The 113249-nt window shown below is 52.5% G+C and carries 121 protein-coding genes (1 of these 121 running past the window's edge); 63 read left to right on the top strand and 58 right to left on the bottom strand.

Features of this window, described 5'->3' with window-relative positions; genetic code table 11:
• The 3 genes from J9253_RS15370 to asd form a co-directional block, all read left to right on the top strand.
• Positions 1–593, top strand: partial view of a response regulator transcription factor gene (locus J9253_RS15370; RefSeq protein ID WP_210221786.1) — the 3' portion only. Its footprint begins 115 nt before the window's first position; the window shows 593 of its 708 coding nt (coding positions 116–708); its start codon lies off the left edge, out of view; it ends in the stop codon at positions 591–593.
• Positions 594–677: 84 nt separating this feature from the next.
• Positions 678–956 carry a hypothetical protein gene (locus tag J9253_RS15365; RefSeq protein ID WP_210221785.1) on the top strand — a complete coding sequence of 93 codons (279 nt, stop codon included), beginning with the start codon at positions 678–680 and terminating at the stop codon, positions 954–956.
• Positions 957–1084: 128 nt separating this feature from the next.
• Positions 1085–2203 (top strand): aspartate-semialdehyde dehydrogenase, encoded by a 1119-nt coding sequence (gene asd, locus J9253_RS15360; protein ID WP_210221784.1) that lies wholly within the window; start codon positions 1085–1087, stop codon positions 2201–2203.
• A 33-nt stretch (positions 2204–2236) separates the two neighbouring features.
• Here asd and J9253_RS15355 read toward each other — a convergent pair whose 3' ends face one another.
• Positions 2237–2602 carry a hypothetical protein gene (locus J9253_RS15355; protein WP_210221783.1) on the bottom strand — a complete coding sequence of 122 codons (366 nt, stop codon included), beginning with the start codon at positions 2600–2602 and terminating at the stop codon, positions 2237–2239.
• Between the two features lie 245 nt (positions 2603–2847).
• Here J9253_RS15355 and J9253_RS15350 point away from each other — a divergent pair, with 245 nt between their 5' ends.
• The gene (locus J9253_RS15350; RefSeq protein WP_210221782.1) at positions 2848–3294 is read left to right on the top strand and encodes a hypothetical protein; all 447 of its coding nucleotides are present in this window, start codon (positions 2848–2850) and stop codon (positions 3292–3294) included.
• 5 nt (positions 3295–3299) lie between these two features.
• Here J9253_RS15350 and J9253_RS15345 read toward each other — a convergent pair whose 3' ends face one another.
• Genes J9253_RS15345 through J9253_RS15330 form a run of 4 tightly spaced genes read right to left on the bottom strand, consistent with a single transcriptional unit; the run spans position 3300 to position 7733 of the window.
• Positions 3300–4316 carry an ABC transporter permease gene (locus J9253_RS15345; protein WP_210221781.1) on the bottom strand — a complete coding sequence of 339 codons (1017 nt, stop codon included), beginning with the start codon at positions 4314–4316 and terminating at the stop codon, positions 3300–3302.
• Positions 4313–5203: an ABC transporter ATP-binding protein gene (locus tag J9253_RS15340; RefSeq protein WP_038140863.1), complete on the bottom strand. Its 891-nt coding sequence runs from the start codon at positions 5201–5203 to the stop codon at positions 4313–4315. The genes J9253_RS15345 and J9253_RS15340 overlap by 4 nt, the downstream gene beginning before the upstream one ends.
• Before the next feature lie 42 nt (positions 5204–5245).
• Entirely contained in the window at positions 5246–6184 is a 939-nt protein-coding gene (locus J9253_RS15335; RefSeq protein ID WP_210221780.1) for a nucleoside recognition domain-containing protein, read from the bottom strand.
• A gap of 40 nt (positions 6185–6224) precedes the next feature.
• Positions 6225–7733: a YifB family Mg chelatase-like AAA ATPase gene (locus J9253_RS15330; protein WP_210221779.1), complete on the bottom strand. Its 1509-nt coding sequence runs from the start codon at positions 7731–7733 to the stop codon at positions 6225–6227.
• Between the two features lie 229 nt (positions 7734–7962).
• Here J9253_RS15330 and J9253_RS15325 point away from each other — a divergent pair, with 229 nt between their 5' ends.
• On the top strand, positions 7963–8589 hold the full coding sequence (locus J9253_RS15325) for a 2OG-Fe(II) oxygenase family protein (protein ID WP_210221778.1): 627 nt from the start codon (positions 7963–7965) through the stop codon (positions 8587–8589).
• 402 nt (positions 8590–8991) lie between these two features.
• On the top strand, positions 8992–9807 hold the full coding sequence (gene ppk2 / locus J9253_RS15320; RefSeq protein ID WP_228291589.1) for a polyphosphate kinase 2: 816 nt from the start codon (positions 8992–8994) through the stop codon (positions 9805–9807).
• A gap of 4 nt (positions 9808–9811) precedes the next feature.
• Here the strand turns inward: ppk2 and J9253_RS15315 are convergent, their stop codons facing one another.
• From J9253_RS15315 to J9253_RS15285, 7 genes are all read right to left on the bottom strand, one after another.
• Positions 9812–10600, bottom strand: coding sequence for a transglycosylase SLT domain-containing protein (locus J9253_RS15315; RefSeq protein ID WP_210221776.1), 789 nt, complete (start codon positions 10598–10600; stop codon positions 9812–9814).
• Positions 10601–10668: 68 nt separating this feature from the next.
• Entirely contained in the window at positions 10669–10902 is a 234-nt protein-coding gene (locus J9253_RS15310) for a hypothetical protein (protein ID WP_028488725.1), read from the bottom strand.
• Between the two features lie 22 nt (positions 10903–10924).
• Positions 10925–11998 carry a hypothetical protein gene (locus J9253_RS15305; protein WP_210221775.1) on the bottom strand — a complete coding sequence of 358 codons (1074 nt, stop codon included), beginning with the start codon at positions 11996–11998 and terminating at the stop codon, positions 10925–10927.
• A gap of 31 nt (positions 11999–12029) precedes the next feature.
• Entirely contained in the window at positions 12030–12386 is a 357-nt protein-coding gene (locus tag J9253_RS15300) for a response regulator (RefSeq protein ID WP_210221774.1), read from the bottom strand.
• 34 nt (positions 12387–12420) lie between these two features.
• Positions 12421–15039: an ATP-binding protein gene (locus J9253_RS15295; RefSeq protein WP_210221773.1), complete on the bottom strand. Its 2619-nt coding sequence runs from the start codon at positions 15037–15039 to the stop codon at positions 12421–12423.
• A 15-nt stretch (positions 15040–15054) separates the two neighbouring features.
• Positions 15055–16284, bottom strand: coding sequence for a 4-vinyl reductase (locus J9253_RS15290; protein WP_210221772.1), 1230 nt, complete (start codon positions 16282–16284; stop codon positions 15055–15057).
• Positions 16277–16519, bottom strand: a complete 243-nt coding sequence (locus J9253_RS15285; RefSeq protein ID WP_210221771.1) for a hypothetical protein — start codon at positions 16517–16519, stop codon at positions 16277–16279. The genes J9253_RS15290 and J9253_RS15285 overlap by 8 nt, the downstream gene beginning before the upstream one ends.
• A 251-nt stretch (positions 16520–16770) precedes the next feature.
• Between J9253_RS15285 and J9253_RS15280 the strand changes: the two genes are divergently transcribed.
• Together J9253_RS15280 and J9253_RS15275 are read left to right on the top strand one after the other, a co-directional pair.
• On the top strand, positions 16771–17646 hold the full coding sequence (locus J9253_RS15280; RefSeq protein ID WP_210221770.1) for an SPFH domain-containing protein: 876 nt from the start codon (positions 16771–16773) through the stop codon (positions 17644–17646).
• Entirely contained in the window at positions 17646–18101 is a 456-nt protein-coding gene (locus tag J9253_RS15275) for an NfeD family protein (RefSeq protein ID WP_228291398.1), read from the top strand. The genes J9253_RS15280 and J9253_RS15275 overlap by 1 nt, the downstream gene beginning before the upstream one ends.
• Before the next feature lie 5 nt (positions 18102–18106).
• Here J9253_RS15275 and J9253_RS15270 read toward each other — a convergent pair whose 3' ends face one another.
• Positions 18107–19309, bottom strand: coding sequence for a pyridoxal-phosphate-dependent aminotransferase family protein (locus tag J9253_RS15270; protein ID WP_210221769.1), 1203 nt, complete (start codon positions 19307–19309; stop codon positions 18107–18109).
• 91 nt (positions 19310–19400) lie between these two features.
• Complete coding sequence (locus J9253_RS15265; RefSeq protein ID WP_210221768.1) at positions 19401–19769, bottom strand: hypothetical protein; 369 nt, start codon at positions 19767–19769, stop codon at positions 19401–19403.
• 141 nt (positions 19770–19910) lie between these two features.
• Here J9253_RS15265 and J9253_RS15260 point away from each other — a divergent pair, with 141 nt between their 5' ends.
• The 3 genes from J9253_RS15260 to J9253_RS15250 all read left to right on the top strand — a co-directional run bounded on the left by J9253_RS15260 (position 19911) and on the right by J9253_RS15250 (position 22195).
• Positions 19911–21062, top strand: a complete 1152-nt coding sequence (locus tag J9253_RS15260) for an RNA-guided endonuclease InsQ/TnpB family protein (protein ID WP_210221767.1) — start codon at positions 19911–19913, stop codon at positions 21060–21062.
• A 121-nt stretch (positions 21063–21183) separates the two neighbouring features.
• Positions 21184–21786: a glutathione S-transferase family protein gene (locus J9253_RS15255; protein ID WP_210221766.1), complete on the top strand. Its 603-nt coding sequence runs from the start codon at positions 21184–21186 to the stop codon at positions 21784–21786.
• A gap of 67 nt (positions 21787–21853) precedes the next feature.
• Positions 21854–22195, top strand: a complete 342-nt coding sequence (locus tag J9253_RS15250) for a UPF0175 family protein (protein ID WP_028488715.1) — start codon at positions 21854–21856, stop codon at positions 22193–22195.
• Between the two features lie 105 nt (positions 22196–22300).
• On the opposite strand, the gene J9253_RS15245 is transcribed toward J9253_RS15250, so the two are convergent.
• Entirely contained in the window at positions 22301–22807 is a 507-nt protein-coding gene (locus J9253_RS15245; protein ID WP_210221765.1) for a hypothetical protein, read from the bottom strand.
• A gap of 14 nt (positions 22808–22821) precedes the next feature.
• A complete protein-coding gene (locus J9253_RS15240; RefSeq protein WP_210221764.1) occupies positions 22822–24021 on the bottom strand; it encodes a methionine gamma-lyase in 1200 nt (399 codons plus the stop codon).
• Between the two features lie 60 nt (positions 24022–24081).
• Between J9253_RS15240 and J9253_RS15235 the strand changes: the two genes are divergently transcribed.
• The 5 genes from J9253_RS15235 to J9253_RS15215 all read left to right on the top strand — a co-directional run bounded on the left by J9253_RS15235 (position 24082) and on the right by J9253_RS15215 (position 28402).
• The gene (locus J9253_RS15235; RefSeq protein ID WP_210221763.1) at positions 24082–24651 is read left to right on the top strand and encodes a cysteine dioxygenase family protein; all 570 of its coding nucleotides are present in this window, start codon (positions 24082–24084) and stop codon (positions 24649–24651) included.
• Positions 24641–25882: a rhodanese-like domain-containing protein gene (locus J9253_RS15230; RefSeq protein WP_210221762.1), complete on the top strand. Its 1242-nt coding sequence runs from the start codon at positions 24641–24643 to the stop codon at positions 25880–25882. Before J9253_RS15235 ends, J9253_RS15230 begins: the two co-directional genes overlap by 11 nt.
• Before the next feature lie 50 nt (positions 25883–25932).
• Complete coding sequence (locus J9253_RS15225; protein ID WP_210221761.1) at positions 25933–27156, top strand: ATP-binding protein; 1224 nt, start codon at positions 25933–25935, stop codon at positions 27154–27156.
• Between the two features lie 134 nt (positions 27157–27290).
• Entirely contained in the window at positions 27291–27689 is a 399-nt protein-coding gene (locus J9253_RS15220; protein WP_028489267.1) for a VOC family protein, read from the top strand.
• Positions 27690–27709: 20 nt separating this feature from the next.
• The gene (locus J9253_RS15215) at positions 27710–28402 is read left to right on the top strand and encodes a helix-turn-helix transcriptional regulator (protein ID WP_210221760.1); all 693 of its coding nucleotides are present in this window, start codon (positions 27710–27712) and stop codon (positions 28400–28402) included.
• Between the two features lie 10 nt (positions 28403–28412).
• Here the strand turns inward: J9253_RS15215 and J9253_RS15210 are convergent, their stop codons facing one another.
• Positions 28413–29108 (bottom strand): type 1 glutamine amidotransferase, encoded by a 696-nt coding sequence (locus J9253_RS15210; protein WP_210221759.1) that lies wholly within the window; start codon positions 29106–29108, stop codon positions 28413–28415.
• A 166-nt stretch (positions 29109–29274) separates the two neighbouring features.
• Between J9253_RS15210 and J9253_RS15205 the strand changes: the two genes are divergently transcribed.
• Genes J9253_RS15205 through J9253_RS15195 form a run of 3 tightly spaced genes read left to right on the top strand, consistent with a single transcriptional unit; the run spans position 29275 to position 33506 of the window.
• Positions 29275–31779, top strand: coding sequence for a DNA topoisomerase I (locus tag J9253_RS15205; protein WP_210221758.1), 2505 nt, complete (start codon positions 29275–29277; stop codon positions 31777–31779).
• A gap of 3 nt (positions 31780–31782) precedes the next feature.
• Positions 31783–32340: an L-threonylcarbamoyladenylate synthase gene (locus tag J9253_RS15200; RefSeq protein ID WP_210221757.1), complete on the top strand. Its 558-nt coding sequence runs from the start codon at positions 31783–31785 to the stop codon at positions 32338–32340.
• Between the two features lie 20 nt (positions 32341–32360).
• Positions 32361–33506 (top strand): GNAT family N-acetyltransferase, encoded by a 1146-nt coding sequence (locus J9253_RS15195; protein WP_210221756.1) that lies wholly within the window; start codon positions 32361–32363, stop codon positions 33504–33506.
• Here J9253_RS15195 and J9253_RS15190 read toward each other — a convergent pair.
• The 3 genes from J9253_RS15190 to J9253_RS15180 all read right to left on the bottom strand — a co-directional run bounded on the left by J9253_RS15190 (position 33496) and on the right by J9253_RS15180 (position 36792).
• Positions 33496–34743, bottom strand: coding sequence for an N-acetylmuramoyl-L-alanine amidase (locus tag J9253_RS15190; RefSeq protein ID WP_210221755.1), 1248 nt, complete (start codon positions 34741–34743; stop codon positions 33496–33498). The genes J9253_RS15195 and J9253_RS15190 overlap by 11 nt on opposite strands.
• 166 nt (positions 34744–34909) lie before the next feature.
• A complete protein-coding gene (gene tsaE, locus J9253_RS15185; RefSeq protein WP_210221754.1) occupies positions 34910–35323 on the bottom strand; it encodes a tRNA (adenosine(37)-N6)-threonylcarbamoyltransferase complex ATPase subunit type 1 TsaE in 414 nt (137 codons plus the stop codon).
• Positions 35320–36792 carry an NAD(P)H-hydrate dehydratase gene (locus tag J9253_RS15180; RefSeq protein WP_210221753.1) on the bottom strand — a complete coding sequence of 491 codons (1473 nt, stop codon included), beginning with the start codon at positions 36790–36792 and terminating at the stop codon, positions 35320–35322. Before J9253_RS15180 ends, tsaE begins: the two co-directional genes overlap by 4 nt.
• A 183-nt stretch (positions 36793–36975) precedes the next feature.
• Between J9253_RS15180 and lipA the strand changes: the two genes are divergently transcribed.
• The 6 genes from lipA to J9253_RS15150 all read left to right on the top strand — a co-directional run bounded on the left by lipA (position 36976) and on the right by J9253_RS15150 (position 41366).
• The gene (gene lipA / locus J9253_RS15175; protein WP_210221752.1) at positions 36976–37926 is read left to right on the top strand and encodes a lipoyl synthase; all 951 of its coding nucleotides are present in this window, start codon (positions 36976–36978) and stop codon (positions 37924–37926) included.
• Positions 37923–38666: a YdcF family protein gene (locus tag J9253_RS15170; protein WP_210221751.1), complete on the top strand. Its 744-nt coding sequence runs from the start codon at positions 37923–37925 to the stop codon at positions 38664–38666. Before lipA ends, J9253_RS15170 begins: the two co-directional genes overlap by 4 nt.
• Before the next feature lie 314 nt (positions 38667–38980).
• Complete coding sequence (locus J9253_RS15165; RefSeq protein ID WP_210221750.1) at positions 38981–39739, top strand: ATP-binding protein; 759 nt, start codon at positions 38981–38983, stop codon at positions 39737–39739.
• A complete protein-coding gene (locus J9253_RS15160) occupies positions 39740–40357 on the top strand; it encodes an ankyrin repeat domain-containing protein (protein WP_210221749.1) in 618 nt (205 codons plus the stop codon). It abuts the gene before it with no gap.
• A gap of 27 nt (positions 40358–40384) precedes the next feature.
• Positions 40385–40726, top strand: a complete 342-nt coding sequence (locus J9253_RS15155; protein ID WP_210221748.1) for a hypothetical protein — start codon at positions 40385–40387, stop codon at positions 40724–40726.
• Positions 40727–40760: 34 nt separating this feature from the next.
• The gene (locus J9253_RS15150) at positions 40761–41366 is read left to right on the top strand and encodes a hypothetical protein (RefSeq protein WP_210221747.1); all 606 of its coding nucleotides are present in this window, start codon (positions 40761–40763) and stop codon (positions 41364–41366) included.
• 6 nt (positions 41367–41372) lie between these two features.
• Here the strand turns inward: J9253_RS15150 and xerC are convergent, their stop codons facing one another.
• The 3 genes from xerC to dapF are packed head-to-tail and all read right to left on the bottom strand — an operon-like array spanning position 41373 to position 43856.
• The gene (xerC, locus tag J9253_RS15145) at positions 41373–42314 is read right to left on the bottom strand and encodes a tyrosine recombinase XerC (RefSeq protein ID WP_407701773.1); all 942 of its coding nucleotides are present in this window, start codon (positions 42312–42314) and stop codon (positions 41373–41375) included.
• Positions 42298–43020 (bottom strand): DUF484 family protein, encoded by a 723-nt coding sequence (locus J9253_RS15140; protein WP_210221746.1) that lies wholly within the window; start codon positions 43018–43020, stop codon positions 42298–42300. The genes xerC and J9253_RS15140 overlap by 17 nt, the downstream gene beginning before the upstream one ends.
• The gene (gene dapF / locus J9253_RS15135) at positions 43017–43856 is read right to left on the bottom strand and encodes a diaminopimelate epimerase (RefSeq protein ID WP_210224640.1); all 840 of its coding nucleotides are present in this window, start codon (positions 43854–43856) and stop codon (positions 43017–43019) included. The genes J9253_RS15140 and dapF overlap by 4 nt, the downstream gene beginning before the upstream one ends.
• A 128-nt stretch (positions 43857–43984) precedes the next feature.
• On the opposite strand from dapF, the gene J9253_RS15130 reads away from it, so the two are divergent.
• From J9253_RS15130 to J9253_RS21440, 5 genes are all read left to right on the top strand, one after another.
• Positions 43985–44215: a sulfurtransferase TusA family protein gene (locus J9253_RS15130; RefSeq protein ID WP_210221745.1), complete on the top strand. Its 231-nt coding sequence runs from the start codon at positions 43985–43987 to the stop codon at positions 44213–44215.
• A gap of 63 nt (positions 44216–44278) precedes the next feature.
• Positions 44279–45475, top strand: a complete 1197-nt coding sequence (gene bioF / locus J9253_RS15125; RefSeq protein WP_210221744.1) for an 8-amino-7-oxononanoate synthase — start codon at positions 44279–44281, stop codon at positions 45473–45475.
• Between the two features lie 46 nt (positions 45476–45521).
• Positions 45522–45731: a tetratricopeptide repeat protein gene (locus J9253_RS15120; RefSeq protein WP_323128878.1), complete on the top strand. Its 210-nt coding sequence runs from the start codon at positions 45522–45524 to the stop codon at positions 45729–45731.
• Between the two features lie 170 nt (positions 45732–45901).
• Positions 45902–46261, top strand: a complete 360-nt coding sequence (locus J9253_RS21445; protein WP_456121569.1) for a transposase — start codon at positions 45902–45904, stop codon at positions 46259–46261.
• Positions 46201–46374 carry a zinc ribbon domain-containing protein gene (locus J9253_RS21440; protein ID WP_456121897.1) on the top strand — a complete coding sequence of 58 codons (174 nt, stop codon included), beginning with the start codon at positions 46201–46203 and terminating at the stop codon, positions 46372–46374. The genes J9253_RS21445 and J9253_RS21440 overlap by 61 nt, the downstream gene beginning before the upstream one ends.
• Before the next feature lie 154 nt (positions 46375–46528).
• Here J9253_RS21440 and thiO read toward each other — a convergent pair whose 3' ends face one another.
• The 8 genes from thiO to ubiD form a co-directional block, all read right to left on the bottom strand.
• On the bottom strand, positions 46529–47641 hold the full coding sequence (thiO, locus tag J9253_RS15110; RefSeq protein WP_210221742.1) for a glycine oxidase ThiO: 1113 nt from the start codon (positions 47639–47641) through the stop codon (positions 46529–46531).
• Positions 47642–47840: 199 nt separating this feature from the next.
• Positions 47841–49691, bottom strand: a complete 1851-nt coding sequence (gene ilvD / locus J9253_RS15105) for a dihydroxy-acid dehydratase (RefSeq protein ID WP_210221741.1) — start codon at positions 49689–49691, stop codon at positions 47841–47843.
• Between the two features lie 76 nt (positions 49692–49767).
• Positions 49768–50310 (bottom strand): M23 family metallopeptidase, encoded by a 543-nt coding sequence (locus J9253_RS15100; RefSeq protein ID WP_210221740.1) that lies wholly within the window; start codon positions 50308–50310, stop codon positions 49768–49770.
• A gap of 135 nt (positions 50311–50445) precedes the next feature.
• Positions 50446–51270: a hypothetical protein gene (locus J9253_RS15095; RefSeq protein ID WP_210221739.1), complete on the bottom strand. Its 825-nt coding sequence runs from the start codon at positions 51268–51270 to the stop codon at positions 50446–50448.
• Positions 51271–51311: 41 nt separating this feature from the next.
• A complete protein-coding gene (locus tag J9253_RS15090) occupies positions 51312–52094 on the bottom strand; it encodes a slipin family protein (RefSeq protein ID WP_210221738.1) in 783 nt (260 codons plus the stop codon).
• On the bottom strand, positions 52094–53434 hold the full coding sequence (locus J9253_RS15085) for an NfeD family protein (protein WP_210221737.1): 1341 nt from the start codon (positions 53432–53434) through the stop codon (positions 52094–52096). Before J9253_RS15085 ends, J9253_RS15090 begins: the two co-directional genes overlap by 1 nt.
• 69 nt (positions 53435–53503) lie before the next feature.
• Positions 53504–55135, bottom strand: coding sequence for a sensor histidine kinase (locus tag J9253_RS15080; RefSeq protein WP_210221736.1), 1632 nt, complete (start codon positions 55133–55135; stop codon positions 53504–53506).
• 73 nt (positions 55136–55208) lie between these two features.
• Positions 55209–56672 carry a 4-hydroxy-3-polyprenylbenzoate decarboxylase gene (gene ubiD, locus J9253_RS15075; protein ID WP_210221735.1) on the bottom strand — a complete coding sequence of 488 codons (1464 nt, stop codon included), beginning with the start codon at positions 56670–56672 and terminating at the stop codon, positions 55209–55211.
• 215 nt (positions 56673–56887) lie between these two features.
• On the opposite strand from ubiD, the gene J9253_RS15070 reads away from it, so the two are divergent.
• From J9253_RS15070 to J9253_RS15045, 6 genes are all read left to right on the top strand, one after another.
• Positions 56888–57553 (top strand): response regulator, encoded by a 666-nt coding sequence (locus tag J9253_RS15070; RefSeq protein ID WP_210221734.1) that lies wholly within the window; start codon positions 56888–56890, stop codon positions 57551–57553.
• 52 nt (positions 57554–57605) lie between these two features.
• Positions 57606–58547: a sensor histidine kinase gene (locus J9253_RS15065; protein WP_210221733.1), complete on the top strand. Its 942-nt coding sequence runs from the start codon at positions 57606–57608 to the stop codon at positions 58545–58547.
• A gap of 114 nt (positions 58548–58661) precedes the next feature.
• Positions 58662–59381, top strand: coding sequence for a caspase family protein (locus tag J9253_RS15060; RefSeq protein ID WP_210221732.1), 720 nt, complete (start codon positions 58662–58664; stop codon positions 59379–59381).
• Between the two features lie 29 nt (positions 59382–59410).
• Positions 59411–60388 carry a hypothetical protein gene (locus J9253_RS15055; RefSeq protein WP_210221731.1) on the top strand — a complete coding sequence of 326 codons (978 nt, stop codon included), beginning with the start codon at positions 59411–59413 and terminating at the stop codon, positions 60386–60388.
• A 9-nt stretch (positions 60389–60397) separates the two neighbouring features.
• Complete coding sequence (locus J9253_RS15050; protein WP_210221730.1) at positions 60398–61270, top strand: caspase family protein; 873 nt, start codon at positions 60398–60400, stop codon at positions 61268–61270.
• 58 nt (positions 61271–61328) lie between these two features.
• Positions 61329–61817, top strand: a complete 489-nt coding sequence (locus tag J9253_RS15045) for a hypothetical protein (protein ID WP_210221729.1) — start codon at positions 61329–61331, stop codon at positions 61815–61817.
• 126 nt (positions 61818–61943) lie between these two features.
• On the opposite strand, the gene J9253_RS15040 is transcribed toward J9253_RS15045, so the two are convergent.
• A complete protein-coding gene (locus J9253_RS15040) occupies positions 61944–62456 on the bottom strand; it encodes a cache domain-containing protein (RefSeq protein WP_210221728.1) in 513 nt (170 codons plus the stop codon).
• A gap of 185 nt (positions 62457–62641) precedes the next feature.
• Between J9253_RS15040 and J9253_RS15035 the strand changes: the two genes are divergently transcribed.
• Both J9253_RS15035 and truD read left to right on the top strand, forming a co-directional pair.
• Complete coding sequence (locus tag J9253_RS15035) at positions 62642–63577, top strand: prenyltransferase (RefSeq protein ID WP_210221727.1); 936 nt, start codon at positions 62642–62644, stop codon at positions 63575–63577.
• A 7-nt stretch (positions 63578–63584) separates the two neighbouring features.
• A complete protein-coding gene (gene truD / locus J9253_RS15030) occupies positions 63585–64637 on the top strand; it encodes a tRNA pseudouridine(13) synthase TruD (RefSeq protein WP_210221726.1) in 1053 nt (350 codons plus the stop codon).
• 123 nt (positions 64638–64760) lie between these two features.
• Here truD and J9253_RS15025 read toward each other — a convergent pair whose 3' ends face one another.
• From J9253_RS15025 to J9253_RS14940, 18 genes are all read right to left on the bottom strand, one after another.
• Positions 64761–65000: a hypothetical protein gene (locus J9253_RS15025; RefSeq protein WP_210221725.1), complete on the bottom strand. Its 240-nt coding sequence runs from the start codon at positions 64998–65000 to the stop codon at positions 64761–64763.
• Positions 65001–65212: 212 nt separating this feature from the next.
• Entirely contained in the window at positions 65213–66424 is a 1212-nt protein-coding gene (locus tag J9253_RS15020) for an RNA-guided endonuclease InsQ/TnpB family protein (protein WP_210221724.1), read from the bottom strand.
• 260 nt (positions 66425–66684) lie between these two features.
• Entirely contained in the window at positions 66685–66891 is a 207-nt protein-coding gene (locus tag J9253_RS15015) for a hypothetical protein (protein ID WP_210221723.1), read from the bottom strand.
• 416 nt (positions 66892–67307) lie between these two features.
• On the bottom strand, positions 67308–67568 hold the full coding sequence (locus tag J9253_RS15010; RefSeq protein ID WP_210221722.1) for a hypothetical protein: 261 nt from the start codon (positions 67566–67568) through the stop codon (positions 67308–67310).
• Positions 67565–67723, bottom strand: a complete 159-nt coding sequence (locus J9253_RS15005; RefSeq protein ID WP_210221721.1) for a plasmid partition protein ParG — start codon at positions 67721–67723, stop codon at positions 67565–67567. The genes J9253_RS15010 and J9253_RS15005 overlap by 4 nt, the downstream gene beginning before the upstream one ends.
• Before the next feature lie 104 nt (positions 67724–67827).
• Positions 67828–69333 (bottom strand): exopolyphosphatase, encoded by a 1506-nt coding sequence (ppx, locus tag J9253_RS15000; protein WP_228291396.1) that lies wholly within the window; start codon positions 69331–69333, stop codon positions 67828–67830.
• Complete coding sequence (locus tag J9253_RS14995) at positions 69330–69713, bottom strand: RidA family protein (protein WP_210221720.1); 384 nt, start codon at positions 69711–69713, stop codon at positions 69330–69332. Before J9253_RS14995 ends, ppx begins: the two co-directional genes overlap by 4 nt.
• 9 nt (positions 69714–69722) lie before the next feature.
• Positions 69723–71612 (bottom strand): RelA/SpoT family protein, encoded by a 1890-nt coding sequence (locus J9253_RS14990; RefSeq protein ID WP_210221719.1) that lies wholly within the window; start codon positions 71610–71612, stop codon positions 69723–69725.
• 98 nt (positions 71613–71710) lie between these two features.
• A complete protein-coding gene (gene rpoZ / locus J9253_RS14985) occupies positions 71711–71929 on the bottom strand; it encodes a DNA-directed RNA polymerase subunit omega (RefSeq protein WP_210221718.1) in 219 nt (72 codons plus the stop codon).
• Positions 71930–71993: 64 nt separating this feature from the next.
• Positions 71994–74174, bottom strand: coding sequence for a 3'-5' exonuclease (locus tag J9253_RS14980; RefSeq protein ID WP_210221717.1), 2181 nt, complete (start codon positions 74172–74174; stop codon positions 71994–71996).
• Entirely contained in the window at positions 74171–74545 is a 375-nt protein-coding gene (locus tag J9253_RS14975) for a response regulator transcription factor (RefSeq protein WP_210221716.1), read from the bottom strand. Before J9253_RS14975 ends, J9253_RS14980 begins: the two co-directional genes overlap by 4 nt.
• A 24-nt stretch (positions 74546–74569) precedes the next feature.
• Positions 74570–77221, bottom strand: a complete 2652-nt coding sequence (locus tag J9253_RS14970; protein WP_210221715.1) for a sensor histidine kinase — start codon at positions 77219–77221, stop codon at positions 74570–74572.
• Between the two features lie 3 nt (positions 77222–77224).
• Positions 77225–77422, bottom strand: a complete 198-nt coding sequence (locus tag J9253_RS14965; RefSeq protein WP_028489332.1) for a hypothetical protein — start codon at positions 77420–77422, stop codon at positions 77225–77227.
• A gap of 131 nt (positions 77423–77553) precedes the next feature.
• Positions 77554–77760, bottom strand: coding sequence for a hypothetical protein (locus J9253_RS14960; RefSeq protein ID WP_210221714.1), 207 nt, complete (start codon positions 77758–77760; stop codon positions 77554–77556).
• Positions 77761–77951: 191 nt separating this feature from the next.
• Positions 77952–79022 (bottom strand): type I restriction endonuclease, encoded by a 1071-nt coding sequence (locus J9253_RS14955; protein ID WP_210221713.1) that lies wholly within the window; start codon positions 79020–79022, stop codon positions 77952–77954.
• Between the two features lie 125 nt (positions 79023–79147).
• Positions 79148–79918: an HvfC family RiPP maturation protein gene (locus tag J9253_RS14950; protein WP_210221712.1), complete on the bottom strand. Its 771-nt coding sequence runs from the start codon at positions 79916–79918 to the stop codon at positions 79148–79150.
• Positions 79915–80742 carry an HvfB family MNIO-type RiPP peptide maturase gene (locus tag J9253_RS14945; protein ID WP_210221711.1) on the bottom strand — a complete coding sequence of 276 codons (828 nt, stop codon included), beginning with the start codon at positions 80740–80742 and terminating at the stop codon, positions 79915–79917. The genes J9253_RS14950 and J9253_RS14945 overlap by 4 nt, the downstream gene beginning before the upstream one ends.
• A gap of 3 nt (positions 80743–80745) precedes the next feature.
• Positions 80746–81522: a hypothetical protein gene (locus tag J9253_RS14940; RefSeq protein ID WP_210221710.1), complete on the bottom strand. Its 777-nt coding sequence runs from the start codon at positions 81520–81522 to the stop codon at positions 80746–80748.
• A 232-nt stretch (positions 81523–81754) separates the two neighbouring features.
• Here J9253_RS14940 and J9253_RS14935 point away from each other — a divergent pair, with 232 nt between their 5' ends.
• The 5 genes from J9253_RS14935 (at position 81755) to J9253_RS14915 (ending at position 89786) form a co-directional block, all read left to right on the top strand.
• Positions 81755–85690, top strand: a complete 3936-nt coding sequence (locus tag J9253_RS14935; RefSeq protein WP_210221709.1) for a ribonucleoside-diphosphate reductase subunit alpha — start codon at positions 81755–81757, stop codon at positions 85688–85690.
• 85 nt (positions 85691–85775) lie between these two features.
• Positions 85776–86054 carry a hypothetical protein gene (locus tag J9253_RS14930; protein WP_210221708.1) on the top strand — a complete coding sequence of 93 codons (279 nt, stop codon included), beginning with the start codon at positions 85776–85778 and terminating at the stop codon, positions 86052–86054.
• 323 nt (positions 86055–86377) lie between these two features.
• A complete protein-coding gene (locus tag J9253_RS14925) occupies positions 86378–87529 on the top strand; it encodes a DNA-methyltransferase (RefSeq protein ID WP_210221707.1) in 1152 nt (383 codons plus the stop codon).
• Entirely contained in the window at positions 87526–88377 is an 852-nt protein-coding gene (locus J9253_RS14920; RefSeq protein ID WP_210221706.1) for a NotI family restriction endonuclease, read from the top strand. Before J9253_RS14925 ends, J9253_RS14920 begins: the two co-directional genes overlap by 4 nt.
• A 116-nt stretch (positions 88378–88493) precedes the next feature.
• On the top strand, positions 88494–89786 hold the full coding sequence (locus J9253_RS14915; RefSeq protein ID WP_210221705.1) for a ribonucleotide-diphosphate reductase subunit beta: 1293 nt from the start codon (positions 88494–88496) through the stop codon (positions 89784–89786).
• 52 nt (positions 89787–89838) lie between these two features.
• On the opposite strand, the gene J9253_RS14910 is transcribed toward J9253_RS14915, so the two are convergent.
• On the bottom strand, positions 89839–90264 hold the full coding sequence (locus tag J9253_RS14910) for a hypothetical protein (RefSeq protein WP_228291395.1): 426 nt from the start codon (positions 90262–90264) through the stop codon (positions 89839–89841).
• A 163-nt stretch (positions 90265–90427) separates the two neighbouring features.
• Here J9253_RS14910 and J9253_RS14905 point away from each other — a divergent pair, with 163 nt between their 5' ends.
• The 8 genes from J9253_RS14905 (at position 90428) to J9253_RS14870 (ending at position 98125) form a co-directional block, all read left to right on the top strand.
• Positions 90428–91039 carry a methylthioribulose 1-phosphate dehydratase gene (locus J9253_RS14905; RefSeq protein ID WP_210221704.1) on the top strand — a complete coding sequence of 204 codons (612 nt, stop codon included), beginning with the start codon at positions 90428–90430 and terminating at the stop codon, positions 91037–91039.
• A 6-nt stretch (positions 91040–91045) separates the two neighbouring features.
• Positions 91046–91588, top strand: a complete 543-nt coding sequence (locus J9253_RS14900) for a 1,2-dihydroxy-3-keto-5-methylthiopentene dioxygenase (protein WP_210221703.1) — start codon at positions 91046–91048, stop codon at positions 91586–91588.
• Positions 91588–92280 carry an acireductone synthase gene (mtnC, locus tag J9253_RS14895; RefSeq protein WP_210221702.1) on the top strand — a complete coding sequence of 231 codons (693 nt, stop codon included), beginning with the start codon at positions 91588–91590 and terminating at the stop codon, positions 92278–92280. Before J9253_RS14900 ends, mtnC begins: the two co-directional genes overlap by 1 nt.
• Before the next feature lie 58 nt (positions 92281–92338).
• Positions 92339–93718 (top strand): bifunctional UDP-N-acetylglucosamine diphosphorylase/glucosamine-1-phosphate N-acetyltransferase GlmU, encoded by a 1380-nt coding sequence (gene glmU / locus J9253_RS14890; protein ID WP_210221701.1) that lies wholly within the window; start codon positions 92339–92341, stop codon positions 93716–93718.
• Positions 93718–95556 (top strand): glutamine--fructose-6-phosphate transaminase (isomerizing), encoded by a 1839-nt coding sequence (gene glmS / locus J9253_RS14885; RefSeq protein ID WP_210221700.1) that lies wholly within the window; start codon positions 93718–93720, stop codon positions 95554–95556. The genes glmU and glmS overlap by 1 nt, the downstream gene beginning before the upstream one ends.
• A gap of 67 nt (positions 95557–95623) precedes the next feature.
• The gene (locus tag J9253_RS14880; protein ID WP_210221699.1) at positions 95624–97384 is read left to right on the top strand and encodes a SulP family inorganic anion transporter; all 1761 of its coding nucleotides are present in this window, start codon (positions 95624–95626) and stop codon (positions 97382–97384) included.
• A gap of 69 nt (positions 97385–97453) precedes the next feature.
• A complete protein-coding gene (gene moaD / locus J9253_RS14875) occupies positions 97454–97687 on the top strand; it encodes a molybdopterin converting factor subunit 1 (protein ID WP_210221698.1) in 234 nt (77 codons plus the stop codon).
• Positions 97688–97690: 3 nt separating this feature from the next.
• Positions 97691–98125, top strand: a complete 435-nt coding sequence (locus J9253_RS14870; protein ID WP_210221697.1) for a molybdenum cofactor biosynthesis protein MoaE — start codon at positions 97691–97693, stop codon at positions 98123–98125.
• Positions 98126–98136: 11 nt separating this feature from the next.
• Here the strand turns inward: J9253_RS14870 and J9253_RS14865 are convergent, their stop codons facing one another.
• The 4 genes from J9253_RS14865 to J9253_RS14850 form a co-directional block, all read right to left on the bottom strand.
• The gene (locus J9253_RS14865; protein WP_210221696.1) at positions 98137–98484 is read right to left on the bottom strand and encodes a hypothetical protein; all 348 of its coding nucleotides are present in this window, start codon (positions 98482–98484) and stop codon (positions 98137–98139) included.
• A gap of 151 nt (positions 98485–98635) precedes the next feature.
• Positions 98636–99118: a cyclic pyranopterin monophosphate synthase MoaC gene (moaC, locus tag J9253_RS14860; RefSeq protein WP_210221695.1), complete on the bottom strand. Its 483-nt coding sequence runs from the start codon at positions 99116–99118 to the stop codon at positions 98636–98638.
• On the bottom strand, positions 99119–100549 hold the full coding sequence (locus J9253_RS14855; RefSeq protein ID WP_210221694.1) for a S41 family peptidase: 1431 nt from the start codon (positions 100547–100549) through the stop codon (positions 99119–99121).
• Positions 100550–100700: 151 nt separating this feature from the next.
• A complete protein-coding gene (locus J9253_RS14850) occupies positions 100701–101924 on the bottom strand; it encodes a murein hydrolase activator EnvC family protein (RefSeq protein WP_210221693.1) in 1224 nt (407 codons plus the stop codon).
• Between the two features lie 175 nt (positions 101925–102099).
• Here J9253_RS14850 and J9253_RS14845 point away from each other — a divergent pair, with 175 nt between their 5' ends.
• The 6 genes from J9253_RS14845 to gshB all read left to right on the top strand — a co-directional run bounded on the left by J9253_RS14845 (position 102100) and on the right by gshB (position 105717).
• Positions 102100–102444, top strand: coding sequence for an ArsR/SmtB family transcription factor (locus tag J9253_RS14845; protein ID WP_210221692.1), 345 nt, complete (start codon positions 102100–102102; stop codon positions 102442–102444).
• Between the two features lie 100 nt (positions 102445–102544).
• Positions 102545–102970 (top strand): rhodanese-like domain-containing protein, encoded by a 426-nt coding sequence (locus J9253_RS14840; RefSeq protein ID WP_210221691.1) that lies wholly within the window; start codon positions 102545–102547, stop codon positions 102968–102970.
• On the top strand, positions 102967–103230 hold the full coding sequence (grxC, locus tag J9253_RS14835) for a glutaredoxin 3 (protein ID WP_210221690.1): 264 nt from the start codon (positions 102967–102969) through the stop codon (positions 103228–103230). The genes J9253_RS14840 and grxC overlap by 4 nt, the downstream gene beginning before the upstream one ends.
• Before the next feature lie 23 nt (positions 103231–103253).
• The gene (gene secB, locus J9253_RS14830) at positions 103254–103718 is read left to right on the top strand and encodes a protein-export chaperone SecB (protein ID WP_210221689.1); all 465 of its coding nucleotides are present in this window, start codon (positions 103254–103256) and stop codon (positions 103716–103718) included.
• Positions 103715–104725 (top strand): NAD(P)H-dependent glycerol-3-phosphate dehydrogenase, encoded by a 1011-nt coding sequence (locus tag J9253_RS14825; protein ID WP_210221688.1) that lies wholly within the window; start codon positions 103715–103717, stop codon positions 104723–104725. Before secB ends, J9253_RS14825 begins: the two co-directional genes overlap by 4 nt.
• A gap of 23 nt (positions 104726–104748) precedes the next feature.
• Positions 104749–105717, top strand: coding sequence for a glutathione synthase (gene gshB / locus J9253_RS14820; RefSeq protein WP_210221687.1), 969 nt, complete (start codon positions 104749–104751; stop codon positions 105715–105717).
• Between the two features lie 3 nt (positions 105718–105720).
• On the opposite strand, the gene J9253_RS14815 is transcribed toward gshB, so the two are convergent.
• Complete coding sequence (locus tag J9253_RS14815; RefSeq protein WP_210221686.1) at positions 105721–105963, bottom strand: YdcH family protein; 243 nt, start codon at positions 105961–105963, stop codon at positions 105721–105723.
• Between the two features lie 120 nt (positions 105964–106083).
• Here J9253_RS14815 and J9253_RS14810 point away from each other — a divergent pair, with 120 nt between their 5' ends.
• From J9253_RS14810 to J9253_RS14800, 3 genes are all read left to right on the top strand, one after another.
• Positions 106084–106503, top strand: coding sequence for an OsmC family protein (locus J9253_RS14810; protein WP_028489317.1), 420 nt, complete (start codon positions 106084–106086; stop codon positions 106501–106503).
• Between the two features lie 115 nt (positions 106504–106618).
• A complete protein-coding gene (speD, locus tag J9253_RS14805) occupies positions 106619–107437 on the top strand; it encodes an adenosylmethionine decarboxylase (protein ID WP_210221685.1) in 819 nt (272 codons plus the stop codon).
• 316 nt (positions 107438–107753) lie between these two features.
• Positions 107754–108326 carry a C40 family peptidase gene (locus J9253_RS14800; RefSeq protein ID WP_228291394.1) on the top strand — a complete coding sequence of 191 codons (573 nt, stop codon included), beginning with the start codon at positions 107754–107756 and terminating at the stop codon, positions 108324–108326.
• A 61-nt stretch (positions 108327–108387) separates the two neighbouring features.
• Here the strand turns inward: J9253_RS14800 and J9253_RS14795 are convergent, their stop codons facing one another.
• The gene (locus tag J9253_RS14795; RefSeq protein ID WP_210221683.1) at positions 108388–109614 is read right to left on the bottom strand and encodes a DUF3530 family protein; all 1227 of its coding nucleotides are present in this window, start codon (positions 109612–109614) and stop codon (positions 108388–108390) included.
• A 137-nt stretch (positions 109615–109751) separates the two neighbouring features.
• Between J9253_RS14795 and J9253_RS14790 the strand changes: the two genes are divergently transcribed.
• Genes J9253_RS14790 through J9253_RS14780 form a run of 3 tightly spaced genes read left to right on the top strand, consistent with a single transcriptional unit; the run spans position 109752 to position 112166 of the window.
• Positions 109752–110171: a rubrerythrin family protein gene (locus J9253_RS14790; protein WP_210221682.1), complete on the top strand. Its 420-nt coding sequence runs from the start codon at positions 109752–109754 to the stop codon at positions 110169–110171.
• 59 nt (positions 110172–110230) lie between these two features.
• Positions 110231–111574: a heterodisulfide reductase-related iron-sulfur binding cluster gene (locus J9253_RS14785; protein WP_210221681.1), complete on the top strand. Its 1344-nt coding sequence runs from the start codon at positions 110231–110233 to the stop codon at positions 111572–111574.
• 10 nt (positions 111575–111584) lie between these two features.
• On the top strand, positions 111585–112166 hold the full coding sequence (locus tag J9253_RS14780) for a DUF3501 family protein (RefSeq protein WP_210221680.1): 582 nt from the start codon (positions 111585–111587) through the stop codon (positions 112164–112166).
• On the opposite strand, the gene ispB is transcribed toward J9253_RS14780, so the two are convergent.
• Entirely contained in the window at positions 112163–113131 is a 969-nt protein-coding gene (gene ispB, locus J9253_RS14775) for an octaprenyl diphosphate synthase (RefSeq protein WP_210221679.1), read from the bottom strand. The genes J9253_RS14780 and ispB overlap by 4 nt on opposite strands.
• Positions 113132–113249: the final 118 nt, after the last annotated feature.

Below are 113249 nucleotides of genomic sequence, written 5' to 3'. Positions count from 1 at the left end.
TGTTAACTGGGGAGCTGATCCCCAAAGTCATGGAACGGAATTGCATTCATCTGGTCGTGCTGGATATTGTGCTACCTGGCAAGGATGGTATGTACTGGCTCAAGTGGATGAAGCAATATTATCCTATAATTCCCGTTGTCATCATGTCTGCGAAAGTACAGCCTGATGATCGTTTGCTGGGACTGGAAGCAGGTGCCAGTGACTACCTGACCAAACCTTTCCACGACAGGGAGTTGCTGATAAAGGTCAATCGTTTGCTAAAGCGGGCAAATGACGAACCCCATGAACATGTTTTGCACATGGGTGATATTACGGTGAATACGGTTGACAACTGTGTGCAGAAGGGGAACAAAGTTGTTACCCTTACCAAGCTGGAATGCAAGATTTTGCAACTGTTTTACATGAATGTTGGTATTCCGCTTAGCCGTGACGAGCTCATGCAGCAGACAATGGGTATCGTCTATTCACCTCCCAACCGCAGCATCGATACGCATATCAACCGGCTCAGGAATAAAATTGAGGATGCCCCCTCAAATCCGGTTCATATCCGTACTGTGCGGGGGAAAGGGTACTGTTTCTATATTAAACAATAACTTACCGAATGGATTGATATGTCCGAAACTGTTACTTCGCTAGATACTCTGATAACAAGGTTTGGTGTTGAGGAAACCATCCAGATGATTGAATTCTCCCAGCCTTTTGTTAGCCAGTGGGAGCAGCAATTGCATGAAGCCTTGCTGGTAGGCGACTGGGAGAGTGCGGCAAATTGTGCTCATAAAGCCATTAGTTCTGTACGTTTGTACGGTTCTCCCAAACTGGAAACCTTGTTGTGTCAAATCAGGGATGGCGGCAGCGGCATGAATTTCGTAGAAATCCAGCAGGCTCTATCCGCAGAATTTGCCTCAGTGACAGAGACTGTCAATGCATGGGTGGCGACACAGAAAAGCGCTACTTAACCTGAGTTCGGGATAAGCTCTCGGCTAAATCGAATCACCAGCCGTGCTGATGTTTTCAAAATATTTGTCTCCACCCACGAGAATGCTACAATCTCTGCCCTAATTAGCGGTTTTTGTCGGAGTTCGTGATGGTAAAGGTAGGTTTTGTCGGTTGGCGCGGCATGGTCGGTTCAGTACTGATGGAACGGATGCGTGCTGAAAACGATTTCCAGGGGTTTGAGCCAGTATTTTTCACGACCTCGCAGTCCGGCAAACCCGGCCCTGACGTAGGCATGGGCGCAAAGCCGCTCGAAGATGCCATGAATATCGACAAGCTGGCGGAAATGGACATTATCCTTTCCTGCCAAGGCGGCGATTACACCACGGCTGTGTACGAAAAACTGCGTGCCAACTGGAACGGCTACTGGATTGACGCGGCCTCCACCCTGCGGATGGCGGATGACGCGATCATTGTGCTCGACCCGGTAAACCGCAACGTCATCGACGCTGGCCTGAAAAGCGGCATCAAGAACTACATCGGCGGCAACTGCACCGTTTCCTTGATGCTAATGGCGTTGGGCGGTTTGTTTGAAAAAGGCTTGGTGGAATGGATCAGCTCCATGACCTACCAAGCAGCTTCCGGTGCGGGCGCAAAAAACATGCGCGAACTGCTGACACAAATGGGCGAACTCAACGGCGAAGTCGGCGACTTGCTGGCAGACCCCGCCTCCGCCATCCTCGACATTGACACCAAAGTCACCGCGAAACTCAACGACAGCTCGCTTTCCACCGCTAACTTCGGCGCCCCGCTGGCGGGCAGCCTGATCCCGTGGATCGACAAGTTGTGGGAAAACGGTCAGACCAAGGAAGAGTGGAAAGGCATTGCCGAAACCAACAAAATCCTCGGTAACAGCGATGCCAGCATTATCCCGGTTGACGGTCAGTGCGTGCGCATTGGTGCAATGCGTTGCCATTCGCAAGGTTTCACCATCAAGCTCAAGCAGGATTTACCGCTGGCAGACATCGAAAGCATCATCGCTAGCCACAACGAGTGGGTCAAAGTCATTCCGAATGACAAGGAATCCACCCTGCATGGCCTGACCCCGGTACAGGCTTCCGGCACGTTAAGCGTTCCGGTCGGGCGCATCCGCAAGATGAATCTGGGGCCGGAATACCTCACCGCGTTCACCGTCGGCGACCAATTGCTGTGGGGCGCGGCTGAACCCGTGCGCCGTATGCTGAAAATCACCTTGGCACATCTGGGTTGAACATTCAGGGGCGTGCGCCGTCACGCCCCTTGCTTACCAGTTGAACGGCATCATGCCGGATGGAGTGAATTTATTGTTCATCCGGTCTATTTGGTAATTCATCGCCCCCATCTGGTAACTCATAATGACCCGCATCTGATCAATATTTTGGTTCATCAATTGCATGTTCTGATTCATCAGCATCATTTGATCCAACATGCTGGGAACCATCTCAACGGCGGGCTTGGTGGTGGCATCCAGATGCCCGATAGCTTCGCTGATGTCACCAAAATCCTCGAACCCCCCTGCCCAGAGCGGTTGCCAGACAATCACCAGCAGGTACAGCAATATCCCCATCGTCACTGTTGAAATCAAATAGAACATCCCTCGCCAAAAATCGGCAAATTTTTTCATATCCACTTATTGTTCCCTCTCCTTCTGCTGAAACTGATATTGGTGTTATTGGCTTACTATCTTTTCAGTATATTTTGCTTGTCGCCTTTGGCGACATGACCGAAAACAATAAATAGTGCATCTGTTGCGTTACCTAGTACAAACCCTAAGCCCCTTTTATGCGGAATGTCATGTTTCTCTCCTCCATAATGCCTTATGATTTATAAGGATACGAACCGCTAGGAAGAATAAACTTACAGGAGAGAAAAACCATGATTTCATACATGGAGCTTCACGAGCAAAACCATAAAATTACCGAGCTTTCCAATGTGCTGAGCTACCTGATTAACGAACGTTCCATGTGCGACACCGAAGTATCGTGTGAACTGTTTTTCCGGTATGTCAGCATGGTGAAGGATCATCTGGAAACGGAAGAGCGCGAGCTGTACCAGTTATTGCTGATGGATAGCGATAACGACGTGCGCAATACCGGTCGGAAATTCCTGTCGGGTTCTGGTGAAATCAAGCGCGTGTTTGGGCAATACCTGAAACGCTGGTGCAAGGGCAAAGAACTCAGAATCCGCGATCACGACGCTTTTATTCATGATACCCGTGAAATTTTTGCGCTGGTGATCCGCCGGATTGATGATGAAATCGTCCATCTGTACCCGACCCTGCTGGAAAACGGGCACATTCCGGCGAATGCTCAGGCGGCTTAAGCAAATTATTCAGTGGTCCACTTAAAGGTTGCGGCACCGATCAGCAGGAAGACTACTGACATGCCCGCCAATACCAGCAAATGCCCGCTAATATCGGCCAGCCCCGCGCCATCCAACATAATGGCGCGGGCGGCGCTCAGCATGTGTGTCAGCGGTGATAACTGGCTCAGCCATTGCATGACCGGGTTAGTGCCTTCCATCGAAAACCACACGCCGGACAGCACCATCATCGGCCAAGTCAACAGGTTGAGCAGCCCGCCTGCCAACTCCTCGCTGCTGACCCGTGCCGCTACCACCAGACTCAGCGCAATCAGGGTGAAAGCGCCCAACACCAATACCAGCAATAGGTTCAGATAACTGCCTTCCACCGTGAAGTGCATGAACAGGTTCGTGCCAGTAAACACCAGCGAAGTCACCGCCACCACCAGTAACAGCCGCGAAAACACCTGCGCCAACAGGAATTCGGAGGCGCTCAACGGCGTCGCATTCAGGCGTTTCAAATAGCCGCTTTTGCGGTAACGCACGATCACGAATCCGACCCCGAACAAGCAACTGAACATCAAATTCATCCCCAGAATGCCGGGAACCACCCAGTCGACGTAGCGGATTTCTTCGCCTTTTACGCTCTGTTTGGTCAGTTGCGCCCCGTCAGGGCTGCCTTCCAGCAAGCGTTCCAGAAAGTAGCCTTTCTGCGAGTCGCTATTGACCCAGTAATGTTGCTGCCCGGCACGCAAATCCAGCAGCATGTCGACCTGATGCCGCCCGACCTTGCGCACGGTGGTGTCCACCTGTTGCGGGGTAATGTCGTAAAAATTGACGTGCTGGGTTTGCAGGAACGGGTGATTGGCTGGCTGTTCCGCCACCACCGCCACCTTGAACAACGGCTGGCCTGCGCCGGAAAACACGAAGGCCAGCCCGAAGACCAGCGCCACCGGTAAAATCAGATTCCAGCCCAATGAAGAGCGGTCGCGTAAAAATTCCAGGGTGCGGGCGTAAAAGGCCGCCCAGATGCGTTTCATCATGCGCGTAACTCCTTGCCAGTCAATTCGAGGAACAAGTCTTCGAGGGTGCGGGGGCGTACTTGTAAGCCCGCTAACGATGCGCCGTGCTGGATCAATTGTGCCAGCGTGCCGTTGACATCCGGGGTGATGATTTCCACCGTGCCGCGCACTTTGTCGAGGTAACGGTGTGGAATATCTTTGGCCGCTTCCGGGAAATCGCTTTGCGGCAATTCGATGATTACGTCCTGAAAGTGTTTCGCTAGCAGCGCGTCGGGTGAACCGTGGGCAATGATTTTGCCGTGATCCATGATGGCGATTTCGTCACACAGATTGTAAGCCTCTTCCATGTAATGCGTGGTCAGCAGCACGGTTTTGTTGCGTGCCTTGATGCTGTTGACCAGTTCCCAGAAATTCAGGCGGGCTTGCGGGTCGAGGCCGGTGGTGGGTTCGTCGAGGAAGACCACATCGGGGTCATTCACCAACGCGAGTGCCAGCAACATGCGTTGGCGTTGCCCGCCGGAAAGCTTGCTGGCGTCGCGGTCGAGGTAATCTTTCAGGCGGCAGATTTCCACCAGCTCTTCCAGCGGTAGGCCGTTGGGATACAAGCTGCCGAAGAACTTGAGGTTTTCGCGCACCGTGAGGAAATCCTGCAAGGCAGTCGACTGGAACTGGATACCCGCTTCCTGCCGGAAACGTGCACCCTGTGGCTCACCTTTGTAGAAGATTTCGCCGGAGGTGGGTTTGATAATGCCTTCCATCATTTCGATGGTGGTGGTTTTGCCCGCACCATTGGGACCGAGCAGCCCGAAACAGATGCCTTGGGGAACGGCGAAGTCGATACCGTTGACGGCATTCACGCCGGGGTATTGCTTGTGCAGGTTGCGGACTTCCAGAATCGCTTGGGTCATCGTGCCTTTTCCTGAGTTAGAGGCGGCTATGATGGCACAAAATCAGTAGAGTATCAGGTGAATTGTGCCCCGCACCAATAAGCCCACGCACGCCCCTAATAGGGCGGGGCGCATCACTGCTGCGACACGCGGATGCGCACTGGCAAACAAGGCAATTCCCACAATATCCAGCGGATTGGTGGCAAAACCGACCATGCGATTCAACTCCAACGCGGTCAGACTGCCTTGCTGGATCAAGTCGATGGTGACTGCCATGAACGCTGTGCCACCCGCAATAAACTTGGTAATTAAGGGCAAAACGGCGGCTTCCGGCAAACCGATCAAGGCCAGCACGGGCGCTAACAGTGTGGTTAAGCCCACGATAGCGCCGCTGGCTTTGAGCGCATTCACGAAACACAAGGCCAGCACTAACATGGGGATGGAATTCACCACGATTTTCATGCCCTCCAAGCCACCGTCGGATAAAATGCGTATGGCGTTTTTGCCCTTGTACGGGGAAACATCCGGTGCTTCAGCCGGAAAGGCTTCATCATCCCAGCCCGTTTTCGGGGTTAAGTAATGGTAGGTTACGCTAGCCGCCAACAGCCCGCCGAGCACGGAGGTGAACAATGACATCCCCACATCCAGCCCGAAGGCCGCCAGTGGAAACGACACATTGGCTTGTGTCATCACCATCATCATCGCCAAGGTAGCGGCAATATGCCGCCGCGAGGTTCCGCCTTGTCCCATGAGTGCAAAGGTGGGGATGGGAGCGGCAAAATTCACCAGCAGCATTTTCACCGCCGCAAAAATGCCCAAGCCGGGTATACCAAACGGTTTCAACACCGGGCTGAGTAAGCGTGCCACCCACGCCAACACGCCCCAAGCATCCAGCAACTTCATCAGTGCCAGCATGACTACCATAATGGGTAACAAGGTGTATAGCGCGAGGTCAACGCCGGTGCGCCCACCCGCCAGAATGACTTGAATAATGGTTTCCATACCGATTTACCCGCCCCTGCGTCTTAATTTGCCAGCGGGATTATAACGCGGCTAAACGATCCAATGCCCGATAACTCAAGGCTTCGGTTAAGTGTGGGGTGCGGATTTCGGTACTTTCTGCCAAATCGGCAATGGTGCGGGCGACTTTGAGGATACGGTGATACGCCCGTGCCGATAGTTTGAAACGTTCCATCGCCGCATTCAGCAGTTTCTGGTCTTTTTCTGCCAATAGGCAATACTGGTCGACATCGCGTCCGCTCAGGGCGTTATTGATCTTGCCTTGGCGGGTTTGCTGGCGGGTGCGGGCAGCTTCGACCCGTTGGCGCACGACTGCGCTGGTTTCGCCGTGTTTGAGCGATTGGAGATCTTCCTGCCTTACCCGTGGCACTTCGATTTGCAGGTCAATGCGGTCGAGAAAGGGGGCGGAAATGCGGCTGCGGTGTTTGCGTTGGCGTTCCGGGGTGCATTCGCAGTTGTCACGCAGGTCACAGGCGCGGCCTTGCGGGCAAGGGTTCATCGCTGCTACCAACTGGAATTTGGCGGGGTAAGTGGCTTGGCGGGCGGCGCGGGACAGGGTGATCTTGCCCGTTTCCAGCGGTTCGCGCAGCACGTCCAGCACATTGCGGTTGAATTCGGTGAGTTCGTCGAGGAACAAAATGCCGTGGTGAGCGAGGGAAATTTCCCCCGGTTTGACTTGCGAGCCGCCACCGACCAAGGCAACGCCGGACGAGGTGTGGTGCGGTTCACGTACCTGACGTTGCCCCCAGCGGCTGGCTTCAAAACCGTGGTGGCTGATCGAGGCGATGGCGGCAGATTCGAGCGCTTCCTCTTCGGACAGCGGCGGCAAAATGGTGGCGAGGCGGTTGGCCAGCATGGTTTTGCCCGTGCCGGGGGGGCCTACCATCAGCAGGTTGTGGCCTCCGGCAGCGGCAATTTCCAGCGCACGGCGTGCCATGAATTGGCCTTTCACGTCGCTCAAGTCAAACGGGTAGGTGGTTTCGGCGGTTTCAACGGCTTGTTCCCAACGCACCAGCGGTTCACTGCCGTGCAGGTGTTCGACCACTTCGCTGAGGGTGCTGGCGGCGTAAACTTTCAACCCTTGGATCAGGCTGGCTTCGGCGGCATTGTCTTGCGGCACGATCAGGGCGCGTCCCGCTTGCAGGGCGGCGAAAGCTGTTGGTAACACGCCGCGTACTGGGCGCAATTGCCCGCCCAAGGACAATTCGCCGATGAATTCGTAGCCTTGCAATACGTCGTGAGGTAACTGCTCACTGGCAGCTAACATGCCAATGGCAATCGGCAAATCGAAACGCCCACCATCTTTGGGGATGTCGGCAGGGGCGAGGTTGATAGTGACGCGCCGTAACGGAAAGTTGAAATTGGAATTGGTCATGGCAGCTTTGACACGATCGCGGCTTTCTTTCACCGCTGTTTCTGGCAGGCCGACGATGGAAACACCGGGCAGGCCATTCGCGAGATGCACTTCCACGCTAACCAGTGGCGCATCCAGCCCGTTATTGGTACGGCTATAAACGATTGCAAGGCTCATGGTAGGTCTGTTGTTATTATTGGAGTTTCAGGGGCTTTGATTCTGTGGTTTTCCAGCGGCCTTATCAAATCAGGGTGATGAATGGCGCGATGGGGAGTCTGGGTAAGGTGATGGGCAGTTGTCTGTCGAAATTGCCCGTTGGCGCGGCTGGGCATGTTGTCGCTGCTGACTTGCCGTTAAATTTCAGGGTTTGAATAAATTAAACCGCAATAACAGGATGGAGCTAATAATGGACGAGATCACACTGGCCTCATGGGAGGACAATTGGGATGCTTGGGTGCTGAAATACATCGCGCCGGGTACACGCAGCAAAGAAATTGATCTGGTAGTGGAGGCGTTAAGCCCTGATATTTACCACTTTCCGCTGTTCACCCATGCCTTCTGCGAAGAAATCATTGCCGAGGCCGACAAGCAAGGCAAATGGTCAACCGACCGCCATAATTTCTACCCAACCACCGATGTATTGCTGCGCGATTTGGGGCTGGATGCCATGTACCACAAGGTGCTGGAAGAATTTTGCCACCCGGTTGCCCGCCAACGCTGGCGTCTGGAAGGCCGCCGCTGGCTGGATACCATGGCGGAAGAGAGTTTCATGGCGCGTTACCGTGCCGAAGACCAGCAACTGCTCTCGATCCATCAGGATTTCGGCGATTACACCTTTACCGTTGGCTTGAATACCGCGTTTGAAGGCGGTGGCACGTGGTTCCCACGCCAGCAAGTATTGGGCAACCCGAAAAACGGCTATTGTACTTTGTTCCCTTGCATCACTCACCCGCACGGCGGACGCCCGACTACGCAAGGGACGCGCTACATCCTGGTGTCGTTCTGTCGGCGGCGGAATTTGTACGTGGATTGAAGATGGCAGTCTGTTTTTAAAGAGACAACTGTCTGTCATTCCCATGCCCTGACATTTGTCAGCAACTGCTTGCCGCATTTTTGCTAGCATGAGAAAGTTAAATTTTTGTGAAAAAATGCGGAGTGCATAATGGATAAAGAACAGGTAGAGCAAAAACAACCCGTCAGTATTGACCCCATTACCGATCAGGCCGTTGAGGAATTTGCGGTGACGCAGGCCAGTTCTGAAGCGCAAGATGCCAAAATCAGTGCGGCGGAGGATATTCTGGAACACACCACGCCGCCGCCGACGGATGGCGAAGCCGCGCTGAAAGCGCTGGAAGCGATTTTGGAGGGCGCATCGCCTGATGATGCCGCTGCTCTGAAAGCTTCGCTATTGCGCTGGAAAAAGTACGAAGCACGGATGCCGGTCAGCCCGGATGATGAACTGGTGGATGACTGGCGCAATGCGGTTTACCCTTACAAAAACCGTCTGTCGCGCAAGAGTTATGAAAAGCAGAAATACCACCTGCAAGTGGAACTGCTCAAGCTGCAAGCCTGGGTACGTGAAACGGGGCAACGTGTCGTGATCCTGTTTGAAGGCCGTGATGCGGCGGGCAAAGGCGGGGCGATCAAGCGTTTCATGGAACACCTTAACCCACGGGGTGCGCGAGTCGTGGCTTTGGAAAAACCCACGGATATGGAACGTGGGCAATGGTATTTCCAGCGTTATATCCAACATTTGCCTTCCGCTGGTGAAATTGTGCTGATGGACCGCTCTTGGTACAACCGTGCCGGTGTTGAGCGTGTCATGGGCTTTTGTGAGGAAGATGAATACCTCGCGTTCATGCGCCAAGCTCCTGAAATGGAACGTCATTTGGTGAATAGTGGTATCCACCTGATCAAGTTCTGGTTCTCCGTGAGCCGTAAAGAGCAGCGCCGCCGGTTCAAGGAGCGCGAAATTCACCCGCTTAAGCAGTGGAAGCTCAGCCCGATCGACTTGGCCTCCCTCGAAAAATGGGATGAATACGGCAAGGCGAAAGAAGCGATGTTCTTCCACACCGATACGTCCGAGTGCCCGTGGATCATCGTTAAATCAGACTGCAAGAAACGCGCTCGTCTCAACGCGATGCGTTACGTGCTCAACAAGATGGATTACAAGGGCAAAGACCTGCGTAACATCAACCAGGCTGACCCGCTGATCGTCGGGCGGGCCAGCTTCGGTGGCAACAACAGCTAAACGCCTAGTTTAGCCGCAATACCTGTCCCGCCTTGATGGTGTAAGGCGCGGACAGGTCATTGGCTCGAATAATCTGTTTGACGTGCACACCGGTGTTACGCATGGCGGCGTATACGGTGTCGCCTGCTTTCACGGTGTAAGTGCCTGATGCTTTTTTCGTGGGTAAATCTGCCCACGGCAGGCTGCTTGAGAGGGAGGCGCTGGCAAGTTTTGTTGCCGCTGGTGTCACTGCTTTTTTCCAAGACGCTTTTTGCATGACGGGCTGGTTGCTGGCAGTTGCTTCCCCTTTACCCGAAAATTTCCCATAAGCTTGTAATACTTTGCTGACATAGGTCTGGTTGGGAATGCGTCGGTTGAGTTTGATGCGGCCTTCACCTGCGTTATAAGCTGCGACAGTGTGCCGCACGCTGCCGTCATAGCGTTGCAGCAGGTAACTGAGGTAGCGTGCCCCGCCGTGGATATTTTGTTGGGCGCTGTAACCATTGCTGATATTGAAACGTCGCGCGGTGGCAGGCATCAGTTGCATCAAGCCTTTCTCACCCAGTGAGCCACGTGCCTTGCTGCGGAAACAACTTTCCACCGTAATCACCGCTTTGATCAGGCTGGGGCTGACCCCGTGCTGGCTGGCCGCAGTCTGGATAGTGGGCTGATAAGTGCTGGCTCTTTCTTGTAAGTTGCTGCTACTTAAGGTTTGGCAGCCCGCTGCGTGGGCGGTATTGGGGGTCAGGTTTACTGAAGTAATTAGCGCTGCCGTTAGCGTGATGCTAACAGCAGAAAAGACACTCTTGTTCATGTTAAGTTCACTTTGTTGTATACAAAGCACACCTTTTAAGCAAAAACGCTCGGATGGTCAATAGAAAATTAGGCTAATGCGCGGTAGCGCTCCATCAGGGCATTGGTTACTTGTGTCACCATTGGCTGGGCTTCTGGGTCAATTAATTCGTGGATAAAGTCCAGTTCGTCTAGCACCCGGTCAATTTTGTCGCGGGTGTCGTAGCTATCCAGCTCACTCGAAATTTTCTGCAAATGCTTGTAAGGGTTATCGGCAATGTTGGCAATGCCTTTCATGCTGTCTTGTATAATGCCATCTTGCATGGTGTTTGCTCCTTGGGTGAGGTCATTCGTTCATCCGTTCAAGTAAGGCTGCTGCTTCACTTGCGCCAGTGGGGAATACTAGCGGCTTTTCCCACGGCATTTCCAGTAATGCCAGTATCTGTTGGGCAAATGCGCCAGTTTGTATGGTGCGCCAGTCGCTGAAGAGAACTTCACCCTGCTGTTGATGCCAACGGGGTAAATTCGGTTCTTCTGGCCAGCCGGGGCGTGAAATGCATAGGGCTGGCACTTGATTCACCACGGCTTCGGTTTGTGTGCCATAGCCGGTTTTGGTGATGACGACATCGCAGGATGCCAGCAAGTCCACATAATCCAGCCCCAATACTGAGGTCGGGATGAAATCAGCGCGTTGCTGGGTCAGCGCGACATCCGGGAAAATCCAGACGACACCGGGCAGGTGCGGCCAGTTTGCTAATGGGTAATCCATGCCCAAACCACCCAAAGCGACCAGCACGAAGCGGGTGTGCTCGGGCAACGCCGTTTTTTCCCACAAGACAGCCTGCTGAGGTATGCCGAGCGCGGCAATCGGCGCAATGGGCTGGGTGTGCAAGGTAGGGTGCATCGGCATTGACGGGGTAGGTTGCAGAAAACAGGTTGCTTGCGCATAGGCGTAGAGGATTTCCTCACGAATCCTGCCTGCACCCGGCAAGTGACCGCAATAGGCGTGGAACACATCCCCCCAGTTCAGCGAACACAGCGCCACGGCGGGTATGCTCGCTTCCCCGGCAGCATCCAGACTCAGGTAGGGTACGTTAGCAAACAGCAAATCGGGCTGAAGCTGTTCTAGTTCCCGCGCCGCTTGTGCCTTGCGGGCAGCATAGGTGGCGTGGAAGTTTTCGTACCATTGCATACTGGCGGTAGCATCCACCCGCAGCGCGTCGTGCATCAACATGCCTGCATCTTGTTGGTGGTGGATCAGGGTAAACGGGTGGCGTATACGTTCGCGCAATACCTGTTCCGCCGCGCTGGAGCGGATGGTGAGGCGGGTAGCGGTGCAGTCCAACGCATTCAAGACGGCAGCCGTTTGCGCAATGTGCCCGAAGCCGTGAGCGGTAATGTCAATGACAAGGTGTTTCATCGTTAATGCTGATTGTTGACCGTCACTCAGGTTACAGCGATGCTAATAATTCATCAACTTTGTTCAGCAATTGTGCCTCATCTATCGGTTTTAACAGGATGGCATTGACACCAAACGCTTCTGCCATTTTCAGGTAGTTATAGTGTCCCGAGATGGCGATGATGGGCAAAGCAGGATGCTCCCGCTTCATTTGCAGAATAGTTTCAATCCCTTCCTGATCTGGCATGATGATGTCGGTAATCAGGATGTGCGGGAAATGCTGCTTAAGCAAGGCTGCAACCTTTTTACCATCATCCGCTTCGATAACCTGATGACCCGCTTCACTTAACGCATCATTCAGCATCATTCTCGTCAATTTATCGTCATCTACGACCAATATTTTTGCCATTAGGCTATCCCTATATTTTACTGTGTGATTATTGTTACGTATCTTGCTGCTCAAACAGGTTTCGCAGCCCCTGTAGAACGGTATGTAATTGAGAGATAAGAGCCTCTTTCAATTCGTCGCTGTTGTCCAGTGCTGTTTGGTAAACGCTTTCCAGATGTAATGCGGTTTGGTGCAGTTCGGTCATGCCCAAGCCTGCGGCATTGCTCTTAAGGGTATGAGTCAGGCGGTGAGCCAGCGCTAAGTCTTGCTGTTGCAGTGCATGACCCAGCTTTGATGCAAAGTCCTGATTATCTTCAAGGAAAACACCTAAATACTTGCGGTAACGATTTATTTTGCCACCGACTTGAGCGAGACCTTTTGCTGTATCGATACCGGGCAAATCCGGCAGGTCGATGGTGTTGGTCGACGGCAAGGCTTTATCGGGCTGGGATGCCCTGTTGGAATCGGGTTGTTGGACGTTCACCCATTTCACCAGCGTGTCGATCAGGTTAGTAATATCAATGGGTTTGGCAATGTAGTCATTGATGCCAACAGCGAGAATCTTGTCTTTATCACCGTTCATGGAGTTGGCGGTCATGGCAATGATCGGTAATGACTGGAATCTGGCTTGCTTGCGTATTTCACGGGTGGCGGTACATCCATCCATGACCGGCATTTGGCAGTCCATTAAAACACAGTCAAAGGTCTGATCTTTGAGGAGATCCAGCGCTTCTTGGCCGTGGTTGGCAATGTCCACTTGCATCCCGTAGTCGGTCAGTATGTCAGAAGCCACTTCCTGATTGAGGGCGTTATCTTCGACCAACAGGACTCTTTTGCCTGTTAAGCTAGCAAGGTTGATGGCTACCTGAGCACTGTCGGCGACTTGTTCGGATCGTCTGGGAGATGCTTGCCCTTGCTGTATCAGCATGGCTAAGGTGACATGGAAAATGCTGCCTGCACCGGGCTGGCTTTCTGTCCAAATATGACCACTCATCAGCTCGCTTAAACTCTTGCAGATGGCAAGCCCTAGCCCTGTGCCACCGAATTTGCGGGTGGTGGAATTATCCGCTTGGCTAAACGACTGGAACAGCCGGGCTTGCTGTTCCTCCGTCATGCCGATACCGGTGTCTTGTATCAGGAAATGTAACAGTGCCTGCGTGTTGCTTGTCTTTTCAAGTTGCACCCGGATGTCGACTTTGCCACCCATGTCGGTGAACTTGATGGCGTTGTTACCGAGGTTAATGAGAATTTGGCCAAGGCGCAGCGGATCGCCGATCAGTGCGGTAGGAACTGCCGCATCGGTATGGATGCTGAAGTGGATGCCTTTCTCTTCGGCTTTGAAGGACAATAAGTTTTCCAGATGTTCGAGAACGTCCTCAAGGCGAAAGTGGGTACACTCCAGCTCCATTTTGCCTGCCTCGATTTTGGAGAAATCCAGAATGTCGTTGAGAATGCCGAGCAAACTTGCCGCCGCGTGATTGGCTTTGTAGACATAGTTGCGTTGTTTGTTGTCGAGGTCGGTTTGCAACGCTAAGTGGGTCATGCCAATGATGGCATTCATGGGCGTGCGAATTTCATGGCTCATATTGGCCAGAAACATTGACTTGGCCTGTGCTGCACTTTCAGCCCGTTGCTTCTCGGCGGTGAGACTCCTCTCCAATTCCTTTTGCACCGTGATGTCTTTCACACTGGCTAGCATTTTGGAAGCGTCGCTCATGAGTGCAATAGACATCGTGGTGATGATGGGTGTGCCATCGCGGGTGAGGGAAGTCTGGATAAAATTCTTGATGTAGCCTTGCTCTATCACCTCTTGGATGGCCAACCGTGTTCTCGCCCGGTCTGCCTCGACGCAGAGCTTGATATTGCTGGTACGCCGTAATTCGTCGTAGCTGAAGCCCGTCATGTCCAGATAGGCTTGATTGGCATCCAGAAAGGCGCTGGTTTCGACATCGATGATGGCAATGCCATCCTTAGATGTTTTGTAGATCGCCTCAAACGTTTGTTTCTGTGCGGTGATTTCTTCGGTTCGCCGCAGAATGTTTTCTTCCAGATACTGCTTTTCTGCCCGCCAAGCTTTATAAAAGATAATATTGTTGGTGCTGTTGGACAGCTGGACGATGAAATTGCCCAGTGCCAACATGTGTATGGAATCGGTGCCGATGCGCGAAAAACGTTCCGGTTCATGAAAACCGTTGCCAGCGATGATCAGGCCGAAGGGCATTTCCACATCCCCACCGAACAATTCCAGCGTACATTCGCTCAGAAACAAGGAATTGGTCAGTTTCTCAACCATGTGGTTTGGCTCTGCCTGCGTGTGAATGATGGCCTTGCGACTCACCCGCAGATATTCCACTACCTCACCGGACAGCAACAGGTTGATGATTTTCAGAACCCGTTGGTGAATGGGGTTGTGATAACCGACCGCCTGTACGATTCTGAACCAGCCGTTGCTATCATCATGCTGAAAGATCAGGCACTTTTCAAAGCCTAGTTCCTCGGTCGCAAAGTGGGCAGCAATAGCGTGAACCTGCTCGACTTCTAAGGTTTCGTTCAGGCTCTTGCCCAATGCGTGCAAACGTCTATAGATATGCGCCTTAGCGCGTGCCGCGTCCTCCAATCTAGCTAGATCCTGTTTGAGCTTTGTGACTTCACACGGCGAGATAGGTTTAGACATCTGACCAGCTACCCGTTATTGGTTAATGACTACTTCGAGGTAGTCGTCTCCACAAGCGATGCTCCTACTCATGTGGGTCTTATAACCCAGCTTGGAGCGACGCATCTGACGGAAACCTTCCTCAGTTCCCAAGCTACCGTCGATGATCAGGTTTGTCTTGTAAATCAGTTGCATTAGACCGGTAAAGCCACCGCTGTTCGCCCAGTGAATGGGATAGTCGCTTTTGCCATACATGCGCAGGTAGCTGAGATCCTCGAAATCGTTGTAGTTGCGGAATACAGCCCGTTCTTCGCTTAATTCGGCAGCAGTATGATAGCCCCAGCCCATGGTGTTGATGATTGTGGCAAGCCCTTTGACCCAATCCTCACGGGTTTTGAGGTAGGGCTTAACATGGATATTCCATTCGTTGGACGTCATAATGCCACCATAGGTGAAGAAACCGCAGGCATGGCCTGCTTCCATCAACAGTTCACCCGCAAGGGTAATACCGTAATCACCCGCCACTTCGATCATGGCGCGCCCAAACTCGAACTGGAGGCGATTCACATAATCGCTTTGGTTACGCACCACATAAACACCAAAGGCCGGGATATAGCCTTCCTCATTACCGATTAAAGTGGCATGGGTTCCAAGGAAACTATTGGTCAGAGCCGCTTCGTGTTCCCAGTTCAACGGCAATTTGGGCACATGCTTGAATGCGACCGGTTGTTTTGGCGGATAAATGGCGAAGTTGCTCGCGCCCGGTTTCACGACGTGGATATTGGCTGGTGCACCACAGGCGATACATTCGGTTTGTTCCACCTGTACTTCAGCAAGCTCACGTCCGTAGATCACGGCATAGGCGGCTGCCAGAAAACCACTGGTGTAATAGTCGATCGGTTGATCTCTCAGTCCAAACTTCATTTTCCACGTTTTGGAGAAAAAAGATTTGGTGGTGGATAAGGTGATGCCGTTCTCGTCCATGCTGGAAAGATCGAGCAAACCATAGCCAAACGTTTTATAGACTGCTTGGGCAATCAGTTTGGCGTCAGCGATGCTGCGATCCGCACAGAGGCTTCTCAACTGGTTGTAGTTGGCGTCAGCGGAACTACCAATCATCATCGGGCGGCTGTCGATATAGTCTGCATCAAGGATGGTGCGAGTCAGGATAGTGAGATAGTGGTGACAATGGAAAATCATGGCTTCACCGCCTATTTCCATGTAATTGTGCTCTGTGTCGAAGGGGTAGGCGTTAATATCAAACATACTCAGCCTCCTGATGGGTATCGTAGGGCTTGCCTACCAAGCTGACCGCCATTTTCAGTACCTCGTCATAGAGGGTATCGGCAACGTCTATCGAGTCACAATTCTTGATTAAGGCTTCGGTCAACTGGATATTATTTTCGAGCATGACTGGTAATAACTTGATGCAGATGCGGTCTATCACCTTAACATCACCGTTTTGTAGGGCCCATTCAAAAATCGGTTGTATATCTTTCATGATTTTTTATTTATATAGATTCAACAAGGCTTATCGGAAAATCCCCACCGATTATACCTTTGGTTGCCAGAATTGAGCAAAGTCTAACCGATAAGCTGTAGGGTGATATTCGGATTTATCCTTCGCTGTTCAGTAACTTCCCCCTGAAGTAACTTCATCTTCATCTGGAAATAGTGTTGGTTTGCGTTTGAGAGGCATACACTGTAGATCAATAGAAACAATACCCTGGAGCCACCAGTAAGGAGTACTTCATGACCCCATTCGCCATCGCCGTTCTGGTCTTCATTGCTGCGCTCATTTTTATGGGCGTGAAAATGGTGCCACAAGGCTACAACTACACCGTCGAACGCTTCGGGCGTTACGTGACCACTCTGCAACCCGGTTTGGGCTTGATTATTCCGGTGATTTACCGCATCGGGCGCAAAGTGAATATGATGGAACAAGTACTCGACATCCTACCGCAGCAAGTCATTACCGCTGACAATGCCAACGTCAACATCGACGGCGTCGTGTTCTATCAAGTCTTCGACCCCGCCAAAGCCTCGTATGAAGTCGCCAAGCTGGAACACGCCATCCTCAATCTGACCATGACCAACCTGCGTTCGGTGTGTGGTGGGCTGGAACTCGACCACCTGCTAAGCAAACGTGATGAAATCGGCGCACGGGTACTCACCATTGTCGACGAAGCCACCAATGCGTGGGGCGTTAAAGTACTGCGGGTCGAAATCAAGGACATCGAACCGCCCGCCGACCTGATCCGCGCCATGAACCTGCAAATGACTGCCGAACGCCAGAAACGCGCCCAGATCACTGAAGCCGAAGGTAAAAAGCAGGCACAAATCCTCGAAGCCGAAGGCGCAAAATCTGCCGCATTCCTGCGTGCCGAAGCCCGTGAACGTGAAGCCCTCGCTGAAGCGAAAGCCACCCAGATGGTATCCAAAGCGGTCGCGGAAGGGGATGTGCAAGCCCTCAACTACTTTGTGGCACAAAAATACGTCGAAGCACTGGGCAAGTTTGCCGATTCCGACCAGCAAAAAACCATTTTCATGCCACTCGATACCAGCGGCCTGATGGGTTCCATCGGCAGCATCAACGAATTGTGGAAAGCGATGAAGGATAAAAGCTGATGGAACTGGAAACGTTACCAATTGAATTCTGGCACTGGCTGATTTTCGGTATGCTGTTGATGGCGCTGGAAGTGTTTGCGCCTGCGATGGTGCTGATGTGGTTCGGCTTTGGTGCTGTGGTCACGGGTATTGCCTTATGGCTGATACCGTCGTTGTCGCTGGGAATCCAGATTCTGATATTTGGGCTGGTGTCATTGATCAGTGTGCTCGGCTGGCGCAAATCGCGCTTCAGCGAAGCCAACATTACCTCGGATTCCCCTGACCTCAATAATCGCCTGCATAGCCATATCGGTAAGGCATACGTGCTAACCACCGCCATTATCGGCGGGCGCGGCACCATGCGGGTCGGTGACACCGCATGGCGAGTACAGGGCACGGACATGCCCGCCGGTACACGGGTGCGTGTGACCGGCGTGGATGGTGTGATGTTTATCGTCGAAAAGTCAGGCGGGTGAAGCGCTTAACCTTCGCCCGACAAGACCCGTTCCATCTCTGCCATACCGGCTGGTAAATCCAGCGATGCGCCTGCTGCACGCATACTCGAGCCGAGGGCGTGCAAGGTGCGGAACAGGTTGTAAGCGCGGCTTTGTTCGCCCATCTGCCCGATACGCAGGATATTCAACCCAAACGCGCCAGAAATTTCCACCTTGTGGACTTTCGACATGTGGGCGCGTACCACGTCTGCGGAAACGTGATCTGGCACGACAATCCCCACCACGGAATTCAGACGGTGCTGCTTTTCGACTAACAGCTTCAAGCCCATGGTTTCTACCCCGGCTTGCAGGGCTTCCGAGCAGCGTAAATGGCGCTCGAAACGTTGTGGCAAGGTTTCTTCACACACCAAACGCAAGGCTTCGTGCAGGGCGAGGATGCCGGAAACGGGCGCGGTGTAGTGATAGGATTTCTGGTTCCAGAACTTGTCGGCGAGTTGCGCATCCAGACACCAATGGAACGGCAGTTCTTCGCGGCGGGCAATTTTCTTCGCCCATGCCGATTCAGAAAACGCCAGCAGTGATACGCCGGGGATTGAGGACAAGCCTTTCTGCCCGCCGGTAATAATGGCGTCGACTTGCCAGTTATCCATCGCCAGTGGCATGGTGCTCAAGGTGCAAACCGCATCCACGATGACCAGACAGCCGTAGCGTTTGGCAAGTTTGGCGATCTGGTCGAGGTTTTTGTTGCAGACGGTGTTGGAGGTTTCACCCTGCACCAGCGTGACTGCGTGGAATTGGCCTTGTTGAAGGGCGCGTTCCACCAAGGCGAGATCGGCGCTTTCGTTGTGGGGCATTTCCAGAATCGTCGGTTCTGCCCGTACCCGTCGCACGATTTCGGCCATGCGCAGGCTGAAATAGCCGTTGGTAATGCACAGCACGCGCTCTCCCGGCAATACCAGATTGGCAACCGCCATTTCCATCGCGGCTGATCCTGGTCCACTGACCCCCATGACGTGGCTGGAATCGGTCTGGAACACGTAGCGCCCCATGTCTTTGACCTGTTCAATCACCCGGTTCATGGTTTCGCCGAGGTGATTGATGACGATCGAGTTCGCCGCTGCGACTTTTTGCGGGATTGGTACAGGCCCCGCGCCCATCATTAGGAGTGGTTCATCCGGTAAAATGTGCTCAAGTGGCACAATACTGGGCGGGGGGAGTAATTCATTCATGGCAATGCTGTCCTTCAAAATATGTGTTGTGATTTAACCCGCGCTAACATTAGCTGTAACCGTATTGTAATGGAAGCCCCGCCCGTGTTTCTTACAATTGTACGCCAATGCTCACGCCAGTACGCGGGAACCACGGGGAAGGGTGGCCACCAAAACCCTCGTAGCTGTTACGGTCATTATTGCGTTGTACCTGCCGTGACTGGCACACGCGGAAGCCGTCTTCCCAACCCAGTTTGTAGTCAGCGTTATTGACCTTGCTTAAGTCCTTGGCGTAAGCAAATGACTTGTTACCACCTGCGGATAAACCGCTTTGGCAGCCGTCGCGGTAGCCTGCGGTGAATAGTGCTGATTTGCCGCTGACACCGACCATTTCACGGTTCAGTTGTTCGGCGGGTGGAGTGCTGGCGCAGCCTGCCAGCAGGGCAGCCGCAACGCAGGCGATCAAGTAGGGGTGTTTCATCAGTCGTGCGCGAGATACCCCTGCCTTTAGGCATGGGGAGGGATAGCGCGTCGGCGACAGCCGACCCTCTTCTCGCTCCTCCGTTTGGTTTGCTATCTTCGGTTGTTGACTCTTCACGAAATATACGATATTTTGTGAATAATGAAAACTAAACGCGCCTACCAATTCCGATTCTACCCAGACCAACAACAAGAAACGTTGCTGACTCAGACGTTCGGTTGTGTGCGCTACGTTTACAACAGCATCTTGCGTTACCGCACGGATGCCTACTATCAGGCTCAGGAAAAAGTTGGGTACACGAAAGCGAGTTCCCAACTGACTGCCATCAAAAAACTGCCTGAAGCTACTTTCCTGAACGACGTTTCCAGTGTTCCGCTGCAACAATGCTTGAGGAATCAGCAAACGGCGTTCAAAAACTTCTTTGAAGGTCGGGCAAAATACCCTGTCTTCAAATCTAAAAAGCACCGCCAATCGGCTGAATTCACGTACCGCGCGTTCAGCTACCGTGACGGTGAATTGAAACTGGCGAAGTGCGATAAACCGCTGAATATCAAGTGGAGTCAGGCACTTCCGGCTGACCCCACCACGGTTACTGTTTCCAAAGATCAGGCCGGACGCTATTTTGTGTCTTGCTTGTGTGAATTTGAACCCACGCTGTTGCCTGTCACCGATAAAAAGGTGGGCATTGACGTGGGCATCAAGGATTTGTTCGTCACTAGCGACGGCTTCAAGTCCGGCAATCCCCTCCACACCGCCCAACACGCGGTTAAACTTGCGAAGTACCAACGCCGTCTTGCCAAGAAGAAACTCGGCAGCAAGAACAGGTTGAAAGCTAAACGCAAGGTTGCCCGTGTTCACGCGAAAATCTCCGATTGCCGTTCGGACAATTTGCACAAGTTGTCCCGCAGATTAGTTAACGAGAACCAAGTTATCTGTGCTGAAAACCTCGCCGTGAAGAACATGATGAAGAACCCGAAACTAGCCAAACACATTGCTGATGCAAGCTGGGGCGAATTTACCCGACAGCTTGAATACAAGTCTGGTTGGTCTGGCAGGACATACGTTGAGATCGGGCGGTTTTTCCCGTCCACTAAACGCTGTTCCTGCTGTGGGTTCGTGAAAGAAAACATGCCGCTGGACGTGCGGTCGTGGGAGTGCCCCGAATGCGGCACAACCCACGACCGTGACGTGAATGCAGCACGTAACATTTTAGCCGCCGGGCTGGCGGTGTTAGCCTTTGGAGAGAATGTTAGTGGCGATGGCATTTCGGTGTCGTCGTCCTGTTCTCGGTGAATTAGGAATCCCCCGGCTTTAGCCGTGGGGAGTAGTCAAGTGAGTTCCTTGTGCAGTATGCACCGTGGGTATTTGATACTATCATTTTAGCTTGAATCGCTTAAAACAAGGCAAAACACTCATGATGACATTGTTTTACTCTCCAACTTCGCCTTACGCTCGCAAAGTCCGCCTATTGGCGCTCGAAAAAGGGCTGGATGCCCGCATCACGACCGTCACAGTAGATGTCAGTAAGCCTACCGTGGAATTGCTCGCATCCAACCCACTCGGCAAAGTGCCAGCGCTATTGCTAGAAAATGGTGAGGCGTTGTTTGATAGTCCAGTGATTTGCCGTTACCTTGATCGTTTGGATGATGTGCCGTTGATTCCCGCCTCCGGCTGGCAGCAGTGGGAAGTATTACGCTGGGAAGCCCTTGCGGATGGACTGACTGACGCCGCTTATAATTTGGTGATGGAGCAGCGCAGTCGCCCAGAACAGGAACGTTCCCCGCCAACCATGCAGCGTTGGTCAGCCGAAATTATCCGTACCCTGCAATACATCGAAACCCGGCTGGAAACGTTGGGCGATGCGCTGACGCTGGCGCATATCGCACTAGGCGCAGCAGTTGGTTATCTGGAATTCCGTTTGCCACAGCTATTGCAAGAAGCGCGGTGCCCGCACATTATCGCGTGGTATGCGGTGTTCCGGCAGCGCCCGGCGATGTTGGCAACCCAACCCGGCTAGTCAGAAGGGTGGTAGTAGCAGTCTTTCCCTGCAATGTTCCTGTCCAATATTTTTGGGAGGTGTCTCTATGAGAACGGTTAATGTCAGCAGCCTGAAAAACAACCCCGGCGAGGTGCTGCGCTTTGCCCGCGAAGATATGGTGTTGGTGATGAGCTGCGACAAGCCAGATGTGTTAATGGTTGGCGTGAACCAGATAGATACGCTGGATATACCCGGCGTGCGGGCTGCACTGGCAACCGCCCTGTTCAACGAGGGGGCGTTGTCATTGGCACGTTCCGCACGGTCGGCACAAATGGTTTTGGCTGATTTCATCGCGCACGTGTCACGTTTGGGTATCCCTGTTATTAGCCAGACGGTGGTGGAAGTTCAACAGGATATGGATACGCTGGATCAATGGCTCACATCGTAGTCGTGAAGACTTTGGGTTTCATTGGCTTGTTTGACTACCTTTCCGGGGTTTGCCTTCAAGTCGGACAAAGGGATGACATCCTCGAAAAATCGCGTTTTCATATGACTAGAAAGCCTCCCCAGCCACTTGCCGGGCTTCCTTTTCCATCAATGAGTTCTCATAGCCAAGCAGTTCCATTTCAATCAGGTAACGTTTGAGGAAGTCCTCATTCCCCATACGGTCAATTTGCGTGACGTGCACAAGTTCATGGGTGAGCATGGTTCGGTTGGTTGCAAACTCGGGTTTGAGCAAAATGGCATACCCCATGGTTCTGCCTCCTTCCCAATCACTTCCTAAGCGCAAACGCTCCGCTTCCCGACGAAGTTCCGGGTCAGATGGGATCGGAAAGTCTGGACGCACAACCAGCCGCACTTTTTCTGGTTGACTGACGCCGACTTTATGGGCAATTTCCAGCTCCTCCGCAGTCAGCGGACGCCCGACAGCCAACAATTCCTGTTCTGTCTGATTGAACCACGCCAAGGCTGCTGGTAAGAAGTGATTAACCTTTTCCAGCTTGGCACACCCTGTAAGGGCAGTTGCCATCAGTAAACAGATCAATAAGTTGCGATACATGATTTTCCCCTTGTTCAGGCAACCAATAACGCCTGCTCCACATCCCGCAGCAAATCAGCCGTATCTTCCAACCCTGCCGATACCCGAACCAAGCCTTCGCTGATCATGTGTTCGGCGCGTTCTTCCGGGGTATAGGTGGAATGCGTCATGCTGGCGGGGTGTTGTGCCAGACTTTCCGCATCACCAAGGCTGACGGCACGGGTGATCAGGTTCAGCGCATTCATGAAACGGCAACCCGCCTCGAATCCGCCCTTGAGTTCAAACGCGATCATGCCGCCCGGCTGCGCCATCTGGCGTTTTGCTAGCGCGTATTGGGGGAAGCTTGCCAAACCGGGGTAATGGCAGACCTCGACCTTGGGGTGATGCGCCAGCATTTCGGCAATCGCTTGCGCATTCTGGCAGTGGCGATCCATGCGCAGCGCCAGCGTTTTCAGGCCGCGTAACACCAGAAAAGCATCCTGCGACGACATTACCGCGCCAGTCATGTCCTTGATGCCGTAGAAGCGTACTTCCGTCAGCGTTTCTGCATCCCCGACAATCGCCCCGGCAATCAGGTCGCCGTGTCCGCCGAGGTATTTGGTGGCGGAATGCACCACGTAATCCGCACCCATTTCCAGCGGACGTTGCAAGTAGGGTGTGCAGTAGGTGTTGTCGACTACCACTTTACAGTTTTCGTATTGATGGGTGATGTCTGAAATAGCAGCAATGTCGACCAGCCGCATATTGGGGTTAGCGGGGGATTCAAAGAAGACCATGCGGGTTTTGGCACTGATGGCGGCGGCAAGGTTGGCAGGGTCAGTCATGTCAACGTGGCGAATCGTTACGCCGAATTTGCTCAGGCCGTGATGGAAAAAGGCATAGGTGCAGCCGTAGAGCGTCTTGTCGGCAATGATTTCGTCACCGGGTTTCAGCAGCGTCCACAGCAGTGAAGCTGTTGCACCCATGCCGGAAGCTGTTACTAACGCTGCTTCACCACCTTCAAGGCTGGCAATGCGCTGCTCCAGCAATACGGTGGTCGGGTTGCCGACGCGGGAATAAACGAAGCCTTCCTGCTCACCCGCGAAACGCTTGCTGCCGTCTTCCACGGTGGGGAAGGTGTAGGTGGAACTCATGTGTACCGGCGGGTTCAGGTCGCCTGTGCCTGCATACGGATCGTAAGCATGATGGATGGCGCGGGTAGAAAATCCCATTTTCTCGTGTGTTGGCTTGCTCATCGGTTCCTCACTAGCGTATTTCCTATATAGTTGGCGATAGTACCAAAGGAGAATCACAAGATGCAGAACAATTACCTACCTGCGCCATTGAAGCAATTCGTGGACGAAGTAACCGCGCTGCTGGCAAACCCTGAAGAGGAAAGCAGCTTTTTGCCCAACATTGGCGAGTCCATGCACACGCTGGTTGCACAAGATAACTGGCTTGACCCGGCGTATGCGCAGCCACACCCGCAGTATTACCAACAATACCTGCTGTACGCCGACCCGGAAGACCGCTTTTCAGTCGTCAGTTTCGTGTGGGGGGCGGGGCAGCAAACGCCGATCCACAACCACACGGTTTGGGGCGTGATCGGCATGTTACGTGGTGCGGAAATGTGCCAAAGCTACGCCATTGCCGCTGACGGCACGCCGACTCCCTCTGGCGCAGAACTCACGCTTGCCCCCGGTGCGGTTGAATTTGTTTCCCCGACCTTGGGTGATGTGCACAAGGTCAGGAATGCGTTGTCTGATCAAGTATCCATCAGCATCCACGCTTACGGTGCGAATATCGGCAAGGTTAAACGCCACGTTTTCCCACCCGAAGGCGGTGCTGCCAAGGATTTTATTTCGGGGTATTCCAATGTTGCGTGATTATGCCGAGGTGCGTGCAAAACTGCTGAACCGTGAGGAAATCGCTTTTCTCGATGTGCGCGAAGAAGCGCCTCATGCCGAAGGGCATCCACTGTTTGCCGCCAATTTCCCGCTGGTGCGTCTGGAACTGGATGCTGCTACCAAATTGCCGCGCCGCGATGTGCCGATCGTGACCTTCGATAATGGCGAAGGCTTGGCGGAACAAGCGGCTGAACGTCTGCTGGCGCTGGGTTACAGCGATGTGGCGGTGTTTGCCGGTGGCCTTGACGGCTGGAAAGCGGCGGGTGGCGAAGTTTTCATCGACGTGAACGTGCCCAGCAAAGCCTTTGGCGAATTGATGGAAGCGGCCTGCCACACCCCGTCGTTTTCCGCGCAGGAAGTCAAAGCCATGCTCGATGCCAAAGCCGATATGGTGATCGTGGATGTGCGGCGTTTCGACGAATACCAGACCATGAGCATCCCCACCGGCATCAGCGTTCCCGGCGCGGAAGTGGTGTTGCGTGTCGCGGATTTGGTGCGCAAGCCGACCACGCAAATCATCGTCAATTGTGCAGGCCGTACCCGTAGCTTGATCGGTACGCAATCGTTGATTAATGCGGGTTTCCCGAATCCGATTGCCGCCTTGCGCAATGGCACGATCGGCTGGTTGTTGGCGCAGCAGCAATTGGACTTTGGGCAAACGCGGCGTTTCTCAGCAACCTCCGCCCCGTCGGCAGGCGTTGCCCGGCAACGGGCGCGGGCAGTCGCTGATCGTGCCGGGGTTAAACGTGCCAGCAAGCAGGATTGGGCAACGTGGATGCAACAGGACAGCCGCACCACCTATTGTTTCGACGTGCGCAATGTCGCTGAATACGCCACCGGCCACTTGCCGGGCTGTTACCCGATCCCCGGCGGTCAGTTGGTGCAGGAAACCGAAATGTACGCCCCGGTGCGCGGCGCACGCTTGTTGCTGGTTGATGATGATGGCACTCGCGCCAATATGTCCGCCTCGTGGCTGGCACAAATGGCGTGGGATGTGTACGTGATTGACGGCCTGACCGCCCGCGATTTTTCAGAAACAGGTTATGAAAAGCCGAAAGATTCCCCACCTATGCGGCGTTATCAGCGCCCGTATGAGGGGACAGATGCGCCACCGCTGGCGATGCAAGCTTATCTGGATTGGGAATTTGGGCTGATTGAGCAGTTGCGGCGGGATGGGACGCACCATTTTCAACCGTTGAAAGCAAAATAAATCCCTTCCATACCTTGCAAAATAAAAGTTAACATTTTAAATTGCAAGGTATGAAGAGACATTTTACCCCTTTCGTTAATGAATTGCTGAGCCTGTTTCCGTGTGTTGCACTGACAGGTGTTCGGCAATCAGGCAAAACAACGGCTTTACACGAGTTACCGCAGCCGTGGCAGATGTACGACCTAGAAACGGCCACTGACTACGACGTAGTAGCGCGTGACCCTGATCTGTTTTTTCGTCTGAACCCCGCACAGGTCGCTTTGGATGAAGCGCAGTTATTGCCTACATTGTTTCCCGCTTTGCGGGTGGCGATTGATGCAGATCGTCACACCAATGGGCGCTTTCTCATTACCGGCTCTAGTTCACCGGAACTCATACGTTCCATTTCGGAAAGCCTTGCTGGACGTATTGCGATGGTGGAGGTCGCCCCCTTCATGATGACCGAGGCGTTTTCCCAAGCGCAGTCCGGCCTGTATGAACTGATCCAGTCGCGGCGTTTGCTGACGGATTTTGCTAGCCTGACACCCAGCGCCACCGATTTGCAGCAACACCATGATTACTGGCTACGCGGGGGCTACCCGGAGCCTTGGCTGAAAAATAATGATCGTTTCCACAAGTTGTGGATGCAGAACTACGTCAAAACCTATCTGGAACGTGACATCATGCGGTTGTTCCCCAGCCTGCAACGCGAAAAATATCAGCTCTTCCTGCAAATGCTGGCGCACTTATCGGGGACGATTATCAACTATTCCGATGTGGCGCGGGCTTTGGGTGTCTCGCCACCTACTGTGCGCGAATACTTCAGGATTGCGCATGGCACGTTCATTTGGCGGCATATTCCGCCGTATGAAAAGAATGCAGCCAAGCGCATTGTCAAGCATCCGAAAGGGTATTTGCGGGATTCAGGTTTGCTGCATCATTTCCTGCATCTTTATACCCAAGATCACTTGTTGGCACATCCGCAAATGGGGCACTCGTGGGAGACGATGGTGATCGAAAACCTGATCCGGGGGCTGAATGCACGGGGTATTATTTTTGATTACTACCATTATCGCACGACGGCTGGGGCAGAAGTTGATCTGGTGCTGGAAGGGGAATTCGGCCTCTTACCCATTGAAATCAAATATAAACAGACCGTGACTTTGCGCGATCTGAAAGGTATTCGCAGTTTCATCGAGGAATATCAGTGCCCTTATGGGATTGTGGTCAGTAATAACGACAGGCTAGGGCTGGTGGATGAAAAGCTGATCAATGTGCCGTTCAAGTATGTGTAGCAAGGCTGGTAGGCCATTCTCAATCATTTCAAGTGCCACGGTGGGGCAGTAAACACTACTGACACAATGCTGTCAGGAGGACGCCTCTATACTGCAAAAACCAATCAACAATGACCCACCAAAGGAGAATCATCATGAAACCAAACCCCGTCGGCTGGTTTGAAATTTACGTGCAGGATATGCCACGCGCCGTTGCCTTCTACGAAGCCATGCTTGAAACCAAGCTGGAACATTTGCCCACTTCCGACCCGGAAACATGGTCTGATCTGGAAATGTGGACATTCCCGATGTCCGATTGCGACAATCCCACCTATGGTGCAGCGGGCGCATTGGTCAAAATGGGCGGTTGCCCATCCGGTGGTGGCGGTACATTAGTGTATTTCAGTTGTGAAGATTGCGCGGTGGATGCTGCCCGCGCCGCCGCCAACGGTGGCAGTATTTTCAAGGAAAAAATGCCCATCGGTGAACACGGTTTCATTGCCCTCGTCAACGACACTGAAGGCAATATGATTGGCCTGCATTCGATGGCCTAGATGACTTAAAGGAGAATTTCATGCGCCGTGCCGATCGTTTGTTCCAGCTTGTGCAAATCCTGCGGAACAAGCGCTTGGTCACGGCGCGGGAACTCGCCGACCGGCTGGAAGTGTCTGAGCGTACCATTTACCGCGATATGCAGGACTTGAGCCTGTCGGGTGTGCCGGTGGAAGGCGAAGCAGGCGTCGGCTACCACTTGCGCTATTCGCTCGATATTCCGCCACTGATGTTCTCCGCTGCTGAAATCGAGGCACTTGTCGTCGGGGCGCGGATGTTGAAAGCCTGGGGCGGCAGCGAACTCGGCAGCAGTGCGCAATCCGTGCTCGACAAGGTACACGCCGTTATTCCCGCCGAACTACACCACCATCTGGAAGCCAGCCGCCTGTACGCGATGCGTTTTGGGGCACGCGAAGACCTCGAAACCACCCTGGATACCTGCCGCCATGCCATTGCCGCCCGTCGCCTGCTGCGGTTGGATTACCAGCGTGCGGATGATGCAGCCAGCCAGCGTGAAGTCAAACCACTGGGGCTGTTTTTCTGGGGCAACGTGTGGACGCTGACAGCATGGTGTGAATTGCGCCATGATTTCCGCACCTTTCGCCTCGACCGCATTCGCCAACTGGAAACGCTGGCGCAAACCTTTGAGGAATTGCCGGGGCAACGGCTGAGCGATTTTGTGACCTTGATGCAGTCGGGCCGTGAGGAGTGTTGATTCAGTTCCGTCAGGTCGTCGCCGGGCGCAGCAGGTACGCCAGAATAGCCCCCATCAGGCCGTTAATGGTGCTGAATTGCGCCGCATCCGCCGCGAGAATGTCGGTTTCGCTCTGAATCCACGTCGCTGGAACCAGTTCATCTCCACAATGGCTAACAATGGCCTGTGCCGATGCTGGGGTAGTTTCCAGATGGAATTGCAAGCCGATCACTCGTTCACCCAATTGGAAAGCCTGATTGGCGCAAGCCTCGCTACGCGCCAACCGCACCGCGCCGGGTGGCAGGTCGAAGGTTTCCCCGTGCCAGTGGAACACGGTGGCGGTTGGCGGAAACGGGAATACATCCCCGCTGGTATTTTCAGCTTGAACCGCCCACCAGCCGATTTCCTTCAGCGGGTTGCGGTACACCGCCGCGCCCATTGCACCGGCAATTAATTGCGCTCCCAGACAAATGCCCAACACGGGTTTGCCCGCTTCAATGACGGCACGGATGAAGCGTTTCTCAGCGGCAAGCCAGGGGAATTCTGCCTCATCGTTGATACTCATGGGGCCACCCATGACCACCAGTAAGTCAATGGAGGCCGGGTCGGGCAATGCCGCCGTTTCGTAAAAACGGGTGTGGCTAAGGCGGTGGCCTGCCGTTTCCAGCCATGTGGCAATACTGCCCAGCCCTTCAAACGGTACGTGTTGCAGGTAGTGTGTGTGCATGGAAAACCTCAGGTTTCAGGCGATGGATGTGGAGTATAGATCAAAACCTGTTAAGCTAATTTAGTGTTTTGCACCTGCAAAACTTTACTTTCTACCCGAATACAAGCATAAAATGCGGCCTTGTGACTAATCGAAATACGGGCATTGACGCCTTGAAGTATAAAAAATGAGCGAAAATTTGGTAATCGTCGAATCTCCGGCGAAGGGAAAAACCATCCAGAAGTACTTGGGTAATGGGTTTGAAGTGCTGGCCTCCTACGGCCATGTACGCGACCTGATTCCTAAGGAAGGCGCAGTAGACACCGAAAATGGTTATGCGATGCGCTATGAAATCATCGACCGCAATCAAAAGCATGTCGATGCGATTGCGCGTGCCTTGAAAAAAGCCGATAACCTTTATCTCGCGACTGACCCGGACAGGGAAGGCGAAGCCATTTCCTGGCATTTGTACGAATTGCTCAAGGAATGTGGCGCACTCGAGGGCAAAAATGTCCAGCGCGTGGTGTTCCACGAAATCACCAAGCGTGCGGTTCAGGAAGCTATCGAAAATCCGCGTGAACTGGCCACCGATCTGGTGGATGCACAGCAAGCCCGTCGTGCGCTGGATTATCTGGTCGGTTTCAACCTTTCCCCGCTGCTGTGGCGCAAGATCAAGCCGAGCTTGTCCGCCGGGCGGGTGCAAAGCCCTGCGTTGCGCTTGATTGTGGAGCGTGAAGACGAAATCGAGCGTTTCGTCCGTCAGGAATACTGGACGATGACCGCGCAAAACGCCAAGGATGAACAAGCCTTCACCGCGCGTTTGCACACACTGGATAGTCACAAACTCGACCAGTTCGACATTAATAATGAAGCGCGAGCCAGTGAAGTCCGCGAACGCTTGCTGAAAGCGGCCAATGGCAAGTTGCTGGTCAGCAAAGTCGACAAGAAACAGCGTAAGCGTTACCCCGCGCCGCCGTTTACTACCTCGACCTTGCAGCAGGAAGCGGTGCGCAAGCTACGTTTTTCCACCCAACGCGCGATGCGGGTTGCCCAGCAATTGTACGAAGGCATTGACCTCGGCAGTGGTCCAATCGGTTTGATTACCTACATGCGTACCGACTCGGTGACGCTGGCAAACGAAGCCATCGGTGAATTGCGCGGCCTGATCGAGCAGCGTTACGGGCAAGATAAATTGCCGGAAACCCCGAATTTCTACAAAACCAAATCCAAAAATGCACAGGAAGCGCATGAAGCGGTGCGCCCGACGTCGGCTTTCCGCACCCCTGAGCAGGTTAAAAGCCACCTCAACGAAGAGCAGTTCAAGTTGTATGAGCTGATCTGGAAACGTACCGTGGCTTGCCAGATGATCTTCGCAACGCTGGACACGGTGTCGGCTGATTTGACGGCGGAGGCGGGCAGTTTCTTCCGTGCCTCTGGTTCTACCATTCGTGACCCCGGCTTTTTGTTGGTGTACGAAGAAGGTCAGGATGACCGCGCCAGTGAAAAAGAAAGCACGCTGCCATTGCTGGTAGAAGGCGATAGCGTGACCTTGCAAGACATTGCTGCCGATCAGCATTTCACCGAGCCGCCACCGCGCTATTCGGAAGCCTCGCTGGTCAAGACGCTGGAAGAATTTGGCATTGGTCGCCCGTCGACTTACGCCAGCATTATTTCTACCTTGTTGGCGCGTGAATACGTCGAACTGGAAAGCCGCCGTTTTACCCCGACCGATATTGGGCGCATCGTGACCCGCTTTTTGACGGAGCATTTCACCCAATACGTCGATTATGATTTCACCGCGAATCTCGAAAACGAGCTGGATGAAATTTCACGCGGCGAAAAAGAATGGGTGCCGGTCATGGATGCCTTCTGGCAGCCGTTCCACAAGCTGGTCGACGACAAGATGGAAAGCGTCAACCGCAGCGACGTGCTCCAGTCCCGCGAGATTGGCATTGATCCGGCCAGTGGCAAGCCAGTATCGGTGCGCTTAGGGCGCTTTGGCCCCATGGTGCAAATCGGCACTAAGGATGACGAGGAAAAGCCAGTATTCGCTGGTTTGCGCCCCGGCATGAAGCTGGATACCGTGACGCTGGAAGAGGCGCTGGAACTGTTCAAGCTGCCGCGCCAACTCGGCGAAACCGAAGACGGCAAGGCCATCAGCACCAATATTGGACGCTTTGGGGCTTACGTCAAATTCGGCGACCAGTTCGCTTCCCTGAAAAAGGAAGATGACCCGCACACCATTACCTTGGAGCGGGCGCTGGAATTGATTGCCGAGAAGAAAATCAAGGATGCCGAAAAAATCCTGGTGGATTTCGGCAATGGCATCCAGATCCTCAAAGGCCGTTGGGGGCCTTACATCAATAAAGTGGTAAAGCGCGTCAAATTGCAGATTCGCCTGCCCAAAGACCGCGAACCCGACAGCATGACGCTGGAAGAGTGCGAAGCGCTGATTGCGGTGGCAGCAGAAGCCAAGAGTGCCAAAAAAGGTGCGAAAAAGGCCAAGGAAGCCGCTGCCAAAACAGACGGCGAAGCAACGGCTGATGCAGCCGATAAGCCCAAGGCCGCGAAAGCAGCCAAGCCTAAAGCTGCACCTAAAAAAGCGCCAGCCAAAAAGCCAGCGGCGAAGAAACCGGCAGCGAAGAAAGCTACGGCAACTAAAACCACAACTCCCAAAAAGTCAGCGAGTTAAACCTTGTTAACCCCTGATTTATCCAACGCCATCCGCACCGTGCAAGCGGGTGGCGTGCTTGCTTACCCCACCGAAGCCGTCTATGGCCTCGGCTGCAACCCCGCTGACCTTGCCGCCGTGCAACGTATTCTCACCCTCAAGCAACGCCCTGCCGACAAGGGGATGATCTTGGTGGCTGCCGATCTGTCGCAACTGGAGGCGTATTTGTTGCCTTTGGATGCTGCTTTACAAGCCCGTGTCCTACCCACTTGGCCTGGCCCCGTGACGTGGTTGTTGCCGGTTCGCCCGGACGTTTCCCCGCTAATACGCGGCAAACACGACACGCTGGCGGTACGCATCACCGCTCACCCGGTATGCCGTGCGCTTTGCGAACAGCTTGGACACCCGTTGATTTCCACCAGCGCCAATCTCAGCGACCAGGCCCCGGCACGGAGTGCAGCGGAAGTGCAGCAGCAATTTGGTTCGCAACTGGGCTATATTCTCGATGCGCCGCTGGGTGAGCAAAATCAACCCACCGAAATACGGCACGGACTTACTGGGGAAATTGTCCGCCCGGCTTAAAACCGCTAGCATCCGTTGCCATGCAAATTCAAATCCTCGACCGACTCGATACCATCCCCGCTGCGCAGTGGAATGCACTGGTGCAGGACAATAATCCCTTTTTGCGTCACGAATTCCTCGCCGCCCTCGAACACCACGGCTGCCTTAGCATTGAGGAGTTCAGTTGGCTACCACGCCACGTGGCGATTTACGAGGATGAGCAACTGATTGCCGCGCTGCCCTTGTATGAAAAGGACAATACTTACGGCGAATTCGTGTTCGACCATGCGTGGGCGCAAGCCTATGACCAGCATGGAATGCGTTACTTTCCCAAACTGGTGTCGACCATCCCGTATACGCCCGCCAGTGGGCAGCGCTTTTTGGTACAGGCTGGGCGTGAAGCCGAGTTGTACCCCTTGTTGCTGTCGGCAGTGATGCAAGTAGCGGAAGCGTTGCAAGCCAGCAGTTTCCATTGCTTGTTCCCACCCGCTGAGCAGCTTGAGTGGATGGCGCAGCAGGGTTTAACGATCCGTCACGATTGCCAGTTCCATTGGCGTAATGCTGGGTACAGCACCTTTGAAGACTTTCTGGCGGCACTGATGTCCAAAAAGCGTAAAAACATCCGGCAAGAACGCCGCAAGGTGGCAGATGCGGGCGTGACCTTACGGCAATTGGACGGCAATACCGCGACGGTGGCGGATTGGGAGCATTTTGCGTTTTTCTACCAGCATACCTTTGAAAGCAAGTGGGGCATTCCGACCCTGAATCTGGGATTTTTCCGTGAGATGGCGCAGGCGCTGGGCGATCAGGTGCTGTTGATTCTGGCGGATAACCGTGAGGGGGAATGCATCGCGGGGTCACTGATGTTCCGCAGTGCTACCAAACTCTACGGGCGGCATTGGGGGTGCACGCAAGACGTGGACAGCCTGCATTTCGAGGCGTGTTATTATCAGGGGATTGAGTATTGTATCCAGCACGGTCTGCAAATCTTTGAGCCGGGGGCGCAGGGGGAACACAAGATTCCGCGTGGCTTTATCCCGACCCTGACCCGCTCAGCACATTGGTTGCGGGAGGCACACTTCCGGCAAGCGATCGAGCGCCATGCGACCTATGAGAAAGGTTCGGTGGCGGATTACATGCGTTCCGCCAGCGAGCATTTGCCGTATCGACCAGATTTTACGTATTAGCCCGCCCGCTATCAGCGTAAGCAAGCTGGTAACGTTTTACGCCTTGAAAGACCGCTGAGGCGAGTTTTTGCTGGTAATCAGCGGTGCGCAGGCGCTTTTCCTCGATCGGATTGCTGAGGAACGCGGTTTCCACCAGCATGGAAGGAATATCCGGTGACTTGAGCACCATGAAGGCGGCGCTTTCCACACGGTTACGCAGTGGGTTATTGACCTTAGAGAGTTCACCGAGCACGCCCTTTGCCAGACTCAGGCTGCGGTCGATCATGGCATCCTGGCTCAGATCCAGTAAGACGGAAGCGACCCGGTCATTGGTATGGTTCAAGCTGCGGTTGCCGAATTTTAGCTCGTAAGAGTTTTCACTTTCTGCCATTAGGCGTGCCGCTTCACTGGATGCGCCGTTTTCGGAGAGGATATAGACGGAAGAGCCACTGACCCGTGAGCTAGGGTTGGCGTCGGCATGAACCGAGATGAACAGGTCGGCCTTGTGTTGGTGGGCAATGTCCATGCGTCCGCGCAAGGGTATGAAGGTGTCGCCGGAGCGGGTCAAAATGGCCTTCATGCCTTTTTCGCGGTCGATGCGTGCCTTGAGTTTGCGGGCAACTTCCAGCACCACGTCTTTTTCACGCGTGCCGTTAGCGCCAATAGCGCCGGGGTCTTTGCCGCCATGACCAGGGTCAATCACCACGATGAATTTACCCCTGGAAGGTTCCGAGGTGGTTGGTTGCTCTGATTCGCTGGCAGCTTTAGACTTTTTAGTCGATTTTTTATCAGCCTTCTTCTCCGGGGCGCTGCTGCTACCTTTGCCGGTAGGGCTCATGGTGATGGAAAGCACGTTGCTGCTGCCATTTTTCTTCATGGTGGCTTTGGCTGATACTTGTTCCTGCACATCCAGCACAACCCGGATACGCCCATCATTACGGCTGGCGTAACGAATGCTTTGAATCGGTGGGCGGTCATGCGTACCTTGTTTGAGTTTGCCAGCCATACTGGTGTGCATCAGGTCTATCACCACACGGTCGGGTGCTGGGAGTGTGAAAACCTTGTAGGCCACAGGTTCATCCAGTTGCAGGGCAAACACCAACTTTTTAGCACTGCCGGTCAGGTTTGCCCCAGTCAAGCGTCCGGGAGGGGCGTCAGCAGCAAGGGCTGGCGGGGCTTGAAACCCGCTGGCAATAGCACCTGCCAAGGCACTTAATTTCAGGATAAAGTTTCTGCGGCTCAGCTTGTCAGTGTTCATGGCCTAATCTCAAACGACACTTAGCGACAGCAAACCTTCATGGCTTACAGATACGCTCAAAAAGATGGAAAAAAGTTTCTTCCTCATAAGTATTAATCCAGAGTGTGGTACTTTTCAAGTGATTTTTTATCAAGTAGTGATAAACTCATGATTATGTTGATTTAAATCATTTCATGAAAATTTCGCGAGCATCACCACAATGCCGAATGTGGATACGTAAATCCGGCTCAGGTAGCAAGCCCCCGGCTTTTTCTGGCCATTCAATCAGACATAGAGCATCCGGGCGTAGATAGTCGCGGATGCCCATGTACTCCAACTCCTCTGCATCTGCTAAACGGTACAGGTCGAAGTGGAACACGTCGCGCCCTTCCAGATGATAGGGTTCTACTAGCGTATAAGTGGGGCTTTTGACGTTGCCAGTATGTCCTAATGCCCGCAATAGGCCGCGTACCAGCGTGGTTTTGCCTGCCCCCAAGTCGCCGTGCAGCGTAATCAGGCCGCCAGAGGGGAACCGTTGTGCCAGCGCTGCGCCGGTGGCGAGCATGGCGGCTTCATCTGCTACTCGTTGCCAATCCTTCATGCGTTGATGACTTCCCGTAAATGTGTAATGAGGTCACTCGCCAGCAAGCCGCGTTCTCCGCTGGCGGCGGCGCGGTCGGCGGCGTGGGCATGTACCCATACGCCCGTGGTTGCGGCAGCTTCCAGACTCAAGCCTTGTGCGAGCAGGGCGGTAATGATACCGGTGAGGGCGTCACCCATGCCACCGGAGGCCATGCCGGGATTGCCTGCATCGCAAAAAGCCACCCCGTTAGCGGAAGCGACCAGTGTCCCCGTGCCTTTGAGTACGATAACGCCACCGTATTCGCGCTGCAAGCGGCGGGTGGCGGCGATACGATCTTGTTCCACGTCTGCGGTGGTGCAGGCCAGCAGGCGGGCGGCTTCGCCGGGGTGTGGGGTGAGAATCCAGTCATCGCGCTGGCTGCGATTTTGCGCTAGCAGGTTGAGAGCGTCAGCATCCAGCACTTTGGGTTGGGTGGCGTTCTGAATCAGGGTCAGCAGGTTGCGGGACCAAGCGGTTTGCGCCATGCCGGGGCCGATGCCGATAGCCTCCATGCGTGCCAGCAGTGGGCGTAGTGTGGCGGGGGAATCGACGGCGTGCACCATCAGTTCCGGGCGTAACAGGTTGAGGAAAGGCGCGTGTGCGGGGTGGGTAGCGATGGAAACCAGCCCGCTGCCCGCCCGTAATGCCGCTTCGCCCGCGAGCCGGATAGCACCGCTCATGCCGGGTGCACCACCGACCAACAGCGCATGACCGGCATTGCCTTTGTGGGCAGAACGGCGGCGTGGCGGCAGGTGTTCACGCAAGGTGTGCTGGCCGAGCAGGTGCATATCGGTGGGGACTTGGGCGTATACGCTGTCAGGAACATCCAGCGCGGCGAAGTGTAAGGTTCCGCAGTAATCCCGCGCCTTGCCGGTGAGCAGCCCGGCTTTCAGGCCGATGTAGGTGACGGTCAGGGTGGCTTCGACTGCACAGCCGTAGGGTTGCCCGGTGTCTGCGTGCAGGCCGGAGGGGATGTCGACCGCCACCACGGGCACGGTTTGCTGGTTGAGTTGCTGGATGGCGGTGGCGTATGCACCTTCTACCGTGCGGTCCAGCCCCGTGCCGAGCAGGGCGTCGACCATGACGGCTGCGGGTGGGATTTCACCTGTGAAGGTTTGCACTTGTCCGCCTGCTGCGCTGAAGTCGTGGAAGGCTTGTTGGGCAGCGCCTTGCAGACGTGATACGTCCGCTAGCGAGATCAGGGTGACTTGCCAGCCTGCTTGTAAGGCCAGTCGGGCGATGACGTAGCCATCCCCGCCGTTGTTGCCTGCCCCGCAGAGGATGCAGACAGAGCGGGTGTTAGGCCAGCGGGCGCGGAGGTGGTCGACGGTGGCTTGCCCGGCGCGTGACATCAGGGTGTAGGCGGGGATGCCCGCGTCGTGGATGGCGATGTGGTCGAGTTGGCGGGTTTGGGCGGCGGTGTAGACCCGGTGTTCTACGGCTGTCATGGTGTATTTCCTTCAGGCATTGGGTTGCTGGGCTTGTGTTGTGGGCATGTTCCATGAACCGCCAGTGTATGCCAGTAAGATATGATGATGCATTAGATAAACCTTGCAAAGGATTACCCCCACACCGCCGTCTTGGGATTATAATGTGTCGACAATCCACCAAACGCGAGATAGCCAGACCTCATGGAACGCAAAGAACCCGGACACAAAGAACGCGGTGCCGACAAAGTAGCCCGTATCCCGATCAAGGTTGAACCAACCACCGAATTTCGCCGCAAACCGGCGTGGATCAAGGCCAAAGCCCCCACCACGCCGGAAGTCAAACGCTTGAAAGCGGTATTACGCGAGCAAAAGCTGCACACCGTCTGTGAAGAAGCCGCCTGCCCCAATCTGGGCGAATGCTTCACCCACGGCACGGCAACCTTCATGATCATGGGGGATATTTGCACCCGACGCTGCCCCTTCTGCGACGTTTCCCACGGTAAACCGTTGCCGCTGGATGAAAACGAACCGGATAATATGGCAGAAACCATCCGCGCCATGAACCTGAAATACGTGGTCATCACCTCGGTTGACCGTGATGACTTACGCGATGGTGGCGCGGAACATTTCGTTAAATGCATCCAGAAAGCCCGCGAACTCAACCCAGCGCTTAAAATCGAAATCCTCACCCCCGATTTTCGCGGACGCATGGAAATCGCCCTGCAAATTCTGGAAACAGCCCCACCGGACGTGTTTAACCACAATATGGAAACCGTGCCGCGCCTCTACAAGCAATCCCGCCCCGGCGCGGATTACCAGTATTCGCTGAATCTGATCAAGGAATTCAAGAAGCTGTTCCCGCACATTCCCAGCAAATCCGGCCTGATGATGGGCTTGGGTGAAACCAAGGAAGAAGTGATTGCCACCTTGCAAGACCTGCGTGACCACAACTGCGACATGCTGACCTTGGGGCAATACCTGCAACCCAGCCGCCACCACCTGCCGGTTGACCGCTTCGTACACCCGGATGAATTTGCCGAACTGGCTGAAATTGCCACCGCGATGGGCTTCGACAAAGTAGCCAGTGGCCCCATGGTGCGTTCCTCTTATCATGCCGACCAGCAAGCAGCAGGCGTGTTTGGTAACGAATGAGTCCAGTCATTAGCCGAACGGTTGAATTTCTGGCCTACCCACCCGGCAATTTACTGATTTTCCTGCTGATCGCGCTGCTGTTCTACAAATGGCGCAGCGCGATGCTAATCACGCTAGTGATTGGCGTACTGCAAACCGTGGTACTAAGCCTGCCAGTGGTGGCGGAAAAGCTCATGGTAGGCTTAGAACAGCAATACCCACCCAAACCTGAACTGTGGTTACAACAACCCTTGCCCGAAGCCATTGTGGTTTTGGGTGCGGGGCGCAATCTTGAAGCCATTGAATACGCAGGCAGGATGAGTGCCAGCACCGAGCTGGAGCGCCTGAATTACGCGGCCTACCTGCACCGCAAGACTGGCTTGCCCATCCTGATTTCAGGCAGCAGCAACGAAGCCGATTACATGCGCGATGTCATGGAAAATACCTTCCAAGTTCCGATCCGCTGGCAGGAAGGCAGCAGCCACACCACGTGGGAAAATGCGGCGTATTCCGACCAAATACTCAGTGAAGCAGGTATCCATTCCGCTTGGGTCGTCACACAAGCTTGGCACATGCCCCGCACCATGCTGGCCTTCCAGAACCGGCAAGTGAACTACTTACCCGCCGCCACCAGCTACGGTTCCAGCAATTTCTGGCGGCACGAATGGCTGTGGTGGATTCCGCAAGCCAATGCCCTATCGCGCAGTCAGACAGCTCTGCACGAATGGTTCGGGCTTATGAGCTATCGCTTACAACACTAAGGCCAGCGCCTGATGCTATTTCGAACCTAGCAAAAAGGCTGCGGGTGACAGGAAACTGATCGCCTTGAGCTTGAAGCTGTGTTTAGGCGTGTTAGTATGTTGTTTCATGCAGCAAACCTTCCTCGCATGTTGCAATGTATATTAGGATTTTCTAATGATTAAAGTGGCTTAATTACCACACTTTGCTATAAATAGATACTGTTTGAGCACAAGATAAAGGCTGCCCGCCCCAACATAAAGCAGCAGAAAATTTTTGTATAAACAGCTAAACTTGTGAGGCAATTCGTGCAGGCATATTACCGAAGGGAGTTATAATGGCTTTTGGCAAACTGACGATTGACTGGCGCAGTACCCTTGCAGCGGTATGGCGATCCAACCGGCATTTCTTGAAACCCATCAGGAATGTGGATTTGGTAAACCCCGACAACCTACAGGGCATCGACGAACAAAAAGACAAGCTGTTCCGCAATACGGAGCACTTTTTACGTGGCAAACCTGCCAGCCACGCCTTGTTGTGGGGTGCGCATGGCGTCGGCAAATCCTCGCTGATCAAGGCCGTCTTGAGCCGTTACCACACCTATGGCTTGCGCATGATCCAGATTTCCAAAGATGATCTGGGCGTATTGGTCGATATTACCGATGAAATCGTCGACTCCCACTACCGCTTCATCATCTACTGTGACGACCTCGACTTTGACGAAACCAAGGGCGAATACCGCATGTTGAAAAGCACCCTGGAAGGCACGCTGGAAAAGCCGCCTGAAAATGTGCTCATTTACGCCACCTCCAACTGCCGGAAAAGCACCCTGGAGCAAATGCTCAAAGGTGAGATTCCCGACGACCCTGCTGTCGAAAACAAACGCCTGCTGGCTGATCGCTTCGGCCTATCCTTGCCTTTCCATCCCATGAATAAAGACACTTATCTGGAGATCGTAGACAAGTTATTCAAAGGGCGCGTACAAGATGCGGAACTGTTGCATCAGGAAGCAAGTGCCTTTGCAACCGAACGTGGCGGTCAAAGTGGACGTACTGCGCGGCATTTCTTCAACCATTGCCAAACTGGCCCAAACTAGATGAAACAAATCCCCAACACTCCAGCCCTGTTATTGACCAGCTTATTGCTGCTAGGTCTGAGTGGTTGCGCCACCACCACTGCAACAGAGACTCCAACCACCAGAAGTATCATCACCTCGGCAGACAGCAACACCCTGATCACGGCTGCCAGAGCTGAGTTCGCCCCCCCAGAAACACTCGTCGCAACACCTGAGGCCGAGCCAGCGACAGCAACGGCGGCTGCACCCGCCTTTTCCCAGAGCGAGCTGAACAAGCAACTGTGGGAGGCCGCACAAGCAGGCAATGCCGCCGCCGTGAGCACCCTGCTGGAACAAGGCGCTGACGCCAACACTGCCACCGCTTCTGGCGAAACAGCCTTACACGCCGCCGTGGCCGCAGGTGCCTTACCTGCTGTCAGGCAATTGGTGAGCAAAGGCGCGAATGTGAATGCGGTTACTGCTACCGGCTGGACCCCTCTGCACCATGCTGCCCGTTTTGGACGGGCTGATGCCGCCAACTACTTGCTGAAGCAGGGGGCAAACCCCAACGCGGTCACCCATGGCTCCCCCGCCAAAACACCCGTACAAATGGCGCTGGATCAGGGTGACTTACGCACTGCCCGTATTTTAGGCTACTGATTTTAAAATTTTTTCGAGGAATAACGCATGAAATGGACAACACTGTTACTTACCCTTTCCCTGCTGCTTGGCCTTGGCGCTTGTACCCAGGAAACCCAGAACAAGATTGGGCGTGAAATTAATAACTGGACTGGCGTCAGTGGCGTGCTGGAAGTCTATGCCGGTGAAAAAGTGGTAAGGCGCTTTATCAAAGTTGATAAAATCTCCACGGCGGCGGGGACTACTAGTGGCACTGAGCGCCCTTACCGTTTCGGCTACGGCATTCTGGATGCCAACCTGAACGGCGTTGCGGATTCTGACGAAAAAAAGGTCTACTTTGAGTTCAGTGACTATTCAACCAACTACATATTCTTTGAAAACCCAGCCTGATCATGGTAATCAAGGGTATTCACGGAGAACCAACATGCAACCGACAAGGTTAAGCGCCAGTTTGCTGTTAGTGCCATTATTGCTGAATGGCTGTGGGCAGGATAATCCCAATACCTCCACCACAGCCCAGCAGCAAGTCGGCGAACAAGCATCAGGGCAACGACAGGACAGCTATACTATCACCGATAGTGCCGCAGGCCCTGTGCAACTCGGGATGCTGTCAAGCGACATACTGGCAACGTTGCCGGGAGCAACAGCGGCCATTGAGCGGGATGGTGAAGGTATTGAGTGGATGACCGTCACCCTGAATGGGGAAGCCCTCATGAATATCATGCTGGACAGAATCACCCATACTGCCAACCTGATCCGCATCATTAGCCCGCGCTTTATTACTGAGAGCAAGGTAAAAGTCGGGGAAAACCTGCAAAGCGTCGGGGAAAAACTCGGTGGTTTGACCGAAATCCAGTGGACTGAGATCGAATCCCGCGAGTTTGCCACCTTCGCCAAAGCCCCCGGTACGATGATTTTTCAGGTCATTGGTAAAGATGGCACGGCGGGCATCTACCCCAAAGATGAAACCATCACCACGGTTGCCGACTCTTCCGCCACTATCCACTCCATCTGGCTCATGGAAGACTAACAAACCTCACTTTTTCTTCGCCCGTGGGTGCGCCTTGTCGTACACACTGGCGAGGTGCTGAAAATCCAGATGGGTATAAATCTGGGTGGTGCTGATGTCAGCATGACCCAGCATTTCCTGTACCGCCCGCAAATCCCCCGACGATTCCAGCAAATGGCTTGCAAACGAATGGCGCAGTTTATGCGGGTGCACATGCTGTTCCAGACCTTGTTGCAAACGCCAATGGTTCAGGCGGAATTGCACACTGCGCGGGTGTAAGCGCGTACCATGCTTGCTGACAAACAGCGCTGTTTCCCCCTGTGCTGCCAGATTGCCACGTTGTTGCAACCACGCCTGCAAAGCTGCCAGTGCTACCCTGCCCACCGGCACATCACGTTGCTTGTCACCCTTGCCAGTCACACGCACCTGTTGTTGGCGCTGGTCGATATCATGGACATCCAGCCCCACCAGTTCCGCCAGACGCAAGCCCGAGGAATACAGCAATTCCATCAAGGCACGATCACGTACTGCCAGAATATCCTCCGGCGCAATGCTCAACAGGCGTTCGATGGTTTCAGCATCCAGCGTATCCGGGAGCTTGCGGACGTGCTTGGGCGATTGCACATCCACCACCGGATTGCTCTCAATCAGGTTTTCGCGCAATAAAAAGCGGTAAAAGCGGCGAATGGATGACAGTTTGCGTTGCAGGCTTTTGCCTGACAAACCGTTACGGTGCAAATGGCTGATCCACTGACGCACTTGCCAAGTCTCGGCCGTCAGCGGGGAAACCTCGGCTGCGCCAGCCTGCTTTTCCAGCCAGACAATGAAATCATGTAAATCGTGTTCGTAGCTGGAAACCGTGCGCGGGGAATAACGCTTTTCACTAAACAGGTGATGATGGTAACGCGAGAGCAGCGCATCCAGCGCCAGCGTCCCCGCCGTGGCAGTCACCTCAGGAACCCATCTCAAGCGTGGAATGCAACGGGGGTTCCAAATAACGCGCCAGCGCACGCGCCACCAACCCGCCGAGTTGCCCGATGAACAGGGTTCCCATACCGGGGTAAAAACGCGCTTCGTTTTCGCTGCCTAACGCCAGCACCCCGATTTCACGCGCTTCAAACAGGGGTATCAACACCGCCGACTTAATCGACGTGCCTTCTTCACCAAACAGGAACATTTGCTGGCGCGGGCGCAGCCTGCCACACACCGGCTGGCGCTTGCGGAACAGAGTCGCCAGTTGCTTGAGGTATTTATCATCCGGGTCAATGAAATGCAGGCCATCGCGTTCCCGCCCGTGCCCGACCAGACGCAACACCACATTGTCAGCCATAAAATCACCGCGCAGCATATGGTTACACGTGCCGACCACATCATCCAGACTGTCGCAGCTCATCAACTCCAACGCCAGATGGTGCAAGCGGGCAATCACATACTCGCTATCACGCGCCGCTTTCAGCATGTCACTCTGACGGCTTTCCAATTCGCGAACTTTGTCACGCTGACGTTGTACCAGACGTTCCAGCAAAGAAACTGCCTCACCCGTGTGCGGATGCGGGATATTCAAACCATCCAACACCTCCTCATGCTCACGGAAAAAGTCCGGGTGCAAGCGCAACCACTCAGCGACCAATTCGGCGCTGATTTCCTTGCTTTCCAGTCGGTCTGCTGTGTTCATACGATGAGTGTTCCCCTGAATACCGTTGCTGCCGGGCCGGTCATCCATACCGGCTGCCCTTCGCCTTGCCACTGAATCTGTAAATCGCCACCGGGCAAGCTTACTGTCACCTGATCATCCAGCAGACCTTGTAAGCGCCCAGCCACCACTGCGGCGCAAGCACCCGTACCACACGCCAGCGTTTCGCCGCAACCGCGCTCAAACACCCGCAAGCGGATGGCATCCCGCCCGACGACCTGCATGAAACCAACATTGACTCGCTTGGGGAATGCCGGATGCACTTCCAACAACGCCCCCAATGTCCCAACAGGCGCAGACTCCAGTGCTACTACTTGCAGCACCGCGTGAGGATTTCCCATCGAAACAGCCGCTAGCGATACCGCAGCGCCCTTAACCTCCAGAGTATAGAGCGTTTGGCGCTGTTCGGAAACGAACGGAATCTGTGCAGGCGCAAGCTCAGGCACGCCCATGTTCACTTTCACCTGCCCATCAGGCTGGATTTGCAACACAATGCGCCCGCTGGCGGTCATGACCGGGATCGTGGTGTTCTGCGTCAAACCCTGATCATACACGAAACGCGCAAAACAGCGTGCACCATTGCCACACTGTTCCACCTCGCTGCCATCGGCATTAAAAATTCGATACCGAAACTCAGCATCATCCCCCTCATAAGCCTCCACCAACAGCAACTGGTCGCAACCAACGCCACGGTGACGGTCAGCAATCTGGCGTATTTGCGCTGCACTCAACTTGACTGACTGACTAATACCATCCAGCACCACGAAATCATTGCCTAGACCATGCATTTTAGTGAAATACAGTTCGCCGTTTAGCATCATGGATACCCCGTCACTTAAAAGCATTAGTATACAAAGATATAGCGATACAGCAATTTTGATGGTATGTTACGTCCCTCAAGTTTTGGATCGCATCACACTTTAATCGTAAGATCAGGAGAGGAAATATGTCTGATTTTAAACAAGAACTGGACGCTCGTGGCTTAAATTGCCCACTGCCGATTCTTCGTACTAAAAAAGCCATGAACGGCTTGGCTTCTGGCGAAATTCTGAAAGTTATCGCCACTGACCCAGGTTCAGTAAAAGACATGGAAGCATTCTGCAAGCAAACTGGCAATGAAATGGTCAGTACTAGCCAAGAAGGCAGCGATTATACTTTCATGATCAAGAAAGGTTAATCACTAGTAGGGGCGGATGTTTGTTCGCCCCTACCTAAAGATCCTCACTACCGGTGAATCTTGATGACGACTGATCCCAAACTCACCAAACTCCGCACCGAACTCGACTCCCGCCGTTCCCGGCATCTCTACCGCAGCACCCGCGTCGCCGACTCCCCACAACAACCACATAGGCATATCGACGGCAAAGCGTTGCTGACATTTTGCAGCAATGACTACCTTGGCCTTGCCAACCACCCCGACGTTATCCACGCTTTTCAGCAAGCCGCCAATACCTATGGCGTTGGCAGTGGTGCGGCGCATCTGGTCAATGGGCATTCACGCCCCCACCAGCAACTCGAAGAAGCACTGGCTGCCTTCACCGGACGGGAACGCGCATTGCTGTTTTCCACCGGTTACATGGCGAATCTGGGGGTAGTGAATGCGCTATTGAATGGGCGCAATGACGTGGTGTACGCCGACCGCTTAAACCATGCATCGTTGGTAGATGCAGGTTTGCTTTCCGCTGCAAAACTGATCCGTTACCCCCACAATGACACCCATCATCTCGGCAAACGCTTGCTGGCACAGGAAGGAGAGGGTGCGACCCAACTCATCCTCACCGATGGCGTTTTCAGCATGGATGGTGACGTTGCACCGCTATCAAGACTCGCAAAGCTGGCACGACATCACGATGCATGGTTAATGGTGGATGATGCCCACGGCTTCGGAGTACTCGGCAAAACCGGCGCAGGTTTGGTGGAAGCCGAGGGATTAACGCAAGACGATGTACCCATTCTGATGAGCACGTTAGGCAAAGCACTCGGCACAGCAGGTGCATTCATCGCAGGGTCACACGACTTGATTGATTATCTCATCCAGACCGCACGAACATGGATTTACACCACCGCACAACCACCCGCCGTTGCTGCCGCCACCTTGGCAAGCCTGCAATTGGTGCAAACCGAACCCTGGCGACGTGAACATTTACAGGCACTCATCCAGCAATTTCGGCAAGGTGCTACACAACTGGGTGTGCCGCTAATGCCTTCCAGCACCGCGATCCAGCCGATCATGGTTGGCAGCAGTGCAAAGGCGCTGGAACTGAGCCGCAAGCTGGAAGAGCGCGGCATACTGGTGACGGCGATCCGCCCGCCCACCGTGCCCGTCGATACTGCCCGCTTACGGGTGACGCTATCGGCGGCGCATACGCGGGAAGATGTGGAGCGGCTGCTTGACGCGCTAAGTAACTCCTTTTTAAAGTCTAAATCGTATCGTTAAAAGAAGCCTATCAGACGCATTTGTGAAGTTTTGAGAGGACAACACCCTGACATCGCTGACAGATACTGCTGCCCAGTACAACTTGGGGCTGATGTACACCCTAGGTAACGGTGTGGAACAGGATTATGCACAGGCACTACACTGGTTCGCCAAAGCAGCTAACCAAGGTAGTGCTGAAGCCCTGTACGGATTGTTGCAACTGCCGCCACCTTACCAATATTCGCGTAAAGCCCCGTCCTTCAGGTCGGGGATATAAGCGTCTTTAGCTAACCTATCCGTTGGTGGCGTATCTCCTGCCTTTCATGCCATTTCCCTGTTGTCACTCACGCCTAAACGGGTCATCATCGTCTGATAATTGCCCCCACAGCATCCCTCAAAACGCTATCGGTCAGAGTTCGCGACAAACACGCGGCGATTCTGTCACGCATGGCATTTGAGGCGAATCAGGAAACCGCTGAATGGTGTTCTATGACGTGCAGCAATGGCGACAAGCTAGAATGCGGTGATTTCTACCGCAACCTCGAAGCAAAGCTAGGCATTGCCCAACGTGCCAAACAGAAAAAGCGCGTGAAAGCGATTCATGCCAAGATCAAAAACAAGCGTAAAGATGCGCTACAAAAGTTCACCACCAAGCTGGTGTGTGAGAATGAACTCATCGTTGTCGGCAACGTCAGCAGTTCCGCCTTAGCCAAAACCACGATGGCGAAAAGCGTCTTGGATGCAGGCTGGTTCATGCTAAAAGTATTTCCGCCAGCAGTCCGAAAGGTAGAGCAGGACTTGGAATAAGAGAATGGACGTGTGCCGAGTGTGGCACGCTGCACAACAGAGATGTCAATGCAGCTCGGAACATTCTCGCGGCTGGGCATAGCCGTCTCGTAGGAGGAATCCTCGTTCTTTAGGGCGAGGAGGATGTCAAGAGGTGTTGACGTTGCAGCAATGGCTGGGGATGGCGTTGACTCTGTTGGGGGTTTGGCTGGTGCTGCATAACCCCCTCGCGAAAGCAGTATCACGGTAGAGACGCAACAGCTTGCGTCTCTACCTAGTCTTTAGTGGTTAGCCAAATTCTGCTGTTGGGGTGCGCACGGCATCCAGACGGTAGGGCGTTGGGTCAATGCGTGGGGTTTTGCCCAGCATTGTGTCGGTGAGCATGTCTACCGAGGCCAGCGCCATGGTGACGCCGTAACGGTAATGCCCGGCATTCACGTATAGCCTGGCAATTTCCGGGTGTTCGCCGATATACGGCACGCCATTCGGGGAGCCGGGGCGCAAGCCTGCCCAATGGTTGTTGATGGGTAAGTCACGCAGCGCTGGCATCATGTGGTAAGCGGTTTCCTGCAAGGCTGCTTTGGCGGCTTCTGTGGTGCGCTTGTCAAAACCGTTCATTTCCAGAGTGGAGCCACACAGGATGCGCCCATCCTTGCGAGGGATCAGGTAAGTGCCGTCGTGCAGCACAATACGGTTCAGCAAGCCTTTTGCACCGCGAAACAGGATCATTTGCCCCAGCACCGGGCGTATATTGACGTTCAGCGCCTGCATTTCCGGGAACAAGCTTGTCCATGCGCCCGTGGTGAGAATTACCTTGTTAGCGTGGAACACCTCCTCACCCAAACGCACACCCGTCACTCGCCCGTCGGCTGTTTCCAGCCCGGTGACAGGGTAATGTTCAGCAATTTCAATGGGTAGCAAGCGCAGGCTGGTGCGCAGGGAATCGGCAATGCGCGGGTTGCGGATTTGTGCCATGCCGGGCATGAACATCCCTTGCTGGAAGTGTTCCGCCAGTTGCGGTTCACAGGCGTGCAGGGTAGCGGCTGAGGTGAGGTGCTGTAACTCATGCCCCCAAGTGCTTGCCCAGGCTTGTGCGCTGGCATACTCGTTATCATCGGTGAACACCAGACCGGAGGGTAGCCATTGCGGGTCAATGCCGGTTTCACCTTGCAAGGTGTTGCACAGTGCGGGGTAATGTTGTTGGCCATACTGGACGAGGCGCGAAATGGCGTCAGGGTAACGCCACGGATACAGGGGCGAGAGGATGCCGCCGCCTGCCCATGTGGATTCTTTGCCCAACTCACCTTGGTCGATGATCATCACTTTGAGGCCAGCTTCGTGCAGGGAGCGGGCAGTTAGCATACCCAGTATGCCACCGCCGACAATAATTGCGTCTTTCATGCATCATCTCAACAACAGGGGGCTTAAAGTATACGGAGACGCAGCGCGGTCATCCAGCCATGAATGACCGCTGGGGCGGTTTATTGCAGGGTTGTGTTCTGCACGGGCATGTCTTTAAGCAAGGGCGAAGCCAGTGTGGAGGGGCGTTGTTGGATGCTTTTCCACAAGGGCTTGACCGTTAACAAGGCTTATGATCCGTTTACTTTTCCAACTGCGTTACGTCACGCACCGCGCCACGCGAAGCCGAAGTGGTCATTGCCGCATACGCTTTCAACGCTGCACTTACCACCCGATCACGATTTACTGGCTTCCAGCCTGCTTTGCCTTGTGCATCCATTGTGCTCCGACGGCTGGCAAGTTCTGCATCACTGATGCGCACGTTGATGGTGCGGTTGGGGATGTCGATGTCGATCATGTCACCTTCCTGCACCAGACCGATGGCGCCGCCTTCGGCTGCTTCCGGGGATACGTGGCCGATGGAAAGGCCGGATGTACCACCAGAGAAACGCCCGTCGGTGATCAGCGCACACGCTTTACCCAAGCCTTTGGACTTGATGTAGGAGGTGGGGTAAAGCATTTCCTGCATACCGGGGCCGCCGCGTGGACCTTCGTAACGGATCAACACGATGTCGCCCGCGACGATATTGTCGGCGAGAATGCCTGCTACTGCCGCATCTTGTGACTCGAAAATACGCGCAGGGCCCGAGAATTTGAGGATACTGTCATCGACTCCAGCGGTTTTCACAACACAGCCCTCCAACGCGATATTGCCGAACAATACGGCAAGGCCGCCTTCGGTGCTGTAAGCGTGGGCTTTGTCGCGGATACAGCCGTTGGCACGATCCGTGTCGAGGGTATCCCAGCGTTTGCTTTGGCTGAACGCGACTTGTGTAGGAACACCACCGGGGCCTGCGCGGAAGAATTCGTGGCGTTTGGCATCGTCGGTCAAGCGTACATCCCATAACGACAGGGCTTCTGCCATATTGGTGGCGTGGACAGTACCTGCTTCGCGGTGCAGTAAGCCTGCGCGGTCGAGTTCGCCCAGAATCGCAAACACGCCCCCGGCACGGTGTACGTCTTCCATGTGGTAAAGCGGCGTGGAGGGTGCAACTTTACACAATTGCGGGACTTTACGTGACAGGCGGTCGATGTCGTTTAGGGTGAAATTCACCTCGCCTTCTTCGGCTGCTGCCAGCAAGTGCAGGATGGTATTGGTGGAACCGCCCATGGCAATGTCCAGACACATGGCATTTTCAAACGCTTCAAACGTGGCGATGGAACGCGGTAATACGGTTTCATCATCCTGTTCGTAGTAACGTTTCGCCAAGCCGACGATGATACGCCCGGCTTCGAGGAACAAACGCTTGCGGTCGGAATGCGTCGCCAACGTGGAACCATTGCCCGGCAAACTTAAGCCCAGCGCTTCGGTCAGGCAGTTCATCGAGTTGGCGGTGAACATGCCGGAACACGAGCCGCAGGTCGGGCAGGCGGAACGTTCCATGGTTTCCACGTTTTCGTCGCTTTCGGCACTGTTGGCAGCGGAGACCATTGCATCAACCAGGTCCAGCTTCACCAGCTTGCCACCGATCACGGCCTTGCCGGATTCCATTGGCCCGCCGGAGACGAAAATGGTGGGAATGTTCAGGCGCATGGCGGCGTTCAGCATCCCTGGCGTGATTTTGTCGCAATTGGAAATGCACACCAGTGCGTCGGCACAATGTGCATTCACCATGTACTCCACCGCATCGGCGATCAGCTCGCGGGATGGCAGGGAATACAGCATTCCGCCGTGTCCCATGGCAATGCCGTCATCCACCGCGATGGTGTTGAATTCTTTGGCGACGCCGCCAGCGGCTTCGATTTCACGCGCGACCAGTTGCCCCATGTCTTTGAGGTGCACATGCCCCGGTACAAATTGGGTGAACGAGTTGGCGATGGCGATGATGGGTTTCTGGAAATCTGCATCGGTCATGCCGGTCGCACGCCACAAAGCGCGTGCGCCAGCCATGTTGCGACCGCCAGTGGAGGTGCGGGAACGGTATACGGGCATGGTGTACTCCTGACAACGAAAGCTTGCAAAGCCACATTCTAACGCTGGAAGAGCCGAACGTCATAATTTTAGGGGATTAGGGATGCTTCCCTGTCTTATCATTCTGGTAATTCGTTAAAAACTCGTGCGGATTGACGTAAAACACCTGATCCAGCCCTATGGATTGCGCCGGTTTCCATTCCGTCACCTGTGGTGGCAGGCTGCGGATGGAATAGTACAGGCTGGTAGCGGCAGGTGTGCTGTGTGCCGGAGCACCAATTGTGCCGATCTTCTGACCGGTCTTGACCCATGAAGCGGTTTTCACGCTGACCTGATCCAGATTAGCATAATGATGTAAGCGCCATTTTGCGCCCAGTACCCAAACAGAGTGCTCGCCATCCGGGGTATTGTCGTGATAAAGCACGATGCCACTGGTGGTTGCTTCGACGGGTGTGCCTTTGTGGGCAAAAATGTTGATGCCTTTTTGTGCGTTGATGCCGCCGACTTTGTAGCCGTAAGCGATGTTAGCCAGATTATACGTCTGCGCACCTTCCACCGGGACATGGCGGTCTTCCGGTATCCAGTAGCCGATCATGAAGATGGTTAATGCTAATAAAAGTAGCAATGGCTTCTTGTTCATGGTGTGCACCCTATTATCTATTACCGCTATTCTTATTTTTATGACGGATGTACTGTCTAAAAATTCATCTTTTCACGTAGGTTACTATAAAATTATTTTGGGAGTCAAAAAACCTTTTTCCGAGGAAAGGTATGCTCAGCTTGGGTTTATCAGGATTTGCTTAATTTCTTTAATGGTAGGCTCCCAGTTGAGCGGTACATTTTTTTGCCAATCTGATAGGTGTTTGTCCAATGACTTGTCTTCGCTATCATCTTCCAGATTCAGGTAGTTGATGGTTTCCCACGTTGCCGGGTTTTCTGCAAAAATGGGGAGTAACTGGTTGGCAACCAGCTCATTCAGGTCGCGCCCTTGGGCGTAGGGGTCGGCGCTCAGGGTTTTGGCGTATTGTTGGTACCAGGCAGGCATTTTCATCCCTTTGGGGAGCCTGCGGTGGGTTTGTTTGAACATGTCTTGCTTGTATTCGGTGAATTTGGGGGCGAACTCCTGCCACTGTGGGTAAGGCGGGTTGTTTGCCCACTGCTCTGCCATTTTGTCCAGCGCGAATAGGCTGAAGGCTTCACACAAGGATTCCTCAAACCATTGTTGGTGTGAGGCATTATTGGGTTCCAGATCGTAATTGGACATCAGGTGGCACATTTCGTGGGAAAACTGGTAAGCCAGTTGCGCCCAGTAACGCCCTTTGACGTTCAGCAGGATGATGTATTCATCAGTAGGGCCTTTTTCATAAAGTGATACCGGGCCTTTGGGGTCATTCCTGACAAGGATATTGCCGAAATTGCGCTTTGCCACGTAGGGTGAAATGACCTCAATGACCGATTGCAACACGGCTCGCACGTCTTTGGGGTCGGCATCGCCCCACTCTTGGCTTTCCACCTCGACCGTGGCGGGGGCAACGAAGGCTTGCGCATACGTCGAGAGGAAGAGCAGTAGCACCAGCAACAGTGTTTTCAGATAACGCATAACATCACTCAGCAGTTGCCTGCCGGTGATGCGGCAGGTGATTACTCGGGGTCGGAGGTCTTTGGTTTGGTATTTTGCCCATCCATCCAGTTCTGGAAAGACCTCATCATGTCGATCGGTAGCGGAAACACGATAGTCGTGGTGTTCTCGGTGGAAATGTCACTGAGGGTTTGCAGGTAACGCAGTTGCAAGGCTTGTGGGTTGCCGGAAAGCACGTCGGCAGCACCACGCAGCTTTTCCGATGCCTGCAATTCACCTTCGGCGTGGATGACCTTGGCGCGGCGTTCGCGCTCGGCTTCGGCCTGTTTGGCAATGGCGCGGATCATGCTTTCATCCAGATCAATGTGCTTGATTTCCACGTTGGTGACTTTAATGCCCCACGTCGCGGTTTGGTCTTCGAGGCTTTTCTGGATGTCGATATTGAGCTTGTCACGTTTGGAAAGCATTTCGTCGAGATCGTGCTGGCCGAGCACCGAACGCAGGGTGGTTTGTGCCAATTGGCTGGTGGCCATGTAGTAGTCTTCCACCTGAATGATGGAACGTTCCGGGTCGACCACGCGGAAATACAGCACCGCGCTGACGTGCACCGTGACGTTATCGCGGGAAATCACGTCCTGCTTGGCGATGTCCATGGTCACCACCCGCAAATCCACCTTCTGCATTTTCTGGATACCGGGAATCAGGATGATCAGCCCCGGTCCCTTGACCGCTTGAAAGCGTCCCAGAAAAAACACCACGCCGCGCTCGTATTCGTTCAGAATCTTGATCGCGGAAAACAGAATCGCGCCCAGCATTACCAGCGGGACAAGGTATTCGAGCAACATCAGGTTTTCTCCTCGGGTTGGATTTCTAACATCATGTCGTGCACCGCCGTGACCCTGACCGCTTGCCCGGCTCGTATGGGTTGGGTGCTATGGGCAGACCAGTATTCGCCATTGAGGTAAATGTGACCCTGCCCGCTGAAGGCTTGAATGGGTTTTCCCACTTGCCCGATCAGGTGCTCCATGCCACTGACCACGGGTGTATGGCGCAATGCTGCAAAACGGCTCAGCATCCACAACAGGAAGCCACCTGCAATCACCGCAATGCCGCCAAATAACGGCAGGGAAATGGCAAGGTACTGGTCGTCAAACAAGATCACCGAACCAATCACGAAAGCCAGCAGCCCGCCTACACCCAGTACCCCGCCACTGACCACGAAAAATTCCGTGATCATGAAACCGATGCCGATAATGATCAGCGCCAGCCCCACGTAATTGACCGGCAACATCTGAAAGGCATAAGCCGCTAGCAATAAACAGATGGCACCCGTCACGCCGGGCAGGATGAAACCGGGGTTGGAAAATTCGATAATCAGGCCATAAATGCCCACCAGCAACAGGATCAGGGCAATATTTGGGTTAGTGATAACCGCCAGCAACTCGGAACGCCAGTCGGGTTCGATGCGTTCAATGCTGGAACCAGCGGTCGTCAGTATCATTTTGCCCGCTGTGGTCGTCACTTCCCTGCCGTTTACCTGCCGCAGTAGGTCATCCATGTCGGTGGCAACGATGTCGGTTACACCTTTTGCCAAGGCTTCGCTGGCGGTGAGGTTGACGGCTTCGCGCACGGCTGCTTCTGCCCATGCTGCATTACGCCCACGCAATTCGGCAAGGCCACGGATGTAGGCGGCGGCATCATTGATAATTTTCTTTTCCATCGCATCGGCTGGTTCGACCGTTTTGGGGATGGCATCTTGCGCTTCAGGCTTGGGTGGGTTGGGTACGCCGGGCAAGCCGCCGATCTGGATCGGGGTGGCAGAGCCGAGGTTAGTGGCGGGAGCCATTGCCGCAAGGTGGCTGGCATAGAGGATGTAGGTTCCCGCACTGGCAGCGCGTGAGCCGGAGGGGGCAACGTAAGTGGCAACCGGCACTTTGGAGGCGAGGATGGCACTGATAATGGTGCGCATGGAGGTATCCAGTCCGCCGGGTGTATTCATTTCCAGCACCAAGAGGTCGGCGGACTCTGCTTCTGCCCGCGCAATACTGCGCACAATCAGATCCTGGGTGACGGGGCCAATCGCACCTTCGATGTGGATGACCAGCACTTTCCCCTCTGCCTGTGCGTTTAGCGGCAGGAATACCAATAGGCTTAGTAGCACTATCAGGCGTATGCAATATCGCATTTTCCTTCTCCCGTGCTTGTCAGCGGATACCTTAAGCATAGCAACACATTGGCTATGCTGCTATTTCCGTTAGGGAAAAAGGGGGAGTTCCAGCACAAACTCTGCCCCTTGCGAGGCATTCCCCAGCCGGATGTTGCCGCCATAAGCTTTGAGGATGGACGTGACGATTTCCAGCCCCAGTCCGGTGCCGCCTTTGGTGCGCTTGGTAGTGAAAAATGGGGTGAAAATCTTGTCACGATTGGCGGGGGAAATGCCTTCGCCATCGTCGTGCAGGCGCAGTTGCAGGTTGTTGCCATTAGCACTGGTATGGATGTCTATGCGGTGTGCGCGGTGTTGCAGGCTGTTGTCTAACAGGTTGGTGACGACGGTTTCCAGCGCATCCGGGGCAATCGCCAGCGCAGTGTTGGGTAGCGGCCTGCTGAAATGCAGTGTCAGGCCGCGATCCTGATAGCGGTTGTTGAGCGCTTTGAACAGGTTGGGCAGGTTGCTGCTGTCTTTGCTGGTTTCCAGCGCGTCGGCGCGTGCCAGTTCCAGCAGGCGGTTGACCAGTTGTTTGAGGCGTTGGGTGTCGTCTAGCAGGTTCTGGATGAATTTCTCGCGGCGTTCCGGGGGCATGGTGTCGATATGGTCGTGCAGCAATTCCAGTGCGCCCTGAATGGCGGTCAGTGGGGTTTTGAATTCGTGCGAGACATGGGTGGCGAAGCGGCGGATGTAATCGGAACGTTCCGCCAGCGCGTGTGACATGCCTGCAAAACTTTCCGACAGTTGTGCGACTTCTTTGGTGACGGGGTTCTGGATAGGCTCGACTTCGCGTTGTTCGCCTTGGCGCACACGTTCGGTTTGGCGCAGCAATTCGCGGATCGGGCGCGAAATGGTGGAGGACACGAACAGGATCAGTAATACCGCCAGCACCAGCAAGCTCAAGGTTGCCAGCAATACGATGCCTTTGTTTTCGTACAGGTGTTTGATGATATTGGTCGGGGTACGCGACAGGTAAACAATGCCTTGCAGCCGCCCTTCCTCAATGATGGGGAAGGCGGTAAAGACGCGTACATGAGTTCCTCGGCTGATGGAATACAGTGGCGGTGGCGGTTCGTCTGAGAGGCGCTGGCGGATAATGCTGGCGTATTTGCCTTGCAAGGCTTGTTTGATTTCCGGGATGTGTGCGAGTGACAAGCCGACTTCTTCACGCCCGCCAATGACGGTGCCTTTCGCATCGAGCAGGCGGATCCCAGACAGGGTTATTTGCTGAGTATCGTGTAAAATCTGCTTCATGTGCTTGCCGATTTTGCGGGCAAGTGGGTCAACGGCTCGGGTGCTGGGGCGTGCCTCGGGGCGCGGTGGTTCAATGGGGGCAATCAGGTCAACGCTGGGGATGACGGGCGTATAAAAAGCATTACCGATGGGTTCCTGACGGGGGTTCGAGGTATCCGGTTGGGTCAGCGAAGTGGAAAACTGCACGTAGCCGTAATCATTGTCGCGCGGTTGGTCGCGTACCAGTTGGCGGAAGGTGGCGGCGAGCGCGGCTGATTGCGAAATCAATTCCAACTCGGTTTGTTGTACCAGCTCATTTTCATAAATGCGGAAGAAGTACAGCCCTCCCAGTGGCAAGGCCAATACCGCCAACATCACGATCAGCAAGATGCTGCGCAGCCGGAACAGGGTTTTGCGTGGCAGAGGGAGGCGGGCATTTATTGGCATGAGTTAGTCTAACGCCACGCTCTGCGTGGTTTCAATAGCTGAAAAGACACATCAGACGAGTTGCGTGACTGTTTTACAATCCCAAATCCTTCCACATCCCATCCACGCGGGTTTTCACGGCTTCATCCATCACAATCGGGGTTCCCCACTCGCGCGTGGTTTCGCCCGGCCATTTATTGGTCGCATCCATCCCCATCTTCGAGCCTAAGCCGGAAACGGGCGAGGCGAAGTCGAGGTAATCAATCGGCGTATGTTCGATCAGCGTGGTATCCCGCGCCGGGTCCATGCGCGTGGTCATTGCCCAGATCACATCTTCCCACTTGCGCGTATCCACATCGTCATCCACCACAATGATGAACTTGGTGTACATGAATTGGCGCAGGAATGACCATACGCCCATCATCACCCGCTTGGCGTGCCCCGGATACTGCTTCTTGATGCTGACCACGGCCATGCGATAGGAACAGCCTTCCGGCGGCAGGTAGAAATCCACAATTTCCGGGAACTGCTTCTGCAAAATTGGCACGAAGACTTCGTTCAATGCCAAGCCCAGAATCGCCGGTTCATCCGGTGGACGCCCGGTGTAAGTGCTGTGGTAAATCGGGTCTTTGCGGTGGGTAATGCGCTCGATGGTGAATACCGGAAAGCTATCAATCTCGTTGTAATAGCCGGTATGGTCGCCATAAGGCCCTTCGGGAGCCATGTCATCGGGGTAAATATGCCCTTCCAACACAAATTCTGCCGACGCTGGAACTTGCAAATCCGCACCGATGGCTTTCACCAACTCCGTGCGCGAACCGCGTAACAAGCCTGCAAATGCATACTCGGACAGCGTATCCGGCACGGGCGTCACTGCACCCAGAATCGTTGCTGGGTCAGTACCAATCGCCACGGCCACCGGAAACGGTTTACCCGGATTGGCTTGCTGGAACTCGCGGAAATCCAGCGCCCCGCCGCGATGCGACAGCCAGCGCATGATCACGCGGTTTTTGCCGATCACCTGCTGGCGGTAAATGCCCAGATTCTGGCGCTTTTTTTCTGGCCCTTTGGTAATTACCAAGCCCCAGGTAATCAAGGGCGCGGCATCCCCCGGCCAGCAATGCTGGATCGGCAGTTGGCTCAAATCCACCTTGTGACCTTCGACCACTACCTGTTGGCAAGCGGCTTTGCTGACCACTTTCGGTGCCATATCCAGCACTTTGCGGAAAATGGGCAGGCTGTTGAAGGCATCCTTGAAGCCTTTCGGCGGATCAGGCTGTTTCAGCAAGGCCAGTAGTTTGCCGACTTCGCGTAAGGCTTCGGTGGATTCCTCACCCATGCCCAAGGCTACGCGGCGTGGTGTGCCAAACAGGTTGGCGAGCACGGGTATGCGGTGTCCTTTCGGATTCTCGAACAACAGGGCGGGGCCACCGGAGCGCAGCACGCGGTCGGCGATTTCAGTCATTTCCAGATACGGGTCGACTTCGACGGTAATCCGCTTCAGTTCACCCATTTTTTCCAGTTGTTGGATAAAGTCGCGCAGGTCTTGGTATTTCATGGAAAGGATAATAGCGGAAATGTTGGGCGGGCGGCTATGGGCTTATGGGAATCAGGGGTTTGTGTTGAAAATCAGTGATTAAAAATATATGCCTTATATCAAGACCTCATAAAAAAAACTTGCTTAAGTCTATATCATTTGTCGAATTATCCCCCTCTTTACCTATACTATTAATATAGTTTTTGAGTGTTGAAAGTGACAAGAGAGGGCTTATTATGCGTATTTTAATTGTGGATGATCAGCCATTGTTCCGCGAAGCGTTGGGTAGCTTGCTGGAACATTTTTACCCCGGTGCTGCCGTCTTTGAAGTAGGGTCTGTGGAGGAGGCCGTGGGTGTTCTGTGTCAGTATGCCAATTTCGATTTGATCATGTTGGATGTCTTTTTACCGGGTGGAACTGGCGTGGCTGCTCTTGCCCTGATAAAGGAAAAGGTTCAGCAAACGCCTGTGGTGATCATGTCGGGAGCGGATGATGCTGAAATTGCCCGCAAGCTGATTGAACACGGGGCGCGTGGCTATATTGCCAAATCTGCTGGGGCGGGGGATGTGAAAAATGCTTTGCACCTGATTTTGGCGGGTGAAATCTACATTTCACCCTCAATGTTGGCGGAAGCCAAAAGCAGTCTTCCTAGCGATTCCGGGAATTCCCCCCCACCTACCATGCCGGATAGCGATGAAATGCCAGGAATGGCAGGTCTGACACCGCGTCAACGGGAGGTTTTCCGCTTGATGGCACGAGGTTTGCCCAATAAATCCATTGCCAGAGAGCTGAGTTGCTCGGATGGCACTATCAAACTGCATGTCAGCGCGATTTTGCGGGCGCTCCATGCACGTAACCGTACCGAGGCGGTACAAATGGCTGCCCGTAGGCAGGCCGCCTAGCGCCGCCCAAGCGAGGGGATATGCAGAAATAATCACCAGCGGGCGAGGTCGTGTGGCAGGCGCATTTGCGCAAGCATTATCGTCATCTGTTTGTACGGGTCATTTTACCCATCATCCTGATTACGGCGGGGTGCTGTGCCTGTTTTGCCCGCCCGTGCCGTGGCTGTGGCTTTATCTGCTGGTTGGTTATGCGGGGCTGGTGTTCGTATTCTTTCGGTTGGGTCACTACTTGCATGATGAGCTGGTCGAGTTGTTGGGTATGCAGTGGCGCATCGTCCGCATGGAAAAAGAGGCGCGAGGCTTGCAGCGCGATGCTGCGATTGGGCATTCCGTCCGCGCCCTTGCCCATGAGATCAGCAACCTGATCGGCGTTGCCGCGATGTCAGTCGACCATTTGCGGCATTCAGCCGTGGCTATGTCCAAAGACATAGACCGGCAGGAGCGGGCGCTGGGGTATATGTCCAAGGTTTCAGCGCTGGTGCTAGATGGAATCGGCAATAAACAGGCTCCCAAGCGGCTGATTACACTGGCGGAATTGCGTAATGACGTGCAGTTGCTGCTGGGGAATGGTCATAGCCATCCGGGTATTACCCTGCGCCTTGATTTCCCGCCGGATGCGGACAATTGCCAGTTTGAGGAACGCGCTGGCTCTACCTATCTGATCATCCACAACCTGGTGAAAAATGCATTTGAGGCGGTGGCGGAGAAGTTTGGGGAACAGCCGGGAGGGGAGATCATTGTCAAGGCAGAAGTATCTGAAAATCAGTTAATTATCTCGGTTTCGGATAATGGGGTGGGGATGACGCCGGAGCAGGTGGAAGCGGTGATGCAGGGGGATGCACAGAGTTTTAAAGCCAATGGGCATGGGTTAGGGCTGGGGTTTGTGGCAAGGGAGTGTGAAAAAAATGGGTTTTGTTTTGCTATCAGGACAAATGCTGGGAGAGCAAGTTGCTTGCTGTGGATCTGGGAGCGTAGTCAAACAATAGACTTTTGATATATTTCATTATTTTATATAAAAGCTATTCTTTACAGGAAGTTTAGTCAATATGAATAATTCCTTCCGAGTATTGTTGAAAAATGGCACTGGCGGATATTCAAAGAGGTTAGTATGGATTTATTAACTAATAATCTCGATATTTCTTATTTTTATGCTTCCCAAAAAGGTAGGCCAACACTTGATAAAGATGAGAGTGGTGGTAATCCATTTGCAAGTGCGTTAGTTGAATTATTGGGATATGAGATTCTCAGCTTCAAAGACTTTAAACATCAGTTAGTTGAATTGACGAAAGTAAAAAGCCATGGATTTCAGATTCCAGTGGTTCCTGTTGAAGATGATATTGATAATTGGCAAATATTACCAGTACCAGATAATGAGAAAAGGGTAGCTCTTGTCATGATTTTTTCTAGTTATCATGATGAGGTTCGACCCTTATTAGGGGCGAGTTATGATATGCAGCGTATTTCGCAGTCTTTGATGAAATCAGGGTTTGATACCATCATGTCTATTGACCCTCAATGTATGGAAATAGAAGTTATACTGGATGGTTTTCATGCTCTTTCGAAAAATGCAGATGTGTCACTAATTTATTTGACAGGGCATGGGTTCCAGACTTCCGATGGAGTATATGTTTTTCCTGTGGATTATCCTTTTCGAGGGCAAAGCAAAATTTTTTATGAAAGACTTCTGAAGTTTGATTCATTGAAAAGATATTTCGGTTCTAGTCGAATTAATGCAATGTTTTATGCTGGGTGTCGAACTGTTTACTACTCATTAGATGACATAGGTACAGCTTCTGAAGTTCTTGTTTCAAATGATGAATGGTTATAAAGAATAGATATTTTTATTGGAGTTGAAAGATGAGAATTAAACCCATTTTTAATTTAAGAGTAATATATTTGGTTGTGGCTTCTGTTAGTTTACTTGCTTCTTGCAGTAAAGTAATAGAGGTAAAACCTATTGGCAAAGATAGCAGCGAAGTAGAAGAAGGAATTTTATTTTATTTGCCAAAAACCCTTGTTGAAGTAAAATACAATACCTTTGACAAGAGTGTTGTTGATGTTAATGATAAGTCTGTTTCAGTTAATACGACTGTTATTCCTGATGTAGAGCAGAAATTTTTATTAAATCCTGATGATGCCAGAGGTTTTTTTAAAGATGCTGAAAAAATGGAAATTGTGGTTAGTGATTCTGGCATTATGACTGATTTTAATCTTACATGGAAAGATAAAACAAATGAGGTTTTGACTAATTTAACTAAATTAGCTATTAATGTCGCTAAAATGACTAGAGGGGGGGATGTTCCGGTTGATAGGACAGAAATTATTGACCCATCGTCTCTTGTTTTTCATCAAGTTGGCGATAAATATTTTGAGGCAGAAGGTGATATAATGGATGGTACACACTCATTGAGGATAGTTAGCCCAGTTAATTTGAATGTGGTATATTCGATTGATAGCAACAGCGTTGAATCCTTGAAGGGAATTCCTTATAGAATCCCCGTGCCTGTTAAAATTCAGATTTTGAAATCTAATAAAGTTATACATGAGTATTACAAGTCATTTTTACAAGGAGGACAGTTCGCTTTTGCTCCGATACGTTCAGGTATGTTCTCTGATAAAACCTTGACTATTCAGTTCCAAGAAGGTGGTGGCGGCATGAAAAAATACTCTTCTGTGGATACGGCAGTAGGAGAGAAGGCATTAACAGCATACAGTGCGACATTGAATAGTGTACTTGAATATGAAAATAGTGAGGAAAAAAGAGGTGATGACAGCAACAAAGAGATAGCTAATGATTCTAACAATGAAGAGCCAAAGAATGAATCATGGAATTAAGGAGTGATTATGGGTAAGTGTTGGTCGTTGCATTTAGGCGTAAATGCTATAGATGAAAGATTTTATGGACACAAGAAGCCTTTAGATAATTGCATTAATGATATGCGTCTAATGGGGTTGATCGCAAAAAGTCGAGGGTTCAAAACAAAGTTTTTGTCCTCTCCGAGGAGAAATGGAGATGAATTGGCATCTAAAAAAAATCTTATTTCTTATTTGCTAGAGGTTAGTAAGGAAAATGGTGGTTTGGGGCAGGGTGATGTGTTTTTACTAACTTTTGCTGGGCATGGGTTTTCTTTGCCAAATACCTGTGCATTAGATTCAGAAGCAGACGGTCGGGATGAATGTTGGGCGTTGTATGATAAGCCTATTATAGATGATGAAATTTATTATTATTTGAGGTTGATTAGTAGCAAGGGAGCTAAAATTATTATTATCTCTGATAGTTGTCATAGTGGTACTGTAACTCGTATTTCTCCACTTGTACAAGAAGGATCAAGGCAGCTAAGTGAGGACTTTGTAAATGATTTTTTATCACGAAACTTGGAGTGGCATAAGAGTTTTCATTGTGATACTAATGGCGGTAATCATTCGGACAATAGAGGAACTATTGTTCTTTTGTCAGCATGTCAAGATGATGAGGAAACGAAAGATTCTATGAAATATTGTGGTTTAGGTCTTCATGAGAGTACAGAAAATGGCGCATTTACTTACATTTTTAGTAAAATTATAGAAGAAAATGTTTTCAATGGTTTCTATAAGATTTTTTTCGATGAGCTTAAAAGCCGATGTAATGCTTATTGTGGCACAACGCCCAAGTTATATATTTTACCTGGTTATGACAATAAATGGCTGTCATCAGCAGAGTTTCTTAAGTGTAAATAAGTGAGTAATTGTTGCTATATACACCCCATCAAACAGCAATAACATTAGGAGAAATCACATGAACGAGGAAGTAAAACCACTTTTTCCAGTACTCTCACCCATAATGAGTGTATCCTTTCATCCTCCAGTAGCAACTATAGCGCCAAATGGAATGGCAATTAGTTTGTTGTTTGGGGATTTTGGTATTGAGTTAAATAAGAAAAATGGATTGCTCTCTGCGTATAAGACCACAACTTATAGCTTTACCATGGATAATCCATCTCAAGAAACTTCCATAATTATTAGGTATGCTCTAAATAAAACATCAAATACGGCAAAAGCCTTTATGACATTTCTCAGTAATATTGAATGTTTTACTCAGGAAGTAATCGCTTTTCTAGAGGAAGATATAATGTCTAATCAGAGTGAAATAAAGATTTTAATTCCCTCGTCAGATAAGAAAGAATATTCTTTTGCGCTCAGTTTATTTGCAACACGAGAGCAGGATGATGAGTTGGAAATATCCATTGATAGTATTGACATAGCAAATTCAAATGAGTCTGCTTAATAAATAATGCGAGCATATTAAAATACTAACTATTTTGATAATCTCATCTGAAAATAACTGCACCCCAAAAAAAAGGGTTACAGGCGTAACGCGCTGTAACCCAATTATCAGATTGAGTAAATGTTATTACTTGGCAGCAGGTGCTTCAGCCGCAGGAGCCGCTGCTGCTTCAGCCGCATACGCGCCAACGCCACAGAAGAAGCCTTTAGTGTTTTTGATCACGTAGCTTTTCTTGGCTTTCAGTTCTTCAGTAACAGGGTAAGGCCACTTGTATTCAACCCAGCCTTTGCCTTCGTCAGATTTAGCAGTCTCGACCATTTTCTCAAACAGTTTGTCGCCATATTTGTCGAAATCTAGCAGGTTTTGACCAACCAGTTCTGGTTTTTTCGGATGGGACAGCATTTTGCCTTCCAGATCCATGCAGAATACGTACAGGTCTTTGTCTTGGTAGCCGCCATCCGCTTTCGCGAAGGTCTCAAAGGCTGCTTCGCCATTGGTATCGACTTCGGTCATGGCTTTTTCACTCATGGCTTGCGCTTCTGCTTCAGTGCCCATTGCTGGGGCAGCAGCGTCAGCAGCGAAAACATTCAGGCTGAAAGCCACCAGTGCAGTACCTAGAACGTAGCTTAACTTTTTCATTTACAATCTCCTCCAATTCATCGACAACTCAAGCCGCTTCACCGATGAGGTGTTCCTCTAGCGACTTGTACATGAATGCGCACTTAATTTGCACATTGACTGATTGTAGACAATTCTTGCTAAGAATGGCAATGTTTTGGTGTAAAAATTATTACTTTGTCGACAAAATTGGATATTTAAAACTAATGACACAAGAACCTGACCTGATACGCTTGAGCAATCCCTTGTTACGTTACTGGCTGGCAACCCGCCCTGCTTTCCTCGCGGCCAGCCTGATTCCTGTGCTGATCGGGGTGGCAGTAGTCGCCCATCAAGGCGGGAAAATCAACCTCTTACTGCTGCTGTTGACCTTGCTGGCGACGGCTTTGGTGCATGGCGGGGTGAATGTCCTCAATGATTACTACGACGATGCCAATGGTACGGATGGTTGTAATACCCAGCGGGTGTTTCCTTTTACCGGGGGCAGCCGCTTTATCCAGAACGGGGTGTTGAGCGCCGGGGAAATGCTGGTGTTCGGTGCGTTGCTGTTGGCGGTGGCGATGTTGCTGGGGATTGGCTTGGCATGGATGCGTAGCCCGGATTTGTTGTGGGTCGGTGTGGCGGGTGTGCTATTGGGATGGGGATATTCCGCCCCGCCATTGCGCCTGAACAGCCGGGGATTGGGGGAACCTGCCGTGGCCTTAGGGTTTGGCATCCTCACCCCGCTGGGGGCATGGTTGGTGCAAACCGGGGAAGTGGCAATGTACCCGGTGCTGATCAGTGTGCCTGCTGCCTTGTTGGTGATGAATATCCTGTTCATCAACCAGTTTCCTGACCGCGAATCCGATGCCGCGAGCGGTAAACACCATTGGGTGGTGCGTCTGGGTGTCGGGCAAGCGCCGTTGGTGTATTTGGTATCGGTGGCGTTGGCGGCCAGCATTGTGCTGTTGCTGGTGAGTACCGCCCTGTTGCCATTGTGGTCTTTGCTGAGCCTGTTACCGTTGGTGCTGGCGTTCAAAGCGGGGCTTAGCCTGCGTGCCCATGCCGCTGAACCCGCTTTGCTGGAACCGGCGATTAAAATGACCATCGCCAGCATGATCTTGCACGGGCTACTGTTAAGCCTCACCCTCTGGCTGGTATAGTTCCCAGATGAATCAAACCCCATACGACACTTCAGGCTTTCCGACAGCCTACCCCGCGCCCTTGACTGGGCATTTTCGCGTCTTGCCCGCTGATTTTATCGTGGATGAGCAAATGGACTTCGCGCTTTCCGGCGAAGGCGAACACTTGTGGTTGCAAGTGCGCAAAACGGGCGCAAACACCGATTGGGTAGGTAATCAGCTTGCCCGTTGTGCCGGTATTTCGGGCAAGGATGTGAGTTACGCTGGGTTGAAAGATCGCCATGCGGTCACAACCCAGTGGTTTAGCCTGCAACTGCCGGGCAGGGATGACCCGGACTTTGCCGCCTTACCGCCTGAAATTGAAATCCTCGCCCAGTCGCGCCACGACAAGAAACTGCGCCGGGGTGCGCTCAGTGGCAACCATTTTAGCCTGACTTTGCGTCATTGCACTGGCGATTTTGCCGAAGCGGCTGCCCTTTGCCAGCAAATCAGCCAGCAGGGGATTCCCAACTATTACGGCGAACAGCGTTTCGGGCACAACTTTGGCAATTTGCGCAAGGCGGAACGGTGGTTTGCGGAAGGCATCGCTCCCAAGCAGCGTACCCAGCGTAGCCTTTACTTGTCGGCGGCGCGTTCGTGGATGTTTAACTACATTCTGGCGGAGCGGGTGAGAACGGGGACGTGGAATCAGCGTCTGCCGGGTGATGTGTTTATGTTCGAGGGTGGTAATGCGTGGTTTGCCGATGATGTGGCGGATGCCACCATTCAGCCGCGTTTGGATGCGCTGGATATTCACCCCACCGGCGCATTGTGGGGGCGGGGCGAGCTGGATACCCAAGCGCAAGCCCGCGAATTGGAAGCTGCGCAAACAGCGTTGTTCCCGGTGTTCTGTGCGGGGTTGGAAAAGCAGGGTTTGAAGCAGGAACGCCGTGCCTTGCGTATCAAGGTGGGTGAGGTCGGCTTTGAGGTGCTGGATGCGGAAACCGTGCAGCTTTCCTTTGAGCTGCCGCCGGGGTCTTATGCCACGGTGTTTATGGAGCAGTTGGGCGACTTTAGCTCCAAATCTGTGCCAGTGCGTTGACATCATGATCCAGCCTGTATTGTTTTCTATCAGTAGCAGCATGAGCTGCTGAGAAGGATTTGGAAAAAGCGTACAAAAACTTCTTTGCCCAGCGTGCCGATTTTCCCCGCTTCAAGGAGGGTGTCAATTAGAGGTCACGCACTTCAGGTTCAGGCTGCCCGGTACAGGCGGTGGACGCACCAGCTCCGCACTCACCGAAAACACCCCGCCTTGTTCTGGCGTGAACGCGAACACTTGAGTACAAGTCTTGCTTTTCATGCTGACAGAATCCCCCCGCAGTGCCACATTTTTTCCCTCAGGCAAATATTTACATAACAAGGCAGCAATCTCATCCGCCATCAGCCGCAACATAACATCATCCATCCAACTTTCCCCTCTAATATTATTTTTATCAAACAGATGGTAAACTACACTAAAGCAGTTTCAAGCAACTGTAAATAAAAATTGTGAATGTTTTCAGCAGAGCCAGCCTAGTGAACACCGGGCAAAAGAGCCTGGCATCCAATGCTCAGGTGAAAAAGGGGAAGTGGTCTTGACATCCTCCCCTCCCTAAAGGAAGGGGATTCCTACTGCATTCAGCTAGATAGCTGACTGACTTCGGTGGGTTCCTGCTTCATCGAGCGGCTTAAGGCCGCATCTCCACAGGCTAACAAGCGGTATCCCCGCTCTTTGATATTGATCGCGCCGACATGATCGGCATGATTTTCATAGTGGCATTTCACGCACACAAACTTGGCTTGCGTCTGGCGGTTATCTGCCGACACATGATCGCATTCTGGGCATTCTTGACTGGTATAATGCGGCGGCACGGCAAACAACATCCCGCCTTTCCATGCCAGCTTGTAGTCAAGTTGCCGTCGAAATTCACCCCAGCCTTGGTCGAGAATGGCTTTGTTTAAGCCAGATTTCTGGGCAACGTTCTTGCCGGGGTTTTCCGCTGTGCCTGCCGCTGACTTCGACATATTCCGTACCTGCAAATCTTCGATGAACACGAACGCGTGGTTTTGGCTGAGCGTGGTCGTCGCCTTGTGCAGGAAATCGCGGCGGGCGGTGGCGATTTGCGTGTGAATTTTTTGGACGTTGGCTTGGGCTTTTTTCCAGTTGTTGCTGAACTTTTGTTTGTGCGCCATGCGCCGTTGGTATTTGGCGAGTTTGGCTTGTTTGCTCTTGAAGCTGTTACGCGATTCCATCCATGTGCCATCGGAGAGCGTCGCAAAACGCGCTATCCCAAGGTCAATACCGATAGCAGTGGTTGCGGGTGTGGCTGGCAATTCCACTTCGCGCTGAGTTTGGATGCTGACAAACCATTGGCTGCCCTTGCTGGAAACCGTGACATTGCGCAGTTCTCCCAGCACATCGCGGCTGTTGCGGTAGCGTATCCAGCCGAGTTTGGGTAGGAAAATGCGGCCATTGCTTTGGTCGAGCTTGATTTGTTTGAGGTCAGGGTAACGGAAACTGTCACCACTGCCCTTGCGCTTGAAACGGGGGAAGTCGGCACGTTTGGCGAAAAAGTTTTGGTAAGCCTTGTCGAGATCTTTGAGCGTGTGTTGCAGGGGATGGACAGGGGAATCTTTCAGCCACGGGGTTTCCACACCGTTGCGCCATGCTGTCAGGTGCTTGGCCATTGCGACGTAACCGATGAATTTTTCACCCGCTTCATGGTTGGCTTGCTGCAACGCTAACGCCCTGTTGTACACGAAGCGACACGAACCCGCATAACGGCGCAGATGACGCTGCGTCTCACCATTGGGCATGAGTTCGTATTTGAAGGCTTGGTGTCGTTGCATCTTCGGAGTGTAGCTAAACAAGAGCGGTTTGAGTGGGTATTCTGCGTTAAACTGCGCGGATTATCCGACAAAACTACCGAACATCGGGCGGCTTCGCCACCCGCGCTATCCTCCCCGACCTGAAGGACGGGGTTTGCCGCGCAACCTGATCAAGTGTTCACCTGTTTCTCCAAGCCGTTTCTACCAGGAGGGCTACTCTGTGTGACTTATTTTTAACAGAAAATAAAGCAAGAGGTATTGAGGCTATTTGTGCTTAATGGCTACAGCCCCTTCCCTGCAATCACCGCATCCAGCAGGCAAATCCGCGCCCACTCCTCCACAGGTTGACCCGGTTGCAGTATATGCCCAAAGCGTTTGCGTACTGCTTTGCCTAACCAACGGCGGGTAGCGAACTTAGCAGCATCCGTGCCGGGGCGTTCGCCTAACAGTGAAGCCAATAGCTCCATGAGGGTTTGGTCTATCCACACCTCTACGCTTTCATTTTGAAAGTGGATAGGACAGGCCGTTTTCAAGGCTTATCGATAAGTCCAGAAACGATGCGCACAAGCAGAGCAGTGGTAGAGCCCCATTCCGCTTGAAAACAAGCGTTTCCACCAACTGGGGTAAGTATGGCGGGCAGTTGCCCTGCAACGGGGGCAAGTAACGACATTCGTTTGTATCATCAGAGCAGGTTTTTGTGGTAGTGGGGCTGTAGCCATCATGCCCGTAACAATAAAAAGAGCATCCACAACAATGTTGAGGACACCCAAAGTGGCAAGCAATTAAGGGCAAACTTGCCTCATGAAAATCACAATCAGCGACAGAGTATAAACAAAAGTAACGGTGATTTGTACTAAAATGTAGCAAAAAATAGCAGCCGTTCAGCGGACAGTCAAACGATAGCCTACGGGATTAGTGTGAACAAGTAAGCCAACCCCACTACAGCAGCAGATACCAGCACGATCAAGATGTAGTTGCCCAGATAGTCCAGCACACGATCCAACAACGCTAATTCGTCCACCTTAACCGCCTTCGGCTTCCGTTGCTGGCGTGGTTTGGCCTTAGCTGGCAATGGCTTGGTTAACTGTTTTGGTGGTTTTACTGCCCGTTTCGGCAGTGTGGTGGCTCGTGGTGGTTTTACCACCCGTTTTGGTTTTCGGGTCATTGGCTAAAATGAGCCTCCAGCAATACGCGAATCTCATCCGCCATCTTTACACCATGGTTAGCGCAGCCTGATTTAATTTTACGGTGCAGGTCTTCCGACACACCCAGCGTCAAGCGTTTCATTTTCACTGCTGGGACGGCTTCAGGCTCAGGCATTGAAACACTTATTTTTTCCCCTGTCATGATCCACTACCACTGATCTTTTTAGAATCTATCCAAAATGGATTGTCTTGGATAGGTTGGATTAGGTTTTATACCCTCTAAAACACCAACTCCACCTTCACTGCTTTCAAAAACGCCTGCTCGCGTTCCAGATCCGCCATTAGCAAGGGCTTCTCGGCTTTGACATCATCCAGAAAGCGTAATTCAATGTAATTCTTGCCTAACTTGATGCGATCAATCGGCGGGGCAATATCCTTGTGCGAACGGTGCAACAACACCGCCAGCCGCAACAATACGCTCAAATACAGCGCATTCTGGTAATCTTCTGAGTCCAGCAAATTGAACAGTTTGGCGGAAATTTTCTGGCGATGGGTGCGCACCAATACGCTCAACCAACGCTGTTCCTCATTGGAAAACCCCGGAAAATCAGCATATTCCAGCAAATAGCCGCCATGCTTATGGTAGCTGGAATGCGAAACAGCCAGCCCCAACTCGTGTAAATCGGCCGCCCAGCCCAGCAATTCCACCAAATGCCCCGGCAATTTCCAGTCATCGCGGCAACGGTTGAACAACTTGAATGCCGTCGCATGTACCGCCGCCGCATACGTCTGATCCACCTGAAAGCGTTGCTGCCAGACGCTGACCGTCTTGTCGCGAATGTCATCATGCTGGTAACGTTCCAACCGATTAAATACCAGCCCTTCGCGTAATGCCCCATCCGACACCGACATTCGGTCAATTTTCAGCGCTTCAAACACCGCAATCAGCACCGCCAAACCACCGGCAAACACCGGCTTGCGCTCATCGCTCAGCCCCGCCAGCTTGAGCTTGTCGATGTGCCCGGCCTCGATCATCATGTCACGCACTTGGTACATGTGTTCCAGCGTAATCCCGTAAGGCGCAAGCCCGGTCTGCTGGATCACCTTTTTCACCGCACGGATAGTGCCGGAAGCGCCCGTCGCCGACTCCCAGCCAATCGTCCGGTAAGCCGCCTTGATCGGGCGCAATTCCAGCAAGGCAGCGGTAATCGCCTTGTCCCAACAGGCTTTGTTCAGCTTGCCATCCGGGAAAAATGCCCGTGTGCTGCTGACGCAACCCATCCGCAAGCTTTCCAGATGCAGCGGCTCGAAACCTTGCCCAATAATCAGCTCGGTACTGCCGCCCCCAATGTCCATCACAAAGCGCTTGCCCTGCTGGTCTTTAGCGAGGGAGTGCGCCACGCCGAGGTAAATCAGCCGCGCCTCTTCACGCCCGCTGATCACCGCAATCGGATGCCCCAACGCTGATTCCGCCTGGTGCAAAAAATCGCGAGAATTTTTGGTCAGACGCAGGGTATTCGTACCGACCGCCGCGACATTTTCAGATGGAAAATCGCGGATGCGTTCACCAAAGCGCCGCAAGCAATCCAGCGCCCGCTGCTGCGCTTCCTTGCTCAAATTACCTTTCGCATCCAGCCCACCGCCCAGACGCACCGCTTCACGCAAGCGATCCAGCACATTGACCTGCCCGTAAGCGTCAATCTGCACCACGATCATATGGAAACTGTTGGAACCCAGATCAATCGTAGCCAGCTTGTACGGAACCTGCCCGTCAGGCGTACTCAACCCAACACCATAATGGCATCGACTTCCACTTGTGCGCCACGCGGTAATGCCGCAACACCGATAGCAGCACGCGCCGGATAAGGTTCGGCAAAGAATTCGCTCATCACCTGATTAACCACCGGGAAATTCACTAAGTCGGTCAGGAACACATGCACTTTCACGCAATCATTCAGGGAACCACCCGCCGCCTTGGCCACCGCCGCCAAATTCTCGAAAACCTGACGCACTTGTGCCGCAATATCACCCTCGACCATTTGCATAGTGGCGGGAACCAGCGGAATTTGCCCGGAAAGGTACACCGTGTCACCCACCCGCACGGCCTGTGAATAAGTGCCAATCGCTTGCGGTGCGTCAGTCGTAGAAATGATGGTCTTGTTCATGGAAATCCTTTATTTCGTCGATTTGCTTACATTCAATACATTAGGTATACGTTTTAGCTGACGAATGACCTCTTGTAAATGCCCCAAATTATTTACCTGAAGCGTAAAGGCATCCTGCTGGATGCGCCCCTCGCCACTGATCTTCAAGTCAACAATATTCACATCCAGCCCATCCAGGCATTTGGTGATCAGGCGCAACACGCCTTTCACATCACGCACCTCAACCACGATACCCACTGACAGTTTTTGCCCCGAGCCATTTTCATTACTTTCCGGCACAACATCATGCTGACGCAGCCAACTGCGGATCGCGTAAATGGCCTTGCTGGTCTTGACGAAATCCAGCCAAGATGGGTCAGGATTCGGTTGGTCGCCCGTGATAATTTCAATCGTTGCCATATTGTTCGGCACTCGCGCGCCTAACCAACGCAACACGCCATCCACCTTGGCGGCTTTGCAGCGATGCCCCAATTCGGTATGTACCGCGTAAGCAAAGTCGACCAACGTTGCGCCACGCGGCAGCTCTTTGACATCCCCTTCCGGGGTATAAGCATAAATTTCAGTCTGGAACATGTCACCCTGCATGGCGGCATAAAATTCATCGGCATTTTGTGCCTGACTGTCAAACGCTTTGATTTGCTCGATCCAGCCATCAAACACACCTTGAGTGTACGCATGTACCCCCGAAGCATGATTCCAGTGTGCCGCCACGCCCAGTTGTGCGACCTGATACATATCGCGGGTTTGAATCTGGAATCGCACCACCTGCTCATTGGAGGCGGTTACAGTCGTCTGCAATGACTGAAAACCATGCGCTCTGGGGGCAGCAATAAAGTCCCTGACCATACCCAGTCGCGGCTTGAACAAACGATGGATAATGCCCAGTGCCCGATAGCAATCTTCCCGATCAGCCACTTGCACACTGAGTTCCAGCACATCACATTGTTGGCGGATAGGCAGCTTTTTGCGGCGCGACTGCTCATACACCCGAAACAGGTTTTTTTCCCACATCAATACGCTGCTACTGTGAATGCTGACTGCCAGCGCATCGGCAACACTATTGAAAATTTGCGCGTGCTTTTGTCGGTTTTCAGCCTGATAGCTATCCAGCGCCCGCTTCAGAATATTGCTACGCCACGGGTATAAGCCCTGAAAAGACAGCCACTGCAATTCACGGCGGATAATGTTCATCCCCATACGCCGCGCCAACGACACATAGGTCGTGGACGTTTCCTGTGCTATCCGCCGCCGCTTGTCTGGCGACACATTACCCAGCGTTTGCATATTGTGTAAACGGTCAGCCAATTTGACCAGCACCACCCGAAAATCCTCGGTCATGGCCTGCATCATCTTGTGATAACTGGCAATCGTGACCGCCTGCTTGGTCGGCAGTTTATCGTTACGTTTGAGTTTGGTGACACCCTCAACCAGATGACCCACCGTAGCGCCAAAATGGGCAACAACCTCTTCATTGGTGAAGTCGGTATCTTCGGGAACATCGTGTAACAACGCCGCACAAATGGTATCCACATCCAAATACCACAAAGCGAGGGTATGGGCGACTTCCAACGGGTGGGTAATGTAGGGGGTTGTTTTATCAGCACGCATTTGGTCTTCGTGCTTTTCCGCCGCCAGCAAAAAGGCCGCGTAAACCTTGCCAGTGTCTGTCGGGTCCATATAACGCTCGACCAACTGCATTAAATCGTTGGCACGAAAAACACCGTTCAGGGTTTTGGGTTTAGGTAGTAACTCCGGGGGTTCAGCAGATACCTCTGACCGCACATCTGCCACGTCGAACGCACTGGATTCGCCGGACTCATGGAGGCCATCCCCCATGTTGTGGGATTCCTGCCCGTGCTCATCGGGAGCTGGCCCAAGGTATGAATTGTCATCTGACATATAACATCCTCACTGAGCGAATCAGGTCAAGCTGTATAAGCAACCTCAAAAAAATACCCGCGAAGGGTAACTGCCAGGCGGGTATTCTTTAGTTGGTATTAATCGTCGATTGTAGTGGTGGCAATCACCACCGGCTTCTGGTCTAACAAGCCTTCGGCAATTTCGCGCAGGGCGATGACGGTTGGCTTGTCGCCTTCCTCCGCCACCAGCGGTTGAGCGCCGTGAGAAATGTCACGGGCGCGTTTCGCCGCTTTCAACACCAGTGCAAAATTGTTCTCGACATGACCCAGACAATCTTCAACTGTAATACGTGCCATCTTGGTTCCGCTCTAAAATTTAATTAATCAGATAAGCTAAGCTGAATCCAAGTCAAGGTCAACCCTAATATTTCAAACGCGCATAATAGGTTTTCTGGGCGGCTTCCCGCGCCTGCCCCAGCGTATAAATACCCATTTCCTCTAATAACGGGATCAAGTGCATAAACACTTCCGCCGTCGCCATTGCATCCCCCAGCGCCGTATGCCGCCCCAGAATGTTGATATTGAAACGTTCAGTAATCGCCTCCAGCCGATGCGATTCCTGATTGGGGTGCACTACCGCCGACAATAGCAGCGTATCCATCACCGGATGATCGAACACCAAGCCGGTGACTTTTTCCTTCACCTGCAAGCAACGCATATCAAACGCGGCATTGTGTGCCACCAGCACCGTGTCTTGCGCAAACTGATGGAAAGCAGGCAAAACCTTGTCGATCGTCGGCTGCCCGTGCACCATTTCCGGCGTAATCCCGTGAATCGGGATGGTAATCGCTGGAATATTACGTTTCGGGTCAACCAGTTGGTCAAAATTCTCATTGCGCAACAGCTTGCCATTCACAATCCGCACCGCTGCAATCTGGATGATTTCATCACCATTGGCCGGGTCAAGCCCGGTGGTTTCCGTATCAAACACCGTGAACGACAACTCGCTCAAACGGCTGTCTTCCAAAGAACGGCTTTGCGCGGATGGTTGGAACAGGTCGAAATCGTAATATTCCGGGCGGCTCTCATTCTGCACCAGACTGGCGGAATCGAGTTGCTCTTGCGGTGCTGCCAGCGGCAACAGGAAGCGGAAAAAGGTTGTGCCCGTCTCAGGCTCGCGTTCAAACCAGAACGCGCCACCGTGACGTTCCACCACATCCTGAATCGTCAGCGAGGTATCTTCGCCCCCGGAACGCATTGGATCATGTTCCCAACCCGGCACGACTTTATCGGTCAGCTTGGCGGCGCTTGGCGTCCAGCACAAATCGAGTTGGGCGCGGCCTGTACCCATGCTCAGGCGCAATTGCACCGTGCTGATCACGCATTCTTGCCGCAAACGTTCCGCAAGGTAGGACAAAGCTTGCAACAGCGAGAAGCTTTCCACTTTCAGCCACAGCGAATCATCGACCCCGGCTTCCACCGCCGTCAAACCACCCAAGGCTTCAATGCGGCGGATGGCGGCGGCCACCAAATCCGCGCCCAGCATGTCTTCCAACGGCCAACGCAATACCGTGCTATCCAGCGCTGAAGACTTGAGTTCGCGCAAACGGTTGCCCAGCCCACCCGTTTCTTCCCGCAATACCGTCAGCAAGCGCTCACGCATCTCGGGTTCCACATCGGGGTATTCCAGCACGTCCAGCGCGGCCTGCATATTGCCCAGCGCGGCACGGCTGCGTTCGGTCAGGGTATGCAGGATATGATCCTGACGCGCCTGTGCTTCAAATTCGCGGGTAATATTATCCAGCATCAACACGAAACCCGTCATTGTCGCCGGAGCGGCGGTATCAGCTTCCTGCACGGCACGTACCGGCGCCATTTGCGCCCGCAACAACTGCCCCGACGGCGTGGTAGTAATGAATTGTGCGGAAGGCGCGGCTGCCCCACGCTGCAAACGGTGCTGGATATTTTCCAGCGCGTGCGCCACCAACTTACGATCAAACACGCCGTAAACCGAACGCCCCAAGCCGATCAACTCGCCACCGCCCGCCACACCGGGTGCTTGCGAGAGCTTGCGAAACTGCATCCGCGCCCGGTTGTTGTACAGCAAAATGCGCCCATCGAGATTGCACACCACCACGCTTTTGGTGAGTTCCGACATCAGCGCGGCGAGGCGGTTTTTTTCCTGTTCGGTATTACGAGCAGCCTCGGCAACCCGTACATCCATTTCTTCCCGCAAGGCTTCGCGTTGTTGCACCAACTGGTTAAACAAGTCGGTCAAGCGGCGGTTTTCGGCACTGCCGGTCGGTTCCAACTGGCGCTTAACGTTTGTACCCAGCAACACTTGCGCCTGTTCTGCCAAGCGTGCCGGGGCTGTCATGAAATACGACACCATCCAGCGCAAGGCTGCACCCACTGCCAGCAGCGACACTGCCCACATCAGCAGCAACAGCATGATGCGTTCACCCAGCGTGTCTTTGAGGATGGTGCGCCCCGCCTCATCCAGCGTTGACCAGATCAAGCCGCCGGTTGCCAGCAACCACACCAGACAAATCGCCCCAATACCGGCGACACCCATCACCACCCGCCAATCCACGCGCCTCATGCTGCACTCTCCAGCCATTCACGCACTTTTTGCGCCAACTCTTTGGTGGAAAACGGCTTGATCATGTAATCATTCGCCCCCATTGCCAGACCTTTGGCGACATCGGTATCGCGCCCCTTGGCGGTCAGCAACAGGATAGGCATGGCCTTGAAGGTTTCATCGGCGCGGATGGCATGGCACACCTCAAAGCCGGTCTTTTTCGGCATCATCACGTCCAGCAGCACCATATCGGGGTGCTCGCTGGCAATCAGGTCGCACGCTTCTTGCCCATCATGCGCCAATAGTACGCGGTAGCCCTCGCGCTTCATCAAGTATTCCAGCGAAATCAGGATGTTGGGTTCGTCATCTGCAATCAGTACAGTTTTAGTCATTCTAATTCTCCTCTCTCCATATAATTACCTCGGCAAGAAAAAGCTGAAGCAGGCTCCTCTTCCTGCTTGCGACGCCAGCCACATACGCCCGCCAAAATGCTCAACAATCTGGCGGCTAATGGGCAAACCCAGCCCCGTTCCCTGTTGGGAACCGGCAGCATTTTCCACTTGCCGGAATTTTTCAAACACCTGCGCGTGCTTGTCCGGGGCAATGCCCATGCCATTATCCTGCACCTCGACAGTAACACCGGCGGCGCTATCCCGCACCCGCACATCAATTTTGCCGCTGCCTTCGGGCACAAACTTGATGGCATTCGACAGCAAGTTCAGTACCACTTGCACCAGCCGATCCGCATCGGCACGTAAGGGCGCAAGCTGTGGCGGCAGCTCGGTCTGCAAGGCAATGCCACGTTCCCGGCAGGTTCCCGCCACGCTGTTGACTGCCTGTTGCACTATCTCGCGCATGTCCACGTCGCTGTTGTGCCATTCGGCATGACCCGCTTCGATCTTGGCCATGTCCAGCACCTGATTAACCAGACGGCTGAGGCGTTCGGTTTCTGCCACCACAATTCCCAGAAATTGCTGGCGTTGCTCCAGCTCCATCTCAGGGTCATCCTGCATCATCTCGGTCAGGGCGCGGATCGAGGTCAGCGGGGTACGCAATTCATGGGTCACGGATGACATGAAATCATCTTTCAAATGATCCAGACTTTTAAGCTTTTCGAGCGCAACCCGCAACTCCGAAGCCTCTTCCAGAATACGCATCACATCATCCAGCTCCAGCGCCTCCTCTTCCACCACGGAAGCCACCATGACCCGCGCCGACGCGCTGCCAATCGCACCCGTTAACTGCGTCTCGACAAAGTGTACCAGTTTCGCATCAGCGGGTATTTGCCCTATATCATATACACCGACTTGCTGGGCATAATCGGCAAACAAGCGTTCCGTCTTCGCCTCCCCTAGAAAACGCCCGGTCAGGTGCAACAAATCGGTGACTTTCGCCTGCCCCTGCCAGAACACCGGGTGCGCCACAGAGGTACGCTGGAACACATCCACAAACAGCAAGGCTTGGCTAGCTTCCCGCGCGGCCGGGCGTTGCCACAACGATACCCACACATACGCGCTTATATTGGCAAACAAACTCCAGAACAGAGCATGGCTCAAGTTATCCATCCCCACCAGCCCCAGGAACGCTTCCGGTTTCAACCAAGCAATCCCCAACGGGCCATACTCTAAGAAATCCGCCGACACCCAGCCCGACTTCGCCAACGACGGCAACATTAGCGTATACGTCCACAACACAAAGCCCGCCAGCAAACCCGCCAATGCCCCGTTGCGCGTACCGCCTTTCCAATACATGCCGCCCAATACCGCCGGAGCAAACTGCGCCACCGCCGCAAAACTGATCAAACCAATGCTGACCAGCGCGTAAGTATTGCCCGCCAAATGAAAATACACATAGCCCAGCAACAAAATCAGCACAATCGCGGTACGGCGAATCCCCAGCAACAAGCCGGTCAAATCCCCCCCGGAACGTTCCCCAAACCGCCGGGTACGTAACAGCAAAGGCATCACCAAGTCATTGCACACCATCGTTGACACCGCAATTGCCTCCACCACCACCATGCCGGTGGCAGCGGAAACGCCACCCACAAACGCCACCAGCGCCAGCCAGTTATGCCCCTGCGCCAAGGGCAACGACAACACAAAGGTTTCCGGGTCAACCGTGTCCACCCCGAAATACAGCAAGCCCCCCAAGGCAATCGGCAGCACAAAAATATTGATCAGCAACAAATACAGCGGAAATACCCATACCGCCCGCCGCAGATGGCGCTCATCCACATTTTCCACCACCATCACCTGAAACTGGCGCGGTAAAAACACCACCGACAACATCGCCAGCAGCGTCAACGTAAACCACTGCGAATAGGCAAACGGCTGCCCCTGATCAAACGCCAACAAATATTTCAGATTATCTTGCGCCAAGGCTTGGCTGAAAATATCGCCCATGCCGCCAAACATGCCGTAGGTAACAAACGCCCCCACCAGCAAAAACGCCAGCAATTTCACCACCGACTCAAAGGCAATTGCCGCCACCATGCCCTCGTGACGTTCGCTGCTATCCAGATGGCGCGTGCCAAACACAATCGTAAAACCCGCCAGCGCCAAGGCCATGTACAACACCCCATCCGCCCACCAGTCCGCCGGTGTTGCCATCGACTGCCCCACCGGTAAGGTCAGCACGGCATAGCCGCTGGCAATCGCCTTCAATTGCAGCGCGATGTACGGCACGATCCCCACCACGGTAATCAGCGTCACCAGCCCCGCCAGCAACGGGCTTTTCCCGTAACGGCTCGCCACAAAGTCCGCAATGGAGGTAATCCGGTAAGTCTTGGCAATACGGATCATCTTGCGCACCACCAGCCACGCCAGAATCATCGCCAACATCGGCCCCAGATAAATCGGCAGAAACCACACCCCGGCATTCGCCGCCCGCCCGACGCTACCGAAATATGTCCACGCCGTGCAATACACCGCCATCGACAGCGCATACACCCACGGGCTGGCAATCACCGAACGCCCCGCTTCCGCCCGCTTATCACCAAAATAAGCCACCGCAAACAGGATCAGTAAATAAGCCAAGGTCACGCCAACCACCAGCGCAGGTGCTACCATCGGCTAGCCCTCCCTCGTTTCCATCACCCACGCCAACGCCGCGATCAGGGCTGCCCACACCACAAACAAGCCGAGCGGAAACAGCGGGATACCCCAGACTTGCACTTCATGATCCCACAACATCAGCAGCGGAAAATTAAACAGCACCACGCCCGCCGCGAACAGCGCCAGCAAACGCTGGGAAGTCATTCCTTTCAACATAAGCACTCCTCCTAACAGCCACTCAGTTCACGCAATAATGGCGGAATGAGGGATTGTACCGGGTTTCTTAGGTCTGACCCACCAACTGATTAAAAAGGTAGCAAGTGTCTGCATGGTATCAGGGCTTGTCGTCATGGTCGGCAGGCGGCGTTAGCGCGGATCAGGGCATCAACCTGTTCCTTGCTGAGTTTACCCGTGGAGTTCATGGCCTCTTTGGCGACTTCTTGAACGCTTTGGGTTTCGGTTTCCTTGGCTGGGGGAATTGCCGTGCAGCCGTTGAGCAGGCTTAACACAGCCAAAACAATGAGTAGGGCGGGAAGTTGCGAAGTGATATGCATAGGGGGCAATGCCTTCAATAAGGAATGTACTCTCTAGATAGCACATTCCATTGATCAGTAAGCATAGAAGTTACCGATACTGGCACGTATTTGCTGATAGAAGGCGAAATTGCTTATTGGGCAATCTCCATTATTTTTCCATATTTGCCGCTTAATTTACGTTGGTTGCCCATCGCAATCATGAGGGCTTTTTAAGCTTCATAACCTTTGACTGTTGTCAGCATCCGGTCTGCGTGTTGGTATATTTCGTCCAAGTTCTTAATGGGGATGCGTTGCTCTTGTTTTTTATCAAACACAGCCAAGTATTTCTGGGAATTATTGAAGTAGAGTCGGCAAATTGGCTTGCGGTTGTTGTCGTCCAGTAATACCCCACAATAGCTTTGGGTATCACGCATGGTTACGCGGCTGGCATCGACTGCTTGGCGCACGATTGCTTTTACAATTTGGTGACCTTCAATCTCTTCTGCTGTCGTTACGATCCAACCTTTAGTGCTTGGTTGGTGCTCGGTTTGCAGTGTGTCTACCCCAAGCAATGGCTCAGTTTTGTCTGGTGTGGTCAGTGTGTCTTTCCGGCATTCATCCATTTTTTCGTCTAGAAACTGTTGGCAGGCGGCGTGGATGATCGGCTTGAACATTTCAAGAGCGGGCGCAGTCATCCGCCCATCATGGACTTTTGAGGCGACGAACTTGATAAAGTCGATACTGGGGTCAGCTATCTCATCTGTGATGATGCGTTTGGCCGCCCGCAAGTATTTCAAGCTGCTGGCTGTCGCAAGAATATTGCTAAGCGAGAAGGATTCTTTGGAGAATTTTTTCAGCTCTTCGACTTCGGTTTCCCGAAAGTTACGCAGGTCAAATTCAAAGAATGGGCGCGAGTCCATCTTGTTTGACTGTTCAAGGTCGGAATAAAATCGGTAGATTGCCCCATCGGTTAGTACACCAAGCCGAGAATCTGTCACCGTGAAGTAGCGGAACAATTGGGAGGCGTGTTCTTTGCTAAGATCAGATCCCAAGCATTTGCATTCGATTAGCATGACGATCACGCCATCCTTTTTGATGGCATAATCGACTTTCTCTCCTTTCTTTATACCTACGTCGGCTGTGAATTCTGGTATCACTTCTTCAGGGTTGAAAAGATCGTATCCCAGCAATTTGATAAACGGCAGTATCAGAGCTGTCTTGGTGGCCTCTTCTGTTTTGATGTGGTCTCTTTGCGTTGCTATCCGATGTGCCAAATTCAGCGCCAAGCCAACTGTATCCATCTCTAATCTCCCCTTAACCCCAATAAATAATATGTATGGATAAAAAATATACCATAAAGTTCAGCAATCAAGCAGCAAAACAGAATAGGGAGGGAATACATTTACTGAACGTTGAACGTAATTGATTAATTTCTGAATACGCCCAGCACAACATCTTGGGTTTTGAGTTGTGCAAGAATTTGCTGTCCAAATGCCAAAAGTTGCTCAGGCTCAGGGTGCTGCATTTCTTCGGCAAGCTGGAAAATGGCCTCGCGGGCGCTCAGCTTTTCCTGCAACAGTTGTACCAGCCGGGCAGTCGCGGGATTCAGCGTAACAAACTGGATTGTATTCTGCTGGTCGCGCAAGACGATCAGGTGGGTAGGTTCCGGCTCAGTCGGCTGGTTTTCCGCGCTAATGCGGTGTACTGGGTACTGATAGCTTTGCAGCACCATCACCGGGTTTAGTGCGGGAATGCCTTCCAGCAAGTCGCCTTCCGGGTCGATAGTGCTCCAGTCGATCACGCTATTATCCAGTGTCAACGGAATCTCCACCCACTCGTAATGCGCCAATTCCAGTAGAAACGGCACGCTTCGACTGCGCTCAGCGAACGCGCTCGATCGGTCACTGAGCGAAGCCGAAGTGAGCCATTCCACAAATTCTGCCGAAATCTCGCGGAAATACGGCGTAGTACAGGCATGTTCCGCGTAAAACTGCCGTACCAAGCCGTTCCATTGCGTGTCGTCAAGAAGGCTGCGTACCACCGGAAAGCAGCTACTGAGGAAGTCTTCCACATTGTTGAACAGCAATTCCACATACACCCCGGCACGTTCGGCATTCACGCCTTGTGGCGGCGGATTCAGCTCGGGGTTGCGCAAGTGGGCAGCAAAGCTGCGTTGGTACTGTTCGGTGGCATTCATGCGGCGTGTTTCCGTTGCAAGCGGGTGATGTGCTCGATTTCCGGCAGCAATTCTTCCAGCGGCGGGATGTGGTAATCGCGCTCCAGCAGGGTGGGGAATACCCCGAATTCGGCGTAGGTGAAGTCCAGTAATTCCCACACCGGGTCGATGACGGGTGCGCCGTGGGTATCAATCAGCAGGTTTGCTTCTTGCTGGTAATGCCCGGCGGTGTGTATATAAACCACCCGTTCCTTGGGCAGTTTGCGTAAGAATGCGTAAGGGTCGTAAGCGTGGTTGACGCTGTTGACGTAGACGTTGTTCACGTCGAGATGCAGCAAGCAGTCGGCTTCTTCTAGCACGCTATTGATGAAGGTGGCTTCGTCCATCTCGTTGATGGGGGCTTGCAGGTAAAACGAAGCGTTTTCAATGGCGATTTGTTGCCCCAGTACATCTTGCGTCTGGCGGATGCGGGCGACAGTGTGCTGAATAGCGTCTTGCGTAAACGGGATGGGTAACAGGTCGTACAATTGCCCGTGGTCAGAGCACCACGACAGGTGTTCGGTATACAGCGGAACCTGATGTTCGTGCATGAAGCGCTTGAGATCGTGCAAAAATGCCAGATTCAGCGGGGTTAAACCACCCAATGATAGGGAAAGCCCATGGACGACAAACGGGAAGCGTTCACTGAAAGCCCGCAGGCGTTTGGCGCTATCGGGGTCAGTGCCTATCCAGTTTTCCGGGGCGATTTCAAAGAAATCAATGCAGTCGGGGACTTGTTGTTCCAGCGCGATCAGATGGTCGCGCCGGAAACCTAAGCCTGCCCCGTGTAAGTCAGGGCTGTGCATGGCTTATTTATTTTCTTCAGTTGTAGCCGGAGTCGTTGCTGCCGGAGTCGCTGCTGCCGGAGTCGCTGCTGCCGGAGTCGCTGCTGCCGGAGTCGTTGCTGCCGGAGTCGCTGCTGCCGGAGTCGCTGCTGCCGGAGTCGCTGCTGCCGGAGTCGTTGCTGCCGGAGTCGTTGCTGCCGGAGTCGCTGCTGCCGGAGTCGTTGCTGCCGGAGTCGCTGCTGCCGGAGTCGTTGCTGCCGGAGTCGCTGCTGCCGGAGTCGCTGCTGCCGGAGTCGCTGCTGCCGGAGTCGTTGCTTCCGGTGTAGTCGCAGCAGCAGCAGGGGCTACGGCGGCAGCATCGGCTGGCTTAGCTGCGTCGTCAGCTTTTGCACCACCGCACTTGGCTTCTTTGCCGCCACATTTGCCTTCACCCATTTTGCGGTGCAGCGCTTTGCGTTCAGCAGCATCAAGCGAGCCATTTTTGTCGGCATCGGCTTCAGTGAACATTTTCTCATGGTGAGCCATGAATTCTTCTTTGGTGACGATGTTGTCTTTGTCAGCGTCAGCCGGGCAAGGCATGTCTTCACCTGCTGCACCGTCAGCTTTTTTCATGTTGGCACCACACATGCCAGCGCCGCATTTCATTTCACCGCCCGCTTTGTTTTCTGCCAGTTGCATGTAGCCGTTGCTGAGGGTGTTGGCAGCAAACGGGTTTTCAGCCGTCGCGACCGTTGCACCTAATGTCAAAGCGGTTGCTAAAGTTGTACCTAAAGCGAGTTTCAGGGATGTACTTGTTTTCATAATCTCAATCTCCTTGGAGTAAAAATGTTGTTTTACGCTCAGTAAAACTGGCATAGAAGATTGTACGCAAAAACGACGCAAGTGGATGCAGGCAAGTCACTGTTTTGTAAAATCATCGAAAAAAGCAAGCAGAAATGGCGGGTATTTCGACCATATCTTGTGCTTGACCATCCTATAAGGCACATCCTATAGTGTTTGCTCAAAATAAACCGATATTAATTAAGGATTGTTAATGCAAGCTGCCGTCACCTTCAAAATCACCTCAAAATGTAAAGTTATTCGCCGTAATGGTCAGGTAACAGACTTCGATGGCAGCAAAATACAGGTTGCCATGACTAAGGCATTTTTAGATGTGGAGGGCAGTAATGCTTCGGGATCTGCTCGCATCCACGATAGTGTTGGTAAGTTGGCTGAGCAGGTGGTGGATGCCTTGCTGCGTCGCACCCCGGAAGGTGGCATGGTACATATTGAGGATATTCAGGATCAAGTCGAGCTTGCTTTGATGCGGGCAGGCGAACACAAAGTAGCCCGGAGTTACGTGCTATACCGTGCAGAACGCGCCCGTTTGCGTGCTGAAAAGGATGCCAAGAATAAGAAAAAAGGCAAGAAAGCCGAGAATGTTATCCACGTCAAAATGGCTTCCGGCGATTTGAAACCACTGGATGAAGACCGCTTGCGCAAAATCGTCGCAGAAGCGATGGATGGCTTGGAGGGTGTCAGCGCCGAACAGGTGATGACCGCAACCATGCGCAATCTGTACGATGGCATTTCCGAAAAAGAAGTGGCGACGGCTCTGGTGATTAGTACCCGTGTGATGATTGACCGCGAGCCGAATTATTCCCAGGCTGCTGCGCGGATGTTGATGGATAGCTTGCGCCGTGAAGCGTTGAGCTTCCTTGAGGGCCAGCATACTGAAGCGACCCAACATGAAATGATTGCGCTTTACCCGGAAGTTTTGAAAAAAACCATCAAAATCGGGGTGGAAGTCGAACGTTTGGCGGATGATTTGGGGCGTTACGACCTGGTGAGGCTGGGGGCGGCGATTAAGCCGGAACGCGATTTGCAGTTCACTTACCTTGGTTTGCAAACCTTGTATGACCGCTATTTCCTGCATCATGATGGCGTGCGTTTTGAGTTGCCGCAGGTGTTCTTCATGCGCGTGGCGATGGGTTTGGCGATTAACGAAGTCGAGCGCGAAGACCGAGCGATTGAGTTTTACAACCTGTTGTCCAGCTTCGACTTCATGAGCAGCACACCGACGCTGTTCAACTCTGGCACGTTGCGCCCGCAGTTGTCCTCGTGCTACCTGACCACGATTGGCGATAATCTGGAAGGGATTTACGACGCGATTAAAGATAATGCTTTGCTGTCAAAATACGCAGGTGGTTTGGGTAATGACTGGTCACGGGTACGCGGCATGGGTGCGCATATCAAGGGCACGAATGGTAAGTCGCAAGGGGTCGTGCCGTTTTTGAAGGTGGCGAATGATACGGCGGTAGCAGTGAATCAAGGCGGAAAAAGGCGCGGTGCTGTTTGTGCCTACCTCGAAACCTGGCATATCGACATCGAAGATTTTCTTGAGCTGCGTAAAAATACTGGGGATGAGCGCCGTCGTACTCATGACATGAATAGTGCGAACTGGATTCCCGATTTGTTTATGAAGCGGGTAGCAGCAGAGGCGGATTGGACATTGTTTTCACCAGATGAAGCCCCCGATCTGCATGATTTAACGGGGAAAGCATTTGAAGCACGTTACAAAGAATACGAAGCTAAAACTGAATGCGGCGAAATCAAGTTATTCCGCAAACTGCCTGCCTTGCAGTTATGGCGTAAAATGTTGGGGATGATTTTTGAAACAGGACATCCTTGGATTACTTTTAAAGATCCCTGCAATATCCGTTACAGTAACAAACATACAGGGGTTGTCCATAGCTCTAATTTATGCACAGAAATAATGCTGCATACGACTGACGATGAAATTGCCGTTTGTTTTCCAGCGGGTACACAAGTTTTAACCCGCGATGGACAGATGCCAATTGAGGATTGTGATGGACGCGAAGTGTTTGTTCCTTTTGATGGAAAACTTCAACGGCAATCCCGCTTTTTACAAGCACGTTTGTTAGTTCAGGGTGAGAAGCTGGTTTATGAATTAGTGACCAAAAGCGGCATTGTGATTGAGGCGACAGAAGAGCATCCTTTCTTGGTACAAATGCCAGTCGATCATGATAAGCCAAAAACCTATCAGTGGAAAAAATTGAAGGAATTACAGGCGGGCGATTTTATTGCTTGCCCAACGACTGAGCCTGTTTATGCTGAGTTGGGTCAGCAGGATACTGATTTCACCGCAGCCGGTTGGATGTTGGGGGATGGCTGGATGTCTAGCAGTTACGGTGTCTGTTTCGGCCCCCATGAGCAAGAAGCACAGCAATTTGTCTTACCTATTATCAATAAGTGGCATCAGGCTTCTGAATTAGGTAATAACACCCCTCACGGATATGTACCCAGACCTTATACCCAGCCAAACGGTGTAGTGAATTGGCATAGTCAACGGGAAGGTTTTATTCGTTATGTAGAGCAACGTTTCGGTTTTGTACGCGCAAAAGGCGGTGCTAAATACATTGGTTCTCCGATTAAAGTAGCCGAGCCGAACCAAATTGCTAGTTTTCTGTCCGGCTTATTTTCGGCGGATGGTTGTGTTATGACCGATGAGCGTAAAGTTAAAGGTGGCGTGACCGTTTCACTATCTTCTGCCAGTATTGATTTGTTGCGTGATGTGCAGTTACTGCTGAAGCCATTCGGTATACATGGGCGTATTCGTGGTTGTGAAGTGGGTGGGCGGGAAGGCCGTTGGCAGGGGCAATATGAAATTAAGGGCGCTGAGTCTATTTTGAATTTTGCCAAATTTATTGGTTTTAGTTTAACGCCAATCAAACATGTTAAATTGGTCGATAGTTTGCAGAGGCTTTCTACTAAAGCCGCTTTTCAGCATAGTGCTGTTGTTAGTATCGTGTCGAAAGGTATTAAGCCTGTTTTTGATTTAGCTTTAGCAGAAGATCACAATTTCTTGGCGAATGGTTTAGTGGTACATAACTGCAACCTTGGCTCGGTCAACCTGACCGCGCACGTTACTGACGGCAAGCTCGATGTGACGAAGCTGGAGCGCACCGTCACCACCGCGATGCGGATGCTGGATAACGTTATCGACTACAACTACTACAGCGTGCCACAAGCGCGGAAATCCAACCTGCGCCACCGTCCGGTCGGCATGGGCATCATGGGCTTCCAAGACGCACTGTACAAAATGAACCTAGCCTACGCGACGACTGAAGCGGTGGAATTCGCCGACCAAAGCATGGAGGCCGTGTCGTATTTCGCCATTCGTGCCTCCAGTAATCTCGCGGCAGAACGCGGTAAATACCCGAGCTACAACGGCTCGTTGTGGAGCAAAGGCATTCTGCCGATCGACTCGCTGGAACTGCTGGGCGAAGAGCGCGGCGAATACTTCGTCGTCGACCACACCCAAACGCTGGACTGGGACACACTGCGCAATCAAGTCAAAACACAAGGGATGCGCAATTCCAACGTGATGGCGATTGCCCCGACCGCGACTATTTCCAATATCTGCGGCGTGTCGCAATCCATCGAACCGACTTACCAAAACCTGTTTGTTAAATCCAATCTGTCGGGCGAATTTACCGTCATCAACCCGTATCTGGTGCAAGATTTGAAAGCGCTGGATATGTGGGATGAAGTCATGATCAACGACCTCAAATACTTCGACGGTTCCTTGCAACCGCTCGACCGTGTGCCCGATGCCCTCAAGGCTAAGTATGCCACCGCGTTTGAAATCGACGCCCGCTGGTTGGTTGAGGCCGCCAGCCGCCGCCAGAAATGGATCGACCAAGGCCAATCGCTCAACCTGTACATGAAAGAGCCAAATGGTACGAAGTTGGATAACCTCTACAAGCTGGCGTGGGTACGTGGGCTGAAAACCACCTATTACCTGCGTACTCTGGGAGCTACGGGCGCGGAAAAAACCAGCTCGGATGATTCTTCGGCGGCGGATAGCGTGGCGGGGATTAAGCGAGCGGCAAATCTGGTATCGGTAGGCTCGGAAGCGCCTAAGGCGTGTTCGTTGCTTGATCCAGACTGCGAAGCGTGCCAGTAGATTACTTTAGATTACTTTTTCAAGGCTTTGGTGCTTAAGACCTCGTGCCAAAGCCTTTTTCAATAGTAGGTCAGAGTACTTTAGTATGAAGATAAATTTAGCTCATTTACGTGAGCGTTCTACATCTGGTGGCTGGATCAACTTTGCAGTATTTGATGCGCGATGCAGTTCTGGTTCTAGCACCGATAATGCAAATCTATTAAGCCAGTTGGCAGCTAAAGCCCGGATGTCAGGGCTGCAAGTTGATCAATCAGCCTTGGCTTATAGCCAAGGTGGTCAGATTCGTTTTTATGGTGATAAGAATCTGGTGAGCTATCTTTCCCAGAATTTTGTGCCGCAGTGGACACATACGATAGAGGCGTAAATTGGATGATGGATTCGAATGCAAAAAATTAGACTCTACTTGAATACTTTGAGCGGTAACAAGTAGAGCCTTTAGGCGTTAACCTAACCCCAGTCAGAAGTTGGCGCTTTTGACTGGTTTTTGATCAAAGCAGGACGCTCATCACCCGCGTAGTTATACATTTTTGGAGAGCTTAGGGCAAATTCATTATTTGATAGATTGCTCTCTGATCTTCGATTAGCTCGAAGCCAGTGATGAGTATTTATGCTTTTTCTTCATAAGAATTCTATCATCTACCTTCACTCACTGAGGGTGGTGTCTTTTTGTTTGCAGGCTAACCCGGCATGAAAACCATTGGGTTGCTTGCCAGTGTTGATGATTTTGCTTGTCCAGTTGGTCAGGCAACTAGAGTTGTGCCTGCTACTCAAACTGAACGAGTGAATAATAAAAAAAATCAGCAAATTGTTACGACTTATCAACATAATACTGCCATTAACCCTTTGTTTTTGCAGGGCAACGCCCTGTCTGCCTTACGTGAGTTCCCTGCTGCAAGCATCGACTGCGTAATGACTTCTCCCCCCTACTGGGGCAAGCGTGAATACGAAAATGGTGGCATCGGTCAGGAAGCCGATTACCGCGATTACGTGAAAAATCTGGTTGCTATCTGTGCTGAAATTAAGCGCGTCCTGAAACCAGAAGGTTCCTTCTGGCTGAATCTTGGTGACAGCTACAACGGTAAAGGGCTGGTCGGTATCCCTTGGCGTGTTGCCTTTGAACTGACGGATAACCAAGGTTGGATTTTGCGCAACGATGTTGTCTGGAACAAGCTGAAGGGTGGTATGGACAACACTAAAGACCGTCTCGCCAATACCCATGAAAATGTTTTTCACTTCGTCAAGCAGGCTAAGGGTTACTACTACAACGCTGATGCCATTCGTTCCAAACCGCGTGAAACCAAAGTGGTCAATGGCGCAATTGTGTCTGCTACAGGTGTATCGGGTGTGCGTTACAAACGTCAGCTTGAACTTTCAACAGCATTGTCTACGACTGAAAAAGCTGCTGCATTTACCGCACTTGACAATATGCTGGGAGAAGTTCGTGAAGGCCGTCTGGCCGATTTCAGAATGGTTATTCGGGGGCAGCAACGCACTACCCATTCAGATAGTGAAAAACTCTCTGGTCGTGCCAAAGAGTTGCGTGACAAGGGATTCTATTTCCTCAAATATCACCCCAATGGCAGCAAGCCCAGCGATGTGTGGGACATCCTTCCCGAAGATACCCAAAACAGGGAAAAGCACTTTGCGCCGTATCCGGTGGATTTGTGCCGTATCCCGCTATTGGCAACTTGCCCTGAAGGGGGTATCGTGCTCGACCCGTTTTGCGGAACAGGCACAACCCTCGTAGCGGCGCAAAGCCTGAATCGTAAATCCATCGGTATCGACATATCGCGGCGTTATCTTGAATTTGCTCAAGAAAGGTGTGGAAGGTTGTTATGAGTAAAGTGGTCGAATTATTTGGTCAGTCAGTCACCAAGCCTGAAGTAGATTGGAACGCGGTGGTTGCTGAACAGCAATGCGTGTATGCAGGCAAAAAGTGCTACAAGATTCGCAAAAGCGATCCAAGCACAGCCATCGGTTCTTGTGCGGTTTTATATGGAAAAGAGCCAATTCCCATCATTATTTGCCCGAACCGTTTGCTTGAACGTCGCCAGATATTCACCGATTGCCTGCACTTGCTAACGTTGCATGAACCGGGAAATGAGTTGCACATTGTTTCGGAAGTTGCCATTCCCGGTGGCAGTGTTGATTACTTTCTTGTTTCGGTAAAGAGCGGCAAAGTTAAGGATTTCGTCGGAATTGAACTGCAAACGTTGGATACGACAGGTACGGTATGGCCTGAGCGTCAGCGTTTGCTCAGGAAATTAGGTGTTCCTCGTGTTGATGACGGCGAAAGTTCAGACAAGCCATTTGGTATGAATTGGAAAATGACTGCCAAAACGATCCTTGTGCAGATGCACCATAAGATTCAGACGTTCGAGCATGTAAACAAGAAATTGGTACTGGTTGTGCAAGATAAACTACTGGATTACATGGGACGTGAGTTCAAGTTTGACCACCTTCATAACCCCGCAGTCATTGGCGATTCCATGCACTGGCACGCTTATCGTATGGATCGGCTGGCGGATCAGTCGTACAAACTTGTGATGGGGTCACGATTAAGCACGGATGCAGATGGCATTGGCCTTTGTCTTGGCTTACAGGCAGAGGCTCGGATTGAACTGGAGCAGATTATGCAAACGCTGCAAGCGAAACTGTCTACAACCACGCTTTTTGCCCCAGTGTAATTAGATATGAGCACATTCTGCAACCACGCAACCAGAACCTGCATCACCAAATGACCACCTGCCAGACTCAAGCCGTAACGGTTTTGTTGGCATTCAGCATTCAGGAGAGATAAAATATGACATTGAACTGGGATAACCCCCTCGCGGCTTCCGTGCCACGTACAAATGGGCACAAGCCACCATTGAAATTGGTTGATGAGTCTTTTGTTGATGAACCTACTGTGGAGGTAGATGCAAGTGAGCGCAGCGCAAAAACCCAAGTTGCAACTGAACCGACAGCGGAGTCGGCGACGTTTGCAACGGCGGTAACAGCAGCGGCTTCTGACAGGACTGTCGAAGCCGCTACCATGCGAAGCACACACGGCACTACCCGCCACACGTTCACAACAGAACCTTTCAAACCCCAACAGCCGATCCGCAGCGATGACAAGCGCGTGATCAATGGCAGTGGGGATATTAACCAGCTCGCGCCGTTCAAATACCCGTGGGCGTGGGAATTTTTCCTCAATGCCAACAAAAACCATTGGACGCCACTCGACATCAATATGGCGCAGGATGTGCATGACTACCATCACAATCTCAGCCCTGCCGAACGTCATGTGTACGAAAACGTTCTCGCCTACCTGACCACTTCTGACATTTTGGCGATGCGCAATATCGGCCTTGCTGTCATGGAAAAAATGACCGCACCGGAATTGCAGATCTACCAAGCCCGTCAAGTCTATGAAGAAGCGCTGCATACCTGGACTTACCAGCATTGCATCGAAACCATCGGGCTGGATCAGGTGGAAATCTACAACCGCTACCGTGTCGTGCCGGAAATCAATGCGAAAATCCAGCTTGCCAACCGCCGCTTGAATGATGCTTTGCGCCACGACATCGACCTGAAAAACCGTGATGATTTGCACAATTTCGTCATGTCTTACACGTTTTTTGCGGGGATTTTTGAAGGTTGCTGGTTCTACAACGGTTTCTCACCGATCTTTGCGTTGCAACGTCGGGGCATGATGAAGGGTACGGGCGAGCAATTCCAATACATCATGCGTGATGAAGTGATGCACGCTTCATTCGGTATCCGCGTGGTGCGCCAGATTATGCAGGAAGAAAACGTCAAGCTTGACCCGCAAGCGGTGCGTGATATGTGGGATGAGGCTGAAGCGGCTGAAATCAATTATTCCAAATACATTCTACCCACGCCGATTCTGGGTTACAGCCAGACGGATCACCATGAGCAGTTCCGTTTCATTGCTAATCGTCGGGCGCGTCAGTTAGGGATGGATGAACCGTTCCCCGGTGCGCAAAACGCGTTGCCGTGGCTGGATGAGCAATCCAATATGCGTAAGGAAAAGAATTTCTTTGAAACCCGCGTAACGGAATATCAGACCGGTGGGGCGTTGAAGTGGGATTGAGACGGTGACTGTTGGCGGGAAGGGTGTCCTTCCCGCCGTTGTCTATCAACTATTACTTTGCAGCAGGTGCAACTGGAGCAGCAGGTGCCATCATTGGCGCATAACCTGCTTTTGCAGTCTGGCCATTGCCAGAAAAGTTGCTGTTGCCATCGCCGTAGCCGTAACCATTGCCAGCACCATACCAGTCGCCGTTGCCTTTACCGTTAGCAGCCATGTCGGTATCCATGTTGGTTTTGCCTTTGCCTTTGAAGGTAACAGCAAATTCAACTTCGCCGTCTGCATCGCCTTTGCCACGACCCCAGCCGTTAACATCGCTCGCGCCGTTGCCGTAGCCCGTGCCGTTAGCAGCAGTAGAACCCGTGCCGTTGCCGTAACCGTTGCCAGCGCCTGAACCGTTGTCGAAGCCGTTGAAGAATTCAGCAGAAGCAGCGCCAGACATAACGATCAGGGCAGAGAAGATAATAGCTTGTAATTTCATTTTTAAGTTTCCTAGCAGATTTATGTGTAATTTCAATGTGAGAGTATTATAATATTAGCAATCTCTAATGTAAAGAGTTTTTTTTGCGTTTTGGCAAATCATCTGACAAATGGTGTGAATGCTGCGAAAATACCAAGCTTTGCTTTCTGTCATGAGTGATGCTATGTCTGACACCTTATCGCGCTTGCGGGGCGAGTTGATCGCAGCGGGGCAGTTTTTCCACGCCAGAGGCTGGGTTCCGGCCACCAGCAGTAATTTTTCTGCGCGGCTGGGGGCGGAAGAGATCCTGATTACCAGTTCAGGTCAGCATAAGGGCAGATTGGATGACAACGGGTTTTTGCGAGCCGATTTGCAGGGCGTGTCGCTGGAAACGGGTAAGCGTCCTTCAGCGGAAACGGGTTTGCATACGCTGATGTACCGACGTGATCCGGCTATGGGCAGCGTGCTGCATACGCATTCTGTTAATGCTACCGTGCTGTCGATGCGTCTGGAAGAGGTGGTGCTTGCAGGGTATGAGGTGCAGAAAGCCTTCCCCGGTGTGGAAACGCATGAGAGTCGTTTGGTGATTCCGGTTTTCCCCAATAGTCAGGATATTCCAGCGTTGGCGGCAGAGGTTAATGCTTATCTGGATGCGCATCCGCAAACGGTGGCTTATTTGATTCGTGGGCATGGTCTATATACTTGGGGGGCGACGGTGGCGGATACCCTACGGCATATTGAAGCCTTGGAATTCCTGTTTGAATGTGTTTACCGGCAACTGTTGCTGGATAGGTGAGATGCAATGAGTGAATTGAACATTTATGCGGACAACAACCCGCAACAGGCTGAAACGTATGCTGATTACGCAACGATTAGTGCGTTATTGCAGGCGCAGGGCGTGCGTTTCGAGCGTTGGGCGGCGGCGGCTCCACTGGCGGATGCGGCGACGCCGGACGAGGTAATTGCGGCTTATCGTACCGACATTGAGCGTTTAATGGCGGAAAACGGTTTCCAGAGTGTGGATGTCATCAGTTTGCACCCGGATCACCCCGATAAAGTGGCATTACGCCAGAAATTCCTGAACGAACATACCCATACCGAATACGAAGTGCGTTTTTTTGTGGACGGACAAGGGCTGTTTTACCTGCATATCGGTGACAAGGTGTATACCGTGCTGTGTGAAAAGGGTGATTTGATCAGTGTACCTGCGGGCACGACCCATTGGTTTGACATGGGGGCAAACCCGCGTTTCAAGGCTATTCGTTTGTTCACGAACCCGGAAGGCTGGGTGGCGAATTTTACGGGCAATGACATTGCCGGGCGTTTCCCGCGTCTGGAGAACTGATGATGATTAAGGCAATCCTCACCGATATTGAAGGTACGACTACCAGCTTGTCCTTCGTCAAGGATGTGTTGTTTCCTTACGCCAACCAGCACATGCAGGACTTCGTGGTAGCGCACCGTCAAGACCCTGCCGTTGCCAGCCTGATCGACGATGTGCGGCTGGAAACCGGCAATGCAGTATTGTCGCTGGCTGATGCCATTGCCCAGTTGCGCCAGTGGATTGTGGAAGACAAAAAGGTTACACCGCTGAAGGCGATTCAGGGCTTGATGTGGGAGGAAGGTTATCGCAACGGTGACTTTACCGGGCATGTGTATGAGGATGCGGTGCGCCATTTATTGCATTGGCATGAGCTTGGTTTGAAATTATATGTCTATTCGTCCGGTTCGGTGTATGCGCAAAAGCTCTTGTTCGGTTATTCTGACGCCGGTGATTTAACAGCGCTATTCAGTGGTTATTTCGATACGGCAGTCGGTCATAAGCGTGACGTGGCTGCTTACCGCCATATTATTGAGGCCATTGGTTTACCGGCAGATGAGATTTTATTCCTGTCCGATATAGCGGAAGAGCTGGATGCAGCCGCACAAGCAGGGATGAAAACCTGTTGCTTGGTGCGTGAAAATCAGCCGATTGATCACTTGAATCACCATTGGGTAAAAAACTTTGATGAGCTGAATGTGATGAGCATCACGTAAGCAACCCCCCTATTTGGCTATTATCTACGACATTAATTTAATGACTGGCACACCCCCCATGAATATCTTTCCGATTATCCTCGCAGCGGGTCAAGGTACCCGGATGCGTTCTTCCTTGCCCAAAGTACTGCACCCCATCGCGGGCAGGCCGATGCTGCAACACGTGGTTGATGCGTGCGTTGTCTTGCAAAGCCACGAGGCAGCTTGCCACATGGCGATTGTGTACGGGCATGGTGGCGAATTGGTGCGCGAGCGTATTGCAGGTGAAAACCTGAATTGGGCGCTGCAAGCCCAGCAAAAAGGCACCGGTCATGCGGTGAGTCAGGCGATTCACTTAGTCGATGCGGATGACGTGGTGCTGGTGGCGTATGGTGATGTGCCGCTGATCCGCTCTGTTACCCTGCAAGGCTTGGCGGATGGTTTGCAAGATCATGCCTTATGCATCCTGACCACGGAACTGGCAGACCCCAAAGGCTACGGACGGATTGTGCGTAATGCTGAAGGGCAGGTGCAGGCGATTGTCGAGGAAAAGGATGCCAGCGATGCACAGCGCCTTATTCGCGAAGTCAATACGGGCTTTATCGCCGCACGCGGGCGTGACATGAAGCGCTGGTTGCAACAACTGACCCCACAGAATGCGCAGGGCGAATATTATCTGACCGATTGCGTCGGTTTGGCGGTGGCAGAAGGCGGCAGCGTCAACACCGTGCTGTGTCCTGACCCGGTGGAAGTGGAAGGTGCCAATAACCGCGTGCAGTTGGCTCGGCTGGAGCGGGCTTGCCAGCAACGTCAGGTGGAAAAACTGATGTTGGCGGGCGTGACGGTTGCCGACCCGGCACGGCTGGATATTCGTGGTACGGTCGAAACCGGGCAGGATGTCTTTCTGGATGTGAACGTGGTGCTGATCGGCAAGGTCAAGTTCGGCAATAGCGTGACGGTGGAAGCCGGTTGCGTGATTCAGGATGCGGAAATCGGCGACAATACCCACATCAAATCACATTCAGTGATTGAGTCAGCGTTGATTGCTGCCAATTGTGACATTGGCCCGTTTGCCCGCCTGCGCCCCGGTACGGTGCTGGAAGATAACGCCAAAATCGGCAATTTCGTCGAAACCAAAAAAGCCCATATCGGTAAGGGCAGCAAAGTTAACCACCTCAGTTACATTGGCGACACCACTATGGGCGCGAATGTGAATATTGGGGCAGGCACGATTACTTGTAATTACGATGGTGCGAACAAGCACAAAACCGTCATCGGCGATGGCGTGTTCGTGGGTTCTTGCACGCAACTGGTTGCCCCCGTCAGCATTGGTGAAGGCGCTACCATTGGTGCAGGTTCAACCATTACTAAAGCAGCACCGGCTGGGGAACTTACCCTGTCCCGCGCCAAACAAATGACCTTGAAAGGCTGGCAGCGTCCAGTTAAGGAGAAAAAATAATGTGTGGTATTGTCGGAGCCATTGCTCAACGTCCGGTTGTGGAAATTTTATTGGAAGGTCTGCGTCGTCTGGAATACCGGGGGTATGATTCTGCCGGGGTTGCGGTGGTGCAAGAAACGGGTGCATTGGTACGTAGCCGTGCTGTCGGTAAGGTAGCTGCATTGATGGAACGTCTCGATGTCGAACCTATTAATGGTAAAGTGGGTATTGCCCACACCCGTTGGGCGACCCACGGGGTTCCAGCGGAACGCAATGCCCACCCGCATTTCAGTGGTGAGTGGGTCGGTTTGGTGCATAACGGCATCATTGAAAATCATGTCGAACTGCGTAAGCGTTTGCAGGATGACGGCTACCATTTTACTTCCGATACCGATACCGAAGTGGTGGCGCATCTGATCGATATTTTCCGCCGTCAGGGTGTGAGTATGCTGGATGCGGTCATGGCAGCGCGGTGTGAATTGCACGGTGCGTATGCCTTGGCGGTCATTTCCCCGGATGAACCGGATACGCTGATTGTGGCGCGTCAAGGCAGCCCGCTGGTATTGGGCTTGGGGATTGGTGAAAACTTCATTGGTTCTGATATTCAAGCCTTACTGCCAGTGACTAGCCGTTTCATCTATCTGGAAAACGGTGACGTTGCCAAGCTGAGCCGCAACAAGATCGACATTTTCGACCTGAATGGCGAGCGCGTGGTGCGCCCAGTACGTGAATCGAATGCGTCGATGTGTTCGGCTGATTTGGGCGAATACCGCCATTTCATGCTCAAGGAAATTTTCGAGCAGCCACAATCAGTGGTGGGCACGCTGGAAAACCGTTTGGGCAGCGATCATGTATTGCCCGCTTTGGTTGGTGTGGCGGATGCGCTGGAACGTTTGGCACAAGTCGATGAAATCCAAATCATTGCTTGCGGCACCAGTTACCACGCTGGCTTGGTGGGGCGCTACTGGATTGAAGCCAACACGGATATTCCCTGCAATGTGGAAGTCGCCAGCGAATACCGCTACCGCCGCCAGCCACCGCGCAAGAACATGCTGCTGGTGACTATTTCGCAGTCGGGCGAAACCGCTGATACCTTGGCGGCGTTGGAAAAAATCAAGGAAAGCCAAGGCTGTCTGGCAACACTGACGATTTGCAATGTGGCGGAAAGCTCGCTGACTCGCGAATCGGATATGTCGTTGATGACGATGGCAGGGCCGGAAATTGGCGTGGCTTCTACCAAGGCATTTACCACCCAGTTGGTTGCTTTGCAGTTGCTGATGGTATTGCTGATGCAGGCCAAGGGTGGGGATAAAGCCAAGATCGCACAAATCGTTGCAGATTTGCGCAAACTCCCCGCGTTGATTGAGCAAGCATTGGATTTGCACCCGAAAATTGAAGCACTGGCTGAGCATTTCATCGAGAAAAATCACGCGCTGTTTTTAGGGCGTGGGGAAATGTACCCGATTGCGATGGAAGGGGCGCTCAAGCTCAAGGAAATTTCCTATATCCATGCAGAAGCTTATCCGGCGGGTGAACTCAAACATGGGCCACTTGCGTTGGTCGATAGCGAGATGCCGATTGTCACAGTAGCTCCTAATACAGCCTTGTTGGAAAAACTAAAATCCAATCTGGAAGAAGTGCGTTCGCGGGGTGGTGAGTTGTACGTATTTGCGGACCGTAACGCGCACATTATTGCTTCTGATAATTTACATGTGCTGGAAATGCCGCATGTGCCTGAATTGCTGGCACCGATTGTGTACACGATTCCGCTGCAATTGCTGTCTTACCATGTTGCGGTTCTGAAAGGGACGGACGTGGACAAACCGCGTAACCTAGCGAAGTCAGTGACAGTCGAATAGCCCTGAAGGATGCTAGGGCGGTGGTTTATTGGTATACACATGGAATGTAAGTGGAGGTAAGCACCGCATGGGTAGCTGGCTAGTGTCACTGTTGAGTGACTGGAAAGACCGTTTCACGCCATACACGGAATGGGCTGGTGAACTGAAAAACCCAGCCGTACTGAAAGCGGATGTGATGGCGGGTTTAACCAGTGCCTTGATTCTGGTTCCGCAATCCATGGCTTATGCGCAGTTAGCGGGGTTGCCTGCCTATATCGGTCTGTATGCGTCGTTTTTGCCTATTATTGTGGCGGGCTTGTTTGGCTCGTCACGTCAATTAGGCAGTGGTCCGGTGGCGTTGGTGGCCTTGATGACCGGAACAGCCTTGCAACCCTTCAACATCCACGATGTGAACACGCTGATTTTGTATGCGGGGTTTTTGTCGCTCATTATGGGGTTGTTCCAACTGCTGTTGGGGCTGTTTCGTTTGGGAATTCTAGTGGACTTCCTGTCGCACCCGGTGATTATTGGGTTTACCAATGCCGGTGCGTTGATTATTGCCACCTCGCAACTCAGCAAGTTAATGGGGGTGAACGTTCCCGCCACAGAACACCATTATGAAATGGTTTGGGAGGTCCTCAAGGCGCTGCCGGGTACGCATTGGCCGACCATTGCGCTGGGGCTATTTTCCCTTGCTAGCTTGCTGATCATTAAGAAATGGGCACCCAAATTACCCAATATCTTGATTGTGGTGGTGGTGACAACGGTTTTGTCCTGGGCTGTTGATTATGAACATCTTGGTGGAGCGGTGGTAGGGGCTGTACCTTCGGGCTTGCCTGTATTCCAGATACCCAGTATTGACCCTGCACATTTTCAAGCCTTGCTGATGTCTGGTATTGTGATGTCCTTGCTGGGCTTTGTGGAAGCTATTTCCATCGCCAAAGCGATGGCTTCCCAAACCCGGCAGCGGTTGTCGGCCAATCAGGAGTTGGTTGGTCAGGGGATGGGCAATCTAGCTTCTGCTTTTTTCCAAGGACAACCTATCTCAGGTTCATTCTCTCGTTCTGCGGTGAACTTTGCAGCAGGTGCAATGACACCGTTTTCTTCCGTGGTGACGGGTACTCTGGTGGCGATCAGTTTATTGTTCTTTACCGATTTGCTCTATTATTTGCCACAGTCAACCTTGGCAGCGATCATTTTTGTCTCGGTGATTAATCTGGTTAAGTTTGCACCTATCAAGCATGTCTGGAAGGTCGAGCGGCATGATGGGGTGGTGGCAGTGGTCACGTTTTTTGCTACGTTGATGGTTGCGCCAGAATTGGAAAAGGGTGTTTTTGTCGGGGTGGTGTTGTCTTTGGGCTTGTTCCTATACCGTACCATGAGCCCGAATTTGGTCGAAGTTGCCCGTGATGCCGATGGCACGATGCGGGGTGCGGTGGCTCATGGCTTGCAAACCAGCGAGACTTTGGCTGTGTACCGTTTCGATGGTGATTTGTATTTTGCCAATACGGGTTATCTTGAAGGTAAGTTGCTGAATTATATTGCAGCAAAGCCCAAGCTCAAGGTGTTGATTCTGGATCTGGAAGCGACGGGGCAAGTGGATTCTACCGGAGAAGAGATGCTGGAAAAACTCGCCGATCGGCTACGTGCCACGGGGATTGAGTTTTATATCGCCCGTACCAAGTTGCGGGTGTATGAAGCTTTCCAGCGTTCTGGGCTTGCTAGACAGATTGGTGAGGAACGTTTCTTCCGGGAACGTAAATACGCGGTTGCTTACGCGAAAGAGCACTGGGGTGATGCGATTGACGTTACGCCATTACAGCGCTATACCCCTATTGAAATGAAGTAAGGTATCCTTGGAAGGTCACAATCGTGGCCTTTCTGTTGAGCGCCGGTATTGGATGGGAGATCAGCTATTATGTCAATCAAGGTATTGTTTTTTGCGAGTTTACGGGAACGCTTGGGCGTTGGGCAGGTGATGTTGGATACACCTGATGCCATCAGTGTGCAGGAGGTCTGGCAGCGTAGTAGTGGGGAAAATGTCTTGCCAAGTAACGTATTGGTGGCAGTCAATCAGGTTTATGCGAATGCGGCAGCCTTGGTGCAGCCGGGCGATGAGGTGGCCTTTTTCCCACCCGTGACAGGAGGTTGAGGGATGATTGAATTACGGGAAACACCTTTTGATCCGTGGCAATACTTGGCGGAACGGCAGGTGCAGCAGGGTGTGGAGGCTCGCTCTGGTGCGACGGCGGTATTTGTGGGCACGATGCGGGATTTCAACGAGGGCGATACCGTTCAGGCAATGTATCTGGAGTATTACCCCGGTATGACTGAACGCCAACTGGAGACGCTTGCAGCATCTGCCCTTGAGGAATGGTCGCTGGATGATGTACTGATTGTACACCGTGTAGGTGCTATTACCCCGGCTCAACCGATTGTGCTGGTAGCGGTGTGGTCGGCACATCGGGCAGAGGCTTTCGATGCTTGTCGTCATCTGATGGAAACGCTGAAACACACGGCTCCTTTCTGGAAACGCGAAACCCTGACGGACGGTGCAGTGCGCTGGGTGGCTTCCAACACGCCGGGGTGATGCGTGTTGCCCTAATCCAGGGCGATGGTGACAGTTTTGTCTGTGTTGGACTCTACCCGGAATTCGGTTTCTTTAGTGATGTGATTTTGTTTGACAGTGGCGCGGTATTGCCCTGCTGGCAGATGTACTGTGCCTGTATGCCGGGGTAGGGTTGCTATGGGGTTCTGCAGCTCTTTGTCACTCAGTTTGAAAATAGACCAATTGGCTGGTAAGAGTACTATTTGATTATTCACCGTTGCTACCAGTGTTACTCGGTTGGCAGAAACTGGTGAATTAGCGACTAAAAGGACAATCGCTCCAGCAGTGATTGCGATAGTTTTTCTTATGCTACGATAAGACTGGTAGGAACATAATGCCATGTTACCCTTCCTGGGAAATTAGTATTGCTTTAAAACAGTAATCTAGCATTAAAAACTACCACACTCTGGGTGTGTAATGCAATTTTTAGGCAGTTTTAGGAGCATAACTCATTAGGCTAAGGTTGTGTTGTTACGGGGTTTTTGTGTTGGACTAGGTGAATTGCCAGTCCCCCGATTTGCCCCCGGATTTTTGTAGCAGGCGAATATTTCCCATCACCATGCCTTTGTCGATAGCTTTGCACATATCGTAGATGGTCAGTAAAGTGACCTGAACGGCGGTCAGCGCTTCCATTTCGACCCCGGTTTGCCCGTGGGTTTCGACACTGACGCGGCAGTGTACGGCGGGGGGCGTGGTGTGGGTCGTCAGCTCAACATCAACCTTGGTCAGTGCCAATGGGTGGCAAAGCGGGATTAGGTCAGCCGTTTTTTTGGCAGCCATGATACCTGCTATGCGGGCGATGCCTAAAACATCGCCTTTTTTATTGTCACCCTCACGAATTTTCTCAAGGGTGACTGCTTGCATTTCAATGCATCCCGCAGCAACTGCCCGGCGGTGGGTAGGCTGTTTTGCGCCGACATCCACCATGTGCGCTTGCCCTTGGGCATTGAAATGTGTCAGCTCGCGGTTAGACATTTACATGACCTTGCCGCTAGCGGCTTCCACTGCTGGGGTTTCGGGCTTGAGGCGGGTTTGCACCAAGTCCATGCCTTTGAGGATATTCAGTGCTTCAAAGAGCTGATAATCTTCTTCTGCGAGGGGTGATTTGGATTTGTCGGCAGCCATTTCCTCAGGTGTTTTATTGTCCGTGACCGGCTTGTCGGCAGCTTCTTCAGCCTTGTCTGCGGGCTTCGCTTTATCTCCGGTTTTATCGCCATTGGGGTTGCTGAGGTGCTTGCTCAAATCCGCTTCTGATAATGGGTCAAAAGCGTCTTCTGCGTCGGTGTCGCCTTTTACCTTGAGTGCTTTTAACTCGATGTCGGGGGCAATGCCTTCTGCCTGGATGGAGCGGCCTGATGGAGTGAAGTAGCGTGCGGTGGTAAGCTTCACGGCGGTTTTCTCATCCAGTTGTAAAACGGTCTGGACGGAGCCTTTGCCGAAGGTTTTTTGCCCGACAATCAAGGCGCGTTTGTGATCTTTCAGAGCACCCGCCACGATTTCAGAAGCAGAGGCGGAACCTTGGTTGACCAGCACCACAATCGGAGCATTCTCGACCACATCGCCTTTTTGGGCGTTGTATTCCATCTTGGCATCTGGAACCCGACCCTCGGTGTAGACAATTTTGCCGGAATCAAGAAAGGCATCGGAAACACCCACCGCAGCATTCAGTACACCACCTGGGTTGTTACGCAGGTCAAGCACCAAACCACGCAGTTTCCCTTTGTTTTCTTTTTTCAGGGTTTCGATGCCTTCCAGTAATGCATCAGTGGTTTTGGCTTGGAAGCTGGTGATGCGTACATAACCGTAGCCTGGTTCCAGTATCCGTTGTTTGACGCTTTTGACCTGGATGATGTCGCGCTTGATAGCAACCTTAAAGGGTTTGTCTTTGCCATCACGCACGACCATCAGGTTGATGGTGCTGCCGGGCTTGCCCCGCATCAGCTTGACCGCATCGTTAAGCGTCATGCCTTTGACGGGGGTTTCGTCGAGTCGAATGATTAAATCACCCGCTTGTATGCCCGCTTTTTGTGCTGGGGTGTCATCAATCGGTGAGATCACTTTGACAAAGCCGTCTTCCATGCCGACCTCAATACCCAAGCCACCGAATTCACCGCTGGTACCGACTTGCAGTTCCTTGAATTCTTCTTCGTCCAGATAGGCCGAGTGGGGGTCAAGGTTGCTGAGCATTCCACGGATAGCATTGGTCATCAGGTCCTTGTCTTTGACGTCCTCAACATAGTTTTCCTTGATGCGTGAATACACCTCGGAAAATTGTTGTAGCTCATCCAGTGGTGGTGAGTTTTCAATTGTCTGCCGAAAAGCGAACACATTGAGGCTAATGCTGGTGGTTGCACCAATCAATATGCCAGCAATGGTGCCAGCCAAAACGCGGTAACGTGTATGCATACTTGAATCTCTTTAATACGTTGACTGCTGACATCCGTGTTAGCAGGGTTACTTGTGTGGCTGCACCACTGAAATGCCGCCAGTTTACCATTGTGTGGCAAAAATGCACTTTGTTGTTGTCATTGTGGTGCTATTGCCGTCAATACGCTGATTATCGACACCAACGCGCCGGGTTCTGGGGGCTGGTTCCCTGCCTTATTTCAAAGTAGAGGGCGTCTTGGCTTTGGCCACTGGAATTCCCCACGGCGGCAATGGTTTCATTGGCATTGACGATAGCCCCTTCCTTTTTATAGATGGCACGGTTGTAGCCATACAAGCTCATGTAGTTGTTGTCATGTTCGATAATGATCAGGTGCCCGTAGCCATCCATCCAGCCAGCGAAGGCAACCCTGCCTTTGGCGACTGCGCGTACTTTTGTACCACCAGATGCGGCAAGTACTACACCGCGCCAGCGTTGTTTTTCATTACGAGATGACCCGTAGCTGTGGATGATTCTGCCCTGAACCGGCCAGGATAGTTTGCCCCGCAAGGTGGAAAATGCCTGGTTGGGCGTGAAGCGGGCTTTGACGGGTGTGCCACTGTCGGTGGTTTTCTGCCTGGCTTGCGTGACTGTTTTTTGAGGTGCTTCAGGTTTTGCTTGGGCTTGTGCAAGTTTTTCGGCGGCTTGAGCCTCGGCTTTGCGTGCCAGACGGTCAATGACGGCCTGTAGGTTGGCCTCTTCGGTTTTGAGTTTGCCTAACTGTTTTTCTTTGCTGCGGATATCGCTTTTAATATTGCCAAGCACGGTGGAGCGGGCAGTGAGTGTTTGTTGGATGTCCTTTTTTTGCTGTTCCAGGGTTTGGTTGAGCTGTTGGAGGTCCGCACTGTCTTTGACTATGCTAAGGCGCACTGACTGGATTTCTTTCAAGGTTTTCTGGATTCCCTGAATACGGTTGACGCGGCTGTCATTGAGATACTCGAAGTAACGGATAGTGCGGCTGATGTCAGAAGGGTCGTCCTGACGCAGCAGCAAGCGTAGGGGGGACTGTTCGCCAGCGGTATAAAGAGCCTGAAGTTGTTGAGCGAGGCCGGATTTCTGGGTGTCGAGTTCAGCATCCAGCTTGTGTTGTTTGCGGCCTGATTCTTCCAGTTTAGCCTGAGTGGCCTCTGCCTTTTTTTCTGTCTGATAATACTTGTCTGAAATATCACCCAGTTTTTTTTCTAGTTGAGTGACTTCATCCTGTAATGCTCGCGATTCGCCTTGTTGCGACTTCAGGGCGCTCGATAACTGGCGAATGTCGCGTTGTAGCTGTTGCTGCTTTTGAGGATCAGCCGCATATAGCTGATTCCCGGATGCTAAGGCGATCACAAGGAATAGTGGGAGGTAAAATTTCACCGTTTGTCAGGGTTCTGGGTGTTTATAATAACAAGGAGTCTACCATAAGAAAGGGATGACACGGAATGGAATAGGGTATATTATTGTATTTGTCTATACTAATATACTACAGTTGCCTGCTGTGTGACTTGAAACAGTGGAAAACTCAGTAAAATCATTTTCGATGAGGAAATCTATGGGAAGCGTTGCGCTCGGCAGTACGTGTGACTTCAGAATTGAAGATATGCTGGTTAAGGAAGAAGATATTGATCGCGCCTCCCGTTCACTGAAAGCGATTTCGCATCCGTTACGTCTAAAAATCTTGTGCGTGCTGGGTGATAAGGAAGTCAGTGTACAAGACATCGTGGATAACGTGGGTACTTCGCAAAGCAATATTTCCCAGCATTTAGCTATTCTGCGTGACAAAGGTATTCTGGCTTCGCGTAAAGATGCCAATCGTGTCTACTACCGAGTGGGTGATTACCGTACCTTGCGCCTGATCAGCATGATGCAGGAAGTCTTTTGCAGTGCGCCGCACTGATTATCTCCCTGACTATTACCAAAAAACGTGTGCTTAGGGGTTTACCTGCCTCTTGCTGATGTATATCGTTAGCCCCTGTTAATTGCTGATAGGGTTCAATGTGGAAGAATATCTTGTTTTCGCCCGTAGTCATCCCTTGTTGATTGCGGGGCTGTTTGCCATCCTCGGCATGATCATTTGGTTGGAATTCAGTCGCCTTACCCGCAAATACCAACAAGTCAATACGACCCAGGCGGTACACATCTTTAATCAGGATGGCTCATTCGTCCTTGATGTGCGTGAGGAAAGTGAAGTGCGGAGTGGTAAGCTCAAAGGTGCCAAACACATTCCGCTAGGGCAGTTGAAAAACCGTATGGTAGAGCTGGAATCAGCCAAAACCAAACCTGTGCTGGTTTATTGCCGTAGTGGTAGCCGTTCAGCCCATGCCTGTAATTTGCTGACCAAGGCCGGTTTCGATAATGTCAGTAATCTGGCTGGCGGAATCATGGCATGGGAGTCAGCCAACCTTCCGGTTAGTAAGCGATGAAACAACGTCCTGTTCTCATGTACGCCACCCGTTTTTGCCCCTATTGCTTGCGAGCGCGGATGTTGCTCAAACGCAAAGGTATTGAATACGAGGAAATCAGTGTCGGTGGTGACGCTGCCTTGTGGGCGGAGATGGAGCGTTTGAGCCAGCGCGATACCGTGCCACAAATATTCATTGGCGATTTATCTATCGGTGGCTATGATGATATGGCAGCACTGGATCGTGCCGGTAAGTTGGATGCATTGCTATTTGAATCTTAAATCCATTTTATAAGGGGTATTACATGAGCGAACCACAACAAGAACCACAAGAGCAACAATTCATCATCCAGCGTATTTACGTGAAGGATGTATCGTTTGAAGCACCCAACTCACCCGGCATTTTCACCCAAGAGTGGAATCCGAATACCAATCTGGATTTGAACACCAAGGTCAACACGCTCGCTAATGATAACTACGAGGTTGAGCTGTTCATCACCATTACGGTAAAAAGTGATGACAAAACCGCTTTTCTGGTGGAGGTGAAACAGGCTGGGGTGTTCTTCATCCAGGGTTACGGTCAGGAACAAATCAACCACCTGCTGGCTGCTTACTGCCCGAATATCCTGTTCCCGTATGCGCGTGAAGTGATTGCGGGCATGGTTTCCAAGGGCAGTTTCCCGGAGCTGCATCTTTCCCCAATCAATTTTGATGCCCTGTATGCCCGCCGTTTGCAGGAAGAGCAAGCAGCAGCTACCAGCGCTGTATGATGAGGCCACGCATCCAGCCCATTGCTGTTTACGGAGCCGGTTCGTGGGGAACTGCACTGGCTTTGCAATTGGCGCGTAATGGGCTGGATGTGTTGCTGTGGGATATTAGCCCCGAACACGTTGAGAGTCTTAACCGCCAGCGTGAAAATACCCACTACCTGCCAGGCATTTCGTTTCCTGATAATCTGCGTTGTTCCAATGATTTGCAGGTGGTAGCAGCTTTTTCTGATTACCATCTGGTGGTAGTGCCGAGCCATGTGTTTCGCGGCATGTTGAAAAACCTTGCACCTTTGTTGACCGAAAAAGATGCGGTTATCTGGGCAACCAAAGGTTTGGAGCTGGATACTGGCAAGCTGTTGCATCAAGTGTTGGAAGAAGAGTTGCCCCAGTGCCCCGCCTATGGCGTGGTTTCCGGGCCGACCTTTGCTGCCGAAGTGGCGCGTGGTTTACCGACAGCCATGACCGTTGCCGCCAATGAGCCAGCCTTGGCGCAAGTGGTGGCGGAAGCCTTTAGTGCTGCCAATTACCGCGCTTATATCAGCACCGATGTCATGGGTGTGGAGTTGGGTGGTGCGATCAAGAATGTGTTGGCAATTGCTGCGGGTATTTCCGATGGTCTGGGTTTTGGCGCAAATGCCCGTGTTGCCATTGTAACGCGCGGCTTGGCGGAAATCATGCGGCTGGGCGTGAAACTTGGCGCACAACCTGAAACCCTGATGGGTCTGGCGGGGGTCGGCGATTTGGTGCTGACCTGTACTGACAACCAATCACGCAACCGTCGTCTGGGTCTGGCACTCGGACAAGGCAAAGACCGCGATACGGCCATTGCTGACATCGGGCAGGCGGTTGAAGGTGCCAAGTCAGCGCTATCCATCGGCAAACTGGCAGAGCGGGCTGGGGTAGAAATGCCCATTTGCCAGCAAGTTTACCGTATTCTTTACGAGCAACTGCCACCCCGGCAGGCTGTGCACGAACTGCTTTCCCGCGATCTTAAAGCGGAATTCTGACTATCAATCAGGGGTTTTAGCCCATGAGCAATACACAAAGCTACGCGATCGGCGTCATTATGGACCCGATCAGCACCATCAATATCAAAAAAGACAGTACTTTCGCGATGATGCTGGAAGCCCAGCGGCGCGGTTGTGCCCTGTTTCATATCCTGCAAGGTGATCTATTTGTTGACGATGGCGTCGTCTATGCCAAGATGAACCCGGTCACGGTGCGCGACGATTCACAGGGCTGGTTTACGTTTGGCGAAGCGGTGGTCAAGCCTTTGCACGAATTGCCGGTGGTGCTAATGCGTAAAGACCCGCCGTTCGATATGGAATACATTTACAGTACCTATTTGCTGGAAATGGTGCAAAAACGTGGCACATTGGTGGTGAATCGCCCAGAAAGCATTCGCAGTGCCAATGAGAAATTGTTTGCTGCCTGGTTTCCTGAGTATTGCCCGCCGACCCGCGTGACTCGTGATATGGCACGTATCCGTGAATTTCTGGAAGTGCAGCAACACATTGTGGTGAAACCGCTGGATGGCATGGGCGGCTCGATGATTTTCCAGATCAAACAGGGCGACCCCAACCGCAATGTGATTCTGGAGGCGATTACCGCGCACGGCACGCGCACGGTGATGGCGCAGCGTTTTCTGCCCGAATACAAGCAAGGCGACAAGCGTATTTTGCTGATCGACGGCGAACCCTTCCCCCATGCCTTGGCAAGAATTCCGGCAGCAGGTGAAGGGCGTGCCAATCTGGCAGCAGGTGGCAAGGGTGTTGGCGTGGATCTGACTGAGCGCGAGTTTGCCATTTGCTCAGGCATTGCGCCGGTGTTGCGGGAGATGGGTTTGCTGTTTGTGGGGCTGGATGTGATCGGTGATTATGTAACAGAAATTAACGTGACCAGCCCGACTTGTATCCGTGAGCTGGATCAGATTTATTCTGCCAATATTGCCAGCCTGCTGTTTGATGCGGTTGAACGCAGGCTGGCGGCACAGGCGTGATGTTCAGGCGGCTTGTTGTAACATGCCGTACAGCTCATCTTTGATGTTCAGACGGCGCAGCTTCAAGCCTTCGACGAAATCATCCGCATGAACTTCAATGGCTTGCTCAATGCGATGCAGTTGCGAGTCAACTTCATGGTATTCGTCAAACAGACGGGAAAAGTGCCGATCTTCCATTTTTAGTTGGTGGATTTGCTCTTTGTACTCAGGGAACTCAGTCGCCAAGTCGTGGGATTCTCCAAACATTCGTTACGCTCCTTTATTAATATCATTTGTAGGCTATCACAGTGGTTTGCTGGATGGCCTGAGTTAAGTCAAATTCTGGATTATGTTAGAATCTGTATTTCCGTATAACAGGAGCACAGCGTGAAAGCCAGAGTTAAGTGGTTGGACAATATGAGTTTCGTCGGCGAGTCCGGTAGCGGTCATTCGGTGGTGATGGATGGTGCGCCGGAATTCGGCGGACGTAACCTTGGGATGCGACCCATGGAAATGTTGCTATTGGGGCTAGGGGGCTGCTCATCTTTTGATGTGGTGCTGATCCTGCAAAAGTCCAAACAGCAGGTGCTGGATTGCGAAGTGCTGATCGAGGCCGAGCGTGCCGACAAAGACCCCAAGGTGTTTACCCGTATCCACCTGCATTTCGTGGTCAGTGGGCGCAACCTGTCCCCCGAAAAAGTGGAGCGTGCAGTCAAGCTATCGGCTGAGAAATATTGTTCTGCTTCCATTATGTTGGGAAAAACCGCTGAAATCACCCATGACTTTGAACTATGCGAGGCCGCGTGAAGCATTTATTTCACTTGCACCCAAGGGGATAGTTTTGCATAGTTCACCCCCATGCCAGTCGGTGGTCAACTGGCTGATTTTTTTATGCCACGCCTGATAAAGAGGATGATCGGAATTGGTTGAGCGTCATCAAAAGCAGATTCGCCTGCACGGGTTTAATAACCTGACTAAAACCCTAAGTTTTAATATTTACGACATCTGCTACGCAAGGAGTCCGGCTCACCGTGAAGAATACCTCGCGTACATTGATGAAGAATACAATGCTGACCGTTTGACAAACATTCTGACGAATGTTGCGGACATCATCGGTGCCAACATCCTGAATGTGGCGCGGCAGGATTATGACCCCCAAGGGGCAAGCGTTACCATTCTGGTGTCTGAAGAGCCAATCCTTTCCGAGGAAAAAATTTCCACATCGACATCGGCACGGCCTGGGCCTTACCCGGAAGATGTCGTGGCGCATCTGGATAAAAGTCATCTGACCGTGCATACCTACCCGGAAAGTCACCCGGATAATGGTATCAGCACTTTCCGCGCAGACATTGATGTGTCTACCTGTGGGCGGATTTCGCCGCTGAAAGCATTGAACTACTTAATACATAGTTTAGAGTCCGATATTGTCATTATGGACTATCGAGTGCGTGGTTTTACCCGTGACGTAAAGGGTAAGAAGCACTTCATCGACCATAAGATCAATTCTATCCAGAATTTCTTGTCACCCGAAACCAAGCGCAATTACTCCATGCTGGATGTGAATGTTTACCAGGAAAACATCTTTCATACCAAGATGATGCTGAAAGAGTTTGATCTGGATAACTACTTGTTTGGTCTGGGAAAAAATGACTACTTTGAGAAAGACCTAAAGCAAATAGAAGCACAATTGCGTAAGGAAATGAAAGAGATCTTCTACGGTAGAAATACTGGAAGTTTGTGATCGCGCTGACTGAATTCATGATCATGTTGCAAGGATAATGAGGGAAATTTTTGCAGTAGCTTCAGACAGTTTGTATTCAGTTTATCCGCCAATGTGTTGCTATAAAACAACACATTGGCGAGATTAAAACAATTGAAATATTCAATAGTTAATTTGATTGAATGTTGATCTTTATAGTTGTTTCTTGCGTGGATACTCTGTTAACGTTCACCTCCATGACGTTTTGAGTGTGTTAAAACATCATGCTTACAATATAAAGAATGTTCTACAAGAGAACGCTGAAAAGGTTAGATAAGAGATTATGAGTAGTGTTAGTGTGAAGCCGTTGGTCCTTCTGGGGGTAGCGGCATTGTTACTGGCTGGCTGTAATTCTGAAAATGTTAAGACTGCGGATGCAGAAAAGCCCCAAGTCTATACCGCCCAATTTGCCCATTCTAAAAATATTACGGCAAAAGTGACGAAACTGCCGGTTAGCGCCCCTAAGAAGGACGTAACCTTGTTGGATCGTGTGGTATGGAATGCTGAAAAGCAGAAAGGTAAAATGTACCGTTACGGCGGTGAAAGCCCAAAGACGGGTTTTGACTGTAGTGGCCTGACCCAGTTTGCTTTCGGGAAAGGTGCAGGTGTTTCCTTGCCACGTACTGCTGCGGATCAATACGCTGCATCAGTGAAGGTTTCAAAGCAAGAAGCCAGCAAAGGTGACTTGGTATTCTTCAAAACCAGTGGTAAACGTATTAGCCATGTTGGCATCTATTTGGGCGATAACAAATTTGTCCATGCGCCACGTACTGGTAGAGCTATCACCACCGATAAGCTAACGGGCTACTGGGCAGATAAGCTGGTTGGTTTTGGTCGGGTTCCAGGTGCTTGTAAGCCTGCTTATTCCTGATCTGTTCCTGCAAAAAAGGCCGCTTATTGTGGCCTTTTTCTGTTTGGGTCACCCGTAAGGTTTATAGCGGCAGGCTATTCAGCCAAGTGGCTACCACTGCGCTCAGCGCATCCCCCTTGTTCTTGAAGTCATGATCGGCTTCTGGTAACACCATTTGTTTGGAATGGGTATTTCCGCCCTTTTGCAGCAGGGCTTGGCGTTCCGGCGCGAGGCTGATGACCTGTGGCGTGTCCTTTTCCCCGTAGATGTCGAGTACGGGTATTTTCATTTTGTCTAACGGCAAGGGCTGCACCATTTCTTGCCCTGCGTCTGTTGCCCCCATTCCCAAGCCTACATAAGCGGCAATCTCGCCGTCACCCTTGTTGCCCAGCCAGTTCATCGCCATGTGCGCCCCGCAATCGTGAGCTGCTAGGACGACGGGCGCAATGCCTTTTTGCTTCAAGAGGGCAATGCCCGCATCAATGCGCTTGTCGGCGTTGGCAAACAAGGGAACGTAATCATAGTATTTGGCTTCTTTCGCCAATACCGGCATTTGCAGGGACAGGGTTGTCCAGCCCTTAGCAGCCAAACCTGTGCGCAGTGGGTGGGTCACGTTTTCCCCATCCGGCGGTAAGCCGCATCCAGGCAAAATAATAACCGCCCCGCGCGGATGCTCCGCCGGGGTAAGGATGCCCATGAAGCTTTGCGTCCCATCACTCAGGGTAACGATTTCGCCATTGGTCAGCGTGCCGTTGATTTCGTTTGCCATGCTTTGTTCACGGACATAATCAGGAACAGCTTTGGGGTTGGGCGCAGGTTTGGTGGCTGCTGTCGGTGCTACATCATTTTTTTTTTCTTCCGATGAGGAAGGTGGCATGGAAACAGGTTCGGGAGTTGCTGCTGCTGGCTCAGGTTCGGGAGTTGCTGCTGCTGGCTCAGGTTCGGGAGTTGCTGCTGCTGGCTCAGGTTCGGGAGTTGCTGCTGCTGGCTCAGGTTCGGGAGTTGCTGCTGTTGGCTCAGGTTCGGGAGTCGCTGTTGCTGGCTCAGGTTCGGGAGTTGCTGCTGCTGGCTCAGGTTCGGGAGTTGCTGCTGTTGGCTCAGGTGCTACGGTGGTCGTCTGTGCTTCTGGTGTGGTCTTGTCGGCGGTTGGTGCTGCGGCTTCTGGAGCAGTGGCCTCTGGAGCCGCTTCGGTAGCCTGTGCTGCTGCGGGTGCTGCGCTTGGGCTGGCAACTTCAACAGGTGGGCGCATTATTATCAGAGCCAGCACGGCAACGGAAGCCAGCGTGTAAACGGCTGTGGCAACTTTCATGTTCCTCTCCTAAAAAATCCATGTTTGATGAAATCGAACGAAACATTCACAATATACGATTGGAAGTAGGTAGTACTTTAGCTTAGAGTACAATGCCACAAAGCGTTTAATCAACCACACAACCGAGGAGTCCATACATGGAACTGAAGGGAAGTAAGACAGAACAACATCTGAAAGACGCATTCGCAGGTGAATCCCAAGCCAACCGCCGTTACCTTTACTTCGCAGCCAAAGCAGACGTGGAAGGCTATAACGACGTTGCTACTGTATTCCGTTCCACCGCAGAAGGTGAAACAGGCCATGCTCACGGCCATCTGGAATACCTCGAAGCTTCCGGTGACCCGGCAACCGGCCTGCCTATTGGTCCAACGGGTGATAACCTGAAATCCGCTATTGCGGGCGAAACTCACGAGTACACCGATATGTACCCTGGCATGGCGAAAGACGCTCGTGCAGAAGGTTTCGACGAAATTGCTGACTGGTTCGAGACACTGGCAAAAGCGGAGCGTTCACACGCTAACCGTTTCCAAAAAGCGCTGGATAATTTGGACGCATAATGTCTTTGTAGGGGCGGATATTTATTCGCCCCTATCCCCCCTCACGGAGAACAACAATCATGGCAACCCCAAAACGCGAAGGCAGCCTTGAAGCCCCCACCCGCCACGCTCTCGACTGGAAAAACCCCGAATTTTATAACGAAGATGCCGTCCTGCATGAAATGGAGCGCGTCTTCGACCTTTGCCACGGTTGCCGCCGTTGCGTCAGCCTGTGTAACTCCTTCCCCACGTTATTTGATCTGGTCGATGAATCGTCGACGATGGAAGTGGATGGCGTAGACAAAAAAGATTACTGGAAGGTCGTGGATCATTGTTACCTCTGCGACCTGTGTTACATGACCAAGTGCCCGTACATTCCGCCGCATGAGTGGAATATCGACTTCCCGCATTTGATGCTGCGTGCCAAAGCGGTCAAGTTCAAGAAGGGCGATACCAAATTCCGCGACAAAGTGCTGAGTTCCACCGATAGGGTGGGCAAGCTGGCTGGTATTCCGGTGGTGGTGGATGTGGTCAACAAGATGAACCAGAACCCGACGTTCCGCAAACAACTGGATAAAGTGCTGGGTGTGCACCCGGATGCCAAAATCCCGTCCTACCACAGCCACACGGGGCGCGACCGCGTGACCCGTAATAAGACGCTGGATGAATCCAAGGCGGTCGCTGCGGGGCGTACCACCGGCAAGGTGGCGATTTTTGCGACCTGCTACGGCAACTACAACGAACCACATATCGTTGATGACTTGCGCAAGGTGTTTGAAATCAACGGTATTCCGATCACTTTGCTGGACAAGGAGCAATGCTGCGGAATGCCCAAGCTGGAACTGGGCGATCTGGAGTCCGTTGCAGCCGCGAAGGATGTCAATGTCCCCGCGATGATGAAGCTCATCAACGACGGTTGGGATATTGTCGGCCCCGTGCCTTCCTGCGTGCTGATGTTCAAGCAGGAGTTGCCGCTGATGTTCCCGGACGATGCTGATGTGCAAACGGTGAAAGGGCGCATTTTCGACCCGTTTGAGTACCTGATGCTGCGCCACAAGGAAGGTAAGTTGAACACCAGCTTCAAAAAGCCTTTGGGTAAAGTCAGTTATCACACCGCTTGCCACCTGCGGGTGCAGAACATCGGTTACAAGACTCGCGAGTTATTGGAGCTGATCCCCGATACCAAGCTGGAATTGCTGGAACGTTGTTCCGGGCATGACGGTACGTATGCGGTGAAAAGTGAATTCCATGATATTTCGATGAAAATTTGTCGCCCGATTTTCACCAAGGTCAATCAGGCTAAGCCGGATTATTACGGCAGCGATTGCCCGATGGCAGGGCATCAAATCGAGAATGGGTTGGAAGAGGGAATGCCTGAACCGACGCATCCTCTTACCATGTTACGGATTGCTTACGGATTGTGAGGAAACGGCAATGGATAAGTTGACACGTGCAGACTTGATGAGTCTGGAACAGTATTCAATGGAACGCAAAGCCTTCCGCGAGAAGGTGATGGCACATAAGGCTAACCGCAAAATACACATTGGCTCGAATGCGACGCTGTATTTTGAAGATCGCCTGACCATGCTGTATCAGGTGCAGGAAATGCTGCGAATCGAGAAGATTTTCGAGTCCGCTGGTATTAACGAAGAGCTAGAAGCCTATAACCCGCTGATCCCGGACGGTTCCAACTGGAAAGCGACCTTCATGGTCGAATTTTCTGATGTGGAAGAGCGCAAAGTGCAATTGGGGCGGCTGATCGGCATTGAGCGCAAAACCTGGGTGCAAGTAGCGGGTTTCGATAAGGTGTACCCGATTGCCAATGAGGATTTGACGCGGGAAACCGAAGAAAAAACCTCAGCGGTGCATTTTCTGCGCTTTGAGCTGACGCCCGTGATAGTGGCAGCGGTGCGCGAAGGTGCGGCTATCGCGATGGGGATTGAGCACCCTAATTACACCCATACCGTTACTTTGAGCGAAGCTTCGCGCGCTTCGCTCGCGGCTGATTTGGGTTAGTGACTACGGTTAATCGCAAACCACGCCAGTGATTCCAATGCCTGCCGGTACGCGCTATCGGGCAGGCATTGCAGGCTGGCAATCGCGGCTTCGGTTTCACCTTTGGCGCGTTCCAGCGTGTAATCAATTGCCTTGGTGTCGGTAATAGCCTGCATGATGGCGTCGATCTGATCCAGTCCACCTTGCTCAATGGCGCTGCGGAGTATGGCCGCTGTCGCCGCATCACTACGTTGTATGGCAATAATCAGTGGTAAGGTCGGTTTGCCCTCGGCTAAATCATCGCCGACGTTTTTACCCATTTCTTCGGCATCAGCGGTGTAATCCAACACATCATCGACTAATTGGAACGCTGTACCCAAATGCATCCCGTATTTTGCCATCGCCTGTTCGTGTTCCGCACTCAAGCCTGTGAGGACTGCACCCAACTGACACGCTGCTTCAAACAGTTTCGCCGTTTTAGAGTGAATCACTTCCATGTAACGGCTTTCGGATGTGTCAGGGTCGTGGCAGTTGAGTAACTGCAAGACTTCGCCTTCGGCAATGACGTTGGTGGTGGTGGAAAGGATTTCCATCACGCGCATACTGCCGACATCCACCATCATTTCAAACGAGCGTGAATACAGGAAGTCGCCAACCAGTACAGCGGCTTGGTTGCCCCAGACGTTGTTGGCGGTTTCCTTGCCACGGCGCATGTCGGATTCGTCCACCACGTCGTCATGCAGCAAGGTGGCGGTGTGGATGAATTCCACAATCGCGGCAATATCAATGTGACGTTCGCCCTGATAGCCACAGGCACGGGCAACCAGCAAGGCCAGTAACGGGCGTAAACGCTTGCCACCACTACCGATAATGTAATGGCTGAGCTGGTTGATAAGCACGACATCAGAATGCAGGCGACGCTGAATTAGAGCATTGACTGCCTGCATGTCGGCATCGGCAAGTTGGCGTATTGAGTTAAAATCCATGATGATGCAGGCTGCGGTAAAGCACCGAATGCTAGGAATAGCCCCTTGCTATGTCAAGCGATACGCGCAACTCCTTGAAATATTTTATTTCGCGTTTGACCTGAGAGGGTTTCAGCAG

The organism is Thiothrix litoralis, assembly GCF_017901135.1.
In the GTDB taxonomy this organism is placed as follows: Bacteria; Pseudomonadota; Gammaproteobacteria; order Thiotrichales; family Thiotrichaceae; genus Thiothrix; species Thiothrix litoralis.
The sequence above is the reverse complement of the archived record's forward strand: the minus strand, read 5'-3'. Positions and strand labels throughout refer to the sequence as shown.

Excerpts from the sequence above, each read along its gene's own strand:
- J9253_RS15365 (WP_210221785.1), top strand. The coding sequence starts at position 678 with ATGATTGAATTCTCCCAGCCTTTTGTTAGCCAGTGGGAGCAGCAATTG.
- asd (WP_210221784.1), top strand. The coding sequence starts at position 1,085 with ATGGTAAAGGTAGGTTTTGTCGGTTGGCGCGGCATGGTCGGTTCAGTA.
- J9253_RS15350 (WP_210221782.1), top strand. The coding sequence starts at position 2,848 with ATGATTTCATACATGGAGCTTCACGAGCAAAACCATAAAATTACCGAG.
- J9253_RS15345 (WP_210221781.1), bottom strand. The coding sequence starts at position 4,316 with ATGATGAAACGCATCTGGGCGGCCTTTTACGCCCGCACCCTGGAATTT.
- J9253_RS15340 (WP_038140863.1), bottom strand. The coding sequence starts at position 5,203 with ATGACCCAAGCGATTCTGGAAGTCCGCAACCTGCACAAGCAATACCCC.
- J9253_RS15335 (WP_210221780.1), bottom strand. The coding sequence starts at position 6,184 with ATGGAAACCATTATTCAAGTCATTCTGGCGGGTGGGCGCACCGGCGTT.
- J9253_RS15330 (WP_210221779.1), bottom strand. The coding sequence starts at position 7,733 with ATGAGCCTTGCAATCGTTTATAGCCGTACCAATAACGGGCTGGATGCG.
- J9253_RS15325 (WP_210221778.1), top strand. The coding sequence starts at position 7,963 with ATGGACGAGATCACACTGGCCTCATGGGAGGACAATTGGGATGCTTGG.
- ppk2 (WP_228291589.1), top strand. The coding sequence starts at position 8,992 with ATGCCGGTCAGCCCGGATGATGAACTGGTGGATGACTGGCGCAATGCG.
- J9253_RS15315 (WP_210221776.1), bottom strand. The coding sequence starts at position 10,600 with ATGAACAAGAGTGTCTTTTCTGCTGTTAGCATCACGCTAACGGCAGCG.
- J9253_RS15310 (WP_028488725.1), bottom strand. The coding sequence starts at position 10,902 with ATGCAAGATGGCATTATACAAGACAGCATGAAAGGCATTGCCAACATT.
- J9253_RS15305 (WP_210221775.1), bottom strand. The coding sequence starts at position 11,998 with ATGAAACACCTTGTCATTGACATTACCGCTCACGGCTTCGGGCACATT.
- J9253_RS15300 (WP_210221774.1), bottom strand. The coding sequence starts at position 12,386 with ATGGCAAAAATATTGGTCGTAGATGACGATAAATTGACGAGAATGATG.
- J9253_RS15295 (WP_210221773.1), bottom strand. The coding sequence starts at position 15,039 with ATGTCTAAACCTATCTCGCCGTGTGAAGTCACAAAGCTCAAACAGGAT.
- J9253_RS15290 (WP_210221772.1), bottom strand. The coding sequence starts at position 16,284 with ATGTTTGATATTAACGCCTACCCCTTCGACACAGAGCACAATTACATG.
- J9253_RS15285 (WP_210221771.1), bottom strand. The coding sequence starts at position 16,519 with ATGAAAGATATACAACCGATTTTTGAATGGGCCCTACAAAACGGTGAT.
- J9253_RS15280 (WP_210221770.1), top strand. The coding sequence starts at position 16,771 with ATGACCCCATTCGCCATCGCCGTTCTGGTCTTCATTGCTGCGCTCATT.
- J9253_RS15275 (WP_228291398.1), top strand. The coding sequence starts at position 17,646 with ATGGAACTGGAAACGTTACCAATTGAATTCTGGCACTGGCTGATTTTC.
- J9253_RS15270 (WP_210221769.1), bottom strand. The coding sequence starts at position 19,309 with ATGAATGAATTACTCCCCCCGCCCAGTATTGTGCCACTTGAGCACATT.
- J9253_RS15265 (WP_210221768.1), bottom strand. The coding sequence starts at position 19,769 with ATGAAACACCCCTACTTGATCGCCTGCGTTGCGGCTGCCCTGCTGGCA.
- J9253_RS15260 (WP_210221767.1), top strand. The coding sequence starts at position 19,911 with ATGAAAACTAAACGCGCCTACCAATTCCGATTCTACCCAGACCAACAA.
- J9253_RS15255 (WP_210221766.1), top strand. The coding sequence starts at position 21,184 with ATGATGACATTGTTTTACTCTCCAACTTCGCCTTACGCTCGCAAAGTC.
- J9253_RS15250 (WP_028488715.1), top strand. The coding sequence starts at position 21,854 with ATGAGAACGGTTAATGTCAGCAGCCTGAAAAACAACCCCGGCGAGGTG.
- J9253_RS15245 (WP_210221765.1), bottom strand. The coding sequence starts at position 22,807 with ATGTATCGCAACTTATTGATCTGTTTACTGATGGCAACTGCCCTTACA.
- J9253_RS15240 (WP_210221764.1), bottom strand. The coding sequence starts at position 24,021 with ATGAGCAAGCCAACACACGAGAAAATGGGATTTTCTACCCGCGCCATC.
- J9253_RS15235 (WP_210221763.1), top strand. The coding sequence starts at position 24,082 with ATGCAGAACAATTACCTACCTGCGCCATTGAAGCAATTCGTGGACGAA.
- J9253_RS15230 (WP_210221762.1), top strand. The coding sequence starts at position 24,641 with ATGTTGCGTGATTATGCCGAGGTGCGTGCAAAACTGCTGAACCGTGAG.
- J9253_RS15225 (WP_210221761.1), top strand. The coding sequence starts at position 25,933 with ATGAAGAGACATTTTACCCCTTTCGTTAATGAATTGCTGAGCCTGTTT.
- J9253_RS15220 (WP_028489267.1), top strand. The coding sequence starts at position 27,291 with ATGAAACCAAACCCCGTCGGCTGGTTTGAAATTTACGTGCAGGATATG.
- J9253_RS15215 (WP_210221760.1), top strand. The coding sequence starts at position 27,710 with ATGCGCCGTGCCGATCGTTTGTTCCAGCTTGTGCAAATCCTGCGGAAC.
- J9253_RS15210 (WP_210221759.1), bottom strand. The coding sequence starts at position 29,108 with ATGCACACACACTACCTGCAACACGTACCGTTTGAAGGGCTGGGCAGT.
- J9253_RS15205 (WP_210221758.1), top strand. The coding sequence starts at position 29,275 with ATGAGCGAAAATTTGGTAATCGTCGAATCTCCGGCGAAGGGAAAAACC.
- J9253_RS15195 (WP_210221756.1), top strand. The coding sequence starts at position 32,361 with ATGCAAATTCAAATCCTCGACCGACTCGATACCATCCCCGCTGCGCAG.
- J9253_RS15190 (WP_210221755.1), bottom strand. The coding sequence starts at position 34,743 with ATGAACACTGACAAGCTGAGCCGCAGAAACTTTATCCTGAAATTAAGT.
- tsaE (WP_210221754.1), bottom strand. The coding sequence starts at position 35,323 with ATGAAGGATTGGCAACGAGTAGCAGATGAAGCCGCCATGCTCGCCACC.
- J9253_RS15180 (WP_210221753.1), bottom strand. The coding sequence starts at position 36,792 with ATGACAGCCGTAGAACACCGGGTCTACACCGCCGCCCAAACCCGCCAA.
- lipA (WP_210221752.1), top strand. The coding sequence starts at position 36,976 with ATGGAACGCAAAGAACCCGGACACAAAGAACGCGGTGCCGACAAAGTA.
- J9253_RS15170 (WP_210221751.1), top strand. The coding sequence starts at position 37,923 with ATGAGTCCAGTCATTAGCCGAACGGTTGAATTTCTGGCCTACCCACCC.
- J9253_RS15165 (WP_210221750.1), top strand. The coding sequence starts at position 38,981 with ATGGCTTTTGGCAAACTGACGATTGACTGGCGCAGTACCCTTGCAGCG.
- J9253_RS15160 (WP_210221749.1), top strand. The coding sequence starts at position 39,740 with ATGAAACAAATCCCCAACACTCCAGCCCTGTTATTGACCAGCTTATTG.
- J9253_RS15155 (WP_210221748.1), top strand. The coding sequence starts at position 40,385 with ATGAAATGGACAACACTGTTACTTACCCTTTCCCTGCTGCTTGGCCTT.
- J9253_RS15150 (WP_210221747.1), top strand. The coding sequence starts at position 40,761 with ATGCAACCGACAAGGTTAAGCGCCAGTTTGCTGTTAGTGCCATTATTG.
- J9253_RS15140 (WP_210221746.1), bottom strand. The coding sequence starts at position 43,020 with ATGAACACAGCAGACCGACTGGAAAGCAAGGAAATCAGCGCCGAATTG.
- dapF (WP_210224640.1), bottom strand. The coding sequence starts at position 43,856 with ATGCTAAACGGCGAACTGTATTTCACTAAAATGCATGGTCTAGGCAAT.
- J9253_RS15130 (WP_210221745.1), top strand. The coding sequence starts at position 43,985 with ATGTCTGATTTTAAACAAGAACTGGACGCTCGTGGCTTAAATTGCCCA.
- bioF (WP_210221744.1), top strand. The coding sequence starts at position 44,279 with ATGACGACTGATCCCAAACTCACCAAACTCCGCACCGAACTCGACTCC.
- J9253_RS21445 (WP_456121569.1), top strand. The coding sequence starts at position 45,902 with ATGGCATTTGAGGCGAATCAGGAAACCGCTGAATGGTGTTCTATGACG.
- thiO (WP_210221742.1), bottom strand. The coding sequence starts at position 47,641 with ATGAAAGACGCAATTATTGTCGGCGGTGGCATACTGGGTATGCTAACT.
- ilvD (WP_210221741.1), bottom strand. The coding sequence starts at position 49,691 with ATGCCCGTATACCGTTCCCGCACCTCCACTGGCGGTCGCAACATGGCT.
- J9253_RS15100 (WP_210221740.1), bottom strand. The coding sequence starts at position 50,310 with ATGAACAAGAAGCCATTGCTACTTTTATTAGCATTAACCATCTTCATG.
- J9253_RS15095 (WP_210221739.1), bottom strand. The coding sequence starts at position 51,270 with ATGCGTTATCTGAAAACACTGTTGCTGGTGCTACTGCTCTTCCTCTCG.
- J9253_RS15090 (WP_210221738.1), bottom strand. The coding sequence starts at position 52,094 with ATGTTGCTCGAATACCTTGTCCCGCTGGTAATGCTGGGCGCGATTCTG.
- J9253_RS15085 (WP_210221737.1), bottom strand. The coding sequence starts at position 53,434 with ATGCGATATTGCATACGCCTGATAGTGCTACTAAGCCTATTGGTATTC.
- J9253_RS15080 (WP_210221736.1), bottom strand. The coding sequence starts at position 55,135 with ATGCCAATAAATGCCCGCCTCCCTCTGCCACGCAAAACCCTGTTCCGG.
- ubiD (WP_210221735.1), bottom strand. The coding sequence starts at position 56,672 with ATGAAATACCAAGACCTGCGCGACTTTATCCAACAACTGGAAAAAATG.
- J9253_RS15070 (WP_210221734.1), top strand. The coding sequence starts at position 56,888 with ATGCGTATTTTAATTGTGGATGATCAGCCATTGTTCCGCGAAGCGTTG.
- J9253_RS15060 (WP_210221732.1), top strand. The coding sequence starts at position 58,662 with ATGGATTTATTAACTAATAATCTCGATATTTCTTATTTTTATGCTTCC.
- J9253_RS15055 (WP_210221731.1), top strand. The coding sequence starts at position 59,411 with ATGAGAATTAAACCCATTTTTAATTTAAGAGTAATATATTTGGTTGTG.
- J9253_RS15050 (WP_210221730.1), top strand. The coding sequence starts at position 60,398 with ATGGGTAAGTGTTGGTCGTTGCATTTAGGCGTAAATGCTATAGATGAA.
- J9253_RS15045 (WP_210221729.1), top strand. The coding sequence starts at position 61,329 with ATGAACGAGGAAGTAAAACCACTTTTTCCAGTACTCTCACCCATAATG.
- J9253_RS15040 (WP_210221728.1), bottom strand. The coding sequence starts at position 62,456 with ATGAAAAAGTTAAGCTACGTTCTAGGTACTGCACTGGTGGCTTTCAGC.
- J9253_RS15035 (WP_210221727.1), top strand. The coding sequence starts at position 62,642 with ATGACACAAGAACCTGACCTGATACGCTTGAGCAATCCCTTGTTACGT.
- truD (WP_210221726.1), top strand. The coding sequence starts at position 63,585 with ATGAATCAAACCCCATACGACACTTCAGGCTTTCCGACAGCCTACCCC.
- J9253_RS15025 (WP_210221725.1), bottom strand. The coding sequence starts at position 65,000 with ATGGATGATGTTATGTTGCGGCTGATGGCGGATGAGATTGCTGCCTTG.
- J9253_RS15020 (WP_210221724.1), bottom strand. The coding sequence starts at position 66,424 with ATGCAACGACACCAAGCCTTCAAATACGAACTCATGCCCAATGGTGAG.
- J9253_RS15010 (WP_210221722.1), bottom strand. The coding sequence starts at position 67,568 with ATGACCCGAAAACCAAAACGGGTGGTAAAACCACCACGAGCCACCACA.
- J9253_RS15005 (WP_210221721.1), bottom strand. The coding sequence starts at position 67,723 with ATGCCTGAGCCTGAAGCCGTCCCAGCAGTGAAAATGAAACGCTTGACG.
- J9253_RS14995 (WP_210221720.1), bottom strand. The coding sequence starts at position 69,713 with ATGAACAAGACCATCATTTCTACGACTGACGCACCGCAAGCGATTGGC.
- J9253_RS14990 (WP_210221719.1), bottom strand. The coding sequence starts at position 71,612 with ATGTCAGATGACAATTCATACCTTGGGCCAGCTCCCGATGAGCACGGG.
- rpoZ (WP_210221718.1), bottom strand. The coding sequence starts at position 71,929 with ATGGCACGTATTACAGTTGAAGATTGTCTGGGTCATGTCGAGAACAAT.
- J9253_RS14980 (WP_210221717.1), bottom strand. The coding sequence starts at position 74,174 with ATGAGGCGCGTGGATTGGCGGGTGGTGATGGGTGTCGCCGGTATTGGG.
- J9253_RS14975 (WP_210221716.1), bottom strand. The coding sequence starts at position 74,545 with ATGACTAAAACTGTACTGATTGCAGATGACGAACCCAACATCCTGATT.
- J9253_RS14970 (WP_210221715.1), bottom strand. The coding sequence starts at position 77,221 with ATGGTAGCACCTGCGCTGGTGGTTGGCGTGACCTTGGCTTATTTACTG.
- J9253_RS14965 (WP_028489332.1), bottom strand. The coding sequence starts at position 77,422 with ATGTTGAAAGGAATGACTTCCCAGCGTTTGCTGGCGCTGTTCGCGGCG.
- J9253_RS14960 (WP_210221714.1), bottom strand. The coding sequence starts at position 77,760 with ATGCATATCACTTCGCAACTTCCCGCCCTACTCATTGTTTTGGCTGTG.
- J9253_RS14955 (WP_210221713.1), bottom strand. The coding sequence starts at position 79,022 with ATGGATACAGTTGGCTTGGCGCTGAATTTGGCACATCGGATAGCAACG.
- J9253_RS14950 (WP_210221712.1), bottom strand. The coding sequence starts at position 79,918 with ATGAATGCCACCGAACAGTACCAACGCAGCTTTGCTGCCCACTTGCGC.
- J9253_RS14945 (WP_210221711.1), bottom strand. The coding sequence starts at position 80,742 with ATGCACAGCCCTGACTTACACGGGGCAGGCTTAGGTTTCCGGCGCGAC.
- J9253_RS14940 (WP_210221710.1), bottom strand. The coding sequence starts at position 81,522 with ATGAAAACAAGTACATCCCTGAAACTCGCTTTAGGTACAACTTTAGCA.
- J9253_RS14935 (WP_210221709.1), top strand. The coding sequence starts at position 81,755 with ATGCAAGCTGCCGTCACCTTCAAAATCACCTCAAAATGTAAAGTTATT.
- J9253_RS14930 (WP_210221708.1), top strand. The coding sequence starts at position 85,776 with ATGAAGATAAATTTAGCTCATTTACGTGAGCGTTCTACATCTGGTGGC.
- J9253_RS14925 (WP_210221707.1), top strand. The coding sequence starts at position 86,378 with ATGAAAACCATTGGGTTGCTTGCCAGTGTTGATGATTTTGCTTGTCCA.
- J9253_RS14920 (WP_210221706.1), top strand. The coding sequence starts at position 87,526 with ATGAGTAAAGTGGTCGAATTATTTGGTCAGTCAGTCACCAAGCCTGAA.
- J9253_RS14915 (WP_210221705.1), top strand. The coding sequence starts at position 88,494 with ATGACATTGAACTGGGATAACCCCCTCGCGGCTTCCGTGCCACGTACA.
- J9253_RS14910 (WP_228291395.1), bottom strand. The coding sequence starts at position 90,264 with ATGAAATTACAAGCTATTATCTTCTCTGCCCTGATCGTTATGTCTGGC.
- J9253_RS14905 (WP_210221704.1), top strand. The coding sequence starts at position 90,428 with ATGTCTGACACCTTATCGCGCTTGCGGGGCGAGTTGATCGCAGCGGGG.
- J9253_RS14900 (WP_210221703.1), top strand. The coding sequence starts at position 91,046 with ATGAGTGAATTGAACATTTATGCGGACAACAACCCGCAACAGGCTGAA.
- mtnC (WP_210221702.1), top strand. The coding sequence starts at position 91,588 with ATGATGATTAAGGCAATCCTCACCGATATTGAAGGTACGACTACCAGC.
- glmU (WP_210221701.1), top strand. The coding sequence starts at position 92,339 with ATGAATATCTTTCCGATTATCCTCGCAGCGGGTCAAGGTACCCGGATG.
- glmS (WP_210221700.1), top strand. The coding sequence starts at position 93,718 with ATGTGTGGTATTGTCGGAGCCATTGCTCAACGTCCGGTTGTGGAAATT.
- J9253_RS14880 (WP_210221699.1), top strand. The coding sequence starts at position 95,624 with ATGGGTAGCTGGCTAGTGTCACTGTTGAGTGACTGGAAAGACCGTTTC.
- moaD (WP_210221698.1), top strand. The coding sequence starts at position 97,454 with ATGTCAATCAAGGTATTGTTTTTTGCGAGTTTACGGGAACGCTTGGGC.
- J9253_RS14870 (WP_210221697.1), top strand. The coding sequence starts at position 97,691 with ATGATTGAATTACGGGAAACACCTTTTGATCCGTGGCAATACTTGGCG.
- J9253_RS14865 (WP_210221696.1), bottom strand. The coding sequence starts at position 98,484 with ATGGCATTATGTTCCTACCAGTCTTATCGTAGCATAAGAAAAACTATC.
- moaC (WP_210221695.1), bottom strand. The coding sequence starts at position 99,118 with ATGTCTAACCGCGAGCTGACACATTTCAATGCCCAAGGGCAAGCGCAC.
- J9253_RS14855 (WP_210221694.1), bottom strand. The coding sequence starts at position 100,549 with ATGCATACACGTTACCGCGTTTTGGCTGGCACCATTGCTGGCATATTG.
- J9253_RS14845 (WP_210221692.1), top strand. The coding sequence starts at position 102,100 with ATGGGAAGCGTTGCGCTCGGCAGTACGTGTGACTTCAGAATTGAAGAT.
- grxC (WP_210221690.1), top strand. The coding sequence starts at position 102,967 with ATGAAACAACGTCCTGTTCTCATGTACGCCACCCGTTTTTGCCCCTAT.
- secB (WP_210221689.1), top strand. The coding sequence starts at position 103,254 with ATGAGCGAACCACAACAAGAACCACAAGAGCAACAATTCATCATCCAG.
- J9253_RS14825 (WP_210221688.1), top strand. The coding sequence starts at position 103,715 with ATGATGAGGCCACGCATCCAGCCCATTGCTGTTTACGGAGCCGGTTCG.
- gshB (WP_210221687.1), top strand. The coding sequence starts at position 104,749 with ATGAGCAATACACAAAGCTACGCGATCGGCGTCATTATGGACCCGATC.
- J9253_RS14815 (WP_210221686.1), bottom strand. The coding sequence starts at position 105,963 with ATGTTTGGAGAATCCCACGACTTGGCGACTGAGTTCCCTGAGTACAAA.
- J9253_RS14795 (WP_210221683.1), bottom strand. The coding sequence starts at position 109,614 with ATGAAAGTTGCCACAGCCGTTTACACGCTGGCTTCCGTTGCCGTGCTG.
- J9253_RS14790 (WP_210221682.1), top strand. The coding sequence starts at position 109,752 with ATGGAACTGAAGGGAAGTAAGACAGAACAACATCTGAAAGACGCATTC.
- J9253_RS14785 (WP_210221681.1), top strand. The coding sequence starts at position 110,231 with ATGGCAACCCCAAAACGCGAAGGCAGCCTTGAAGCCCCCACCCGCCAC.
- J9253_RS14780 (WP_210221680.1), top strand. The coding sequence starts at position 111,585 with ATGGATAAGTTGACACGTGCAGACTTGATGAGTCTGGAACAGTATTCA.
- ispB (WP_210221679.1), bottom strand. The coding sequence starts at position 113,131 with ATGGATTTTAACTCAATACGCCAACTTGCCGATGCCGACATGCAGGCA.